Here is an 87120-nt window from a genome sequence, read left to right as displayed (position 1 = left end):
TGGTTCGCCAGACACCCCAGGTTTCACGTGCACTTCACTCCCACCTCGGCATCCTGGCTGAACCAGGTAGAGCGTTGGTTCGCTACCCTCACTGAGAAGTACATCCGTCGCGGCACGCACAGATCAACAAGACAGCTCGAACAAGCAATCCGCCAATACCTCAAACTCAACAACGCTGATCCAAAACCATTCGTCTGGGCCAAGTCTGCCCAAGACATCCTTGCAAGCGTTGAAAGATTTTGTCTGCGAATTTCTAACTCAGGACACTAGAATCGGCCGCATGAAACGCTATGAGGCCCTCGCGGCGGACATCGAAGCTTCCATCCGTGACGGCGTGCTCCGCCCCGGCGACCGCCTGCCCTCGGTGCGCCACACTTGCACAAGCCGCGGCATCAGCGCCTCCACGGTGTTCCAGGCCTACTACCTGCTGGAGGCGCGCGGCCTGGTGCGTGCGCGCGAACGCTCGGGCTACTACGTGAGCGAGGGCGCGCGCAAGCGCCCGCCCGAGCCGGAGCTGGCCTCGCAGCCGCAGGACGCGTCGATCGCCGTGGACGTGAGCGAACTCGTGTTCGAGGTGCTCGAAGCCAGCATGGCGCGCGACGTGGTCGCCTTCGGCTCGGCCTTTCCCAGCCCGCTGCTGTTCCCGCTGTCCCGCCTGGGGCAAGCCGTGGCCGCCAGCGCCCAGGCGCTCGACCCGTGGAGCACGGTGGACGACCTCTCGCCCGGCAACCCGGCGCTGCGCCGGCAGATCGCGCTGCGCTACCTTGCCGACGGCCTGCAGGTGCGCACCGACGAGATCATCGTCACCAACGGCGCGCTGGAGGCGTTGAACCTGTGCCTGGCGGCAGTCACGCGCCCGGGCGACTCCGTGGTGGTCGAATCACCCACGTTCTACGCGGCGCTGCAGACGCTGGAGCGCATGGGCCTGCAGGCCATTGAGGTGCCGACCCACCCGCGCGAGGGCATAGACCTGGCGGCGCTGGAGCACGCCATCGCGCGCCACGGCCCCAGGGCCTGCTGGCTCATGACCACCTTCCAGAACCCGCTGGGCGGCCTGATGCCAGAGGCCAAGAAGCAGGCCCTGGTGGAGCTGCTCACGCGCCACGGCGTGCCGCTGATCGAGGACGACGTGTATGCCGAGCTGTACTTCGGCGACAGGCGCCCGCTGCCCGCCAAGGCCTTCGACCGTGAGGGGCTGGTGTTGCACTGCTCCTCGTTCTCCAAATGCCTGGCGCCGGGCTATCGCATCGGCTGGGCCGCGCCGGGCCGCTTCGCGCAAGCCGTGGCGCGCCAGAAGCTGACCACCACGCTGGGCGCATCGGCGCCCGTGCAGCTGGCGCTGGCCACATATCTGGAGCGCGGCGGCTTCGACAAGCACCTGCGCCGCCTGCGCCAAACCCTGGCCGCGCGCCAGGCGCTCGTGGCCGAGGCCGTGGCCGCGCACTTCCCGCCAGGCACGCGCGCCACGCAGCCGGCGGGCGGCTACTTCCTGTGGCTAGAGCTACCCGATGGCACCGACACGCTGCGGCTGCACCGTCAGGCGCTGCAGCACGGCATCAGCATCGCGCCGGGCCCGATCTTTTCGGCCTCGCGCAGCTTCGCGCACTGCCTGCGGCTGAACTACGGCCAGGAATGGAACGCGCGCAGCGAAGCCGCGCTGGCCACGCTGGGCCGCCTCGCGGTGAAGTGAAACAACCCCCTGTGGCGCTACGCGCCTTCCCCCTTCTCTCGCATCGCTACGCGATGCGGGAAGGGGGACGCAGCCCTCGCTGCGGGGCGGCCCTTGCTCGGCTGCCCTGGCTTGGGTAGCGCCAGTTTCATGCGTCGCGGGTTGCGTGACGCTCTGAGGGAGGCACGGTGTGAGCTAGGCGGTCAGGCCCGCCAGGCCCATCAGTCCCCGGAGCAACCACGCCACGATGCCCAGGGTGGTGACGCTGGCGGCCCAGATCAGCACCAGCCAGCCGATGCGCCGCAGCCAGGGCTTGCGCGGGGCGGGCGGCGCCATCAGTGGTAGCCCTCGCCCGGGCGCACCTTGCCGCGGAACACGTAGTACGACCAGGCCGTATAGGCCAGGATGATCGGGATGATGAGCAGCGCGCCCACGAGCGTGAAGCCCAGGCTCTGCGGCGGCGCGGCCGCTTCGCGCAGGGTGATGGCCGGCGGGATGATGTGCGGCCACAGGCTGATGCCCAGGCCGCTGTAGCCCAGGAACAGCAGGCACAGCGTGAGCAGGAACGGCGCCGCGCCGGGATTGCCGCCGCGCAGGCTGCGCAGGATGCCGACGGCCGTGACCAGCACCAGCAGCGGAACGGGCGCGAAGAACGCGAGGTTGGGCCAGCTGAACCAGCGCTGCGCGATGGCCGCGTGGGTCAGCGGGGTCCACACGCTCACGATGACGATGGCCGCCAGCAGCGCCAGCGTGGCCGGGCGGGCCAGCGCCACCATGCGATCGTGCAGCGCGCCCTCGGTCTTGATGATGAGCCAGGTGGCCCCGAGCAGCGCATAGGCCAGCAGCAGCGCCAGCCCCGTGAACAGACTGAACGGCGTGATCCAGGCCAGCGCGCCGCCCGTGGCGACGCCATCGCGCACCTCGAAGCCGTTCAGGAACGCCCCCAGCACCACGCCCTGGAAGAACGTGGCCACGTAGGAACCGCCCATGAAGGCGATGTCCCAGAAGGGCTTGTGGTGCTCGTCCGCCTTGAAGCGGAACTCGAAGGCCACGCCACGCCAGATGAGGCCCAGCAGCATGAGCAGCAGCGGCAGGTACAGCGCGCTGAGCACCACGGCGTAGGCCAGCGGAAAGGCGGCCATGAGTCCGGCGCCGCCCAGCACCAGCCAGGTCTCGTTGCCGTCCCACACGGGCGCCACGGTGTTGACCATGACGTCGCGGTCCTCGCGCGCCTTCACGAACGGGAACAGGATGCCTATGCCCAGGTCGAACCCGTCCATGATCACGTACATCATCAGCCCGAAGGCAATGATGATGATCCAGACGACCGGTAGATCGATGCCCATGGTTCAGCCCTTCCGAGGAGTGGTGTGGATGGCGCCGGCCGGTGCGTCCGGGGCGGCGGACAGCGGCCGTGCTGGCCGGCGCTGCGGCGCATCGGAGCCGTCATCGCCCGTATCGTCATAGACGTCGGGCCCCAGGGCCACGAGCTTGAGCAGGTAGCGCGTGCCGATGCCGAACACGATGAAGTACGCCACGACAAAGATGATCAGCGAGGTGCCCAGCACCAGCGCGGAGTGGTTGGACATCGCGTCCTGCGTGCGCATGACGCCATAGACGATCCAGGGCTGGCGGCCGATCTCGGTGGTGAACCAGCCCGCGAGGATGGCGATCAGCCCCGTCGGTCCCATCCAGACCGCAAAGCGCAGAAAGAGCCGCGAGCGGTACAGCCCGCGGCGCCAGCGCAGCCAGGCGCTGCACAGCCCCAGCAGCAGCATCAGCATGCCCAGCCCCACCATGAGGCGGAAGCTCCAGAACACGATGGCGGCATTGGGCCGATCCTGCGGCGCGAACTCCTTGAGGCCCTGGTACTGCCCGTCCCACGAGTGCGTGAGGATCAGGCTGCCGAGCCGGGGAATCTCCAGCGCGTAGCGCGTGGTCTCGGCCTCCATGTCGGGCCAGCCGACAAGGGTGAGCGGCACGCCCTCGCCCGGCTTGCTCTCCCAGTGCCCCTCCATCGCCGCCAGCTTGGCCGGCTGGTGCTGAAGCGTGTTCAGGCCGTGCAAATCGCCGATGGCGACCTGCACGGGCGCCACCACGAGAAGCATCCACATGGCCATGGACAGCATGGTGCGCACGCGCGGGTTGTCGTTGCCGCGCAGCAGGTGCCACGCCGCCGACGCGCCCACGAACAGCGCGGTGGACAGGAACGCCGCCACCGTCATGTGGGCGAGCCGGTAGGGAAAGGACGGGTTGAAGATGACCTCGAACCAGTCCGTCGGGACCACCACGTTGTTGACGATCTCGAAACCCTGGGGCGTCTGCATCCAGCTGTTGGAGGCCAGGATCCAGGTGGCCGACACCAGCGTACCCAGGGCCACCATCACGGTGGCGAAGAAATGCAGGCCGGGGCCGACCTTGCGCCAGCCGAACAGCATCACGCCGAGAAAGCCCGCCTCCAGGAAGAAAGCCGTGAGCACCTCGTAGGCCAGCAGCGGCCCGGTGATGCTGCCCGCGAAGGCCGAGTAATGGCTCCAGTTGGTGCCGAACTGGTAGGCCATGACCAGCCCCGAAACCACGCCCATGGCGAAGTTGACCGCGAAGATCTTCGACCAGAAGTGGTACAGGTCGCGGTACACCGGGTTCTTGCGCCACAGCCACAGCCCTTCGAGGACGGCCAGGTAGCTCGCCAGCCCGATGGTGATGGCCGGAAAGATGATGTGCATCGAAATGGTGAAGCCGAACTGGATGCGGGCCAGTTCCAGCGCGGTGAATCCAAGCATTGCGCGTCTCCTTCAAACGTACAGCGCGGTGCACATGGGTGGTTCGACGGCTCCTGTTGCATCCCAGGCGCGATGCCTGGAGCGCCGCAGTATCCGCCAGCACGCCCACCCTGTCGAGGGCAGGCCGCCGCGCCCCTGGCGGCCAGACCACCTCATCGCGGCACCAGGAAGATGGCCTTCTCCGTCACGCGCGCCGGCGTGTCGCCGAGCGCCTCGACATCGAAGAGCACCGGGTGCGAACCCGGTGGCATGGAGCCGTAGGGAATGCGCAGGCGCACGGGTACCCAGCGCGCCTGCGCGGCGCCGATCTCCACCTCGGGTTCGGACGCCACCTCCAGCCCCGCGATGCCGCTGGCGCCGATGCGGTAGCGCTGCGGCGCCTCGGTGGCGTTCATGATCTGCAGGCGGTAGATGTTCTCCAGCTTGCCGCCCGCCACGATGCGCGAGAGCGCGGCGCGGTCGCGCACCACGTCCACCTTGAGCGGCGTGCGCAGCGCCATGCTGGCGAGCATGGCCACGCTCAGGGCAACCAGCACCGCCGTATAGATCAGCACACGCGGCCGCGCCACGCGGCGCAGCATCTGCGCAGCGCTCCAGCGGCTGGCCATGCCGTTGTGCGTGGCGTAGCGGATCAGGCCGCGCGGCAGGCCCACCTTGTCCATCACGCTGTTGCAGGCATCCACGCACAGGCCGCAGCCTATGCACTCGTACTGCAGCCCCTCGCGGATGTCTATGCCCACGGGGCAGACCTGCACGCACAGCGTGCAGTCGATGCAATCGCCCTGCCCGCGCGCGGGCGCGGCCGTCTTGCTGCGCGGCCCGCGCGTCTCACCGCGCTGCGCGTCGTAGGTGACGATCAGCGTGTCCTTGTCGAACATCGCGCTCTGGAAGCGCGCATACGGGCACATGTACTTGCACACCTGCTCGCGCAGGAAGCCCGCGTTGCCGTACGTGGCCAGGCCGTAGAACAGCACCCAGAAGATCTGCCAGCCGCCCTGCAGCGCCAGCAGTTCGCCACCCAGTTCACGGATGGGCACGAAGTAGCCCACGAAGGTGAAGCCGGTCCACAGCGAGAAGGCGATCCAGACCAACTGCTTGGCCGACTTCTTCCACAGCTTCTCGGCCGTCCAGCCGCCGTTGTCCAGGCGCAGGCGCGCGCTGCGGTCGCCCTCGATGCGGTGCTCTATCCACAGGAAGATTTCGGTATAGACCGTCTGCGGGCAGGCAAAGCCGCACCACAGCCGCCCGGCGACGGCGGTGAACAAAAACAGCGCCAGCGCCGAGATGATGAGCAGACCCGTGAGGTAGATGAAGTCCTGCGGGTACAGCACCAGGCCGAACAGGTAAAAGCGCCGCGCGCCCAGGTCGAACAGCACCATCTGGCGCTGCCCCCACTCCAGCCATGGCAGGCCGTAGAACACGATCTGCGTGGCCCACACCATGAGCCAGCGCCAGCGCGCGAAGGTGCCGCGAATGGAGCGCGGATAGATCTTCTGCTGCGCCTCGTACAGCGAAGTGGACTCGGGAACGATCGGTATGGTTTTGCGCGGCGCCCCGTTGCGGGGCAGGCGCTCTGGATGGGACATGGGGGCCTCTGAGCTGTGGCGCCGGGCGACACCACAGCGGGCCCCCGCGCCTGTCAGGGACTATCGCGCGCGCGACGCGGCGGGTACAGCAGCAGATGCGCCCCAATCAGGCATACCAGATGCCGCCATCCCTCCCATCGCTCAGGCCAGCAGCGCGTTCACGCGCTTCACGTACGCGGCCGGGTCCTCAGGCAGGCCGCCCTCAGCGAGCAGCGCCTGGTCGAACAGGATGTGTGCCAGGTCGTGAAAGTGCACGCTGCCGTCCAGCTTCTTGACCAGCGCATGCTCGGGGTTCACTTCCAGCACGGGCTTGGCGTCAGGCGCGCTCTGGCCGGCCTGCTTGAGCAGGCGCGCGAGCTGCGTGCTCATGCCGCCGTCCTGCACCACCAGGCAAGCGGGTGAATCGACCAGGCGCGTGGTCACGCGCACGTCCTCGGCCTTGTCCTTGAGGGCTTCCTTGAGCTTGGCGAGCACGGGCTTGAAGGCCTCGGCGGCCTCCTCGGCGGCCTTCTTCTCGGCCTCGTCCTGCAGCTTGCCCAGGTCCACCGCGCCCTTGGCCACGGACTGCAGGGGCGTGCCGTCGAAGTCCTGCAGGTAGTTCAGCGCCCACTCGTCCACGCGGTCGGTCATGAGCAGCACCTCGATGCCCTTCTTCTTGAAGACTTCGAGCTGCGGGCTGTTCTTGGCGGCGGCCAGCGTGTCGGCGGTGATGTAGTAGATGGCCTCCTGGCCCTCCTTCATGCGCGCCTTGTAGTCGGCAAAGGAAACGCTCGGCGTATCCGATGTGGTGGAGGCAAAGCGCAGCAGCTTGGCCAGACGTTCGCGGTTGGCGAAGTCCTCGCCCAGGCCTTCCTTGAGCACGGCGCCGAACTCGGCGTAGAACTGGGTGTACTTGCCTTCCTTGGCCTTGTCCTCGGCGCTGACCACGTCCTGCACGCCATCGGCGCCTTCCGCCGCTGCCTCATGCTTGTCGTGCTTGGCCAGGTCCTCGAGCATGGACAGCACGCGCTTGACCGAGCCGTCGCGGATCAGGCGCACGTCGCGGCTTTCCTGCAGCAGCTCGCGGCTCACGTTCAGCGGCAGGTCAGCGGAGTCGATCACGCCCTTGACGAAGCGCAGGTAGCTGGGCATGAGCGACTCGGCGTCGTCCATGATGAACACGCGCTTGACGTACAGCTTCACGCCGGCCTTCTTGTCGCGGTTCCACAGGTCGAACGGCGCCTTGGCAGGGATGTACAGCAGCTGCGTGTACTCGGTGTTGCCCTCGACGCGGTTGTGGCTCCAGGTGAGCGGGTTCTCGAAGTCGTGGCTGATGGACTTGTAGAAGTCCTGGTACTGCTCGTCGGTGATGTCCTTCTTGGGCCGCGTCCACAGGGCGCTGGCCTTGTTCACGGTTTCCCACTCGCCGGTCTTCACCATCTGGCCCGGCTCGCCTTCCTTCTCGCTCTCCTTCCACTCCTCCTTCTCCATGAGGATGGGCAGGCTGATGTGGTCGGAATACTTGCCGATCACCTGCTTGATCTTCCAGGCGTTGAGGAACTCCTCGGCATCCTCGCGCAGGTGCAGGATCACGCTGGTGCCGCGCGCCGCACGTTCGATGGCCTCTACCTCGAAGTCACCCGCGCCGCCGCTGGCCCAGCGCACGCCTTCGCTGGCGGGCAGGCCCGCGCGGCGGCTCTCGACCGTGATGCGGTCGGCCACGATGAAGCCCGAGTAGAAGCCCACGCCAAACTGGCCGATCAGCTGCGCGTCGGCCTTCTGGTCGCCCGACAGGCGGTTCATGAAGTCGCGCGTACCGCTCTTGGCGATCGTGCCCAGGTGGTCAATGGCCTCCTGCTCGCTCATGCCGATGCCGTTGTCGGTGATGGTCAGCGTGCGCGCTTCCTTGTCGAAGGACACGCGCACCTCCAGGTTGGGCGCATCCTCGTACAGCGCGGCATTGTTCAGCGCTTCAAAGCGCAGCTTGTCGCAGGCGTCCGAGGCGTTGGAGACCAGCTCGCGCAGGAAGATCTCTTTGTTGGAATACAGCGAATGCGTGACCAGGTGCAGCAGTTGCGCCACTTCGGCCTGGAAGGAATGGGTGTGCTTGCTCATAGGTGTTTTTCAAACAAGGGCAACGGGAAAGAAATCACAGGGGATTCAACCATGTTCTCCGGCGCAGCCGGAACGCATGCGCAGGTGGGGGCGCCGCGCCCGGCTTCAAGGGGCGCGGCACGGCGATTTGCCACCAACCGATGCCACGCTGGCCGCATGCCCCAGCGTCGGCGCGATCCTGGGCGCGGTGATCTACAACGCACCGCTGTCGAGCGGCAACAGCGACTGAACGCCCACCGCAGCCATCAAAAAAGAGAGCGGCTTGCGCTCTCCTTTTCTGCATTTCAAAGGGTTTTGAACTGCAAACACCCTTTTGGCGAGCGCTAGCAGCTCCTGATTTAATAGCTTAAAAGCGCTCACCCGGCGCCAGGAAGCGCCACTGGCCCGGCGGCAGCTTGCCCAGCAGCACCTGGCCGATGCGGATGCGCTTGAGGCCCACCACCTTGAGGCCCACCAGCTCGCACATGCGGCGGATCTGGCGCTTTTTGCCCTCGCGCAGCACGAAGCGCAGTTGCTCGGGGTTCTGCCACTCCACCACCGCCGGCTTGAGCTGCTGGCCGTCCAGCGCCAGGCCATGGTTCAGCAGCGCCAGCTTGTCGGCGGGGAAGACGGCGCGCACATCCTGCGCGCGATCGCCGTACTGCACGCGCACCAGGTACTCCTTGTCCACCGTCGAGTCCTCGCCGATGAGCTGGCGCGCCACGCGCCCGTCCTGCGTCAGCACCAGCAGGCCCACGGAGTCGATGTCCAGCCGCCCGCAGGGCGCCAGGCCCTTGAGCTGCGCGGGCGAAAAGCGCGTGCGGCTCTCATCGTCCTTCCAGTGCGTACGTGGGTTGATCAGCGCCACGGCCGGCGTGTGGCCGTCCTCGGCCTGGCCGCTCACATAGCCCATGGGCTTGTGCAGCAGGATGGTCACCTGCTGGCGCTGGTGGCCCTGGGCCGCGCGGTCCACGTCGATGCGGTCGTGCGGCCCCACCTGCAGCCCCATGGCCGCCACCTGCCCGTTGACGCGCACCCAGCCCTGGGCGATCCAGTCGTCGGCCTCGCGGCGCGAGCACAGCCCCAGATCGGCCATGCGCTTGTTCAGGCGCATGCGGCCGTCTGCAGGCGCCTGCGCAGCGCCAGCGGGCGCACGGGTGGCAGGAGGGCGCGGCGCGGCCGGCGCGTGCCGGCTCGCCGTACGGGGGGCGCCTGCCGCGCCGCTGGGTGCGGCCGTGCCGGCCGTGCGGCCTGCGGACCGGCCCGGCGCCTTGCCGGTAGCCACAGGTGCTGCGGGCGTGGTCGGCTTGCGCAGCACCAGCCGCGGGCGCAGCGGAGTGGGGGAAGCAGAAGCGGACGGTGCGGGGACGGACCGTGCGGGGGGACGGGCGGGCGTTTCGGGCATGGCGCTATTGTCTCGCGCCGTGGAGCGCGCCGCGCCCCGCCCCATCTACCGCGCCTTCAGATCATGGCGGCGGGCTCGTTCTCGTCGGCCGGCGCCCTGCGCGGTGAAGCGCGGCGCCGGGGCCCGTGGCGGCCCGCGTCCGCCGGCTCCATCCGCCTGAACAGGCTGGTGCGCAGCGCCTGCAGGTCCAGCACGCGCAGGCCGCCGTACTCCACGCGGATCGCCCCCTGCGCTTCCAGGGTCGCCAGGGCCTCGTTCACACGTTGGCGCGACAGGCCGACCAGGTAGGCCAGCTCCTGCTGGGTGATGCGCAGCACTTCCCCGACGCCCGGGTAGAGCACGGGGTTGAACAGCGCCGCCAGGCTGCGCGCCACGCGCAGGTCGGGGTTGGTGAGGCGGTCGATTTCCCGCGCGGCGATGAACTGCGCCAGGCGCTCGTTGAGCTGGTTCATCACGAAACGGTTGAAGCCGATGGAATGGTCCAGCAGCCAATGGAAGGTGTCGATGGGCAGGCCCGCCACCACGCTCCTGCGCAGGGCCTGGATGTTGTAGCGGTAGGGCTCGCGCTTGACCGCCGTGCCTTCGCCAAACCAGCCGCCGGGCGGCACGCCGGTGAAGGTCATGGTCAGCCCGTCGGCGTTGTCCGCGCTCATCTTGAGCAGGCCCTCGACCACCCCAAACCAGTACGTCACCGGCCGGCCCACACGGCACACGTAGTCGCCCGGCTGGGCATCGCCGACGGCCAGCGCGGCCACCGCCCGTTCGCGCTCAGCGGGCTGCAGCAACGCCATCCAAGGAATGCCGCTGAGTTCTTGGGCCGTGGGCGGGCGGCGCCGCTGGTGCAGGGAGGCGTCTTGGCTCATGCGCGCAAGCATGCGGTCAAAGCGCGCAGCGGGGCAGCGGGAATACCACGAACCAACGCCTGGCCGGTCCGAGGTATCGACACACTCGTATGCTATTGATTTAATAGCTGTTGGCGCTTACTGATGCTGGGTTCAAGCCCTGTTTGACCACAAACCCATCACTGCGTCGGCAAGGCATAGCGGTAGCCGCGGAACGCCCACACGGTGCGCGCCGGCTCGATGCGCTCCAGCACCAGGCCGGGGGCGGCGGTATCCCCCTCGTGCAGCACCTGGCCGTTGACGATCACCATGCGGTACACGGGGTTGGACGAGTAGGTCACGCCCGCGAGCTGCAGGGTGGGCAGTTGCTCACGCACGCTCGCCGGCAGGTCGGCCAGGGCAAAGACGGTTCCCGTCGATTCCTGCGGCGCGGGTGCCGGCGGCGCAGCGCGCGGGGCCGGTGCGCGGGCAGGCGCCGCGGGGGCCGGCGCGCTGCGCTCGGGCCGGGGGGCAGGCGCTTCGGCGCGGGCGGAGCGCTCGGGCGTGGGTTTGGATGCTGGTGCTGATGCCGATGCCGGTACTCGCGCTGGTGTTGGCGCTGGTGTTGGCGCTGGCGCTGGTGTTGGCGCTGGTGTTGGCGCTGGTGTTGGCGTTGGTGTTGGTGTTGGTGTGGTTGCGGGCGCAGTTTCGGGCGCCGGCGCTGCCCCATGGGCCGGCACGGCCATCGGCGCGGCGGAGGCTGGAGCGGCAGGCGCCGGTATCGCGGAGGCGGGCGCAGGCACCACCGCGGCCACCGTCGCACTGGGCGCACGCACCAGCCACCAGGCGCCGGCTGCCGCCCCTACGCCCGCCAGCGCTGCAAGCACCATCCAGGGCAGCCCCCGCGCCGGTGCGGCGCGCTGCACGGTGGGCACCGCCACGGGCGACGCGGGGGTATGCAGGCCGGGCACGCTGCCACGGCCGCGCTCGGCCTGGGCGCGCCGCAGCGCATCAAGAATGTAGGACATGGGTTCAGGCTCCGCTGAGCAAACGCGGCTCCGGCACGCCTGCGGCGCGGTTGAGCAACATCAGGGTCAAGGGACCAGCGCGGCCATCGGGCGTGAGGCCCTGGCCCAGCTGAAATTGGTGGATGCGCGCGCGGCGCGCGGCGGGCGTTGCGGTACGGGCTGCGGCGGTGCCTGCGCCGGCGGCCGCCAGTTGCTGGTCCAGCCAGGCAGCGCCCGCGGCAGTGGCGGTGACGTCGCCCGAATCGGCCAGCTCGGCAGGGGCCTTCCACAGCGTGGCAACCTCGCCGCGCCACAGCGGCGCAAGCTCCGTCACGCGCACCTGCAGCGTCTGGCCCTGAACGCCTTCCAGCGTGGCGGTGCCGTCATCCAGCCGGCGCAGCAAGACCGCCACCTCAGGCGCCAGGGCCTCGCCCTGCGCATCGCCCTCGGCGGGCCGCAGCATCAGCAGCACGGGCCGGTCGAGCTGGCGCAGCAGGTTCAGGCTGGCGCGGCGGCTGCGGTAGCAGCGCAGGCCCTCGGGCGCCAGCGCGGCGCAGGGGTCCGTGGCGCCGTCGGGCACGCTCGCCTGCCACTGCCGGGCCAGCGCCTGCCATGCCGCCGGCGCCTGCGCCACGGGCTGGATGGCCAGGAACTGCGCCAATGTCGGCGGGAGGGCCGGCGCGTCGGGCGCAGAAGCGGCCGAGGCGGGGGATGACGCGGGCACGGCCGCAGCCGACGCGGCGATGGCCGGCCTCTGTGTCTGTGCCTGCGCCTGTGTGGAGCCGGCGCCACCGTCTGCGAGCGGCCACCAGCCCAGGGCCCAGGCCAGCCCGCCCAGCGCCGCCGCGCCCACCAGCCCACCGGTTCCAGCGGCCAGCCAGCGCCCCGCCGTGCCGGGGCGCGCCGTAGCGGGCGCGTCGAACACCTCGCGCGCGGCGCGGCGCACCATGGCATCGGTCACCTCGCGCACACCCGCGCCGTAAGCACCCAGCAGGGCACGGTCGCACAGCAGGTTGATGCGCCGCGGCACGCCACCCGTGAGCGCGTGCACGCGTGCCAGCGCCCGCTGCTGAAAAGGCAGCGGCCCTTGCAACCCGGCCACGGCCAGGCGGTGGGCGATGTACTGGCGTGTTTCGTCGGCGCTCAAGGCGTCCAGGTGGTAGCGCGCGATCACGCGCTGCGCGAGCTGCTCCAGCTCCGGCGCCGCCACCATCGCACGCAGCTCGGGCTGGCCGATGAGGATGATCTGCAGCAGCTTGCGCTCGCTGGTCTCGAGGTTGGTGAGCAGGCGCAGTTGTTCCAGCACATCGGGTGCGAGGTTCTGCGCCTCGTCGATGATGAGCACGTTGTTGCGCCCCGCCGCGTGCTGCTGCAGCAAGAAGTCGTTGAGCGGGTCCAGGCAGTCCTTCACGGTCTCCGCCCCCGGTATGGCGGGGCGGTGCGCCACGCCGAATTCGTCGCAGATGGAGCGCAGCAGCTCAGGCACCGTGAGCTTCGGATTGAAGATGTAAGCGACGTTGCACTGCGGCGGAATCTGTTCCAGGAAGCAGCGGCACACCGTGGTCTTGCCGGTGCCGATCTCGCCGGTGAGCAGCACGAAGCCGCCGCCCGCATCCAGGCCGTACAGCAGGTGGGCCAGGGCTTCGCGATGGCGCTCGCTCATGAAGAGGTAGCGCGGGTCGGGCGCGATGGAAAAAGGCGGGTGTTCGAGTCCGAAGAACGGGGCGTACATGGCGGCGAGCATAGCGCCCTCGCCTGTCGCGCCCATGAACCCCTCAGCCTCCCGCGATCACCACCTGTCGAGGGCGGTCAGGGTTAGACCCCTGAGGACTAACCCTTGAATTGTCATCGTAAAGACAAGATAACGTCAAAGTCGTTCCTACCATTGGTTGCAAACCGGCAGCGGACTTCGTGTTTCCCGTGCGCTGCCCTCCACAGACCCTGATAGGAACCGGAATGAAGACCACATTCCCCCATCTACTGCTGCAGCACGCCGCCCAGCGCCCCGACGCTGCAGCACTGCGCGAGAAAGAATATGGCATCTGGCAGACCTGGAGCTGGAAAGACGCCGCGGCCGAGGTGCGCCACATGGCCTGCGGGCTGCTGTCGCTGGGCTTTGCCAAGGGCCAGAACCTGGCGCTGATCAGCGACAACCGGCCACACCTGTACATGGGCTTCGTGGCCGTGCAAAGCGTGGGGGGCGTGCCGATTCCGCTGTACCAGGACGCCGTGGCCGCCGAGATGACCTTCGTCATCCAGGACGCGGAGATTGCCTTCGCGTTTGCCGAAAACCAGGAACAGGTGGACAAGCTGCTGGAAGTGCGCGAATCGGTATCCGGCATCCAGCACATCATCTATGACGACCCGCGCGGCCTGCGCCACTACGACCAGCCGGGCCTCATCAGCACCGCGCAGCTGGTGGCGCGCGGCGCCGAGTGGGACAAGGCCCACCCCGGCGCATGGGATGCCCTGGTGGAGCAGATCGACCCGCAGGACGTGTCGGTGATCCTCTACACCTCGGGCACCACGGGCAAGCCCAAGGGCGTGTGCCAGACGCATGCCAGCTTCATCGCCTCTGCGCAAGGCGCGGTGGAGGTGGACCGCCTGGGCCCGCAGGACAACGTGATTTCCTACCTGCCCCCGGCATGGGTGGGGGACCACCTGTTCTCGCTCGCGCAGTGGATGGTGGCCGGCTTCACCATCAACTGCCCCGAGTCGGCCAGCACCGTCTCCATCGACCTGCGCGAGATCGGCCCCACCTACTACTTCGCCCCGCCGCGCGTGTTTGAAGGCATGCTGACGTCGGTCTCCATCCGCATGGAAGACGCCGCTGCGCCCAAGCGCTGGCTGTTCGAGAAATGCATGCAGCTGGCGCGCCGCGTGGGCTCCGATCTCCTGGACGGCAAGCCCGTGGGCGCAATCGACCGCCTCAAGTACCGCCTGGCCGACCTCGCCATCTACGGACCGCTGCGCAACGTGATGGGCCTGTCGCGCATCCGCGTGGCCTACACGGCAGGCGCGGCCATCGGGCCCGACCTGTTCCGCTTCTTCCGCTCCATCGGCATCAACCTCAAGCAGCTCTACGGTCAGACGGAAACCTGCGCCTACGTCTGCCTGCAGCGTGATGGCCAGGTAGACCTGAACACCGTGGGCCAGGCGGCTCCCGGCATCGAGCTGAAGATCGCCGACAACGGCGAGGTGCTGGTCAAGGGCGTGTCGGTGCTCAAGGAGTACTACAAGCGGCCCGACGCCACCGCCGAGGTGATCGACGCCGAAGGCTACTTCCACACCGGCGATGCCGGCGTGATCGACGCCAACGGCCAGCTACGCATCATCGACCGCGCCAAAGACGTGGGCAAGACGGCCAGCGGGGCCATGTTCGCGCCCAACTACATCGAGAACAAGCTCAAGTTCTTCCCGCACATCAAGGAAGCCGTCTGCTTCGGCAACCAGCGCGATCAGGTCTGTGCCTTCATCAACATCGACTACGAGGCCGTGGGCAACTGGGCCGAGCGCCAGGGCATCCCTTACGGCGGCTATGTGGACCTGGCCTCCAAGCCCAAGGTGATCGAGCTGATCGCCGACTGCATCTCGCAGGTGAACGCCGACCTGGCCGCCGAAGCCGGCATGGCCGACACGCAGGTCGCGCGCTTCCTGGTGCTGCACAAGGAGCTGGACCCCGACGACGACGAACTGACCCGCACACGCAAGGTGCGCCGCAATTTCATCGCCGAGAAGTACGGCGTGCTGGTGGATGCGCTGTACACGGGCAAGGCCGAGCAGTTCATCGAAACGCAGGTGAAGTTCGAGGACGGGCGCAAGGGCAGCGTGAGCGCCACGCTGAAGATCACCGACGCCAAGACCTTCCCCGCCACCCGGGCGGCCGCCTGACACGCAACGAGGCAGCAGACACATGACCAGCAAGAAGATTGGCGACGTCATCCTCGACGTCAAGAACATCAGCCTGCGGTTCGGCGGCGTCAAGGCGCTCACCGACATCTCATTCAACGTGCGCGAGCACGAGATCCGCTCGATCATCGGCCCCAATGGCGCGGGCAAGAGCTCCATGCTCAACTGCATCAACGGGGTGTACACGCCGTCCGAGGGCTCCATCACCTTCCGCGGCCAGACCTTTGGCCACATGAACAGCCGCCAGGTCGCCGAGATGGGCATCGCGCGCACCTTCCAGAACCTGGCGTTGTTCAAGGGCATGAGCGTGATCGACAACATCATGACCGGGCGCAACCTCAAGATCAAAAGCAACCTGCTCCTGCAGGCACTGCGCATCGGACCGGCCGAGCGCGAGGAGATCGCCCACCGCGAGAAGGTCGAACACATCATCGACTTCCTGGAGATCCAGGCGCACCGCAAGACCCCCGTCGGCCAGCTGCCCTACGGCCTGCAAAAGCGCGTGGACTTGGGCCGGGCCCTCGCCATGGAACCCCAGGTGCTGCTGCTCGATGAACCCATGGCCGGCATGAACGTGGAGGAGAAGCAGGACATGTGCCGCTTCATCCTGGATGTGAACGACGAGTTCGGCACCACCATCGTCCTCATCGAACACGACATGGGCGTGGTGATGGACATCAGCGACCGCGTCGTGGTGCTGGACTACGGCAAAAAGATCGGTGACGGCGCGCCGGACGAAGTGCGCAACAACGAAGACGTGATTCGCGCCTACCTGGGCACCAGCCACTGAGGGCAAGCAAATGGCATTCTTTCTCGAAACCCTGATCGGCGGCCTGATGGCCGGCATGCTCTACGCGCTGGTGGCACTCGGCTTCGTGCTGATCTTCAAGGCCTCGGGCGTCTTCAACTTCGCGCAGGGTGCCATGGTGCTGTTCGCGGCCCTGGCCATGGCGCGCTTCGCCGAGTGGATCCCGGAGTGGACCGGCATCAGCAACCCCATCGTGGCCAATCTGGCCGCGTTCCTGATCGCAGGCCTGTGCATGTTCGCAGTGGCCTGGTTCATCGAGCGCCTGGTGCTGCGCCACCTCGTGAACCAGGAAGGCGCCACGCTGCTCATGGCCACGCTGGGCATCACCTACTTCCTGGAAGGCCTGGGCCAGACCTTCTTCGGCAGCGACATCTACAAGATCGACATCGGCATGCCCAAGGACCCGGTGTTCCTGCTGGACACCGTGTTCGAGGGCGGCGTGCTCGTGAACAAGGAAGACGTGATTGCCGCAGGCATTGCCGCCGCCCTGGTGGTGGTGCTGAGCATCTTCTTTCAAAAGACCAAGACCGGCCGCGCATTGCGCGCCGTGGCGGACGACCACCAGGCGGCGCAGTCCATCGGCATCCCGCTCAACCACATCTGGGTCATCGTGTGGTGTGTCGCCGGTGTCGTGGCACTGGTGGCCGGGATGATCTGGGGCTCCAAGCTGGGCGTGCAATTCTCGCTGACCACGGTGGCGCTGCGCGCGCTGCCAGTGGTGATCCTGGGCGGCCTGACCTCGGTGCCGGGCGCCATCATCGGCGGGCTGATCATCGGCGTGGGCGAGAAGCTCTCCGAGGTGTACCTGGGCCCCTTCGTGGGCGGCGGCATCGAGATCTGGTTTGCCTACGTGCTGGCCCTCGTGTTCCTGCTGTTCCGGCCCCAAGGTTTGTTCGGCGAGAAGATCATCGATCGCGTATGACATACGCGATCAACCCGCAGGGTTCTTCGCCGCAGGCGAAGGATGGTCTTCCTGCGAGGGCACGCAGTGCCCGCAGCCAAAAGATCATCACCCTTGGTTGAAAGATTTGGAGTAAATAATGTTCTACCGCGAAAACGGCCAGTTCAAGACCAACTACAAGGCCGACCAGCAGATCTTTCCCATCACCCAGGACCGCATCGCCATCCTGCTGCTGTTGGCCGTGGCCTTCGTGGCGGTGCCCGCGATGGCGTCGGACTACTTCTACCGCGCCATCCTGATCCCGTTGGTCATCATGTCCATGGCCGCGCTGGGCGTGAACATCCTCGTGGGCTACTGCGGGCAGATCTCGCTGGGCTCGGGCGCCTTCATGGCGGTGGGCGCCTACGGGGCCTTCAACTTCTTCGTGCGCTTCCCCGGGATGCCGCTGGTCCCGGCCCTCATCCTGGGCGGGCTGTGCGCCACGTTCTTCGGCATCCTGTTCGGGCTGCCCAGCCTGCGCGTGAAAGGGCTGTACCTGGCCGTGGCCACGCTGGCGGCGCAGTTCTTCAGCGACTGGATGTTCCTGCGCATCAAGTGGTTCACCAACAATTCCGACTCGGGTTCGGTCTCGGTCAGCAACCTGCAGGTCTTCGGCATGCCGCTGGACAGCGCCATGGCCAAGTACCTGTTCTGCCTGACGCTCCTGGTGGTCGTGGCCCTGCTGGCCAAGAACCTGGTGCGCGGCGCCATCGGCCGCGAATGGATGGCCATCCGCGACATGGACGTGGCCGCCGCGGTGATCGGCATCCGCCCGATGTACGCCAAGCTCAGCGCCTTCGCCGTCAGCTCCTTCATCGTCGGCATGGCGGGCGCGCTGTGGGCCTTCGTGCACCTGGGTTCGTGGGAGCCGGCGGCGTTCTCGGTCGAGATGTCGTTCCGCCTGCTGTTCATGGTCATCATCGGCGGCATGGGCTCCATCATGGGCGCGTTCTTCGGCGCGGCCTTCATCGTGGTGCTGCCCATCTTCCTGAACCAGTTCCTGCCCGCGGTGGCCGGCCTGTTCGGCGTGGACATCTCCACCGCCGCCGTGTCGCATGCGGAACTGATGATCTTCGGCGCGCTGATCGTGTGGTTCCTCATCGTGGAGCCCCACGGCCTGGCCAAGCTGTGGTCCATCGGCAAGCAGAAGATGCGCGTGTGGCCCTTCCCCCATTGATGCCATTGCAAGGTGTGTTCCGCGCCGACCGGCGCAATTCAGGCGACGTTCCATCCAACCACAAGGAGACAAGACCATGAAATTCACCCGACTCGCTGCGGCCGCCACGGTGGCCTGCACCCTGGCCGGCTTTGCAGGCGCCGCCGCCGCCCAGGCCAAGGAACAGTTCTTCCCCCTGCTGTCGTACCGCACGGGCCCCTACGCACCCAACGGCGTGCCATGGGCCAACGGCAAGCAGGACTACATCAAGATGATCAACGCGCGCGACGGCGGCGTGAACGGCGTGAAGCTGACCTGGGAAGAGTGCGAGACCGGCTACGCCACCGACCGCGGCGTGGAGTGCTACGAGCGCCTCAAGAGCCGCCCCGGCGTGACGCTGTTCGACCCGCAGGCCACCGGCATCACCTTCGCGCTGACCGAGAAGGCGCCCGTGGACAAGATCCCGCTGATGACGCTGGGCTACGGCCTGTCGGTCGCGCAGGACGGCATGGCGTTCAAGTGGAACTTCCCCTACATGGGCAGCTACTGGACCGGTGCCGACATCCTGATCCAGCACATCGGCAAGAACGCCGGCGGCCTGGACAAGCTCAAGGGCAAGAAGATCGCGCTGGTCTACCACGACAGCCCGTTCGGCAAGGAGCCGATCCCGCTGCTGCAGGAGCGCTCCAAGATGCACGGCTTCGAGCTGCAGATGCTGCCCGTGACCGCGCCCGGCGTGGAGCAGAAGGCCACCTGGCTGCAGGTGCGCCAGAGCCGCCCCGACTACGTGCTGCTGTGGGGCTGGGGCGTGATGAACTCCACCGCCCTGAAGGAAGCCCAGGCCACCGGCTACCCGCGCGACAAGATGTACGGCGTGTGGTGGGCCGGTGCCGAGCCGGACGTGCGCGACGTGGGCGATGGCGCCAAGGGCTACCACGCACTGGCGCTCAACGGCCATGGCACGCAGTCCAAGGTCATGCAGGACATCCTCAAGCACGTGCACGGCGCCAACCAGGGCACGGGCCCCAAGGACGAAGTGGGCTCGGTGCTGTACACGCGCGGCGTGATCATCCAGATGCTGGGCGTGGAGGCCGTGCGCCGCGCGCAGGAGCGCTTCGGCAAGGGCAAGGTCATGACCGGCGAGCAGGTGCGTTGGGGCATGGAAAACCTGGCGCTGGACCAGAAAAAACTGGACGCGCTGGGCTTCACCGACCTGATGCGCCCGCTGTCCACCAGCTGCGCGGACCACATGGGTTCTACCTGGGCCCGCGTGCACACCTGGGACGGCAAGCAGTGGAAGTTCTCGTCCGACTGGTACCAGGCCGATGAGCAGGTCATCAAGCCTATGGTCAAGGCCGGCGCGGACAAGTACCTCGCCGACAAGAAGATGTCCCGGCGCGAAGCGGGCGACTGCCAGTCCTAAGGACGTCCCCTGAGGCGCTGCGCGCCATCGTCCTCCTCGTCGGGAAGGGGGATGGCGCCGGTGGTCGGGCAAGACCCGTTCCACGGCGCCCGCTGGCGCGGGTTGCGCCAGGTTCAAGCGGCTGCGCAGGGCAGCCGCCAATCGAGAGGGCTGTGGCGACAGCCCTGCCGATTGGCACCACTACAAGGGCAAGGCTATGGAGTCCAGAAACATCGTTCTCAGCGTCAATGGCATCGAGGTCATCTACAACCATGTGATCCTGGTGCTCAAGGGCGTGTCGCTGCAACTGCCCGAGAAGGGCATCGTCGCCCTGCTGGGCGGCAACGGCGCGGGCAAGACGACCACGCTGCGCGCGATCTCCAACCTGCTCAAGGGCGAGCGCGGCGAGGTCACCAAGGGCAGCATCGAGCTGCGCGGCGAGCAGATCCAGAACCTCTCGCCCGCCGACCTGGTCAAGCGCGGCGTGGTGCAGGTCATGGAGGGGCGCCACTGCTTCGCCCACCTGACCATCGAGGAGAACCTGCTCACCGGCAGCTACACGCGCACCGACAAGGGCGAGATCGCCGCCAACCTGGAGAAGGTCTACAACTACTTCCCGCGCCTGAAGACGCGCCGCACCAGCCAGGCCGCCTACACCTCGGGCGGCGAGCAGCAGATGTGCGCGATCGGCCGGGCCATCATGAGCAACCCCAGCATCGTGCTGCTGGACGAGCCCTCGATGGGCCTGGCGCCGCAGATCGTGGAAGAGGTGTTCAACATCGTGAAGGATCTCAACGCCAAGGAAGGCACGACCTTCCTGCTGGCCGAGCAGAACACCAACATGGCGCTGAAGTATGCCGACTACGGCTACATCATGGAAAGCGGCCGCATCGTCATGGACGGGCCCGCGCAGGAGCTGGCCAGCAACGAAGACGTGAAGGAGTTCTACCTGGGCGTGGGCGGCGGCGAGCGCAAGAGCTTCAAGGACGTCAAGAGCTACAAGCGCCGCAAGCGCTGGCTGGCCTAATTACTCTCAAATTAATAGCTGCTAGCGCTTGACAGGCAAGCGCTGGAGGCCGATTTCGCCCTAAACCCCTCCCAACGACAGGAGACCCAGGCATGAGCATGTTCTACGACGCCCTGGAAACCCGCGCCCCCGCCGAGCGTGAAGCCGCCCTCATGGCGGCCCTGCCCCGGCAGATCGCCCACGCCCAGCAGGCCAGCCCCGCCTTCGCCGGCATCCTGGAGGGCGTGGACGCCACCACCATCACCGACCGCGCCGCGCTGGCCCGCCTGCCGGTCACGCGCAAGTACGAACTGCTGGAGCGCCAGCAGGCGCAGCGCGGCCAGAATGCGTTCGGCGGCTTCAGCGCCCTGGCATTCGGGCGCCACATGCCCCGCGTGTTCGCCAGCCCCGGCACCATCTATGAGCCCGAGGGCGCGCGGCCGGACTACTGGCGCATGGCACGCGCCATGTATGCCGCGGGGTTTCGCCCCGGCGAGCTGATCCACAACAGCTTCAGCTACCACTTCGTGCCTGCCGGATCGATGATGGAGACTGGCGCCCACGCGCTGGGCTGCACGGTCTTTCCGGGCGGCACGGGGCAGACCGAGCAGCAGGTGCAGGCCATGGCCGAACTGCGCCCGGCCGGCTACATCGGCACGCCCAGCTTCCTGAAGATCATCCTCGACAAGGCCCACGAACACGGCGTGGCGCTGCCCAGCGTGACCAAGGCGCTGGTCTCGGGCGAGGCCTTCCCGCCCTCGCTGCGCGACTGGCTGGCCGCGCGCGGCGTGACGGGCTACCAGTGCTACGCCACGGCAGACCTGGGCCTGATCGCCTATGAGACCAGCGCGCGCGAAGGCCTGGTGCTGGACGAGGGCGTGATCGTCGAGATCGTGCGCCCGGGCACCGGCGACCCGGTGCCCGAGGGCGAAGTGGGCGAGCTGGTCATCACCACGCTGAACCCCGACTACCCGCTGATCCGCTTCGGCACCGGCGACCTGTCGGCCGTACTGCCGGGCCAGTGCCCCACGGGCCGCACCAACACCCGCATCAAGGGCTGGATGGGCCGCGCGGACCAGACCACCAAAGTGCGCGGCATGTTCGTGCACCCCGGCCAGATTGCCAGCGTGGTCAAGCGCTTCCCCCAGGTGCAGCGCGCGCGGCTGGTGGTCAGCGGCGAGATGGCCAACGACCAGATGGTGCTGCAGGTGGAGACCACGGAAACCGCCGCAGGCATGGCCCAGCAACTGGCGGAAGCGCTGCGCGAAGTGACCAAGCTGCGCGGCGACGTGCAGATGGTGCCCCCCGGCAGCCTGCCCAACGACGGCAAGGTCATCGAGGACGCGCGCAGCTACCGCTGATGACCCGCGGGGCGGCCGGCCGGCGCCGTCCGTCGCCACGGCGTCGTGCGCGGCACACAAGCCGCACCGCAGCCGCGTCAACCCCCTGGGGTCAAACGTCGCCCATTTGTCAGGCGGCGCGGACTCGGGGGTTTCCTTGATGTCCGGCACGCCATTCCTCTCTATGATTGCGCCTCTTTTCCAAGGAGCATCATGAGAACGACATTCAAGATCGCCGTGGGAGCGGCCGCCATCCTGGCTGCATTCGGCGCATCCGCCCAGGCCTATCCGGTCAAAGATAAGAACATCACCATCGTCGTGCCCTTCTCGGCCGGCGGCCCCACCGACCGCGTGGCCCGTGACCTGGCAGAGGCCCTGCGCAAGCCCCTGGGCGGTGCCACGGTCGTCGTCGAAAACGCCGCCGGTGCAGGCAGCACCATTGGCGCAGCCAAGGTGGCCCGCGCACAGCCGGACGGCTACACCCTGCTGCTGAACCACATCGGCATGGCCACCATCCCCACGCTGTACCGCAAGCTGTCGTTCAACGTGTTGAACGACTTCGAGTTCCTGGGTATCGTCAACGACGTGCCCATGACCATCATCTCGCGCCCGACGCTGGAGGCCAAGAACTACAAGGAATTGGCCACCTGGATTGCGCAGAACAAGGAAAAGGTGAACCTGGGCCACTCCGGCCTGGGCTCGGCCGGCCATCTGTGCGGCCTGATGTTCCAGCACGCGCTGCAGTCGCACATGACGCCCGTGGCCTACAAGGGCGCGGCGCCCGCCATCACCGACCTGATTGGCGGCCAGATCGACCTGATGTGCGACCAGACCACCAACACCACGACGCAGATCGAGGGCAAGAAGGTCAAGGCCTTTGCCGTGACCACCAACCAGCGCCTGACGATGCCGTCGCTCAAGGACTTGCCGACGCTGCAGGAAAGCGGCCTGAAAGACTTCAACGTCTCCGTCTGGCATGGCCTGTATGCCCCCAAGGGCACGCCCGCCGCCGTGCTGACGCGCATCAACGAAGCGCTGCAAGTGGCCGTGAAGGATCCTGACTTCATCAAGAAGCAGGAAGGCCTGGGCGCCGTGGTGGTGGCCGACAAGCGCGTGCTGCCGGCCGAACACAAGAAGTTCGTGCAGTCTGAAATCGAAAAGTGGGGCATGGTGATCAAGGCAGCCGGCACTTACGCCGACTGATCTGCGCCAGCGCGGCGGGCGCGTCCGTCTGCCCGCCTTTCCTGCCAACGCCCGGTGCCCGCGCACCGGGCGTTTTTTCATGGGAACTGCGGGTAATCCTGCTGCCCCTGCGCGGCTGCGGCGCCTACAACCGAAGCCTTCTTTCACGCTTTTTGGAAAGACCGCATGCCGCACACATCCAGCCCACGCCGCACCCCACCGCGCCGCCAGGCCCTGCACGCCATCGGGGCGCTTCTTGCATTGGGCCTGGGCGCCACGGGCGCCGCGTATGCCCAAGCCAGCCCATGGCCGGCCAAGCCGGTCCGCATCGTGGTGCCGTTCGCCGCCGGGGGTACCACCGACATCCTGGCGCGCGCCATTGCGCCCGAGCTGGGCAAGGCCTTTGGCCAGCAGTTCATCGTGGACAACCGCGGCGGCGCGGGGGGCAACATCGGTGCCGAACTGGTGGCCAGGTCCGCCCCTGACGGCTACACGCTGCTGATGGGCACCGTGGGCACGCATGGCATCAACCGCGCGCTGTACAAGCAGCTACCCTACGACCCGATCAAGGACTTCGCGCCCGTGACGCTTGTCGCGTCGGTGCCCAACGTGATGGTCATGAACACCGAGAAGGCGCGCAGCCTGGGCATCAACAACGTGCAGGACTTCATCCGCTATGCCCAAGCCAACCCGGGCAAGCTCAACATGGCGTCCAGCGGCAACGGCACCTCGATCCACCTGGCCGGCGAGCTGTTCAAAAGCATGACCGGCACCTACATGCTGCACATGCCCTACCGCGGGTCTGCGCCCGCGCTGCTGGACATGGTGGGCGGCAACATGGACGTGATGTTCGACAACCTGCCCTCCTCCATGGCCCATATCAAGGGCGGCAAGCTCAAGGCGCTGGCGGTCACCAGCGCGAAACGCTCCACCGCCCTGCCCGACGTCCCCACGGTGGAAGAGGCCGGCGGCCCCGCGCTCAAGGGCTTCGAAGCCAGTTCATGGTTCGGACTGCTGGCGCCCGCGGGCACGCCGGCCGACATCGTCCAGCGCGTCCAGCAGGAGGTGGCCAAGGCGCTGGCCACCCCTGCCGTCAAGGAGCGACTGCTGTCCCAGGGAGCGATTCCCGGCGGCAATACGAGCGCCGAATTTGCCAGCCTGATCGACCGCGAGCACCGCAAGTGGGCGCAGGTGGTGAAGGCGTCGGGCGCGAAGGTGGATTGAAGAGCGGATGCGCGCGCCCGCCGGGGCGCGCTGCGCGTCACCAGACCACGTCGCAATCCTCGGCGGCGCTGCGGCGCAGCATGTCGATGAACGGCGCCGCGCGCTGGCGCAGGCGCACGCCGTCGCCGCGAGGGGCCTCTTCCTCGGTCTGATCGTCCTCGTCCGGGGCGGTGGCCGCTGCAGCGGCCTCTTCAACCGCTACCGCCTCTTCCAGCGCGCGGATGGCGGCAGGAATCTGCGCGGCGGTGATGATGCCGTGCGGCTCATTCGGCGACTTGCCGATGATCTCCAGCAGCTGTTTGCCATTGGGCTCCAGCATGATGACGTCGGCGGTGGCGCGGGATTTGAATTTGAAAAGCATCGAAGTTCCAGGACAAAGGATCAGTGGGTGGCCGCAGGGCCTTCGTACATGTAGGCGCGGCTGAAAGGATAGTCGGACTGCGCACCCTTGAGCACGCCATCTTCCACGTGGCCCGTGGGCCGCACGGCCAGCATCTGGTGCAGCGCGGTCCAGCCGCGCTCGAAGGCCAGGGCGCAGCCCGCCAGGTACAGCCGGTAGGCGCGCAGCGCCTTCTCGCCGCGTTCCTTGCCGTGCTGCGCGACCAGCACGCTGCGCGCCTCGTCCTGACGGGCCTCCAGCGCATCCGACCAGGCCCACAGCGTGCGGGCGTAGTGGGGGCGCAGGTTCTCCGTGTCCACCATCTCCAGCCCGGCCCGGGCCATGTCGTGCAGCACCGCGCTCACATGCAGTAGTTCGCCGCCGGGGAAGATGTAGCGCTCGATGAAATCGCCCAAGCCGGCGCCCAGCCGGGGGTTGTCCAGCCCGCCCGATGTGATGCCGTGGTTGAGCAGCAGGCCGCCCGGGCGCAGCAGACGGTGCACGGTGGCGAAGTACCGCTCCATCTGCGAACGGCCCACATGTTCGAACATGCCGACCGAGGCAATCTTGTCGAACGGCTGCTCCACCTGCAGTTCACGGTAGTCCAGCAACTGCATGCGCACACGACCCTGCAGGCCGCGCTCCGCGATGAGCCGCTGCACGTGCGCATGCTGGTTGCGCGACAGCGTGATGCCCGTGGCGTCCACACCATACTCCTGCGCGGCCCACAGCAGCAGCCCGCCCCAGCCGGCGCCAATGTCCAGAAAGCGGTCGCCGGGACGCAGCAGGAGCTTGCGGCAGATGTGGTCCAGCTTGGCCTCCTGTGCCTGGGCCAGGCTCATGTCAGGCGTGCGGTAATAGGCGCAGGAATAGACGCGCCGCGGGTCCAGCCACAGGGCGTAGAAGTCGTCGGACAGGTCGTAGTGGAACTGGATATTGCGTGCGTCATGGGACAGGGTGTGCGCCGCCATCGAGCGCGCACGCAGCAACACGCGCTGCCACCCAGTCGCCGGTCCCTCGTGCGTGGGGTTCTGCTTGAGCAGCGCCGCGGCCGCCGTCATCAACTGGCGCATGCTGCCTTCCAACGCTACGCGGCCTTCGACGATGGCCGCGCCCACGTTGCCAATCTCGCCCATGGCCAGGGCCACCACGGCCATGCGGTCGCGAAAACGCAACCGCAGGTCGGCATTGGCGTCACCCAGGCGCGCGCCGTCGGGCAGTTCGACAGCTACCCCTACAGGGGAAAGCGCCAGGCTGGCCTCCAGGGAGTGGAGCAGATGCTTCATGACATGTCCCTCGGTCTCCATGACAACTGCCATTCTTGAAGGGCGCGGGCAGGCCCGTCAATGGGCGCTGGCCGACATGCCGGCAAGGTGCTGTCTGACAGGTGCCGCGCGCACCGCCACCGGCAATGGCGCGGCAAAATTGCGGTGGATGTCCCGCCAGACATGCGCCACCAGCTCATTTATTAATAGCATATTTGGTATCACGGCTGGCACACCCCTCGGCCTTGGAAGGGCGCTCGCGGCTATGGCCTAATAGGGAGTTTTCACCGTTTTCATTTCAGGAGCCATCATGGGCAACAAAATCGTCACCGAAGCCGACCGTAAGCGCACACCCCGTCCCACCCCCATGCCCGGCATGGCAGTGACCACGCACGGCCGCGGCCAGCGCGTGAGCCTGGAGCGCGGCGTGGCCACGCGCAGCAAGAAAAACCCCGGCAAGCGCGCCAACCAGGGCGGCTGATCGCCCCTTTTTGCCCGGCTTAGCCTGCAAGCCCTCTTCGGAGGGCTTTTTCATGGGCGGCACTGCACGCCGCCCGTGCCGCACAATCGCCGCATTCCCGCTACCGGAAGGCCCCATGCCCCAGACGCCCGCGCCACTGTCTCCCGAAGATGCCGCCGCGCTGTACCAGGCCCTGCGCGCCGAGGGCATGGCCGACGCCCTCACCACGCTGCACATCGGTGGCGCGCACACGCGGCTGCTGAGCGGCGCCGCAGACGCGCCCGCGCTGCTGCGCACGCTGGACATCGGCGCGCGCGTGACGGCCGCCACCTGCTTTGCCCACCAGCCGCCCACGGAGGCCGAGATGGAGCACGCGATCATGCTGGTGGAAGATGCGGTGATGCCGGTGCGCGACCTGCTGGCGCCCGGCTCCACGCTCTACACAGCCGACGGCGGCATACGCCAGATCGCGCTGGCTGCGGGCCTACCGGCGCAGCCGGAGTTGCACCTGTCGCTGGAAGCGGTGGAGGACACCTTCAACCGCCTGGCCGCCCTCAGCCTGGGGCGCCCCGCCACGCAAGACACCCTTGCGCAGGACAACGCCTTCGCGGCCACGCTGCTCATCCTGCGCGAGTGCCTGCACCATCTGGGGTTCGACCACATCGTGGTCCGGTCCGACGCGGTGGTCTAGGGCCTGTTCACACTATTTTCGCCAGTGCGAATAGCGTGAGCAGGCCTTAAGCCGGCTTTGGGGCGCGCATCAGCCCGCAGCGGGGGGTGTGAACGCGGCGCGCGCGGCCTCTGCCGCAGCGCGTGCGCCGCAGCCCTCCAGGTGGTCGTTGACCAGCCCCATGGCCTGCATGAAGGCATACATGGTGGTCGGACCCACGAAGCTGAACCCACGCTTCTTCAAATCCTTGGACAGCGCCACCGACGCCGCCGAGGTGGTCATCGCACGCACCGCAGGCAGCGTCATGCGCTCGGGCCGCTGCTGCGCGGCCAGGGGCGCATAGCGCCACACATAGTGCGCCAGCGACCCGAACTCGCGGCGCAGCTCCAGCACGCGGCGCGCATTGTTGATGGCCGACTCGATCTTGCCGCGGTGGCGCACGATACCGGCGTTGCCCATCAGCTGGTCCACCTCGGCGGCGCCGAAGTCCGCCAGCGGCTCGGCCTCGAACTGCGCCAGCGCCGCGCGGAAGGCCTCGCGCTTGTTCAGGATGGTGATCCACGACAAGCCGGCCTGGAACCCCTCCAGGCAGAGCTTCTCGAACAGGCGGCGCTCGTCCGTCACCGGGAAGCCCCATTCGTGGTCGTGGTAGTGCCGGTACAGCGGGCTGGCGCGGCACCAGAAGCAGCGCGCATGGCCACCCTCGTCGGTGAAAAGGCCGCTGGCTTCGTCTGGGGAGGAGGGTTCGATGGTTTCGAGCATGGGGGCATTGTGGGGGTTGGGTCGCATGGCGCAAGAACGTCTTGCTATGCTTGGCCGCACCCGCCTCCGCCACCATGAGCACATCCACCCCATCGCCCCGGCGCCCGTGGCCGCTGCTGGCAGCCGCGCTGCTGCTAGGCGGCTGCGCCCAGTCGGGCGGCACGTTGGGCTACTACTGGCAGTCCCTGCGCGGGCACCTGGAGATCATGAACGCCGCGCGCCCGGTGCAGGAGTGGATCACCCACCCCGACACCTCCGCGCCGCTGCGCGAGCGGCTGCAGCTGGCCCAGCGCGCCCGGGCGTTCGCGGTGGACGAGCTGGCCCTGCCCGACAATGCCAGCTACCGCCGCTATGCGCGCCTGGACCGCACGGCTGCCGTGTGGAACGTGGTGGCGGCGGGCCCCTATTCGCTCACGCTGCACCGCTGGTGCTTTCCGATCACCGGCTGCATCGGCTACCGCGGCTACTTCGACGAGCCCGGCGCACGGGCCGAGGCCGCGCGCCTGGCGGCCACCGGACTGGAGGTCAGCGTGTACGGCGTACCCGCGTATTCCACGCTGGGCTACAGCAACTGGATGGGAGGCGACCCGCTGCTGTCCACCTTCATCGGCTGGCCCGAGGGCGACTTCGTGCGGCTGCTGCTGCACGAATTGGCGCACCAGGTGGCGTATGCCGAGGGCGATACCGCGTTCAACGAATCCTACGCCACGGCGGTGGAGCGGCTGGGCGTGCAGCGCTGGCTGCAGCAGCACGCCACCCCGGCCACCCGCGCCCAGTTCGCGGCCAGCGAGGAGCGCCGCGCGCAATGGCGCGCGCTGACCCAGGCAACGCGCCAGCGCCTGGCCGAGATTTATGCATCAAATGGGGCTGTAGCGCCCGACCATCAAGCGCTATCAGCTATGAAAAAAGAAGCAATGCAGGACTTCCGCGCCGCCTATGCCACGCTGCGCGCGCGCTGGCTGGCCGCACACGTCCCCGAGGCACAGCTGGCGACGCTGGACCGTTGGGTGCGCGATGCCAACAACGCCAGCTTCGCCGCGCAGGCGGCTTATGACGAAGGGGTGCCCGCGTTCATGGCGCTGTTCGAGCGCGAGGGGCGCGACTGGCCGCGCTTTCATGCAGCCGTGCGGGCGCTGGCCCAGGCGCCGCAGGCCGAGCGCACCGCCGCGCTGCAGGCGCTGGCGCCACAGCCGCCCCGGGTGGCCCACGGCGGAGGCTGACGTCGCGTTGCCCGCCCCCGCGTGCCTGCTGCGGCTTCGCGGCCTGGGGGACGGTTGGCCCGCACGCTGGCGGGCCCACAGCGCTCAGCCGCGCAGGGATTCGATCAAGTCGATGTACTGCTGCTTGGCCTCGTCGCTGGACGTGCCCTTGAGCTTTTCCCAGGCGTCCCACTTGGCGCGCCCCACGATGTCAGAAAAGCTCGGCTTCTTCTCGGCGTTGTCGCCGGCGGTGGCCTGCTTGTACAACGCATAGATCTTCAGCAGCGTCGGGTTGTCGGGGCGCTCGCTGAGGTTCTTGGAATTGGCCACGGCGGCCTCGAAGGTGGCGTTCAGATCGGACATGGAGTGTCTCCGGTTCAGGGTTGGTATCGCCGCACAGTGTAGTCAAAACACGAACGACCGTTCTTTTTTAAAGCCACGCAAGGGTCACGCCATGCACAGCCCATCCACGGCCTGGAACAGCACCTGCCGCGCCTGGCTGATCACCTGGCCCTTCCAGGCGTCGGTGTCGGTGTAGAAGGCCTCGCGCATCTGGGCATGGACCCGCGCGGCCAGGGCGGGCGATGCCTCGGGATGCCGGTGCAGCCAATGGTCCGCCCGCAGCGCCTGCAGCACGGCGGGCGCGGGCTGCGTGCCGAACTCCAGCGTGAGGGCCGTGACCTCCGCCTGCGGGCACTCGTCATAGGCGCTGTGGCACATCAGCCCCGTGAGCGGCGCAGAGGTGGAGGAGCCGTCTTCGGTGGACGTGACCGGCGTGGCGCCACCCCCGTCCCACCAGCGGCGCGCACGCGCCAGGGCCTGCGCCTCGTCGCGCCCCGCATGGATGCGCTCGCCATGGCCGCTCGGCCCCAGGCCCGTGTGCAGGTCCACCCAGGCGATGCGTTCGGCGCGCGCGCCCTCGCGGCGCAGCACGGCGCGCAACGTGCGGTTGCTCCAGGTGGGCGCCGTGCCGCCGAAGTACAGGCCGTCCGGGTGCTGGTACTGCCCGCGGGTGATCGCCGCCTGCAGCGCCTGCAAGCCGTGCGCATTCAGCAGATCGAGCAAGGCCTGCGTATTGGCCTCGCCGGGCGGCCATTCGGGCGGCAACAAAACGGGGTGCAGCGCACTGTAGGCGGGGTTGGCCGGCAACGGCTGGCTGAAGTCCACGAAGTTGCGATTCAGGTCCACGTTTTCGTGTGTCACGCGGCGCAGGTGGGCGAAGCCGTACGGGTTGAGCGCATGCAGGTAGAGCACGGCCACACGCTGCGCCCGTGCCTTGGCGCGCCACTCGCCATCCTGCAGCGCGAACACCTGCACGCCACTGCCGCACAAGCCCTCCACGCCGTGGCAGCCGCTGCTCACGATGAGCAGACGGGGCGCGTCAAGCGGCCCATCCCGCACCATGTCCAGCGCCAGCGTCTCGCCGTTGGGGCCGCACAGCGGATGCACCTGCGGCTGCAGCGCCAGACCGGCCACCGCCGCGGCGCCAACAAATTGGGCCCGCGCCTGTGCGTAACTTGCGGCGAACGCCTGCGGGATACCGATCATCGAAACCCCCTTTGGACATGTAAAAAAGGCCCCACCGCGCAACGGTGGAGCCTGGGCATGTCAGCCGTGTGAATGCCGCCTCACGGGGACCCGGAACCTCTCAGGCCGTGGGCTGTGCCAGCCACTGGCGCGCCAGTTCCACCCAGTAGGTGCCGCCCAGCGGAATCAGCGCATCGTTGAAGTCGTAGCTGGGGTTGTGCAGCGTGCAGGGACCGCCGCCGTGGCCCATGGCGCGGTGGTCGCCGTCGCCGTTGGCGATGAACACATAGGCGCCCGGCTTGGCCTGCAGCATGAAGGAAAAATCCTCCGCGCCGCCAGTGGGCTCCTGCGCCAGCACCTTGTCTTCACCCACGATGCCCACCATCACCTGGCGCGCGAACTCGGCCTCGGCCGGCGAGTTGATGGTGGGGGGGTAATTGCGCACGAACTCGAATTCGCAGCGCGCCTCGAACGCGGCGCAGGTGTGCTCGGCCACCTGCCGCATGCGGCGCTCGATCATGTCCAGCAGCTCGGTGGAGAAGGTGCGCACCGTGCCCTGCAGCTCGCAGCTGTCGGGCACTACGTTGGTGGCCTCGCCGGCGTGGATCATCGTCACCGAGATCACGCCCGCCTCGATGGGCTTCTTGTTGCGGCTGATGATGTTCTGGAACGCCTGCACCATCTGGCAGGCCACGGGCACGGGGTCGATGCCCATGTGCGGCATGGCGCCGTGGCTGCCCTTGCCGCGGATGGTGATCTTGAACTCATTGCTTGACGCCATCACCGGGCCGGGGCTCACGGCAAAGCTGCCGGCCGGCATGCCCGGCCAGTTGTGCATGCCGAACACCGCCTGCATGGGGAACCGCTCAAACAGGCCGTCCTTGATCATCTCGCGTGCGCCGCCGCCGCCCTCTTCCGCGGGCTGGAAGATCAAATACACGGTGCCGTCGAAGTCGCGGTGCTTGGAGAAATACTGCGCCGCCGCCAACAGCATGGCGGTGTGGCCGTCGTGGCCGCAGGCGTGCATCCGACCCTGGTGCTTGCTCGCATGGGCGAAGGTGTTGAACTCCTGCATGGGCAGGGCGTCGATGTCTGCGCGCAGGCCCACGGCGCGGCCGCAGGCACCGCCGTCACGGCCGTGCACGATGCCCACCACACCGGTGGTGCCCAGGCCGCGGTGGATGGGGATGCCCCATTCGGTGAGCTTGGCCGCGATCACGTCGGCCGTGCGTACCTCCTGAAAGCACAGTTCGGGATGGGCATGGATGTCGCGCCGCACCTCGGCGATGGCGGCCGCTTCGCGGGCGATGGAGTCGATGATGTTCATGGGGATCGGGCCTGTCGTCCTGGGAATGCCACAGTCTAGCCGTGCTCCCCGATCCGCGCCGAAGCGGGCCCGAAGCCCCTGCGACCCGCCGATGGCGCCGGCGGGCGAGGAGCGCTCAGGTGCGCACGCGGCCGTCGCCGGTGAGCATGGACATCTCCACGAAGCGCGAGCCCTCATGGTCGGACGGGCTGAAGTTGACCGTAAAGCCGCCCACCGAACCGCGCAGGGATTCCAGCCCCGCCACCAGGCTCTCGCGCGTGAGCTTGCCGCTGGCGTGCGCCTGCGCGTTGCGCAGCCCCTCGATGAAGACGCGCGCGGCCAGGTAGCCCTCCATGCTGGAGTAGTTGGCCTGCACGTTGCCGCCCTTCTTGATGGCCTCTTGGAATTCACGCGTGATCTGGCGCGACTGTTGGTAGGGCGAAGGCACCACCTGCGACACCACCACGCCCGCGCCGTTGGCGCCCAGCGCATCCGCCAGCGCCTGCGTGCCCACGAAGGACACGTTGTAGAACTTGCCGCCGTATCCCGCCTTGCGCGCGGCCAGCACGAACGCCGCACTGGCGGCATAGGCACCGATCTGCACGATGGCCACGGGCTGCGCCGCCACCAGCGGCGCCACGGCAGCCGTCACGTTGGCGGAGTTGCGCGCCACCGTGCCGGTCGCCACGGGCGCCAGCTTGCGCGTGGCCAGTGCACGGGTCACGGCGTCCAGGCCAGCCTTGCCATAGGCGTCGTCCTGGTAGAAGACGCCGATGCGGTCCAGCCCCAGGTTGGTGAGCTGGCGCACGATGAGCTCGGCCTCGTCCGCGTAGGAGGCGCGCACGTGGAAGGCCAGGCGGTTGAGCGGCTGGCGCAGGGATTCCGCGCCGGTGACGGGCGCGAAGAATGGCACCTTGGCCTGCGTGAACAGTGGTTGCGCGGCCAGGCTGGTGGGCGTGCCCACGTAGCCAAAGAGGGCCAGCACGTCCTCATTGATCAGGCGGCGCGTGTTCTCGGCGCAGCGGTCGGGCTCGTAGCCGTCGTCCAGCAAGCGCAGCTCGATGGTGCGCCGCCCGATGCCACCCTGGGCGTTGACCTGGTCGAACGCCAGCTTGGCACCCGCCTGGAACTGCAGGCCCAATTGGCTGGCAGCCCCGGTCAGGGCCGCGGATTGGCCCAGCACAATGCGCGTCTCGCTCTGCGCGCGCGTCAGGGATGCGCCGGTCAGCAGGGCCGCGCCCATCCCTGCCGAGAATTGCCGGCGGCTCAACCGCGTTGAATGCATAGAAAACCCTCAGAGTAAACCATTATTGAAATAAATAAGGCACTGCGTTAAACGGAGTGCCCGGCGCGAAGTTTACCGAAGCCCGTTTCCCCCGGTCCATCCCTCACCAAAGTCCCCACACACGCTCCCCACTCCCGTCCCCGACGCTTCGGCCACCCACCAGGTGCGCGGCGCCTGCCCCCACGACTGCCCCGACACTTGCGCCCTGATCACCACCGTGGAGAACGGCCGCGCCGTGCGCGTACAAGGCAACCCGGCGCATGCACAGACCGGCGGCGTGCTGTGCGCCAAGGTGTCGAAGTACGCCGAGCGCACCCACCATGCCGAGCGCATCCTCACGCCACTCAAACGCACGGGCCCCAAGGGCAGCGGGCAGTTCACCCCGGTGAGCTGGGACGAAGCGCTGGGGGACATCGCGGCGCGCCTGGCGCACATCGCCGCGCGCGACCCCCAGGCCATCCAGCCTTACAGCTACGCCGGCACCATGGGCCTGGTGCAGGGCGAGAGCATGGACCGGCGCTTCTTCCACCGCCTGGGCGCGTCGCTGCTGGCGCGCACCATCTGCGCCACGGCCGGCGGCGAAGGCCTGGTGCACACGCTGGGTGCCAAGGTGGGAATGAAGGTGGAGTTCTTCGCCGGGGCCCAGCTCATCCTGATCTGGGGCAGCAACTCCATCGGCAGCAACCTGCATTTTTGGCGCATCGCGCAGCAGGCCAAGCGCGACGGCGCCCGCCTGGTCTGCATCGACCCGCGCAAGAGCGAGACGGCCGAGAAATGCCATGAGCACCTGCAGCTGCGCCCGGGGACCGACGCCGCGCTGGCCCTGGCGCTGATGCACGAACTGATCGTGCACGACTGGCTGGACCACGACTACCTCGCCCGGCACACGCTGGGCTGGGAGCAACTGCGCGAGCGCGCCCTGCAGTGGCCGCCCGAGCGCGCGGCCGAGGTCTGCGGCCTGCCCGTGGAGCAGATCCGCCGGCTGGCGCACGACTACGGCACCACGCGGCCCGCCGCCATCCGCCTGAACTACGGCGTGCAGCGCGCGCACGGCGGCGCCAACGCGGTGCGCGCCATCGCCAGCCTACCGGCACTCACGGGCGCCTGGCGCCACCGCGCGGGCGGCGTGCTGCTGTCCAGCTCCGGCAGCTTCCCCGTGGACCGGGCCGCGCTGCAGCGCCCCGACCTGCTGGCGGGCCGCAGCCCGCGCACCATCAACATGGTGACCATCGGCGACGACCTGCTGCGCGACGCATCGCCCAGCTTCGGGCCGAAGATCGAGGCACTGGTGGTCTACAACAGCAACCCCGTGGCCGTGGCGCCCGACTCCCGCCAAGTGGTGCGCGGCTTTGCGCGCGAGGACCTGTTCACCGTGGTGCTGGAGCACTTCCAGACCGACACGGCCGACTACGCCGACTACATCCTGCCCGCGACCACGCAGTTGGAGCACTGGGACGTGCACCTGGCCTACGGCCACACCGACGTGCTGCTCAACCGGCCCGCGATTGCGCCCCAGGGCCAGGCGCGCAGCAATGCGCAGATCTTCCGCGACCTGGCCGCGCGCATGGGCTTCACCGAACCCTGCTTTGCCGACAGCGACGAGGCACTGTGCCGCCAGGCCTATGGCGACCAGGTGGACTTCGATCTGCTGCTGGAACAGGGCTTCGCGCCCCTGTCCGTGCCCGATGCGCCATTCGCCGACGGCGGCTTTCCCACGCCCTCGGGCCAATGCGAGTTTTACAGCCAGCGGCTGGCCGACCAGGGGCTGGATCCGCTGCCGGGCTACGTGCCCAACCACGAGGGCGCGGGCACCTCGGCCGACTACCCGCTGGCCATGATCTCGCCGCCGGCGCGCAACTTCCTCAACTCCACCTTCGTGAACCTGCAGAGCCTGCGCGACATCGAAGGCCGCCCGCTGCTGGAGATCCACCCCGAAGATGCCGCGGCGCGCGGCATTGCCGACGGCGCCCTGGTGCGCGTGTTCAACGACCGCGGCAGCTACGCCTGCCACGCCGCGCTCAACGGACGCGCCCGTCCCGGCGTGGTGAACGGCCTGGGCGTGTGGTGGCGCAAGCTGGGCCACAACGGCACCAACGTGAACGAACTGACCAGCCAGGCCCTGACCGACCTGGGCGCGGGGCCCACGTTCTACGACTGCCGGGTGCAGGTGGAGCCGCTGGCCTCATAACTATCAAAAAGTGAGCTGATAGCGCTTGACTGTCAAGCGCTACAGCCACTTTTGGCACCAAACTTCAATCCAGCTTCACGCCCGTGGCGGCAATGATCGGCCCCCAGCGCCGCGCCTCGGCGCGGGCCAGCGCGTGGAACTGCTCGGGCGTGCCGGCCAGCGGTTCCATGCCAAAGGCCCGCATGCGCTCCACCACCTCGGGCGCGGCCAACGCCTGGTTCAGCGCGGCATTCAGCCGCGCGGTGATGGCCGGCGGCAGCCCGGCCGGGCCCAGCAGGCCCTGAAACGCATAGACCTCGGCATCGGCCACGCCCACCTCTGCCAGCGTGGGCACGTGCGGCAGCGCGGCCGCACGCCGGGCGGCGCCGATGGCCAGGGCACGCACCTTGCCCGACTGGATCACCGGCAGGCCGGCCGCAAGGTCCAGGAACATGCAGGGCACCTGGCCACCCATCACGTCCTGCACCGCCGGGGCCGCGCCGCGATAGGGAATGTGCGTAAGGAACGTCTGTGTGCGGTGCTTGAACAACTCCATCGCCAGGTGGTGCGGCGAGCCGTTGCCGGGCGAGGCGTAGTTCACCTGGCCGGGGTGGGCCTTCACGTGGGCCAGGAAATCCTGGAAGGTCTGCGCCGCGAACGCCGGATTCACCACCAGCACCAGAGGAAAGCGCGACAGCCCGCCGATGTACGTGAAGTCCTTGTCCGGGTGGAAGGGCAGCCGGCGGTACAGGTGCTCGTTGTAGGCCAGCAGCGCGTTGTCCGCCGACATGACGGTGTAGCCGTCCGGCTTGGCGGTGGCGACGATCTGGCTGCCGATGTTGGTGGACGCGCCAGGCCGGTTGTCCACCACGATCTGCTGGCCCAGCCCGCCGCGCATGGCCTCGGCCACGGTGCGCGCCAGCACGTCGGTGCCGCCGCCCGCCGGGTAGGGCACCACCCAGCGGATGGGTTGGCTGGGATAGCCCGTGTCGGCGCGTGTCCACGGCGCCGCCGCCGTGGCGGCACAGGCCGCCAGGAAGGTTCTGCGTTCCATCGGTTGTCTCCTTGCTCTTTTATTAATAGCTGCTCGCGCTTGATGGACGAGCGCTACGACCCAAAACGACCTCAAACTACTGCGGCGCGGCAATGGTCTGGTCAATGGCGCCGAACAGGCTCTGGCCGGCCTTGTTCTTCATCTCGATGCGGATGGTGTCGCCATAGCGCATGAACTCGGTGCTGGGCTGGCCGTCCTGGATGGTCTCGATGCAGCGCTTTTCGGCAATGCAGCTGTAGCCCTTGGCCCAGTCCTTGTTGCTCACCGTGCCGCTGCCCACGATGGAGCCGGCGCGCACGTTGCGTGTCTTGGCGATGTGCGCGATGAGCTGGCCGAAGTGGAAGGTCATCTCCGGCCCCGCGTCGCACATCCCCACCTTGCGGCCGTTCCAGGTGGACTGCAGCGTGAGGTGCACGCGCCCACCCTGCCAGGCGTCGCCCAGCTCGTCCAGCGTCACCGCCACGGGGCTGAAGGCCGTCGCCGGCTTGGACTGGAAGAAACCGAAGCCCTTGGCCAGCTCCGCCGGGATCAGGTTGCGCAGGCTGACGTCGTTGGCCAGCATCACCAGGCGGATGCCGTCCAGGGCCTGCTCCGGGCTGGCGCCCATCTTCACGTCGCCAGTGACGACGGCGATCTCGGCCTCGAAGTCGATGCCCATGGCCTCGCTGGGCACCACCACGTCGTCGCAGGGGCCGATGAAGTCGTCGCTGCCGCCCTGGTACATGAGCGGATCGGTGTAGAAGCTGGCGGGCACCTCGGCATTGCGCGCCTTGCGCACCAGCTCCACGTGGTTGATGTAGGCCGAGCCGTCCGCCCACTGGTAGGCGCGCGGCAGCGGCGCCATGCACTGCTGCGGATCGAAGGGGAACGGATGGCGCGCGCGGCCGGCATTGAGCTGGTCATACAGGTCCTGCAACTGGGGCGCCATGAAGTTCCAGTCGTCCAGCACCTGCTGCAGGCGGCTGGCAATGCCGGTCGCATAATGGGCCGTGCCCAGATCGCGCGACACCACGACAAGCTGGCCGTCGCGCGATCCGTCTTTGTAGGTAGCAAGTTTCATGGGCCTGGGTCTCCGGGTGAATGCATCGCCTGCGCCGCGCGAGCCCTCTCGCCTGGCACAAATTACGATCCAGTAAATTGATTTAACTAAACAAAACTCCAAAATTCTAGTGCAGATGGACAAGGAACGCGTCGGCATTCAGTCGGTGGAGGTGGGGTTCGCGCTGCTGGACGCGCTGTCGCGCGCCCGCGGGCCGCTGATGCTCAAGGACCTGGCGCAGGAGGCCGGCATGAGCGCGGCCAAGGCCCACCGCTACCTGGTGAGCTTTCAGCGCCTGGGCCTGGTGGTGCAGGACGCCCGCAACGCCCGTTACGACCTGGGCCCTGCGGCACTCAAGTTAGGGCTTGCTTCGCTGGCACGCCTCGATGCCATGCGGCTGGCGCGCGAGCGCATGGCGCCACTCATGGATGCGCTGGGCCACACGCTGGCGCTGGCCGTCTGGGGCAACCATGGACCGACCATCGTGCACTGGGAGGAGGCGCCACGCGCGCTCACGGCCAACCTGCGCCTGGGCGACGTGATGCCGCTGCTCAGCTCCGCCACGGGCCGCTGCTTTGCCGCTTACCTGCCACGCGAGAAGACCGCCGCGCTGCTGGCCGAGGAACTCGCGCTCGCCACCCGCCAGGGCCGCGCCGACCTGCCGCACGACGAGGCCGGCGTGCAGGCACTGCTGCACGAGGTGCGCGAGCGCCGCTGCGCGCGGGTGCTGGACACGCTGCTGCCGGGCATCCACGCTTTCTGCGCGCCCGTGTTCGACGCCGGCGGCCACCTGGCCCTGGCCATCACCACGCTGGGCCCCGCCGCCACGTTCGATGCCGCCTGGGGCGGCGCGATAGAGGCCCCGCTGCGCGCCGCGGCGGAGCAGCTCTCGCGCGACCTGGGTCACGCCGCCACACCCGGCTGAACGCATGCCGCGCCGCGCCCTGCTGCTGCTGACCGCCGTGGTACTGGCCCTGCACTGGCTGGTGCTGGTCGGGTTGCCGCGGGGCGGCACGGACCAGGGCGCGCCGCAGCGGCTGGCCTTCCATACGCGGATGGTGGAGCCCCCGCCTCCACCGCCGCCTCCCCCGGAACCCCAGGCCGCGCCAGTGCCGCCGCCGGCCCCCAAGCCGCGCCCCCGTCCCGTGCGCAAGCCACCACCGCCGCCCGTGGAGGCACCGCCCCCCACGCGGCACGCCGAGCCCGCACCTGTCATGGAAGCGCCCGCGCAAACCGCACCGTCGCCCGCGGAGTCCCCTGCCGAGGTGCCGGCCGATTCCTCCACCCCACCCCCCGAAGTGCCGGCGGACGCCGCGGCGTCCCAGGCACCCTCCGCCCCCCTCTCCCCGGCCAGCGATCCGGCCATGCCCGCAATGGCCGAAGCCTCCAGCGCGTCCGCGCCAGCCGCCGCCGCATCGCAGCCGGCGCAGGAGGCGCCCGCGTTGACCGCGGGCGTGGAAATCCTGCCCCCCGGCGCCGCGGGTGCCGTGGCCGGCACCGAACCGCCCCCGGTACGCCTGCCGCCCTCGGCGCGGCTGGCGTTCGACGTGACGGGCGAGGTGAAGAAGTTCCGCTACAACGCCAGCGCCGCACTGCTGTGGCGCCAGGACGGTACGCAGTACGAGGCGCGCCAGCAGATCAAGGCCTTCCTGCTGGGCGCGCGCTCGCAAAGCAGCGTGGGCCAAATCACGCCGCAAGGACTGCGCCCCACGCGCTTCGGCGACAAGTCGCGCAGCGAGCGCGCAGCGCATTTCGACTTCGAGCGCGGCGAGGTGATCTTCAGCGCCAACGCCCCGCGCGCGGCCATCGGCAGCGGCGCCCAGGACCGGCTGAGCGTGTTCATCCAGCTGGGCGCCCTGCTGGCCGCCGCTCCCGAACGCTATCCCCCCGGCACCCGGATCACGCTGACCACCGTGGGTGCGCGCAGCGCCGAGCGCTGGACCTTCACCGTGGAAGGGCCGCAAACGCTGGAGCTGCCCGCCGGCAGCACGCCCGCGCTCAAGCTGCAGCGCCTGCCCCGCCCCGACCAGCGCTACGACCAGAAGGCCGAACTCTGGCTGGGCACGGACATGGGCTATCTGCCGGTGCGCATCCGCCTCACGCAGGCCAACGGCGACTTCGCCGACCTGTCCCTGAGCCATCACGACACGCCCTGATGCCGGCATTTGCCGCGGGCGGCGGGCGCGTTCCGGCGTGGGACAAGGCCGCGACAGCGCACGAAGGCCGCCACGGCCCCTTTTCCGTGGAATACTGGTCCCAGCGGCGGGGCGCTGGGCCTTGAACTCTGCCGATCCGCTGCAATCTGACAGGCATACCGATAGGGGGACACGCCATGAATATGCTCTACGACTCCGACTCCTTTGTGGTGGTCCACATGCTGGCAGACGCAACCCCCGACAGCGCCAGCGACGCCGCCACGCCCGCCGTTCCACAACTGGTGCGCCATGGCTTCGAGATCGTGGACAAGCGCTCCGGCAAGGAGGTGTACCTGGATGGCTCCTGGGCCGAAATGTTCCAGCAGCAGATCCTGGCCTGGCAGCGCAACACGCCCACCCAGGAAGAGGTGGAGGACACGCTGGATGGCTATGTCGGGCTCGCGCAGAACCCGGTGATCGTGCACTGACGCGGCACCAGAGTTTCGGGGGCCAGGCCCCCGTTGCGGTCCGCCCCCGGCGGGTCGCCCCCGGCGGGTCGCCGCCCCGTGAGGGGCACAGCGCGCCGTGGCCTAGGCCACGGCGCCTTCTTTTTGGAGGCCGCGCGCTGACGAACAGCGGCGCGCAGCCGCCCGTCCGATCCAGATGAAAATTGGCTCTAGCGCTTATCCATCAAGCGGTAGCAGCTCATATTTCAATAGCAATCAACGCACGCCGCGGCGACGCGCCATCTCCTGCCCCATGGACTGCTGTGCGGGGTCGTCCAGCAGCGCGCGCGCGGCGGGATAGATGCGGTCGTCTTCATGGCGCAGGTGATCGTCGTAGCACTGCGCAAACCGGTCCAAGGCCGTCTCGTGCTGCGGCGTGAACGCCTGCACGGCCCCGTCGGCCAGCGCCTGCAACCCCACGCGCGCGGCAGCCCAGCGTTCGGCCATCAGCACATGGTCCCGCTGCAGCTGGCGCACCAGGTCCTTCAGCGCGGCGTCGCCACCGGCCAGCAGGGGCGGGAAGACGTGGAGTTCCTCGTCCTCGTGGTGCAGCGGGGCGGCGATGTCGAAATAGCGCAGCACGTCGCGCGCCGCCTGGCGGGCGGAGTCATCGCAGGCGTGCGTCTTGAGGTAGTCGCGCAGGCGCTGCAGCAGGTCCAGCGAGCGGCGTACGCGGTCATGGCAGGCGCCCAGCATCTCGAACGGCTCGTCAAAGCCCGCGCCTGGCGTGTGCAGACCGGGCAGGGACACACGGCTGGCCATGGCGTCAGCCCAGCCGCACGGGCTGGCCGTCGCGGTTGAAGGGCAGATAGGCGCTGAAAGCGCCCGTTTTCACGGCCTCCACCATGCGGCGCAGCACCTTGTCGGCGTCGTCGTCGGACGGCGCATGCGCCGCCGTGCCCGACAGCGCCGCGGTGAACACCAGGCGCCAGGGCTGGCCCGGCTGCTCGAACTGCTGCGACTCGCGCACCAGCGCGTCAAACGACTCCAACTCCTCGGGCAGCTTGTCCACGCACATCAGCGGCACCAGCACCCCGCCCTCGCCCTGCGCGAAGCGCTCGCGCTGCTCCCGCGTGGCCTCGTCGGGCAGCTCTGCACCGGCAAACACGAACAGCAGGCGCTGGCGCTCGCGGTGGCTGCGCGCAGCGCGCAGCAGGTCGTCAAAACTGTTGATCTCGGTTTTCACTTGCATTCATTCCCCTTGTTGCGGCCAAGGCTGCACGCCCCGGCCGGGCACCAGCGTGCCCACATACTGCGCCGGCACGGGCCGCGCGCGCACGGGCTTGCGCGACACGACCGTTCCCACGCTCACGAAACACAGCGCGCGCTCGCCTTCGCCCAGCGCGAACAGCCCGCGCAGCGCCTGCGACTGCAGCGCCTTGCCGCTGGTGAGCGCCGAGCCAAAACCCAGCGCGGTCGCCATGAGCAGCAGGTTCTGCACCGCGCAACCCGCGGACACCAGCCGCTCACTGGGTGCGATCTCGGGATCGCCCCCGCATTCGTCCACCACCACCAGCAGCAGCACGGGCGCGCGCAGGGCCTTCTCGCGCGCCTGCTCCTGCTGCTCGGGCGTGGCCTGCGCGTCGCGCTCGCGCAGCGCATCGGCAAACGCCTGGCCCAGCGCCGCGCGGGCCGCGTCGGGCACCAAGACAAACCGCCAGGGCAGCAGACAGCCATGGTCCGGCGCATGCGCGGCCGCGGCCAAAATGGCCTGCAGCTGCGCGGCGTCCGGCCCCGGCGCGCCCAGCCGCTTGGGCAGGATGGTCTGGCGCGCCTGCAGCAGCGCGGCGGCCAGTTCCGCCGTGGCGGCTGCATTGTTCAAGGCCTGTGGAGGCACCGGTCTCTCCTGTTCCATGGCATTCACCCCGGCCGGCCATCGGCGCGCAGCCGGCCATACCAGCCGATGAGGCGTAGGCCCCACACCGCCATGATGCCAGCCCACAGCAGGGCCGCGACGCCCAACAGCACGGGCGACCAGGGCAATGGCGCGCTGGCCGCCAGCCGCACCACGGTCGCCAGTTGCAGCACCCAGAACAGCGTCCAGACCAGGCGGTCCGCCACCAGCGCGCGGCCGCCATGGCCGCAGGACACGCGCGTGACCATGGCGAGCATGAGCGAGCCCAGGCACCCCATGGTGAGCGCATGCAGCGCGCCCAGTTCCCCGGCAGCGCTGCCGTAGAGACCCTGCACCCCGTGCGCCAAGCCATGGCCCACAAAGGCCAGCCCCAGCCAGATGAAGCCGATGTGCAGCATGGCCAGCAGGCGCTGCGCCAAGCTCTGCAGCAGGCCCCAGCGGTAGGCCAGCCACAGCAGCACGGCCCCCACCGACAACTCCAGCGCGCCACGCACCAGCAGCCCGCCCGTGTCGAGCGCGGGCGCCCAGCCAAGCCACGGCAGCCAGACGGCGAGCGCCTCGGCCACCACCGCGGCAAGCATCAACCACAGGACCCAGAAAGGGCGCCATGCCTGCACCATGGGCAGCACGGCCGAGGTGAAGAAAGGAATCATGCGGTGGGCCACCACCACGAAGACCGCGGCCACGACCCCCCACAGCCCGGTCAGCACCCAGGCACGCGCCAGGTCGCCACGGCCGCCGGCCAGGCTCAGCCCCAGCGCCGCGATGCACACGCAGCCCACCAGGCAGGCCGCGGCAATGGCGCGCGCATGCAAACGGTCCTGCAGCGTGCTGCGCTGGACCAGGCGGATGAAAAGCACCGTCATCCATGCCAATCCCAGGAACGCGACAGCGCAGCCGGCGAGCGCAACCAACAGCCCGCAGGAACCGCCGGCGAGCCACACCAGCCAGCCGCCGGCCTGCAGCAGCAGGGACGGCATGACGCGGGAAACCGGCCAGGGCTCGACATGCAGCCACTTGGGTCCCGCGGTGAAAAGATAGCCGGCGAAAAACAGCGGCATGAAGCCAAACGTCATCACCGCCGCGTGCACCAGCGACGGCGCCACACCGTATGGCAATGCCAGCGCCCCGCTCACGCGGTCGATCTGCACCAGAGCCCACCACAGGCCCGAGGCCATGAGCAGCAGCATCGCCAGGAAGAACCCCAGCCGGTGCGGCGCCAGCATGAGGTAGCGCGGCCGCCAGCGCCGGTCCAGCCGCGCCAGCGCCTCGGCCGAGGGCCGGCCCGGCGCGGCGGGCTCACTGCGCAGGGGCACGGTGCGGCGCCGCACTTCAGTCATGGGCGTGGGCCTCGCCCAGTGTGGCCAGCGTGCACCTCAGTCCACCAGCACTTGCCCATCATGTTCCACATACGGCGCATACGGGCCCGTGCCGCTGCTCTTGGCCTTGGACGCCGCCACGAAGCCGCCCGTGGCCACGTCGAACACGTGGACCTCGCCCTCCTCGATCACGTAGTGCCAGCCATGCAGCGCAATGCTGCCGTCCTCGACGCGGCGGCGCACCATGGGGTACTCCATGAGGCGTTCCAGTTGCAGCACCACGGCGCGCTGTTCGGTGCGGCGCAGGGCTTCGGGGCCGGGCTGCACGGGCAGCGCGGCCTCGCGGCCCAGGTCCAGCCAGCGCTGCAGGTTGCGCGCCTCGGGCGAGACCTCGCCATACAGGGCCTTGATGGCGCCGCAGTGGCTGTGGCCGCACACGACGATGCGGCTCACATGCAGTTCGAGCACCGCGAACTCGATGGCGGCGGCCGTGCCGTGATGGCCGTAGGAGCCGTCGTAGGGCGGCACGAAGGCCCCCACGTTGCGCACCAGGAACAGCTCGCCCGGTCCTGCCCCCGTCAGCAGGTAGGGCAGCAAACGAGAATCCGAGCACCCGATGAACAGGGTCGTCGGGTGTTGCCCCTCGTCCACGAGCGTCTGGAATTGCTCGCGGTATTGGGGGAAGGCATCCAGATGGAAGCGGCGCAGCCGTTGCAGCAGCTCGTCGTCAGGCATGGGTGTCTCCCCTGCCTGGCGCTACTGCACCAGCGGCGTATCGGCCGCATCGAGGTGCACGCCCTCGACCTCGGCCTCGCCCGCCAGCAACTGCAGGTACTGGCGCAATGCGTTGACCCAGGCCTGCTGGCGCAGCATGAGCGCCACGCTGGCGCGCACCTGCTCGAAGGGCAGCTCCTGGCCCGGCTGGCGCTCGCACACCTCGACCACGTGCAGGCCGAAGCGGCTGTGCACCAGGCGCGAGAGCACGCCCACTTCCTGCGTGCCGAACACCTCGCGCGCGAACTCGGGCGCGCAGTCCTCGGCCGACAGCCAGCCCAGATCGCCGCCCTCCTGGCCGCTGGGGCAGTTGGACCACTGGCCCGCCGCGGCGGCAAAGCGCGCGCCGTCATCGTCAGCGCAACGCAGGTCCAGCAACACGCCTTCGGCGCGCTGGCGCAGCAGCTTCACATCCACCCCCGGGGTGACCGCGAACAGCACGTGGCGCATCCGCACGCGCTCGCCCTGTCCGCCCAGCGTCGGGTGGGCGGCGTGGTAGCGGCGGCAGGCCTCCTCGGAGGGCTCGGGCACTTGCAGGGCCTGGTCGAGCAGGCGCTCGATGGCCTGCGATGCCTCGGCGCTGGTGGCGCCGTCCAGGCCCGGCGCGTCGTCTTGCGACAACAGCCCCTCGCGCTGCGCCTGCTGGCGCAGCAGTTCGGTGCAGGCGCGCTGGCGCAGTGCATCGGGCGGCAGGATCTCGCCGTCGGCGTGCAAAGGCACGCCATTGATGCGGGCCACCGGGGCGGCGTCTTCCTGTGGGAGGTTGTCGGCGCTGCCGGCGCAGCCGCAGCCGCCCGATCCGCAGGTGGTGTTGCTCATGGGGTTCTCCTGGAGGCTGGGAGGCCGAAAGCCGATTTCAAGCGAAATTGGCCTCCAGCCCGCTACCAGCAAGCGCTGGTAGCTATTTACTTCATAGCGCGTTGCGATTGCCCGGCTGGTTGTGGCCTGCGGGCAGGTTCATGCGGCGGGCGCGCACCAGTTGGTACGGGCGCGTGATGTAGGCCAGTGTGCCAAACCCGCTCCACACGTGCACCAGGCGGGTGAACGGGAAGATCAGGAACACGGTCATGCCCAGGAACATGTGCGCCTTGAATACCCAGCCGGCATTGGCCAGCAGTTCCACGGCACCGCCGCGGAAGGTGACGATGCGTTGCGCCCATTCGGCCAGCAGCATCATCATGGAGCCGTCCAGGTGCTGCGCCGACAGCGGAATGGTCGCCAGGCCCAGGGCCAACTGCACCCACAGCACCCACAGCAGCAGGATGTCGCTGGTCTTGGAGGTGGCGCGGATACGCGCATCCGTCAGGCGGCGGTGCAGCAGCAGCGTCACCCCGATGAAGCCCAGGGTGCCGGCGACGCCGCCCACAACCATGGCCATGATCTGCTTGGCGCCTGCGCTCATGAAGGGCTCGTACAGCGCGTGCGGCGTGAGCATGCCCACGAAGTGGCCGAAGAACAGGACCAGCACGCCCACGTGGAACAGGTTGCTGCCCCAGCGCAGGCTGCCGCGGCGCAGCAGCTGCGAGGAGTCGCTCTTCCATGTGTACTGGTCGCGGTCGAAACGCGCCCAGCTGCCGATGAAGAAAACGGCCAGACAGATGTAGGGGTACAGGCCGAACAAGAGGTTGTCGATCCAGGCGGTCATACCGAGGCTCCTTGGGACGAGTTGGTGCGTGCGTTGCGCACGAAATGCAGGGGTTGGGGCTGGTCCGGGCGGTTCTGGCCGCGGGTGGCGCAGCCGTCGAATGCCTCGGGCTCGGCCCAGGCGTCGTCCAGGCCCGGCTCGGGCGCGATGGCGACGGCCTGCACGCGCTGGCCGGCGACTTCGAGCACCGCCGCGATCACGCAGGCGTAGGGGTTGCCCTTGCTGGTCAGCGCGGTGAACAGCGCATTGAGGATGTGCGCCATCTCGCCGAGGAATTCGCGCGCCACGGCCGGCGGCTGGGTGGAGGCGAACTCCAGCACCACCGCCAGATGGTCGGGCAGTTCCTGCGCATCGAACTGCAGGCCCGCCTTCTCGTAGGTCTGCATCAGGTCGATGAGCGCGGGGCCGCGCTCGCGCGAGTCGCCGTGCACGTGCTCGAACAGGTGCAGCGAGGTCTGGCGGCCGCGGTCGAAGGTGTCGACGTAGCGCGCCTCGGCCTCGTAGGGCTCCATGGCACACAGTTGGCGGCACAGGGCTTCGATCTCCTGCATGCGCGCCTCGGGCAGGGCGCGCTCCAGCCGCAACGCGTCCAGCAGTGCCGGCGCGTTCGCACGCAGCGCGGCATCGGGATAGCCCAGCAGGTGCGCCAGCGCACGCAGCGTCAGGCGCAGGGATTCAGGCGTTTTCTGGAACATGGCAGTTCTTCCTTTCGCCTCAGACCGTGGCCTTGATGGGGATGGTGCGTCGCTTCTTGCCACCGAACATGCTCACGTCCGTGGAGCCGTCGGAGCAGCCGTTGCCAAACGAGAAACCGCAGCCGCCCCGGATGTCAAAAGCGTTCTCGGCGTACTCGCGGTGGGCCGATGGTATGACAAAGCGGTCCTCGTAGTTGGCAATCGCCATGACGTGGTACATCTCTTCCACCTCCGCCATCGACAGGCCCGCCTGCTTGAGCACCGACAGGTTCTGGCGCTGCTCCACATGCTTGTCGCGCTGGTAGGTGCGCATGGCCAGCATGCGCTCCAGCGCCCGCACCACGGGCCCGGTGTCACCGGCGGTGAGCAGGTTGGCCAGGTACTGCACAGGAATGCGCAGCTGCGACACGTCGGGGATCTCGCCATTCACGCCCACATGGCCGGCATTGGCAGCGGCCGTGATGGGCGACAGGGGCGGTACATACCAGACCATGGGCAGCGTGCGGTACTCGGGGTGCAGCGGCAGGGCCACCTTCCATTGCACGGCCATCTTGTAGACCGGGCTGTTGCGGGCGGCGTCCATCCAGCTGTCCGGAATGCCGTCGATGCGGGCCTGGCGGATCACATCGGGGTCGTTCGGGTCCAGGAAGATGTCGAGCTGCGCCTGGTACAGGTCGCGGTCGCGCTCCACGCTGGCGGCTTCCTGGATGCGGTCGGCGTCATACAGCAGCACGCCCAGGTAGCGGATGCGGCCCACGCAGGTCTCGGAGCACACCGTGGGCTGCCCCGCCTCGATGCGCGGGTAGCAGAAAATGCACTTCTCGGCCTTGCCGGTCTGCCAGTTGTAGTAGATCTTCTTGTAGGGGCAGCCCGATACGCACATGCGCCAGCCCCGGCACTTGTCCTGGTCGATCAGCACGATGCCGTCTTCCTCGCGCTTGTAGATCGAGCCCGAGGGGCACGATGCCACGCACGCCGGGTTCAGGCAGTGCTCGCACAGGCGCGGCAGGTACATCATGAAGGTGTTCTCGAACTGGCCGTACATGTCCTTCTGGACCTGCTCGAAGTTCACGTCGGCGCTGCGCTTGGAGAACTCGCCGCCCAGGATTTCCTCCCAGTTCGGGCCCCATTCGATCTTCTCCATGCGCTGGCCCGTGATCAGGCTGCGCGGGCGCGCCGTGGGCGCGGCTTTCATCTCGGGGGCCGACTGCAGGTGGTCGTAGTCGAAGGTGAAGGGCTCGTAGTAGTCGTCGATCTGCGGCAGGTTGGGATTGGCGAAGATGCGCATCAGCAGCTTCCACTTGCCGCCCTGGCGGGGGGCGATGGAGCCGTCCGGGTTGCGCACCCAGCCGCCGTTCCACTTGTCCTGGTTTTCCCATTCCTTGGGGTAGCCGATGCCGGGTTTGGTCTCGACGTTGTTGAACCAGGCGTATTCCACGCCGGGACGGCTGGTCCAGACGTTCTTGCAGGTGACGGAACAGGTGTGGCAACCGATGCACTTGTCCAGGTTCAGCACCATGCCGATTTGTGCGCGAATTTTCATCGTGTCTCTCCTTGTCGCTCAGGCGTGGGCGGCGCTGGTGGATGCCTCGTCGTCCATCCAGTCGACGCGGCGCATCTTGCGCACCAGCACGAACTCGTCGCGGTTGGTGCCGATGGTCCCGTAATAGTTGAAGCCGTAGCTGTACTGCGCGTACCCGCCGATCATGTGCGTGGGCTTCAGCACCACGCGCGTGACGGAGTTGTGGATACCGCCGCGCGTGCCCGTGATCTCCGAGCCGGGGGTGTTGATGATCTTTTCCTGCGCGTGGTACATGAGCACCATGCCCGGGTTCACGCGCTGGCTGACCACCGCACGGGCCGCAATGGCGCCGTTGGCGTTGAACAGCTCCACCCAGTCGTTGTCCACGATGCCGCCGCGCTTGGCGTCGTCCTCGCTGAGCCAGATCACCGGGCCGCCGCGGTTGAGCGTGAGCATGTGCAGGTTGTCGCTGTACGTGCTGTGGATGCCCCACTTCTGGTGCGGCGTGATGAAGTTCAGCGCGATCTCGGGATTGCCGTTGGGCATCTTGCCCTCGACCTCGTGCAGTGCCTTCAGGTGCACCGGCGGACGGTAGCTCACGAAGCCCTCGCCAAAGTCGCGCATCCAGGGGTGGTCCTGGTAGAACTGCTGGCGACCGGTGAGGGTGCGCCATGGGATCAGCTCATGCACGTTGGTGTAGCCGGCGTTGTAGCTGACCTTCTCGCTCTCCAGCCCGCTCCATGTGGGCGAGCTGATGATCTTGCGCGGCTGCGCCTGGATGTCGCGGAAACGGATCTTCTCGTCCTCGCGGTGCAGCGCCAGGTGCACGTGTTCGCGTCCGGTCTGCTTGCCCAGGGCCTCCCAGGCCTTGCAGGCCACGTGGCCGTTGGTCTCGGGGGCGAGCATCATCACCACTTCGGTGGCGTCAATATCGCTCACGATGCGCGGACGGCCCTGCGTGACGCCTTCCTCGCGCACGCGGCCGTTGAGGTCGCCCAGCTGCGCCACTTCGGTCTCGGTGTTCCAGGCAATGCCCTTGCCGCCGTTGCCGACCTTGTCCATCAGCGGGCCCAGGGCCGTGAAGCGCTTGTAGGTGTTGGGGTAGTCGCGCTCGACCACCGTCACCTGCGGAGCGGTCACGCCGGGGATCAGGTCGCACTCGCCGCGCTTCCAGTCCTTCACGCCGTAGGGCTGTGCCAGCTCGGCCGGGGTGTCGTGCATGATCGGCGTGAGTACGACTTCCTTTTCCACGCCCAGGTGGCCCACGCAGACTTCGCTGAAGGCCTTGGCGAAGCCCTTGTAGATCTCCCAGTCGCTGCGCGACTGCCACGCCGGGTCGACGGCTGCCGACAGCGGGTGGATGAAGGGGTGCATGTCGCTGGTGTTGAGATCGTTCTTCTCGTACCACGTCGCCGTGGGCAGCACGATGTCCGAATACAGGCAAGTCGTGCTCATGCGGAAGTCCAATGTCACCAGCAGGTCCAGCTTGCCTTCGGGCGCCTGGGCATGCCACTTCACCTCGGTGGGCTTGGCCTCGTCCTTGCCCAGGTCCTTGCCCTGCACGCCGTTGGTGGTGCCCAGCAGGTGCTTGAGGAAGTACTCATGCCCCTTGCCCGACGAGCCCAGGATGTTGGAACGCCACACGAACATGTTGCGCGGCCAGTTCATCGGGTTGTCGGGATCCTCGCAGCTCAGCGTGAGCGAGCCGTTCTTGAGCGACTGCACCACGTAGTCCTTGGCGTCCATCCCCTTGGCGGCGGCATCCCGCACCACTTGCAGCGGGTTGGTCTGCAGCTGCGGCGCGCTGGGCAACCAGCCCATGCGCTCGGAGCGCACGTTGAAATCGATCATCGATCCCTGGTAGGCCTTGGCATCCGCCAGGGGCGATAGCACTTCCTCGACGCCCAGTTTCTCGTAGCGCCACTGGTCGGTGTGGGCATAGAAGAAGCTGGTGGAGTTCTGCTGGCGCGGCGGGCGGATCCAGTCCAGCGCGAAGGCCAGCGCGGTCCAGCCCGTCTGCGGGCGCAGCTTTTCCTGGCCCACGTAGTGCGACCATCCGCCGCCGCTCTGGCCGATACAGCCGCACATCATCAGCATGTTGATGATGCCGCGGTAGTTCATGTCGCAGTGGTACCAGTGGTTCATGGCCGCGCCGATGATCACCATGGACTTGCCGTGGGTCTTGTCGGCGTTGTCGGCAAACTGGCGCGCGATGGCGATCACCTGGTCGCGCGGCACGCCGGTAATGCTCTCCTGCCACGCCGGGGTATAGGGGGCGTTGGCGTCGTAGCCTCCGTCCTTCTCCTCGCCCTGCAGGCCGCGCAGGATGCCGTAGTTGGCCACCTGCAGGTCGAACACCGTGGCCACGGCCACGCGGCCCTGCACGCCCTCGCCCTGCAGGTCGAGGTGGGTGATGGGCACGCGGCGCACGATCACGTCGCCGCCCTGGTCGTTGGCCTCGAAGTTGGGGGTCTCGATGCCGCCGAAGTACGGGAAGGCGACATCGGTCACCTGGTGCTCTTGCGCCCCGTCTTCCAGCACCGACAGCTTGAGCTGCACGTCGTTGCCCGTGCGCGCCTCCTTGGACTCCAGGTTCCACAGGCCCTGGTCGTCACGGCCGTCCTTGCCCCAGCGGAAGCCGATGGAGCCATTGGGCAGCGCCACCTTGCCGTCGGTACCGTAGGCCACGGTCTTCCAGTCGGGGTGGTTGGTCTGGCCCAGCTTGTCCGCAAAGTCGCTGGCGCGCACGTAGCGGCCGGGCACCATCACCGTGCGGCCGTCGGGCAGCTGCTTTTCATTGAGCACCACCAGCAACGGCAGGTCGGTGTAGCGGCGTGCGTAGTCGTCGAAATACGCCGAGCGCCCCTTGCCTCCATCCTTGAAGTAGAACTCCTTGAGGATCACGTGGCCCATGGCCATGGCCACGGCGGCATCGGTGCCCTGCTTGGGGTGCAGCCACAGGTCGGCCAGCTTGGCCACCTCGGAATAGTCGGGCGTCACGGCCACGACCTTTGCGCCCTTGTAACGCACTTCGGTGAAGAAGTGCGCATCGGGTGTGCGCGTCTGGGGCACGTTGGAGCCCCAGGCGATGATGAAGTTGGAGTTGTACCAATCGGCCGACTCGGGCACGTCGGTCTGCTCGCCCCACACCTGCGGGCTGGACGGCGGCAGGTCACAGTACCAGTCGTAAAAGCTCATCGGCACGCCGCCGATCAGGTTCAGGTAGCGGCTGCCGGCAGCGTACGAGATCATCGACATGGCCGGGATCGGCGAGAAGCCGATGATGCGGTCCGGTCCGTGCTTCTTGATGGTGTAGACGTTCGCCGCAGCGATCATCTGGTTGACCTCGTCCCAGGTGCTGCGCACGAAGCCGCCCAGGCCGCGCTGCTTCTGCCATTCGCGGCGCGCGCTGTCGTTCTCGACGATGGCAGCCCAGGCGTCCACGGGGCTCTTGGCGATGGCCAGTGCGGCACGCCAGTGCTTGAGCAGGCGGCCACGCACCATGGGGTACTTCACGCGGTTGGCGCTGTACAGGTACCAGCTGTAGCTGGCGCCGCGCGCGCAGCCACGCGGCTCATGGTTGGGCAGATCGGGGCGCGTGCGCGGGTAGTCGGTCTGCTGCGTTTCCCACGTGACGATGCCGCCCTTGACGTAGATCTTCCATGAGCAACTGCCCGTGCAGTTCACACCGTGGGTGGAGCGCACGATCTTGTCGTGCGCCCAGCGGTCGCGATAGGCGTCTTCCCATGTACGGTCTTCGCCGTTGGTCTGGCCGTGGCCCTGCGAGAAGGTTTCGCGCGGCTGCGCAAAGTACGAGAGACGGTCTAGGAAATGGCTCATCGTGGGACTCCTTGGAAATCGTTGTAGTGGCGTGGCTCAGCAGGGCATCTCTGCATGCTTGCGAGAGTAGTACCACCAAGTGATGATGATGCAGAGAACATAGAAAACGGCAAACATCCACAGCGCGAATTCGGGACCGCCCGTCGCGGCGATGGAGCTGCCATAGCTCTTGGGAATGAAAAAGCCCCCGTAGGCGCCCAGCGCTCCGGCGAAGCCCACCGCGGCCGCGCCTTCGGTGTTGCCATCCTTGATGGCTTGGGCGCGCGATGCTTCGTCATCGGTGCGCAACTCGCGCAGCTTCTGGGTCAGAAATATCACGGGGATCATGCGGAAGGTGGAGCCGTTGCCGATGCCGGTGGTGAAGAAGAGCACCAGGAACATCAGGAAAAAGCCCGTGAAGCTGCCTTCAGCCGGGCCAAAGGGCAGCGCAAAACCGCCCGAGCCCTTGGGCAGGAAAAACAGAACACCCACCACGGCCAGCGCCATGACGAGGAAGCTCCAGACCGTGACCCGGGCACCGCCCACCTTGTCGGCCAACCAGCCACCGAGCGGACGCACCACGGCGCCCACCAGCGGACCCAGCCAGGCGTAGGCCAGGGGGTTGACTTCAGGGAAGAGCGCCTTGATCAGCAGCGGAAAGCCTGCGGCAAATCCGATGAACGAACCGAAGGTGCCCAGGTACAGCACGCACATGATCCAGTTGTGCTTGCGCTTGAAGATGGCCGCCTGCGCGGCGAAGCTGGCACGCGCATCGGCAATGTCGTTCATGCCGAACCACGCCGCCACCGCGGCCAGTGCGATCCAGGGCACCCAGATGAAGGCGGCGTTCTGCGCCCACACCATCTGCTCCTGGCCATTCTTCACGATGGTCTGGGGCTCCCCGCCAAAGATACCGAAGATGCCTGCCGTAATGACCAGCGGGCTCAGGAACTGCACCACCGACACCCCCAGGTTGCCCAGGCCGGCGTTCACACCCAGCGCGGAACCCTTGCGCTCCTTCGGGAAGAAGAAGCTGATGTTGGCCATGCTGGAGCTGAAGTTGCCGCCGCCCAGGCCGCACAGCAGCGCCAACAAAAGCATGGTGGGGTAGCTGGTGGTGTTGTCCTGCACCGCATAGCCGATGCCGATGGCGGGGATCAGCAGCGACGCGGTGGACAGCGCAGTCCAGCGGCGGCCGCCGAAGATGGGCACCATGAAGGAATAGAAGATACGCAGCGTGGCGCCGGACAACGCCGGGGCGGCAGCCAGCCAGAACAGCTGGTTGGTCGAATACTTGAAACCCAGCGCCGGCAAGTTCACGGCGACCACACTCCAGACCTGCCAGATGGCGAAGGCCAGGAACAGTGCGGGCACCGAGATCCAGAGATTGATCTTGGCGACAGCCTCGCCCTCTCGCGCCCAGAAGGACTTGTCCTCGGGGGTCCAGAGCGTGAGCACCCGGCCTTTGCGGCCGCTGCCTTGCGAAACGGTGTTGGTGGACATGTGGGATTTCCGGTGGGGATCAGTGGGCAGCCGGGGCGGCGTTGTGAGACTTCATCACGTCGGTGCGGCGCACCTCGGTGAAATACATCCAGATCAACGAAACCCATACCACGCCGTACATCAGCATGAAGGCACTGGAGCGGATGCCCGTCCAGTCCATGAGCATGCCGAACAGGATGGGCAGGATGAAGCCGCCCATGCCGCCCGCCAGGCCCACGATGCCGCTGATGGCGCCGATGTTCTTGGGGTAGTCGTCGCTGATGTACTTGAACACGCTGGCCTTGCCGAAAGCCCAAGCGATGCCCAGGACGAACAACAGCGCGGTGAACATGTATACGTTCAAGCCGACGTGCAGGGTGATGGGTCCGTTGACGGTCTGGATGGTGAAGTCGGTCTGCGGGTAGGACAGCAGGAACAGGCAGATCCAGCTCACCCACATCACCCACCAGGTCACGGAGTGCGCCCCGAACTTGTCGGACAGCACGCCGCCGATGGCGCGCAGCACGCCGCCCGGCAGCGAGAAGCAGGCGGCCAGCAGCGCCGCCACGCGGATGTCCAGGCCGTATTCGCCCACGTAGTACTGCACCATCCACAGCGACAGGGCCACGTAGCCGCCGAACACGATGCTGTAGTACTGGCAGTACTTGAGCACCTTCGGGTCCTTGAGCGCCTTGAGCTGGTCGGAGAACTTCACGTGGCTCGGCACCAGATGGGCCGGGTCGCTGTAGCTGAAGAGCCAGAACAGCACCAGCGTGCCCAGCATGATGGCCGCGTAGACGTGCGGCACGGCGGCCCAGCCGAAGGCCACCAGGATCACGGGCGCCACGAACTTGTTGACGGCCGCGCCCGAGTTGCCCGCGCCGTACACGCCCATGGCCATGCCCTGGCGCTGCCTGGGGAACCAGCGCGCCACGTAGGGCGTGCCGACAGAGAACGAGCCCCCGGCCAGGCCCACGAACAGGCCGATCACGAGGAAGTGCCAGTACTCGGTGGCCGAACCCATGAACCAGATGGCGGGAACGGTGGCAGCCATGAGCAGCGCCATCACGATGCGCCCGCCGTAGCGGTCGGTCCAGATGCCCAGCGGCACGCGCACCAGCGAGCCCGTGAGCACGGGCATGGCCGTGAGCAGGCCGAACTGGGTGGCGTTGAGGTTCAGCATCTTCTTGATCGGGATGCCGATGACGCCGAACATCATCCAGACCATGAAGCAGACGGTGAAGGCCAGGGTGCTCACGATGAGCACCGACCAGGCCTGGCGGTTGCGGCGGGAGTCTTGTGCCGCAGGGTGCGACGCGGATGCCATGCAATAGTCCTCTCTTGGTGTGTGCATGGATGTTCGCGCAGCTGCTAGGGTTTTCCCATACTTCGGTGGAAGGCTCGGGCCGCTGCAAAAGAACGATGGCCCGCGCCCGCGTCCTACTCCGAAAGAACTATGCCCTTCTCGTGGGGTTTAAGGAAAAACGGGCCCCACCGCTTGTACATCAAGCGCCGGCAGCTATCAAAACAGAAGAACAGGAGCCCGATGCGCGAGCTATTCGGCGCGTTGCCGGTCCGAGGCGTAGACCGCCGCCTGCACGCGCGAGGTCAGGCCCAGCTTGCGCAGGATGTGCTGCACGTGGATCTTCACCGTGGTCTCGGCGATAGAAAGCTGGCGCGCGATTTCCTTGTTGCTCGCGCCCCGGGCGATCTCGCGCAGCACCTCCTGCTCGCGCGGCGACAGCTGCGGGGCCGGGTCTTCCTGGGGCATGGGCCCGGGGTCGGGCTCGGGCGCGCCCTGGGACTGGAAGGCCGCCACCAGCTTGCCCATCATCTCGGGGCTGACCACGGGCTCGCCGCGCGCGGCGCGGCGTATGGCCTGGGCCAGCAGATCGCCGTCGATGGTCTTGAGCAGATAGCCCTGGGCGCCGTGGCGCAGCGCCGCGCCCAGGTCCTCGCCGTCCTCGCTCACGGTGAGCATGATCACGCGGCTGCCCTGCGAGGCCTCGCGCAGCCCGGCGATGGCATCCACGCCGCGCACGCCGGGCAGGTGGTTGTCCAGCAGGATCACGTCGGGCCGCAGCTGCGGCAGCAGGCGCAGGGCCTCGGCGGCGTCGCCCGCCTCGCCCACCACGCACAGGTCGCCGTACTGCGACAGCAGGGCCACCAGCCCGCGGCGCAGCAGCGTGTGGTCGTCGATCAGGAACAGCGTGATGGGGGTGGCGGTCATGCGGCAGCGATGAATGGGGTGGTGATGGCGTCCGGCAGGCGCTCGTCCACGCCGGCCGCGGGCAGTTCCAAAGTCACGCAGGTGCCGCCGCCGCCCGCGCGGGATTCGAGCCGCAGGCTGGCGCCGATGCGCTGGGCACGCTCGCGCATGATGCCTAGGCCCACGTGCAGCGAATCGGGCGGGACGGCCTGGGGGTCGAAGCCGCTGCCGTCGTCCTGCACCTCGAAGCGCCAGGGGTGGCGCTGCACGCGCAGCTGCACGTGGCGCGCGCCGGCGTGCTTGCGCACGTTCGACAGCGCTTCCTGCACGATGTGCAGCACCTGGATCTGCACGTCGGGCGCCAGCGGCAGGCCCTGGCCCGACATGGACAGCGCCGTGGCCACGCCCGTCTGGTGCTCGAACTTGGAGAGCGTGGCGCGCAGCGCCTCCTCGATGTCCTCGTCCTGGGTGCGCGTGCGAAAGTGCACCAGCAGCTCGCGCACGTCGGCATAGCACTCGCGCACGCCCACGTCGAGCTCGGCCATGCTGCGGTCGCGGGCCTCGGTGTTGCCCTTGGCCACGGCGTCGCGCAGCAGCTGGGTCTGGATCTTGAGAAAGGCCAGCGACTGGGCGATCGAGTCGTGCAGCTCGCGCGCGATCAGGCTGCGCTCCTCGGCCACGGCGGCCTCGCGTTCGAGCGCCGTGGCGCGCAGCCCCTCCATGGAACTCGCCAGATGCCGCGCCATGGTGGACAGCAGCTCGCGCATGTCCTCGGACAGGTCCAGCGTGGTGCGGAAGAACAGCGTCACCTCGCCCAGCAGCCGCTGGTGCAGCTGCACGGGGATGCTGACCACGGTCTCGTAGCCGGCCTCGCGGCAGTGCGGCAGCTGCAGCCTTCCCGCCGGGACGATGGGGATCACGCGCATGCGCGCCCGTTCCTGCGCCTGGCCGCATTCGCAGGTGCCGGTGTTCAGGCAGTGCTCCTCCTCAGCCAGGGACTTGGGCAGGCCGTCGGCGGCCAGCAGCACGTAGCGCTGGTTGGCCTCGTCCGACCAGCGCAGCGCGGCGGCATCGCAGCCGGCCACGCTGCGGATCTGCTGCACGAAGCCCTGGGCCAGGGCCTCCAGGCTGCCGGCCTCGCCCGCCAGCGCGCTCACGGCGTAGAGCGCGGACAGGCGCTGGTTGCGCACCTCGATGGTGGCGGTCTTCTCGCGCACCTTGCGCTCCAGGCCCTCGTGCGAGGCCTGCAGCGCATGCGCCATGAGGTTGAAGCCGGCCGCCAGCTGGCCGAACTCGTCCTCCGTCTCCACCTCCAGGCGCGTGCCCAGGTCGCCCTGGCGCACGCGGCCAAGCGCCTGCTGCAGCCGCGTCACGGGATTGAGCACCAGCAGATAGCTCAGCGCCATGAAGGCCACGGCCGAACCTATGGCCAGGGCCACGAGAAACAGGTGGAACAGGTGCAGCACCGCGGTCCAGCGCATGATGCGCACCTCGATGGCCTGCACGAAGCCGTCGATCTCGCTCACGAAGGCGTCGCCGCGCGCCACGGCGGCGGCGCCGCTCTCCTGCGGCAGGGACATCTTCCATTCCTGCTGCAGCAAAAGCCATTGCGAGCGGATGTGCTCGTACTGCGTGCGGGTCTCGTCGTTCCAGGGCACGAACAGGGGGCGCGCGGGGTCCCCGGTGCGCAGCAGCTCCAGCCCGTCGTTGAAGCGCTGCTTCAGCCGCGCGAATTCCTGGGGCGATTCGTTCTGCTGCGCCAGGATCATGCGCAGCATGTTCATGCGCAGGCGGCCCGCCTCATTGACGGCCGCTGCGCCGCCCTCGAGCTGCCAGGTGACCCACAGCGTGAAGCCGATGGAGGCCAGGGCCACGAGCAGGAACACCGTGCCCATGGCCAGCAGCTTGGTCGACAGCGTGGGTTTCTTGCGCATGGCGCGAGTGTAGGCGTCTGGCCGCGGGGCGTCTTGACCATCATCAGGCCGCCCATGCCATCCATGCGGGCTATGCCGCCACTGGTCAAATCAGACCTTACGGCGTATGCAGCAGGCGCAAATAGCTATCTTTTGAATAGCATCCGCGCCTTGCCGCCGCGCGGGGTCGTGCACGAGGTCAGCCGCAGCTGCCCAGGGCGCCGCACTGGGTGCAGTAGTCGCAGCCGTCCTTGCGGATCACGGCGTGGGCGCCGCATTCCTGGCATTTCTTGCCGGCCATGGCGGGTGGCATGCCGGCGGGCATGTCGGGCTCGTCCAGCGGCAGCACCTGCTGCTGCGGCGCATCGGCGCGGCGCGCCAGTATGTTCTGCACCGCATAGGCGACGGCGGCCACCTCCGAGTCGTGCCACAGCGGCACCTGGGCGCCGTCGGCGCGCTGGTAGGTGCCCAGACGCACGGGGCCGCGGTCCCAGGCCACCTTGCGCATGTCGGACAGCGCGCGCTCCAGGAAGCCGCCGCGCGCGGCCAGCGACAGCAGGCGCATGCTGGAGGTGATCCACTGCTGCGACTCGCTGTTCTGGCCCACGGGCATGAAGAACTCGATGGCGCGGTCCACCGTGCCGCCGCGCCCGTCGGGCACGGGCAGGAAGGAGACGATGAGGTACAGGCGCTTCTGGCCTTCCTGCGTCCAGTACTCGATCTTCTCGGCCACCGCCGACAGGCCGCCCTTGGGCCGACTTTCGATCACGATGCGCATCGGGTCGACGGGCTGGGCCGGCTCGGGCGCGGGCTCGCCCTTGGCGGGCTTGGCCTCGGCGGCAGGCACCTCCAGCACCGCCCCCAGGATGCTGTTCGGGCGGTAGGTGGCCAGGCCCTTCAGGCGCGAGTGCCACGCCTGCATGTACAGGCCCTTGAAGTCGGCGTAGGGGTAGTCCTCGGGCACGTTCACGGTCTTGGAGATGGCCGTGTCCACATAGGGCTGCACGGCCTCCATCATGGCCACATGGTCGGCGGCGGCCATGTCCATGGCGCTCACGAAGTACGCGGGCAGCTGGTTCACGTCGCCGCCCAGCGTCTTGTACAAGCGCCAGGCGTAGTCCTCGACCACGTATTCGCTCTTGCTGCCGTCGGCCTCGCGTTTCCTGCGCGTGTAGGTCCAGGAGAACGGCGGCTCGATGCCGTTGGAGGCGTTGTCCGCGAAAGCCAGGCTCACCGTGCCCGTAGGCGCGATGGACAGCAGGTGGCTGTTGCGGATGCCGTGCTTACGAATCTGCTTCTGGATGTCCTCGGGCAGGCGGCTGGCGAAGGTGCCCTTGGCCAGGTAGCCGTCGGCCTGGAACTTGGGGAAGGCGCCCTTTTCCTTGGCCAGCTCCACGGAGGCGCGGTAGGCGGCGTTGCGCATGCGCTCGGCGATCTTCACGGCCATGTCGCGCCCGTCCTGGCGGTCGTAGCGCTTGCACAGCATGGCCAGGGTGTTGCCCATGCCGGTGAAGCCCACGCCGATGCGGCGCTTGGCCGCGGCCTCGGCCTGCTGCTGCGGCAGCGGCCAGAAGGTGACGTCGAGCACATTGTCGAGCGCCCGCACCTGGGTCGCCACGGCCTGCTCGAAGGCGTCGAAGTCGAACGACGCCTCGCCATGCAGGCCGAAGGGGTTGCGCACGAAGCGCGTGAGGATGATGGGCCCCAGGTCGCAGCAGCCATAGGGCGGCAGCGGCTGCTCGCCGCAGGGGTTGGTGGCCTGGATGGTCTCGGTGTAGTGCAGGTTGTTGTCGGTGTTGATCTGGTCCAGGAACAGGATGCCGGGCTCGGCGAAGTCGTAGGCCGACTTCATGATGGTGTCCCACAGTTCGCGCGCGCGCACCGTGCGGTAAATCCACTGGCCGTCGGCGCGCTGGCGCGCGCCCTCCTTGAGCAGTTCGGCGCCCGGAGCAGCGCTGTGCACCAGCTCCCATTCGCGGTCCTGCTCCACGGCCTGCATGAAGGCGTCGGGCACGCCCACCGAGACGTTGAAGTTGTTCCAGCGCCCGGGCGTGCGCTTGGCGGTGATGAAGTCCAGCACGTCCGGGTGGTCGATGCGCAGCACACCCATCTGCGCGCCGCGGCGCGCGCCCGCGCTCTCCACGGTGGAGCAGGACTGGTCGAACACGTTGATGTAGCTGCACGGCCCCGAGGCCATGGACGCCGTGCCCTTGACCATGGCGCCGCGCGGGCGGATGCGCGAGAAGTCGTAGCCCACGCCGCCGCCGCGGCGCATGGTCTCGGCGGCCTCGCGCAAGGCCTCGTAGATGCCGGGGTAGCCCGCATCGTCCACGCCCTGGATGCAGTCGCCCACGGGCTGCACGAAGCAGTTGATGAGGGTGGCCTGGATGTCGGTGCCGGCAGCGCTCATGATGCGCCCCGCCCCGATGGCGCCGGCACGCAGGTTGTCCAGGAAGCGCGCCTCCAGGGCCTGGCGCATGTCCTCGCGCTCGACCGAGGCCAACGCCCGCGCCACGCGGCGGAATAGATCCTCGACATCGCTCTCGCCGTCTTTGAAGTATTTCTCCTTCAGCACATCCATGCTGATGGGTTGTGTAGACAGGGCGGGGGCAAGGTCGGTGATTTCACGCTGCATGGAAGGGGCTCCGAAAGGATCTAACTGACGTGCACGCCGCGACCCAAGCGCGGCGGCAATTCTCGATTTTCACACCGCGCGGGACGCTTCGCCGCGAACCTTACATGAAGACCCTGCGAAGTCGTTGTCGCCTCGGCGGTCACGCGGCCGTGCAGCCTAGTTGCGCTCTCCGTTTCCTGTAGCACGCCAGCCGCCCGTGGCGCGGCCCGCCGCAAATTACGGCCCAAAGCGCTCCTCATGCAAGTCGCATTTACGCCCGGTTGCAATGCCGCCACGTCCTACCATTGGGCATGCCAACCCTACCGCTGTACCGCTTTCTGTTCGCCACGCTGGCTCTGGCATTCGCCGCCGGCTGTACCACACTTCTGGAGCAGTCGGCACCAACCACCGCGGGCAACGCCGCCTGGGACGCCCAACTGGAGCGCTGGCCGCCCGTGGACGCCCTGCTGCTGGGCGAGCAGCATGATGCCGCCGCCCACCAACAGTGGCAGCGGCACACGGTCCAGTGGCTCGCCGCGCGCCAGCGCCTTGCGGCCCTGGTGTTGGAGATGGCGCCCGAAGGCGCGGGCACCGATGGCCTGCCGCCGGACGCGGACGCTGCCCAGGTGCGCGCCGCGCTGCAATGGGATGAACAGGCCTGGCCCTGGGACCGCTATGCGCCGGTGGTGATGGCTGCCGTGGCCGCGGGCGTGCCGGTGCGCGGCGGTAACCTGCCGCGCAGCCAGATGCCGCAAGCCATGCGCGACACCGCGCTGGACACGCACCTGCCTCCCGCCGCGCTGGCGCGCCAGCGCACCGCGATCGAGGAGGGCCACTGCGGCCTGGTGCCGGCGCAGCGGCTGATGCCCATGGTGCGCATCCAGTTGGCGCGGGACGCCCGCATGGCGCGCGCCGTGCAGGCCGCCCACCGCCCCGGCCGCACGGTATTGCTGGTGGCGGGCTTCGGCCATGTGCAGCGCAGCCTGGGCGTGCCCACGTGGCTGCCGAGTGATTTCACGTCAAAAGTGGCAATAGCCCAAGCGGGACAAGCGCGAGCAGCTATTGAAAGCGAAGCGGATTACGTCCACCGCACACCGGCGCTGACGCCCCACGACCCGTGCGCGGAGCTGCGCGAGCGCTGGCCCGGCCCGCCGCCCGCGCCGTAGCGGACGCTGGCCCCAGCCCGCGCTCGCTCAGCCCGCCATGCCGTTGTGCGCCTGCAGCAGCCGGGCGAACTCCTCCACCGGCAAGGGGCGGCTGCACAGGTAGCCCTGGTAGGCGTCGCAGCCGCGCTCGCGCAGGAACGCCAGCTGCTGCGGCGTCTCCACCCCCTCGGCCAGCACCGACAGCCCCAGGCTGTGCCCCATGGCAACGATGGCGGCGCTGATGGCCATGTCGTCGGCGCTGCGGGGAATGTCGCGGATGAAGCCCTGATCGATCTTGAGCACGTCGATGGGAAAGCGCTTGAGGTGCGCCAGGGACGAATAGCCGGTGCCGAAGTCGTCCACCGCCATGCGCACGCCCAGCTGCTGCAGCCGCTGCAGCACGGCGCGGATCTCGTCGGGCCGCTCGGCCAGCACCGACTCGGTCAGCTCCAGCTCCAGGCAGCGGGCCGGGAAGCCGCTGGCCTTGAGCGCCTCGCCGGCGCAGGCGGCCACGTCGGTCAACTGGAACTGGCGCGGCGAGAGGTTGATGGCCAGGCGGATCTCCGGCAGGCCGTCGGCGCGCCAGCGCTGGCCCTGCTCGCAGGCGGCGCGCATCACCCACTGGCCCAGCGGGCCGATCACGCCCGAGGTCTCGGCCACGGGGATGAAGCGCGCGGGCGAGATCATGCCCTCCTGCGGGTCCAGCCAGCGCACCAGCGCCTCGGCCCCCATGATCCGGCCGGTGGCGATGCATACCTGCGGCTGGTAGTACAGCCGCAGGTGCCCCTGCGCCAGGGCCACGCGCAGCCGCGCCTCGATCTCCAGGCGCTCGCGCGCGGCCTGAATGAGCGATTCGTCAAAGAAGCAATACGCGCCGCGCCCGCGGGCCTTGGCGCCGTACACCGAGGAATGCGCGCCCTGCAGCAGCGCCTCGGTGGTCCGCGCATGCCCGGGGAACATGCAGATGCCCACGCTCACGCCCACCACCACCTCAATGCCATCGGGCGTGCTCCAGGGCGTACTGGCCGCGGCGATCAGGTGCCGCGCCACGGCTGCCGCGCCGTCCGCATGGCGCAGGTGGCGGGCCAGCACGGCGATCTCGTCGCCGGCCAGCCGCCCCAGCAGATCGCCCGGGCGCAGGCTCTGCTCCACCTGGCGGGTGATGTGCCTGAGCACCTCGTCGCCCACGGCGTGGCCGTAGCTGTCGTTCACGTCCTTGAAGCGGTCCAGGTTCAGGAGCAGCAGGGCCATCAGCTCGCCGCTGTCCTGTGCCTGGCGCACGGCGCTGTCGAGCTGCTCGCCAAACCAGGCGCGGTTGGGCAGGCCGGTCAGCGGGTCGCAGTGCGCCAGAAACTCCAGGCGCTGGTGCTGGGCCTTTTCCTCGGAGATGTCGGTGAACATGCACACGTAGTGCGTCACCGCGCCGTCCGCGCCGCGCACGGCCGAGAGCGACATGCGCTCCGGGAACACCTCGCCGTTCTTGCGCCGGTTCCATATCTCCCCCTGCCAGTGGCCCGTCTGGCGCATGGTGTCCCACATGGCCTCGTAGAACGCCGGTCCGTGCCGCCCCGACTTGAACACGCGCGGGTTCTGGCCCAGCAACTCTTCCTCGGTATAGCCCATGAGCCGCGTGACGGCCGGGTTGACCGAGAGGATGCGGCCGTCGGCATCGGTGACCACCACGCCTTCGATGGTGTTGTCCACCACCGTGGCCGCCAGGCGCCAGCGCTGTTCGCTGAGTAACCGTCTTCAAAGTCAAGCACGATGAAGCGACGGGTCCCAAGGTTTGCCGGTCCTGACCATTGCGTTGAGCGTGGTCAGCAGCTTGCGCATGCATGCCACCAAGGCGACCTTGGGCAGTTTGCCCGCAGCCCTCAAACGCTCGTAGAACGCCCGGATGACCGGGTTGTAGCGCGCTGCAGTCAGCGTGGCCATGTACAGCACACGCCGTATCTCAAAGCGCCCACCCTGCACCCTGCGTCGCCCCTTCCTGTTACCCGAGTCATTGGCCACGGGCGCCACGCCCGCCAGGGCGGCGATCTCGCGGCGGTTGAGCCTGCCCAACTCGGGCAACTGGGCAATCAGCGTTGCACTGGCCACCGGGCCGATGCCGTTGGTCGATTGCAGCAGCCCATCGAGCTCACCGAAGTGCTCGCGCACATGGCCCACCATCTGCCTCTCCAGATCATCGAGCTGTGCCTTGATCGCTGCCACGATGACCTCGATGCTGGGGTGCAACTTACGGGGCGTAATTTGCAGCCGCTGGCGCTCGGAATTGAGCATGGTCAGCAACTGGCGCCTGCGCGTGACCAGGGCGGCGAGCCACTGCTGGCGCTCATCGGCTACAGGGCGAAGAAAGCGTGCCAGGTCATCGCGGCGCATCAGCACCGCAGCCAACTCGGCCAGCATGCGGGCGTCCACCGCATCGGTCTTGGCCAGACGGCCCATGCTCCTGGCAAAGTCGCGTGCATGGCGCGGATTGACCACCGCCACGTGCAAGCCCACGGCCTGCAGTGCGCACGCCAGAGCCGCCTCGTAACCTCCGGTGGCCTCCATCACCACCAGGCCCACATCCATGGACTGCAAGGCAGCAGCCAGCGCACAGTGGCCATCAACATCGTTGGCAAACCGCTGGACATCGCTGTGGGTGCCCAGTACACAGACATCGACGTGTGCCCTGGCCACGTCGATACCTACCGTCACTGATAAAGCAGACATGATCTTCAACTCCCATGCTTGTACATGCGCGCTCAATGGTGGCGCGCGTAACCGTTCGGGCTCAATGAAGACCAGCGCGGTGGCCGTGCGTTCTGTACTCAGGGACGGGCTCGAACACCCCAGCGGCTACCAAACTGCACGGGCCGGTCTGGCTACCTTTACGGCAGTCAAACTCTACCGCGACGGTCTGGATGGAAGATACAAGCGCCTGCGCGTCGCGCGCGGCATGCACTTCGCGCAGGGACTGCAGCACGCACACCAGATGGTCGGGCTCGCTCTCCAGGGCCAGCACATGGCTCACGGTGCACAGCACGGGCAGCTGCGATCCATCGCGCTGGTTGCGGCACCAGCGCTCGCCCTGGTAATGGTCGATCTCGCCGGCGCGCAGCCGCTGCAGTTGCCGCTGCGCCCAATCGCTGTCGTGCGGGCGCACCAGCGTTCGGAAGTCGACCTGCGGCAGCGGCTCGTGCGGCGCCACGCCCAGCCATTCACGCAGGCGTTCATTGGCCCACACCAGGCGGCCGTCCATGCTCAGCCGCGCCATGCCGACGGGCGCGTGGCGCAGCACCTGCTCCACCCGGCGCGCCAGGGTGCGCCGGCTCCCGCCCCGGCGCCAGCGCAGCAGGAGCCAGCCCAGCAGAGCACCCGCCAGCACGGCGTCCAGCCCGCTCTTGTACTGAAGCAGGGACTGCAGCGCCTGCGGCTCCAGGGGCAGGTACTGCAAGGCGGCCGCACCCGCCCAGGCCCAGGCCGCACCCATGGCAACAACGGCCAGCGCCAACATCCAGCGGCCCTGCAGGGGCCTCCACGAGGGCCTGCGGCCCGCGCCTTTACTCAGCAATCCACACTCCTGAAGGGGCCTCGCGTGCTGCGACAATCGCAGCATATGACCCATTCCTACATCCTGACACTGTCCTGCCCCGACCGGCTCGGGCTGGTGCACGCCGTCTCCGGCTTCCTGCTGGACCACGGCGGCAACATCGAGGAAGCCGCTCAGTACAACGACCAGGGCACCGGCCTTTTCTTCATGCGCGTGCAATTCGCATGCGAGTCCACCGACGAAGCCACCCTCAAGGCCGAACTGGCCACCTTTGCCGAAGAGCACAGCATGCGCTGGAGCCTGCATGCCACCAGCGCGGCCATGAAGACCGTGCTGATGGTCAGCAAGGAAGGCCACTGCCTCAACGACCTGCTGTTTCGCTACAAGAGCGGTCTGCTGCCCATCGACATCCGCGCCATCATCAGCAACCACCGCGACTTCTACCAACTCGCGGCCAGCTACAACATCCCTTTCCACCACATCCCCGTCACCGCCGCCACCAAGGCGCAGGCCGAGGCCAAGCAGTACGAGATCATCCAGGCCGAGGGGGCCGAACTGGTGGTGCTGGCGCGCTACATGCAAGTGCTGTCCAACGACCTGTGCACCAAGCTGTCGGGCCGCGCGATCAACATCCACCACAGCTTTCTGCCCAGCTTCAAGGGTGCCAAGCCCTATTACCAGGCGCATGACCGCGGGGTGAAGCTGATTGGCGCTACCGCCCACTACGTGACGGCCGACCTCGACGAGGGGCCGATTATCGAACAAGATGTTACAAGAGCGGATCACACGGATACCGTGGAAGATCTCACCGCCCGCGGGCGGGACACCGAAAGCCAGGTGTTGGCGCGCGCCGTGAAGTGGCACAGCGAGCACCGCGTGCTGCTCAACGGCCACAAGACCGTCGTCTTCCGCTGAACCCGCCTTGCCCCACACGCCGCCATGGCCACGCAATCCCCTTCCATCGCGGCCAAGGCGGCCCTGGACGCCGCCAGCCTGCGGCGCATCCCGCCCATCCAGTGCCTGCTGACCTTCGAGGCGCTGGCGCGCCTGCGCAGCGTGACGCAGACGGCCGATGAGCTGTGCGTCACCCCCAGCGCCGTAAGCCACCGCGTCAAGCAGCTGGAGCAGATCCTGGGCACGCGGCTGTTCGGGCGGGCCGACTTTTCCCTGACCACCGACGGCAGCGCCTATCTGGCCCATGTGCGCGAGGGGCTCACCGCGCTGCAGCGCTTCCCAGGCACGGCAGTGGCGCCGGGCAAGCGCCGGCTGAAGATCGCGGTCACCCCCACCTTCGCGCGCGCCTTGCTCATCCCGCGGCTGCGCCAGTTCACCGAAACCTACCCCGAGATCGACCTGGCCCTGCAGGTCTCCATCCCGCTGCTGGACGTGGTGGCGGAGGACGCGGACCTCGTCGTGCGCTACGGCCCCGGCCACTACGCCGACATGGAGCATGTGGAGATCGCACGCGACGTGCTAACGCCCCTGGCCTCGCCCGCATTCGTGCGCGAGCATGGCCCCTTCGAGCGCCCCGAGGACCTGGAAGGCCTGCCCCTGCTGCGCAGCCCGCTGGAGCCCTGGCGCAGCTGGTTCGCAGCCGTGGGCCTGGCCTGGGCCGAACCCAACGAAGGCTCGCAATTCAACGACGTGGGCCTGATGTGCGACGCCGCCGCGGCGGGCATGGGCGTGGCCCCGGTACGGCTCAAGCTCGCCGCGCCCTGGCTGGACCAGGGCACACTGGTACGCCTGTTCGACACCGACGCCCCCAGCCCCTACGCGCACTACCTGTGCTGGCGCACCGGCACCATGGACCGCTGGGAATGCGCGGCCTTCGCGGACTGGCTGCGCCGCACGCTGGGGTAACCCCGCAGGCGGCGCGGCCGTGCGCAAGCCAATTTCTACAAGCCAAATCAGGCTCTAGCGCTTATTCATCAAGCGCCAGTAGCTATTAATAACGCAGCAATTGGCGCAACACGGCTCACGCCCGCCTGCAAGAAAACTCACGCCGCGCGCGCACGCCATGGCCTACAGTCACGCCATGCCCAGCCCCACATCCACCGAACGCGCCCAGCGCCAGGCCGAGGTCGTGCAGGCCCTGTCGGCCTGCGTGCCACAGCATGCGCTGCTCTGGCAGCCCGAGGACACCACGCCTTACGAATGCGACGGCCTCACGGCCTACCGCCAGCGCCCGCTGGTCGTGTGCCTGCCCGAGACGGAAGGCGAAGTGCAGGCCGTGCTGAAGACCTGCCACCGCCTGGGCGTGCCCGTGGTGGCGCGCGGCGCTGGGACGGGCCTGTCGGGCGGCGCCATGCCGCATGCCATGGGCGTGACGCTGTCGCTGGCCAAGTTCAACCGCATCCTGGACCTGGACCCGGTCGCCCGCACGGCGCGCGTGCAGTGCGGCGTGCGCAACCTGGCCATCAGCGAGGCCGCCGCGCCCTACAACCTGTATTACGCCCCTGACCCCAGCAGCCAGATCGCCTGCACCATCGGCGGCAACGTGGCCGAGAACTCCGGCGGCGTGCACTGCCTGAAGTACGGCCTGACGGTGCACAACGTGCTGCGCGTGCGCGGCTACACCATGGAGGGCGAGCCCATCACCTTCGGAGCCGAGGCGCTGGACGCGCCCGGCTACGACCTGCTGGCCGCCGTGATCGGCAGCGAGGGCATGCTGGCCGTGGCGCTGGAGGTCACCGTCAAGCTGGTGCCCAAGCCGCAGTTGGCGCGCTGCATCATGGCCAGCTTTGACGACGTGCGCAAAGCCGGCGACGCCGTGGCCGCGGTGATCGCCGCCGGCATCATCCCGGCCGGCCTGGAGATGATGGACAAGCCCATGACCGCCGCCGTGGAGGACTTCGTCAAGGCCGGCTACGACCTGACGGCCGAGGCCATCCTGCTGTGCGAGTCCGACGGCACACCCGAGGAGGTGGAGGAAGAGATCGCGCGCATGAGCGAGGTGCTGCGTGGCTCGGGCGCCACGGCCATCTCGGTCAGCACCAGCGAGGAAGAGCGCATGCGCTTTTGGAGCGGGCGCAAGAACGCCTTCCCCGCCAGCGGCCGCATCAGTCCCGACTACATGTGCATGGACTCCACCATCCCGAGGAAGCGCCTGGCGGACATCCTGCTCGCCATCCAGGAGATGGAAAAGAAGTACCAGCTGCGCTGCTGCAACGTATTCCACGCGGGCGACGGCAACCTGCACCCGCTGATCCTGTTCGATGCCAACGACCCCGACCAGCTCCACCGCTGCGAGCTGTTCGGCGCCGACATTCTGGAAACCAGCGTGGCCATGGGCGGCACCGTGACGGGCGAGCACGGCGTGGGGGTGGAAAAGCTCAACTCCATGTGCGCGCAGTTCACCGTGGAGGAGAACGCGCAGATGTTCGCGCTCAAGGAGGCGTTCGACCCGCAGGGCCTGCTCAACCCCGGCAAGGTGATCCCGACGCTGAACCGCTGCGCCGAGTACGGCAAGATGCTGGTGCGCAACGGCAAGATGAGCCACGCCAACCTGCCGCGCTTCTGACGGCCACCACGCGCGCTCGCGCCCTGGGCTGACAGCGCGGCGCGCAACGAGGTGCCAGCATGGCGCTTTTACCCCTGACAAGGAGGTGCGCCATGCCCGTGTTGTCCCCGTTCCCGTTTCGACTTCCCCGCCGTCTGGCGCCGCTGGGTCTGTGTGCCCTGTTGGCCAGCGGCGCCAGCGCCGTGCAGGCGCAGGCCGACAGCGCGCCCCGCCCGGCCGTGCTGCCGCCCGTGCAGACGGCCGGTGCGCTGCACTACTAGTGCGGCGGCATCGGCACCGACGAATCCACCGCCATGCGCGCAGCCATGAAGGACTATCCCCTGTCGCTGCTGTTCGCGCGTGCCGATGGCGCCTACGAGGCCAACGTCGACGTGCGCATCACCCCGCAAGGCGGGGGCGACGCGATGCAACTGCGCGCCGGCGGCCCCGTGTGCCTGCTGCAACTGCCTGCGGGCAGCTACCGTGTGGAGGTACAGGGCGCCGGCCAGAACCACAGCCGCACCGTGCAGGTGGGCCGGACGCCGCAAACGCTGGATTTTCGGTTCTAAGCAAAATCGGGGCTTAGCGCTTATCCAGTAAGCGCTAGCAGCTACTAATTAGATAGCACTCACGGCCCGGCCACCGCCGCCCACAACGCGCCCGCGTGCGAGACGGCGAACAGCAGCAGCCCGATGCAGCCGCCCACCACGGTGCCGTTGATGCGGATGTACTGCAGGTCGCTGCCGATGTGCAGTTCCACCAGCCGCGCCATCTCCTGCGCGTCCCAGCGCTGCACCGTGGCGCGGATGTGTTCGGCCACCGACTGCGCCACATCGGGCGCAAAGGTGGCGGCCCACAGTTCCAGGCGCACGTTCAGGCGCACGCGCAGCGCCGCATCACCCGCGAGCGACAGCCCCAGCCACTGCCCCATGTCGGCCACGCGCGCGGACAATGCCGAGTCTTCGTTCATCAGATCGTCGCGCAGCTTCTGGCGCAGGTCGCTCCACAGATCGCGCACATAGCGGCCCAGCACCTCGTCGTTCTGCAGGTAGCCGCGCACCTCGTCGCCGCGGCGTGCCCAATCGGGGTCGGTCTGCAGGCGGGCGATGAGGCGCTGCACGGCGCCGTCCAGCGCCTCGCGCAGCTCGTGCTGCGGGTCCTCGGCCACCGCCTTGAGCAGGGTGTCCACGGCGTGCGTGATGGCCGAGGCGCCCTTGCCCGAGAGCCAATCGGTGGGCAGCACCTTCTGCTTGAGCGGATGCTCACGCTTGATCCACTGCAGCAGCGTGTCGGCCACGAAGGCGCGCGTGTCCTCCGATCGCACCATGCCGCCCAGGCGCTCCAGCAGGTCGTCCAGCAGCGCCTGGTGCCGGCCCTGGTAGGTGAGCGCGCCAAGCGCCGACGCCATGGAGCGCGACAGGTCGATCTTGCCCACCAGCGTGCGCGCGGCCTGGCTCAGGAAGGCCTGGATCTTCGCGTCCTCCACCGTGTCCAGCGCGGTCAGCGCCAGCCTGGCCACCTGCCTGCCCAGCAGGCGCGCGTTGGCCGGTGCCGTGAGCCACTGCGCCAGCATGTTGGCCGGATCGTGGCGGCGGATCATGGTCACGAGCGAAGGCGCGTCCAGGAATTTGTCGCGCACGAACACCGCCAGGTTGCCGCCGATGCGGTCCTTGTTGCGCGCAATGATGTCGGTGTGGCGCTGCACCAGCGGCAGCGGGATGCGCCGAAACAGCGCCGACACCGCAAACCAGTCGGCCAGGGCGCCCACCATGGCGGCCTCCGCCACGGCGCGCACGCAGGCCACGCCCAGACTGGGTGGAAAGAAATAGGTCAGCGCAAAGACGACGACCACTGCCAGCAGCAGGCCGGTGGCCTGGCGCTTGGCCCGGGACAGCTGGGAGGCACGGCCCGCGAGCGCGGCCGGCTCGGCCGAAGCCGCGGCCTGCGCACCAGGCTCCAGGGGGGACGCATGCATGCGGGAAAGCATAGCCGCGCACCGCGGCCCACGCCACCCCGCGGTTGTAGGAGATGGACGCTTTTGCGCCGCCCGCCTGCAGTCAGCGCGCCGGCGCGACCTGGTCCAGCGCCGCGGCCAGGTGGCCCACCGTGCGGTCCACGTTGTGCCACTTCTCCAGGCCGAACAGGCCCAGGCGGAAGGTCTGGAAGTCCGCACCCTCGCCGCATTGCAGCGGCACGCCCGAGGCGGTCTGCAGCCCCGCCTCGGCGAACTTCTTGCCGCTCTGGATGCCGGGGTCGGTGGTGTAGCTCACCACCACGCCCGGTGCCTCGTAGCCCGCAGCCGCCACGCTGGGAAAGCCCCGCGCCTGCAGCAGCGCGCGCACCTTGGCGCCGAGTGCGATCTGCTCGTCGCGCACCTTGGCAAAGCCGTAGTCGCGCGTTTCCAGCATCACGTCGCGCAGGCGCACCAGCGCATCGGTGGGCATGGTGGTGTGGTAGGCGTGCTGGCCCTTCTCGTAGCCCTCAGCGATCTGCATCCACTTCTTGAGGTCGCACGAGAAGCTGGAGCTCTGCGTCTGCTCGATCGCCTCGCGCGCGCGGGCCGACAGCATCACCATGGCGCAGCAGGGCGAGCCGCTCCAGCCCTTTTGCGGCGCGGAGATCAGCACGTCCACACCGGTCTTTTCCATGTCCACCCACATGGCACCGGAGGCCACACAGTCCAGCACGAACAGCGCGCCCACCTCGTGCGCGGCGTCGCTCACGGTGCGCAGGTAATCGTCGGGCAGCAGGATGCCACTGGCCGTCTCCACATGCGGGGCGAAGACCACCTTCGGGCGCTCGGCGCGGATGGCGGCGGCCACCTCGCTCGCCGGGCAGGGCACCCAGGGCGCCAGTGGACCGTCGCCCTGGCGGCGCGCCTGGCAGACCACGGCACCACCGCCCAGCCCGCCGGCGTCGAAGATCTGGCTCCAGCGGTAGCTGAACCAGCCGTTGCGCACGATGAGCACCTTCTCGCGGTTGGCGAACTGGCGTGCCACGGCCTCCATGCCGAAGGTGCCGCTGCCGGGCACGAGCACCGCCGTGTGCGCGCGGTAGACCTCCTTGAGCGTCGCCAGGATGTCCTGCATCACGCCCACGAAGCGGCGCGACATGTGGTTGAGCGCACGGTCGGTATAGACCACCGAGAATTCGAGCAGGCCATCGGGATCGACATCGGGCAGCAAACCGGGCATGAGGGAATCTCCGTCAAAACTAGGGCCTGTTCACACTATTTTTGCCAGTGCGAATGGCGTGAAAACCGCGCCAATCTAGGCGCGTGACGACGCCAAGGCCGGGGCCTTGGCTAGGAGGGCAACGACGAATGGCGCGGTTTTCACTCCGTTCCCTCCGGGTTGCGATCAAAAAGGGCCATTCGCGGCGTTGCCAAGCCTCGCTGGGGTAGCACCCCAGCTTCGTTTGGCGCCTTGCGCCTGGCCCTTTTTGATCGCAACGCATCTGGCAAAAATAGTGTGAACAGGCCCTAGAGGACGGCCAGCTTATCAGGCCGGGTAGTGGCGCGCACCGAAGATGCCGCTGCCCACGCGCACCATGGTGCTGCCGGCGCGCACCGCGGCCTCCAGGTCGCCGGTCATGCCCAGCGACAGGGTATCGACCGCCTGGAACCCCGGGCCGCCCTGCGCGCGCAGGGTGTCGAACACCTGGCGCACGCGCAGCAGCACGGCCAGTTGCGCGGCCTCGTCGGGCACCGGGTCGGGAATGCTCATGACGCCGCGCAGCGTGAGCCGCGGCAGCGCTGCCACCGCCTGGGCCAGCGCCAATGCCTCCTCGGCCGGCACACCGGCCTTGGTGGCGCCACCATCCACGTTCACCTGAATACAGACCTGCAGCGCGGGCAGGTTGTCGGGACGTTGGTCGGACAGACGCTGCGCCGTCTTGGGGCGGTCCACCGTGTGCACCCAGTCGAAGTGCTGGGCCACCAGGCGGGTCTTGTTGCTCTGCACCGGGCCGATGCAGTGCCACTCCAGCGGCTGCGGCAGCCCGAGCGCCGCCACCAGAGCCATCTTTTCCACGGCTTCCTGAATGTAGTTTTCACCAAACCGCCGCTGGCCCGCCAATGCCGCGTCACGCACGGCCTCGGGGCCGAAGGTCTTGGAAACCGCCAGCAGCGCCACGGCATCGGGTGGCCTGCCGGCCGCCGCGCAGGCGCGCGCGATGCGCTCCCGCACATTCTGGAGGTTGCTGGCAATCGTCGTCATAATGTTCGCCCAAGCGTATCAAACGATAAGAGGGAATCCGTGGACATCACCCAATTGCTCGCCTTCAGCGTGAAGAACAAGGCGTCCGACCTGCACCTTTCCGCCGGCCTGCCGCCCATGATCCGGGTCCACGGGGACGTACGCCGCATCAACGTCGATGCACTGGACCACAAGACCGTCCACGCCATGGTGTACGACATCATGAGCGACGCCCAGCGCAAGACCTATGAAGAGTTCCTGGAAGTGGACTTTTCCTTCGAGATCGACGGCCTGGCGCGCTTTCGCGTCAACGCGTTCAACCAGAACCGTGGCGCGGCCGCGGTGTTCCGTACCATTCCGAGCAAGATCCTGACGCTGGAGCAGCTCAACGCGCCGCGCATTTTTGCCGACCTGGCGCTCAAGCCGCGTGGCCTGGTGCTGGTGACGGGCCCCACAGGTTCGGGCAAGTCCACCACCCTGGCGGCCATGGTCAACTACCTCAACGAAAGCGAGTACGGCCACATCCTCACCATCGAGGATCCGATCGAGTTCGTGCACGAGTCCAAGAAGTGCCTGGTCAACCAGCGCGAAGTGGGGCCGATGACGCTGTCGTTCGCCGCGGCCCTGCGCTCAGCGCTGCGCGAAGACCCGGACGCCATCCTGGTGGGCGAAATGCGCGACCTGGAGACCATCCGCCTGGCCATGACCGCCGCGGAAACGGGCCACCTGGTGTTCGGCACGCTGCACACGTCCAGCGCCGCCAAGACCATCGACCGGATCATCGACGTCTTCCCCGCCGAGGAAAAGGAAATGGTGCGCGCGATGTTGTCGGAGTCGCTGCAGGCGGTGATCTCGCAGACGCTGTGCAAGACCAAGGACGGTTCTGGCCGCGTGGCGGCGCACGAGATCATGCTGGGCACGAGCGCCATCCGCAATCTGATCCGCGAGGCCAAGGTGGCGCAGATGTACTCCACCATCCAGACCAGCAACAGCGTGGGCATGCAGACGCTGGACCAGAACCTCTCCGACCTGGTGCGCCGCAACATCATCAGCCCGGCCGAGGCGCGCAGCAAGGCCAAGATTCCCGAGAACTTCCCCGGCTGACCCCCCTCCAAGGCGGGCCCGCACACTTTTTCACTACCAGGCTCGTTGGTACACGAGCCCGCATCGGAGCCCCATCATGAAAGGCATTCTCGGCCTGCTCAAGTCCAAAAACCGCAAGTCCGGCGAGGAGAGCACCGACTCGGTGTTCTTCACCACCGCATTTGCCGGCCAGGGCGTGGAGCAATCACAACTGGTCCCCTGGGAGGCGCGCGCCGTCGAAGTCGATGCCAAGCGCCTGCCCCAAAGCCGTGGTGGCAGGCTGCTGCAGTCGCTGTGGAGCAAGGACAAGTACATGGCGCACCTGGACCACGACGCCGTGGAACGCATGGAGCGCTTCTTCGAGTTCGCCTCCGTTGCGCCCAACCGCGACCTGATCCGCCAGGACGAATACGGCAACTTCATGGTCGTGCTGCTCACGGGCACCATCGCCGTGGACCGTGTCCAGCCCTGGGGAGAGCAACTGCGCCTGGCCGAGACGCGGCCCGGCGATATCCTGGGCGAGATGTCGCTGCTGGACAGCGGCATCCGTTTTTCGGCGTGCACCACGCTCACGGAATGCGAGATCGCGGTGCTCAGCGCCGAGGCGCTGGATGAGATGATGGCCCACGACCCGCAACTGGCCGCCAGCCTGGTGGCCCTGCTGGCGCGCAAGCTGTCGCAGCGCCTGCGCGTGGTGAGCGCGCGTCTGAGTGAAAATCAACGCTGAACAGCCCGGCACAACAACACAAGGCTGACGACCAAGGGGGTATGGGATGGAACGGGATCAGGCGAGTAAATTCATCAACGATCTGCTCAAGCTGATGGTCAGCCGTGGGGGGAGCGACCTTTTCATCACGGCGGAGTTTCCGCCGGCGATCAAGGTCGACGGCAAGGTCACCAAGGTCTCTCCCCAGCCTCTGACGCCCAACCACACGCTCACGCTGGCGCGCGCCATCATGAGCGACAAGCAGGTGGCCGACTTCGAGCGCACCAAGGAGTGCAACTTTGCCATCTCGCCTGCGGGCGTGGGCCGGTTCCGCGTGAACGCCTTCGTACAGCAGGGCCGCGTGGGCATGGTGCTGCGGACGATTCCGCTCACGCTGCCCACCATCGACGGCCTGGGCGTTCCGCAGGTGCTCAAGGAAGTCACCATGACCAAGCGCGGACTGTGCATCCTGGTCGGCGCGACGGGCTCGGGCAAGTCCACCACGCTGGCCGCCATGCTGGACTGGCGCAACGAGAACTCCTTCGGCCACATCATCACGGTGGAAGACCCGGTGGAATTCGTGCATCCGCACAAGAACTGCGTGATCACGCAGCGCGAGGTGGGCCTGGACACCGACAGCTGGGAGGCGGCCCTCAAAAACACCCTGCGCCAGGCGCCGGACGTGATCCTGATGGGCGAAATCCGCGACCGCGAGACCATGGAGCACGCCGTGGCGTTTGCCGAAACCGGCCACCTGTGCCTGGCCACGCTGCACGCCAACAGCGCCAACCAGGCACTGGACCGGATCATCAACTTCTTCCCCGAGGAGCGGCGCGCCCAGCTGCTGATGGACCTGTCGCTGAACCTCAAGGCACTGATCTCGCAGCGCCTGATTCCCAAACAGGACGGCAAGGGGCGCGCGGCCGCCGTCGAGGTGATGCTGAACACGCCGCTGATCGCCGACCTCATCTTCAAGGGCGAGGTGGCCGAGATCAAGGAAATCATGAAGAAGAGCCGCAACCTGGGCATGCAGACCTTCGACCAGGCACTGTTCGACCTGTTCGAGGCCAACGTGATCAGCTATGAGGATGCCCTGCGCAACGCCGACTCGGTGAACGACCTGCGCCTGCAGATCAAGCTCAGCAGCCAGCGTGCCAAGACGACGGACCTGGCCTCGGGCACCGAGCATTTCGCCATCGTCTGATACCCACACACTCGCCCCACCCGGCCCGCCCCTGCGGGCCTCTCTTTTTGACGGAGCCCAACCCATGAGCAGCAGCATCAATCCCCGCACCTACGATCCGGTCCCCGCACGCCGCGTGGCCTTCCTGGGCTTGGGCGTCATGGGCTACCCGATGGCGGGGCACTTGGCATCGGCGGGCCATACCGTGACGGTGTACAACCGTACCGCTACGAAATCAGAAGCATGGTGCGCTGAATTCAAGGGCGTTGCAACCGTAAAACATGCCAAGACGCCGCGCGAGGCCGCACAAGGCGCGGACATCGTGTTTTGCTGCGTGGGCAATGACGACGACCTGCGCTCCGTGGTGCTCGGGGCCGACGGCGCGTTCGCCGGCATGCAGCAGGGTGCGGTCTTCGTGGACCACACCACGGCATCCGCGGCGGTGGCGCGCGAACTCTATGGCGCCGCCCGCACGCTGGGCCTGCAGTTCATCGACGCGCCGGTCTCCGGCGGGCAGGCCGGCGCGCAAAACGGGCAACTGACCGTGATGTGCGGCGGCGACGCTGCAGCCTTCGATGCCGTACGCCCTACGGCGATGGCTTTCTCGCGCGCGTTCACCCGTATTGGCGACAGCGGCGCTGGCCAACTGGCCAAGATGGTCAACCAGATCTGCATTGCCGGACTGGTGCAGGGTCTGTCCGAGGCGATCGCCTTCGGCCAGCACGCGGGCCTGGACATGCCGCTGGTGCTCGACGTGATCGGCAAGGGCGCTGCCCAGAGCTGGCAGATGGACAACCGCGGCAAGACCATGGTGGAGGGCCGTTTTGACTTCGGCTTTGCCGTGGACTGGATGCGCAAGGACCTGGGGCTGGTGCTCGACGAAGCCAAGCGCAACGGTGCGCGTCTGCCGGTCACGGCGCTGGTGGACCAGTTCTATGCCGACGTGCAGCTTGCCGGCGGCAACCGCTGGGACACGTCCAGCCTGATCACCCGCCTGGCGCCCAAAAAAGACTGAGGCCCCAAGCGCACTGCCCGCGCAGGGCGGGCAGTGGTTCAATCGCCTGTCACAAGGCGCGGATGGTGCCGACTTGTTCGGCGCGAGCAGCCCGTGCTCAGGGCTTGACTGGCTGCGCCGCCGCGGCGGGGTCCTGCGAGACGGGCGCGGGCTGCTGGGCCGCGCCACCGCGGATCAGCTCCTCTTCGGAGATCACCTCGAACACGCGCACGACCTTGCGTACGCCATCCACGCCGCGCGCGATCTCCGCGGAGCGCTTGGCTTCGCGCTGCGTGACACGGCCCATCAGGTACACCACGTCGCGCTCGGTGACGACCTTGAACGCATTGGCAGACAGGTCCTTGGCGTCCACGAGGCTCGCGCGCACCTTGGTCGAGATGAAGGCGTCGCGCGAGCGCTGCGTCAGCGAGGACGCGGGCATCACGCCCAGGTCGTTGACCACCGAGCGCACGTTGTCCACGCCTTGCGCGATCTGCTCCACCTTCTGGCCGTCGGCGGCCGTGGGCACTTCGCCCGTCAGCAGCACCTGGCGGTTGTAGCTGGTCACGTTCACGTGCACGCGGTCGCCCAGGGTCTCACGGATGCGGCTGGCGGTGCGCATCTCGATGCCTTCGTCCTCCACCTGGGTGCCGGTGGTGCGCCGGTCGGTCGCCATCAGGGTGCCGACCACGGCACCGCCGCCGATGACCAGCGGCGCGCAGCCGGCGAGGCTGCCGGCCAGGGCCGCGGCAGCGAGCGCGGCGCTAGAAATTCGCAGCAGGGGAAATGTCATAGAGGAATCTCCTGTTCTCCAAGTAACTGGGCGTCCACGCCGTCGCACAGGCAGTGCAGCACCAGCGCATGCACCTCGCGCACACGGGCGGCTCGGTCGTGCGGCACGCAGATCTGGACATCGGTCTCGTGCAGCAGCGCGCCCAACGCCCCGCCGTCGCGGCCACACAGGGCGACCACGGTCATGTCCCGCTCATGGGCGGCCTGCACGGCCTGCAGCAGGGCTGGCTCGTTGCCGCCGATGGTGATGACCAGCAGCAGATCTCCTGCCTGCCCCAGGGCACGCACCTGGCGCGCCAGCACGGCGCTGTCCGCTACGGCGCTGGTGCCGGTGGCCAGGGCATCGGGCAGCAGGGCCAGCGCCGCCAGTTCGGGCCGATCGCGCTCGAAACCGGCCACGCAAAAGGCTGCGAACTGCAGGGCCTGCGCGGACGAAGGGCCGCTACCGCAGGCCAACACCTTGGCGCCGTTGGTCACACAAGCCCAGATGGCCTGCACGGCTGCGCTGATGGGATGGCTGAGCGCCTGGGCCGACTGGTATTTCAGGTCGGCGCTGTCGATGAAATGCTGTTGGATGCGTTGCTCAAGCATGGGCCGTGAATGATACCTGCGGGTATCGCGGCGCCTGCAGCAAACGGTAGGCCGCGCGCTACGCGGCGTCGAATGCGCCGCGCAGCCACTGCAGCCGGTCGCCCTCGATGAGCACCGCATCGAAGCGGCATGGCGGCGGTGCGGGCCAGCGCAGCAGGTAGTGCTGCGCGGCAAAGACGATGCGCCGCTGCTTGGCCACGCCGATGCTGCCGCCCGCGCCGCCGTAGGCGCTGGCGCCGCGGCTGCGCACCTCCACGAACACCAGCGTGCCGTCGCGCTCGCGCAGGATCAGGTCGATCTCTCCGCCGCCGCGCCCCGGCGTCCGATAATTGCGCTCCACCAGCGCCAGGCCCGCCGCCGTGAGATGGGCCAGCGCGCGGTCTTCCCCCGCCTGCCCCGCGGCGCGCGTGGTGCGCGCGGGCGCACTGCCATTCACCTTCTTGCCGAGGAATCCCATTGAGCGCCTCTTTTGCCTCTGCCTTGAGCGCCGCGCGCGATGCGGCGGCCGCGCAGCATTATCCGCAGGGCGCCCTGTACGTGGTCGCCACGCCCATCGGCAACCTGGCCGACATCACACTGCGTGCGCTGCACGTGCTGCAACTGGCCGACACGCTGGCGTGCGAGGACACGCGCCACACCCAGTCGCTGCTGCGCGCCTACGGCATCGACAAGCCCTCCGACCGCCTGCTGGCGCTGCACCAGCACAACGAGGCGCAGGCCGCGCAGATGGTAGTGCAGCAACTGCAGGCCGGCCAGCGCGTGGCATACGTGAGCGACGCCGGCACGCCCGGGGTGAGTGATCCCGGCGCGCGCCTGGTGGCGGCCGTGCAGGCCGCGGGGCTGCGCTGCATTCCCTTGCCGGGCGCCAGCAGCGTGACGAGCGCGCTGAGCGTCGCGGGCGCGGTGGCCCCCACCGCCGACAGCGGCGGCTTCCTGTTCGCGGGCTTTCTACCGCCCAAGGGCGCCGAACGCACGGCCGCGGTACAGCGCCTGGCGGCCGAGCCGCGCTGCGTGGTACTGCTGGAGGCGCCGCACCGCATCGCCGCGCTGGCCGACACGCTGGCGGACCTGGGCGAGCGGCCGGTGACGCTCGCGCGCGAACTCACCAAACAGTTCGAGGAAGTCTCCACGCATCCCGCGCGGGAGCTGGCCGCCTGGCTGGCGGGTGCTCCCCAGCGGGTCAAGGGCGAGTTCGTGGTGCTGCTGCACCCGCTGGCGGCCACGCAGGGCGACGGCGCGGAGGCCGAGCGCGTGCTGCGCCTGCTGCTGGACGAGCTGCCGACCAAGACCGCGGTGAAACTGGCGGCCGACATCGCGCACGCCTCGCGCAACACGCTGTACGAGCGCGCGCTGCAGATCAAGCGGGACGCAGAGGCTGCGGGCGAACACGGCTGAATCGCGCCGGCGCCCCGGCGCCGGCAGCGCCAGCGCCCCTTCCAACCGGCATGAACGGGCACGGCGCCGCTGCATGGTCGGAGCGGGCACGCCCTTCATTTCAAGCCCAATTGACCGCCAGCGCTCATCCATCAAGCGCAAGGTGCTATCAATTTGATAAAAATACACCAATGATGGCCAGGCCATCGCGGGCCATCGCGGGCCATCGCGGGCCAGCGCCCGGGCCTACCGCCCCGCGCTGCGCGGCAGGCCGAACGCCAGCGCCCCCAGCGCGCCCTGCGCCAGGCCGTAGACGCCATAGACCACGCCCACGCCCACGGCGGCGGACGCGGCCACGCCGAAGGGGGCCAGCGCGGCCACGGCGGCCGCCTCGCGCGTGCCCCAGCCGCCCACGCTCACCGGCAGCGCCGCCATCAGGAACACAGGCGCGATCGCCCAGGCCCACACGCTGGCCGGCAGCGCCACGCCCAGTGCCAGCCCGCCCCCCGCCAGCGCCGCGGCCGACAGCAGCTGCACCGCCGCCGATGCCCCGGCCTGCCAGACCAGTTGACGCGGGAAGTCGGGGCGCGTTGCGGCTTCACGCAGCGGCGCGAGCCAGCCGCCCGCAAACCGGCGGCTGCGCAGCAGCGCAGGCAGGCACCACGGCAGCGCCAGCCACAGCAGCGTGCCCCCAAGCATCAGCGCGATGAAAAGTCCCCTTGGCAACCGCAGCCAGGGCGCCAGCACGTCGGCACAGGCGGCAGCGCCCAGGCCGCCGATGGCGCACAGCATCCACAGGCCGCTCAGCCGGTCCAGCACCACCGACCAACTGGAGGCCGCCGTGTCCCGACCGCTACCACGCAGTACCACGGCGCGGTACACGTCGCCCCCCACCACGGCCCCCGGCAGCAACGCATTCAGGCCGATGGCCTGGAAGTACCAGCGGCAGGCATCGCGCGCGCTCGCGTTGGCGCCCAGCCACCGCGCCAATGCCCGCCAGCGCAGCGCCGAGACGAGGTTGGAAGCGATGCCCGCCAGCAGGCCCGCCAGCAGCCACACTGGCTGGGCCTGGCGCAGTTGGCCCCACACGCGGGACGGATCGGCCAGCGCCACCACCGCGCCCAGCAGGGCCAGGCCCACCAGGCCGCGCAGCAGGGCCTTGAACGGACGTTTCACGCTATCTTATTAGTAGCTGCTTGCGCTTGCTGGTCGCGCGCCGCAGGCATATTTACTCTTGAATCCGGCACATATTCCTGCGCATGGAACTGCGGTGCCCCGCCGGCCTTGTGGTAGATGCGCATCAGCAGCTCGCCGATCAGGCCCGCCACCACCATCTGCACGCCCATCAGCACCAGCATGACGCCGGCAAGCAGCAGCGGCCGGCCGCCGATGTCCTCGCCCAGCACTTTCTGCAGCAGCAGCCAGGCCAGGATCAGCACGCCCGGCGCAGCCAGCCACAGCCCCAGCCCGCCAAAGGCATGCAGCGGGCGCTGGCGGTAGCGCATGAAGAAGACGATGAGGATCAGGTCCAGGATGACGCGGAAGGTGCGGTCGATGCCGTACTTGGACACGCCGCGCGTGCGCGCATGGTGGCGCACCGGCACTTCCGTGATGCGCGCGCCCGCCTCCTTGGCCAGCGACGGGATGAAGCGGTGCAGCTCGCCGTAGAGGCGGATACGGTCGATGATGGGCCGGCGGTAGGCCTTGAGCGCGCAGCCGTAGTCGTGCAGGTGCACGCCCGTGGCGCTGGAGATCAGCCGGTTGGCGATGCGCGAGGGCAGCTTGCGCGACAGCTCCGCGTCCTGCCGGTCCTTGCGCCAGCCGCTGACCATGTCCACGCTGGAGTCTGTCTCCAGGCGCTCCAGCAGCAGCGGAATGTCGCCGGGTTCGTTCTGCAGGTCGGCATCCAGCGTCACCACATAGCGGCCGCGCACGCGATCGAAACCCGCCTGCAGGGCGCTCGACTGGCCGTAGTTGCGTGCCAGGAACACCGGGCGCAACCAGGGGCGCGTGGCCGCCAGTTCACGCAGCGTGTCGGCGCTGCCGTCGCGCGAGCCGTCGTCCACCGCCAGCAGTTCGAAGCTGAGCGGCTGCGCGGACATCGCCTGCGCGATGCGCTCCACGAGGTCGGGCAGGTTCTCGACCTCGTTGTAGATCGGCACCACGATGGAGACGTCGGGCGCTGGAGTAGGGGCGGTGTTCATCAAGGAAACAGTTGTAGCGGGATAATGGCTGCGATTGTGCCTCGCGCGCCCCGCGCGTTCGCGCCCGCCGGACGCACACAGTGCGCTACTTTCCCCTTGCCCCATGACCGCCTCCACCGCGCCCCGCGCGCTTTCGTCCCGCCTTCCCTGGACCCACCCGCTGTTCTGGTTCGCGGCCATCTCGCTGGCGCACGTGGCCATGCGCCTGCTCGCTTCGCCCGCGCTGAAGTGGGATGAGGCCGAGCAGATTCTGTGGACCCAGGAGCTGGCACTGGGCTACGGCCCGCAGCCGCCGCTGTACACCTGGCTGCAATGGGCGATGAACCAGGTGTTCGGCCCCAGCGTGCTGGCGCTGTCGCTGCTCAAGCATGGGCTGCTGGCACTGACGTATTCGCTCATGTACCTGGCCGGGCGGGAACTGCTGGACGAGCGGGGGGCCTTCTGGGCGTCGGCGAGCATGGTGCTGATGCCCGCGCTGGGCTGGTATTCGGTCCGCGACCAGACCCATACCATCCTCGTCACGGCGATGGCCTGTGGCGCGTGGTGGCTGCTGCTGCGCATCGTGCGGCGCCCCCGGCCGCTGGACTTTGCCTTGCTGGGGCTGGTGTGCGGCTTCGGCATGCTGGCCAAGTACAGCTTCGCGCTGGTGGCGGGCGCCATGCTGCTGGCGGCACTGTCGGTACCCGAGGCGCGCCGCGCGCTGCTGTCGCGCGGCTGGTGGTGGGCGCCCCTGGTGGGCCTGCTGGTCGTGCTGCCGCATGTGGCATGGCTGCTGTCACACCTCACCGAGGCGACGTCCGGCACCATCAGCAAGATGAACATCCAGCCTGAAAACGGGCTGGTCAAGGGCCTGCTGAGGCTGCTGGAGGGTGTGGTCCCCAGCACGCTGCTGCTGTGGGCGCTGTTCGCGTTGTGGGCTTTCCGTTCGGCCTGGTGGCAGCGGCCGCTGGCGCCGGTGTCGCCGCCGATGCACCGCGTGTTCGTGCGCTACCTGGGCCTGGTGTTGCTGGCGCTGGCCGGCATGGTGGTGTTTGCAGGCGTGAGCAACTTCAAGGGCCGCTGGATACTTCCACTGCTGTGTATGGCACCCCTGGCCGCCTTCTCTGCGCGGCCCGAATTGCAACACCATCCGCGTGCACGGCGCTACACGATCGCCGTGGCCACGATGGCCGTCATCCTGCTGGTGGCTGCCGGCATACGCCCCTGGTTCAGCGGGCTGCGCGGCGAGGTGGATGAGCTGAACCACCCGGCCATCGAACTGGCGGACGCCCTGCGCGCCGCGGGCTATGACGGCACCAGCCCCATCGTCGCATCCGACCATATGCTGGCCGGCATGCTGCGGGTGCGCTTTCCCGACGCGTTGGTGGACGCCTGTGCGCCGGGCGAAGACGAGATCCCGACCTGTGTCGCCGACCATTTGCGCCGCAGCGAGCAGCGGGGGCAAGGCCTGCTGTTGATTTCACGCACCGACTACGTTCCGTCGAGCTGGTGGGATCAGGCCCAGGCCCGCATCGCGCCGCGTGCGCTGCAGTCCATCCACCTGCCCTTCCACATGGTGCGCGCGGGCACACCCCAGGCCCATTACGAATACATCTGGAGCCCACGCGGCACACAACCATGAGCGTCACCCTGGTCACCGGCTGCGCCGGCTTCATCGGCATGCATTGCGCGCAGCGACTGCTGGAGCGCGGCGAACGGGTGGTGGGCATCGATAACCTCAATGCCTACTATGACGTCGGCCTGAAGCACGCGCGCCTGGACCGCTTGCGCGGTCAGGGCGACTTCACTTTCGAGCAGATCGATGTCGCCGACCGCGACGCCATGCATGCGCTGTTTGCGCGGGTGCGTCCCCATCGGGTGTTGCATCTGGCGGCACAGGCCGGCGTGCGCTACTCCATCGACCAACCCGACGATTACACCGACTCCAATCTCCTGGGTTTCGGCAACATCCTGCAGGGCTGCCGCGCACAGCAGGTGGAGCACCTGGTGTTTGCCAGCAGCTCCAGCGTGTACGGAGGCAACGCGAAGTTGCCGTTCTCCGAGCGCGACGCGGTGGACCATCCCGTCAGCTACTACGCGGCGACCAAGAAGGCCAATGAGGTGATGGCGCATGCCTACGCGCACCTGTACGGCATTCCGACCACGGGCCTGCGGTTTTTCACGGTGTATGGGCCATGGGGGCGGCCCGACATGGCGCTCTTCAAGTTCACCCGTGCCATGCTTGCGGGCGAGACGATCGACGTCTACGGCGAAGGTCAGTTGGTGCGTGACTTCACCTACATCGACGACATCGTCGAGGGCGTATTGCGCGTACTCGACAAGCCCGCCACGCCCGACGCCGCGTTCGATCCGCTGTCGCCGTCGCCCGGCACGGGCCTCGCGCCCTACCGTATCTTCAATATCGGCAACAGCGCTCCTACGCTGCTCATGGACTACATCCATGCGCTGGAGGAGGCACTGGGGATGGTCGCCCTCAAGCGCATGCTTCCACTACAGCCCGGCGACATGCACAGCACGGCAGCCGACATGTCGGCGCTGGCTTCCTGGGTCGGCTTTGCCCCCCATACGCCCGTGCGGGACGGCGTGGCGCGCTTCGTCCACTGGTACAAGGACTTCTACCCATCATGAAAGTTACGGTTTTTGGCACCGGCTATGTCGGCCTGGTGCAGGGTGCAGTGCTGGCCGACGTCGGCCACGATGTGATCTGCGTGGACGTCGATGCCGCCAAAGTGGCCGCGCTGCAGGCAGGCCATATCCCCATCCACGAGCCGGGGCTGGAGCCCCTGGTGAAGGCCAACCAGGCGGCAGGCCGCCTGCGCTTCACTACTGACGCCGCTCAGGGCGTGGCCCATGGGGAGCTGATCTTTCTCGCCGTCGGCACCCCGCCCGATGAGGACGGCAGCGCTGATCTGCAGCATGTGTTGGCCGTCGCGCGCACCATCGCGACCCACATGACCGAGCCGAAGACCATCGTCAATAAATCCACCGTCCCCGTGGGCACGGCCGACAAGGTCGCCGATACCGTACGCAAGGTGCTGGAGACGCGGCGCGTGGCCTTGGCATTCGAGGTGGTGTCCAACCCCGAATTCCTCAAGGAAGGCGCTGCCGTCGCCGATTGCAAGCGGCCCGACCGCATCGTCATCGGTACACGCGCACCCCAGGCCGAGCGCCAATTGCGCGAGCTGTATGCGCCTTTCAATCGCAACCACGACCGCATCGTAATGATGGATGTGCGCAGCGCCGAACTGACGAAGTACGCCGCCAACGCCATGCTGGCCACCAAGATCAGCTTCATCAATGAAATGGCCAACCTGGCCGAGCAACTGGGTGCGGACATCGAAGACGTGCGCCGCGGGCTCGGAAGTGACCCGCGCATTGGCTACCACTTCATCTATCCCGGCGTGGGCTACGGCGGGAGCTGCTTTCCCAAGGACGTCAAGGCCCTCATCCACACGGCCCAGTCCATTGGCTTCACCCCCGATCTGCTGCTGGCGGTCGAAAGCCGCAATGACGCGCAGCGGCAGTTGCTGGCGCGGCGCATCATTGCGCACTACGGCGGCAGCCTGCGCGGCAAGACCATCGCGGTCTGGGGGCTGGCCTTCAAGCCGGAAACCGATGACATGCGCGAAGCGCCCAGCCGTTACCTCCTGCAGAGCCTGTGGGCGGCAGGCGCCCAGGTGCGCGCCCACGACCCGGCCGCCATGGACGAGGCCCGGCGCATTTTCGGAGAGCGTGACGACCTGGTGCTGTGCGGCAGTCCCACCGAGGCATTGGAAGGAGCGGACGCGTTGGCCATCGTGACGGAATGGAAAATCTTCCGCGTGCCCGACTTTGCGCAGATGGCCCATGCGCTCCACGACCGTATGGTCTTTGACGGACGCAACCTCTATGACCCCGAGACCATTACGCGCTTCGGCCTGGGGTACGTATCAATAGGACGCGCGCCAGTCGTCGGCATGTCCTGAAACACAACCACGTGGGGGGACCTAAGACAACAGAGGGCCGTTTCCGTCCGCCCTCGGGTCCCGCGCGCCGCAGATTCAAGAAGCGGAGCAACCTGAACAAAAACAAAAAGGCCCACCGAAGTGCTAGCCGTTCTCGGAAAGAGTTGCTAAGGTAGCCCTGATTGGCCCACAATGCGCCCCAGTCAACGACTGGGGCGCTTCTTTGTCTGAGGTGAAATCGCTTCCAGGAGCGGTTTCGTCCGGCGAATGGCCTTGGCGGTTCCCTCCGACCGCCGCCGGCATCCAGGTCAACCACTGCCGGAACCCTAAGTGCGCCAACTTTGGCGTACCGCCCCACAACGAGTCCAAGCGTGGGGCCGCCGCCCGAAAGCCGGGTGGATACGCACCCGGAGACTACCGCGTTGTCGCCAGCGGTAAGGGTCAACCAAATCTGTTTTGCCACCTTTGCAGGGAAAGCTTTCCCATGCAGAGCAATCTGGCCATCGCGGAAGAGTTATTGCGAATCGGCAGATACCTGGAGCCCCAGCTTCCAACGTGTCCCAACGAGGACTGCGAGCTATTCCGCAAAGCCGAACCTGAACATAGTGGGCGGCACACAAGATTCGGAACTAACGCACACGGCACGCCGCGATTCAAGTGCGGAGCCTGTCGAAAGATATTCGTCTTTGGCGGTCGCTCGACAAAGCGCCAACAGAAAACCCATCCGAACATTGGCATATTCGAGCATCTGATGAATTCGATGCCCTTGCGGCGAATCATCAAGGTGCTGGGAATTTCGCCTGCTATTCTCTACGACCGAATCGACTTTATCCACGAGCAATGCCAGATTTTTGCTGGCGAGCGAGAGCGCGGGCTTCTTGACCGGGAGGACCTCGGCAAGAGGTATATCTCGACCGACCGACAAAAGCTCATTGTCAACTGGTCGGACCGGAAGAGCAGAAAGAACACTGTCCTCCTTTCCATCGCGAGCGCCGACCAAATAACAGGCTACCTGTACGCGGCGAACGTCAACTTCGATGGCGAGATGGATAGTGAGAAGGTCAAGGAGGAGATGACCAAATTCGGCGACCAGCGATTGGCAAAACCCTTTCGACGGTTTGCTCGGGTTTGGTTACCCCAAGACTGGGATGACGCTGCGGTACGGGCTGCCGCGAGCCGTAAGGGCACCCGACGGGCCAGCGAGGAGCCAACTGAGCTGCCTGGGGAGCTGCTCGCGGCTGTCAAGGACACCTATGACGCGGCTCAGGAGCGCGAGGACATCGAGAGCGGCGACGACCCCTCGACGGCGACCAGGGCGCCGGCCAAGGGCATGCTCTTGCACGAGCAGACCGTCATGGCGGCACATATTCAGTTCGTGACGAGATTGCTGCAGAAGGCAGAGAAACTAAGATTCTTCGTTGACCAAGAATCTGGTATTCGGGCTGCAATCTTGGTGAGCGTTCCGGAGCGCGTTCTAAATAGGACCGCAGACGCATTCTACGTAAAGGTCCTCAAGGAATTCACGGTTGACCAGAAGAAGGGGATTGTTGGCGCTGCCAAGCGGCGACTCCGGAAGGTAATGAGTGACGCCGGAGTTGACGAGGAAGAGGCCAGCTTAATCCTGGCCCTGGAAGAGTTAAGCAGCCCAACACTTATTGGCAAGTGGGGCGACCCTTGGTTTCGACATCCAATCGCGGACATGCGAGAGCCACAAAAGGGAGTTTCGTGGCTCACTGATATTGACGAACCCGAGACTGACCCGGAAAAGCGGAGTGACCAGCTTCGTCATTTTGCCCGGCTGCACCTGAAGGCGTCATTGACGGCTGTTGATAGATTCTTCATGCAAGTTCGACGGGCGCTCACGGTAGCCGAACGAGGGGTTATCAGCGCGAGCGCCGACAGAAGACTTTGGTTTGGTAAGAATGCCTATAACCCAGCGGTTCTGGTGAAACTGGTAGA

The 87120-nt window shown here is 67.9% G+C and carries 75 protein-coding genes and 2 pseudogenes; 33 read left to right on the top strand and 44 right to left on the bottom strand.

Annotation, left to right across the window (positions count from 1 at the left end):
- A pseudogene (locus BV908_RS11415) lies at positions 1–270 on the top strand (IS630 family transposase); the annotation flags it as partial.
- 10 nt (positions 271–280) lie between these two features.
- Positions 281–1690 (top strand): PLP-dependent aminotransferase family protein, encoded by a 1410-nt coding sequence (locus BV908_RS11410; protein ID WP_047349433.1) that lies wholly within the window; start codon positions 281–283, stop codon positions 1688–1690.
- A gap of 174 nt (positions 1691–1864) precedes the next feature.
- On the opposite strand, the gene BV908_RS11405 is transcribed toward BV908_RS11410, so the two are convergent.
- The 9 genes from BV908_RS11405 to BV908_RS11365 form a co-directional block, all read right to left on the bottom strand.
- On the bottom strand, positions 1865–2005 hold the full coding sequence (locus tag BV908_RS11405) for a DUF2474 domain-containing protein (protein WP_084001969.1): 141 nt from the start codon (positions 2003–2005) through the stop codon (positions 1865–1867).
- The gene (cydB, locus tag BV908_RS11400; RefSeq protein ID WP_047349432.1) at positions 2005–3015 is read right to left on the bottom strand and encodes a cytochrome d ubiquinol oxidase subunit II; all 1011 of its coding nucleotides are present in this window, start codon (positions 3013–3015) and stop codon (positions 2005–2007) included. The genes BV908_RS11405 and cydB overlap by 1 nt, the downstream gene beginning before the upstream one ends.
- A 3-nt stretch (positions 3016–3018) precedes the next feature.
- The gene (locus BV908_RS11395) at positions 3019–4452 is read right to left on the bottom strand and encodes a cytochrome ubiquinol oxidase subunit I (RefSeq protein ID WP_103738188.1); all 1434 of its coding nucleotides are present in this window, start codon (positions 4450–4452) and stop codon (positions 3019–3021) included.
- Between the two features lie 152 nt (positions 4453–4604).
- The gene (gene ccoG / locus BV908_RS11390) at positions 4605–6038 is read right to left on the bottom strand and encodes a cytochrome c oxidase accessory protein CcoG (RefSeq protein WP_047349430.1); all 1434 of its coding nucleotides are present in this window, start codon (positions 6036–6038) and stop codon (positions 4605–4607) included.
- Positions 6039–6179: 141 nt separating this feature from the next.
- The gene (gene htpG / locus BV908_RS11385) at positions 6180–8132 is read right to left on the bottom strand and encodes a molecular chaperone HtpG (RefSeq protein ID WP_012655504.1); all 1953 of its coding nucleotides are present in this window, start codon (positions 8130–8132) and stop codon (positions 6180–6182) included.
- A 346-nt stretch (positions 8133–8478) separates the two neighbouring features.
- Complete coding sequence (locus BV908_RS11380; RefSeq protein ID WP_246867494.1) at positions 8479–9516, bottom strand: pseudouridine synthase; 1038 nt, start codon at positions 9514–9516, stop codon at positions 8479–8481.
- A gap of 56 nt (positions 9517–9572) precedes the next feature.
- A complete protein-coding gene (locus BV908_RS11375; RefSeq protein ID WP_199856190.1) occupies positions 9573–10379 on the bottom strand; it encodes a Crp/Fnr family transcriptional regulator in 807 nt (268 codons plus the stop codon).
- A gap of 158 nt (positions 10380–10537) precedes the next feature.
- Positions 10538–11365 carry a general secretion pathway protein GspB gene (locus tag BV908_RS11370; RefSeq protein ID WP_103738187.1) on the bottom strand — a complete coding sequence of 276 codons (828 nt, stop codon included), beginning with the start codon at positions 11363–11365 and terminating at the stop codon, positions 10538–10540.
- Between the two features lie 4 nt (positions 11366–11369).
- Positions 11370–13076, bottom strand: a complete 1707-nt coding sequence (locus BV908_RS11365; RefSeq protein WP_103738190.1) for an AAA family ATPase — start codon at positions 13074–13076, stop codon at positions 11370–11372.
- 224 nt (positions 13077–13300) lie between these two features.
- On the opposite strand from BV908_RS11365, the gene BV908_RS11360 reads away from it, so the two are divergent.
- The 9 genes from BV908_RS11360 to BV908_RS11320 all read left to right on the top strand — a co-directional run bounded on the left by BV908_RS11360 (position 13301) and on the right by BV908_RS11320 (position 24311).
- On the top strand, positions 13301–15235 hold the full coding sequence (locus tag BV908_RS11360) for an AMP-binding protein (protein ID WP_041835859.1): 1935 nt from the start codon (positions 13301–13303) through the stop codon (positions 15233–15235).
- Between the two features lie 22 nt (positions 15236–15257).
- Complete coding sequence (locus BV908_RS11355; RefSeq protein WP_011803929.1) at positions 15258–16043, top strand: ABC transporter ATP-binding protein; 786 nt, start codon at positions 15258–15260, stop codon at positions 16041–16043.
- Between the two features lie 10 nt (positions 16044–16053).
- Positions 16054–16983 (top strand): branched-chain amino acid ABC transporter permease, encoded by a 930-nt coding sequence (locus BV908_RS11350; protein ID WP_012655498.1) that lies wholly within the window; start codon positions 16054–16056, stop codon positions 16981–16983.
- 118 nt (positions 16984–17101) lie between these two features.
- A complete protein-coding gene (locus BV908_RS11345) occupies positions 17102–18178 on the top strand; it encodes a branched-chain amino acid ABC transporter permease (RefSeq protein WP_103738186.1) in 1077 nt (358 codons plus the stop codon).
- A gap of 76 nt (positions 18179–18254) precedes the next feature.
- Positions 18255–19580, top strand: a complete 1326-nt coding sequence (locus tag BV908_RS11340) for an ABC transporter substrate-binding protein (RefSeq protein WP_103738185.1) — start codon at positions 18255–18257, stop codon at positions 19578–19580.
- A gap of 196 nt (positions 19581–19776) precedes the next feature.
- A complete protein-coding gene (locus BV908_RS11335; protein WP_103738184.1) occupies positions 19777–20586 on the top strand; it encodes an ABC transporter ATP-binding protein in 810 nt (269 codons plus the stop codon).
- A gap of 92 nt (positions 20587–20678) precedes the next feature.
- A complete protein-coding gene (locus BV908_RS11330) occupies positions 20679–21926 on the top strand; it encodes an AMP-binding protein (RefSeq protein ID WP_088887750.1) in 1248 nt (415 codons plus the stop codon).
- A 192-nt stretch (positions 21927–22118) separates the two neighbouring features.
- Positions 22119–23108 carry a tripartite tricarboxylate transporter substrate-binding protein gene (locus BV908_RS11325; protein WP_011803923.1) on the top strand — a complete coding sequence of 330 codons (990 nt, stop codon included), beginning with the start codon at positions 22119–22121 and terminating at the stop codon, positions 23106–23108.
- Between the two features lie 165 nt (positions 23109–23273).
- Positions 23274–24311, top strand: coding sequence for a tripartite tricarboxylate transporter substrate binding protein (locus BV908_RS11320; protein ID WP_103738183.1), 1038 nt, complete (start codon positions 23274–23276; stop codon positions 24309–24311).
- A gap of 37 nt (positions 24312–24348) precedes the next feature.
- Here BV908_RS11320 and BV908_RS11315 read toward each other — a convergent pair whose 3' ends face one another.
- Both BV908_RS11315 and BV908_RS11310 read right to left on the bottom strand, forming a co-directional pair.
- Positions 24349–24672, bottom strand: a complete 324-nt coding sequence (locus tag BV908_RS11315) for a DUF1840 domain-containing protein (RefSeq protein WP_011803921.1) — start codon at positions 24670–24672, stop codon at positions 24349–24351.
- Between the two features lie 20 nt (positions 24673–24692).
- A complete protein-coding gene (locus BV908_RS11310) occupies positions 24693–25976 on the bottom strand; it encodes a class I SAM-dependent methyltransferase (RefSeq protein WP_011803920.1) in 1284 nt (427 codons plus the stop codon).
- Positions 25977–26265: 289 nt separating this feature from the next.
- On the opposite strand from BV908_RS11310, the gene BV908_RS22440 reads away from it, so the two are divergent.
- Together BV908_RS22440 and BV908_RS11305 are read left to right on the top strand one after the other, a co-directional pair.
- Entirely contained in the window at positions 26266–26436 is a 171-nt protein-coding gene (locus BV908_RS22440; RefSeq protein ID WP_011803919.1) for a hypothetical protein, read from the top strand.
- Between the two features lie 115 nt (positions 26437–26551).
- Positions 26552–27106 carry a hypothetical protein gene (locus tag BV908_RS11305; RefSeq protein WP_246867493.1) on the top strand — a complete coding sequence of 185 codons (555 nt, stop codon included), beginning with the start codon at positions 26552–26554 and terminating at the stop codon, positions 27104–27106.
- A 69-nt stretch (positions 27107–27175) separates the two neighbouring features.
- On the opposite strand, the gene BV908_RS11300 is transcribed toward BV908_RS11305, so the two are convergent.
- Entirely contained in the window at positions 27176–27847 is a 672-nt protein-coding gene (locus BV908_RS11300; RefSeq protein ID WP_103738181.1) for a DNA-3-methyladenine glycosylase I, read from the bottom strand.
- A gap of 74 nt (positions 27848–27921) precedes the next feature.
- Between BV908_RS11300 and BV908_RS11295 the strand changes: the two genes are divergently transcribed.
- Positions 27922–29067, top strand: a complete 1146-nt coding sequence (locus tag BV908_RS11295) for an aminopeptidase (RefSeq protein ID WP_103738180.1) — start codon at positions 27922–27924, stop codon at positions 29065–29067.
- Positions 29068–29151: 84 nt separating this feature from the next.
- On the opposite strand, the gene BV908_RS11290 is transcribed toward BV908_RS11295, so the two are convergent.
- From BV908_RS11290 to BV908_RS11275, 4 genes are all read right to left on the bottom strand, one after another.
- Positions 29152–29409: an acyl-CoA-binding protein gene (locus BV908_RS11290; RefSeq protein WP_088887754.1), complete on the bottom strand. Its 258-nt coding sequence runs from the start codon at positions 29407–29409 to the stop codon at positions 29152–29154.
- Between the two features lie 84 nt (positions 29410–29493).
- The gene (locus BV908_RS11285) at positions 29494–30594 is read right to left on the bottom strand and encodes a M14 family metallopeptidase (RefSeq protein WP_103738179.1); all 1101 of its coding nucleotides are present in this window, start codon (positions 30592–30594) and stop codon (positions 29494–29496) included.
- A gap of 100 nt (positions 30595–30694) precedes the next feature.
- Entirely contained in the window at positions 30695–31900 is a 1206-nt protein-coding gene (locus BV908_RS11280; protein WP_012655485.1) for a M20 aminoacylase family protein, read from the bottom strand.
- Between the two features lie 115 nt (positions 31901–32015).
- Complete coding sequence (locus BV908_RS11275; protein ID WP_103738178.1) at positions 32016–33164, bottom strand: ABC transporter substrate-binding protein; 1149 nt, start codon at positions 33162–33164, stop codon at positions 32016–32018.
- A gap of 163 nt (positions 33165–33327) precedes the next feature.
- On the opposite strand from BV908_RS11275, the gene BV908_RS11270 reads away from it, so the two are divergent.
- Complete coding sequence (locus tag BV908_RS11270) at positions 33328–35352, top strand: molybdopterin oxidoreductase family protein (RefSeq protein WP_103738177.1); 2025 nt, start codon at positions 33328–33330, stop codon at positions 35350–35352.
- 64 nt (positions 35353–35416) lie between these two features.
- Here the strand turns inward: BV908_RS11270 and BV908_RS11265 are convergent, their stop codons facing one another.
- Entirely contained in the window at positions 35417–36385 is a 969-nt protein-coding gene (locus BV908_RS11265) for a tripartite tricarboxylate transporter substrate binding protein (protein ID WP_103738176.1), read from the bottom strand.
- 76 nt (positions 36386–36461) lie between these two features.
- A complete protein-coding gene (locus BV908_RS11260) occupies positions 36462–37445 on the bottom strand; it encodes a fumarylacetoacetate hydrolase family protein (RefSeq protein WP_011803909.1) in 984 nt (327 codons plus the stop codon).
- Positions 37446–37560: 115 nt separating this feature from the next.
- On the opposite strand from BV908_RS11260, the gene BV908_RS11255 reads away from it, so the two are divergent.
- The 3 genes from BV908_RS11255 to BV908_RS11245 all read left to right on the top strand — a co-directional run bounded on the left by BV908_RS11255 (position 37561) and on the right by BV908_RS11245 (position 40047).
- Positions 37561–38349 (top strand): IclR family transcriptional regulator, encoded by a 789-nt coding sequence (locus BV908_RS11255; RefSeq protein ID WP_103738175.1) that lies wholly within the window; start codon positions 37561–37563, stop codon positions 38347–38349.
- A gap of 4 nt (positions 38350–38353) precedes the next feature.
- Positions 38354–39580 (top strand): DUF3108 domain-containing protein, encoded by a 1227-nt coding sequence (locus tag BV908_RS11250; RefSeq protein ID WP_103738174.1) that lies wholly within the window; start codon positions 38354–38356, stop codon positions 39578–39580.
- Between the two features lie 176 nt (positions 39581–39756).
- On the top strand, positions 39757–40047 hold the full coding sequence (locus BV908_RS11245) for a DUF3567 domain-containing protein (RefSeq protein WP_011803906.1): 291 nt from the start codon (positions 39757–39759) through the stop codon (positions 40045–40047).
- A 234-nt stretch (positions 40048–40281) separates the two neighbouring features.
- On the opposite strand, the gene BV908_RS11240 is transcribed toward BV908_RS11245, so the two are convergent.
- The 15 genes from BV908_RS11240 to BV908_RS11170 form a co-directional block, all read right to left on the bottom strand.
- Positions 40282–40827, bottom strand: a complete 546-nt coding sequence (locus BV908_RS11240) for a hemerythrin domain-containing protein (RefSeq protein ID WP_103738173.1) — start codon at positions 40825–40827, stop codon at positions 40282–40284.
- Positions 40828–40831: 4 nt separating this feature from the next.
- Positions 40832–41257, bottom strand: coding sequence for a ribonucleotide reductase subunit alpha (locus tag BV908_RS11235; RefSeq protein ID WP_103738172.1), 426 nt, complete (start codon positions 41255–41257; stop codon positions 40832–40834).
- Positions 41258–41920, bottom strand: a complete 663-nt coding sequence (locus BV908_RS11230) for a nitroreductase family protein (protein WP_011803903.1) — start codon at positions 41918–41920, stop codon at positions 41258–41260. It lies immediately after the preceding gene.
- Positions 41921–41925: 5 nt separating this feature from the next.
- On the bottom strand, positions 41926–43260 hold the full coding sequence (locus BV908_RS11225; protein ID WP_103738171.1) for an NnrS family protein: 1335 nt from the start codon (positions 43258–43260) through the stop codon (positions 41926–41928).
- Positions 43261–43296: 36 nt separating this feature from the next.
- On the bottom strand, positions 43297–43974 hold the full coding sequence (locus BV908_RS11220; RefSeq protein WP_011803901.1) for a carbonic anhydrase: 678 nt from the start codon (positions 43972–43974) through the stop codon (positions 43297–43299).
- Positions 43975–43995: 21 nt separating this feature from the next.
- A complete protein-coding gene (locus BV908_RS11215; RefSeq protein WP_103738170.1) occupies positions 43996–44832 on the bottom strand; it encodes a peptidylprolyl isomerase in 837 nt (278 codons plus the stop codon).
- Between the two features lie 91 nt (positions 44833–44923).
- Entirely contained in the window at positions 44924–45658 is a 735-nt protein-coding gene (narI, locus tag BV908_RS11210; RefSeq protein ID WP_012655473.1) for a respiratory nitrate reductase subunit gamma, read from the bottom strand.
- Positions 45655–46353: a nitrate reductase molybdenum cofactor assembly chaperone gene (gene narJ / locus BV908_RS11205; RefSeq protein WP_012655472.1), complete on the bottom strand. Its 699-nt coding sequence runs from the start codon at positions 46351–46353 to the stop codon at positions 45655–45657. Before narJ ends, narI begins: the two co-directional genes overlap by 4 nt.
- Before the next feature lie 19 nt (positions 46354–46372).
- A complete protein-coding gene (narH, locus tag BV908_RS11200) occupies positions 46373–47896 on the bottom strand; it encodes a nitrate reductase subunit beta (protein WP_103738169.1) in 1524 nt (507 codons plus the stop codon).
- Between the two features lie 18 nt (positions 47897–47914).
- On the bottom strand, positions 47915–51715 hold the full coding sequence (locus tag BV908_RS11195) for a nitrate reductase subunit alpha (protein ID WP_103738168.1): 3801 nt from the start codon (positions 51713–51715) through the stop codon (positions 47915–47917).
- Between the two features lie 36 nt (positions 51716–51751).
- On the bottom strand, positions 51752–53197 hold the full coding sequence (locus BV908_RS11190; protein WP_103738167.1) for a NarK family nitrate/nitrite MFS transporter: 1446 nt from the start codon (positions 53195–53197) through the stop codon (positions 51752–51754).
- Between the two features lie 19 nt (positions 53198–53216).
- The gene (locus BV908_RS11185; protein ID WP_103738166.1) at positions 53217–54503 is read right to left on the bottom strand and encodes a nitrate/nitrite transporter; all 1287 of its coding nucleotides are present in this window, start codon (positions 54501–54503) and stop codon (positions 53217–53219) included.
- Between the two features lie 228 nt (positions 54504–54731).
- Positions 54732–55406 carry a response regulator gene (locus BV908_RS11180; protein WP_013721289.1) on the bottom strand — a complete coding sequence of 225 codons (675 nt, stop codon included), beginning with the start codon at positions 55404–55406 and terminating at the stop codon, positions 54732–54734.
- Positions 55403–57319 (bottom strand): type IV pili methyl-accepting chemotaxis transducer N-terminal domain-containing protein, encoded by a 1917-nt coding sequence (locus tag BV908_RS11175; protein ID WP_103738165.1) that lies wholly within the window; start codon positions 57317–57319, stop codon positions 55403–55405. Before BV908_RS11175 ends, BV908_RS11180 begins: the two co-directional genes overlap by 4 nt.
- Before the next feature lie 178 nt (positions 57320–57497).
- The gene (locus BV908_RS11170; RefSeq protein ID WP_103738164.1) at positions 57498–59933 is read right to left on the bottom strand and encodes an adenosylcobalamin-dependent ribonucleoside-diphosphate reductase; all 2436 of its coding nucleotides are present in this window, start codon (positions 59931–59933) and stop codon (positions 57498–57500) included.
- A gap of 290 nt (positions 59934–60223) precedes the next feature.
- Here BV908_RS11170 and BV908_RS11165 point away from each other — a divergent pair, with 290 nt between their 5' ends.
- Positions 60224–61078 (top strand): ChaN family lipoprotein, encoded by an 855-nt coding sequence (locus BV908_RS11165; RefSeq protein ID WP_103738163.1) that lies wholly within the window; start codon positions 60224–60226, stop codon positions 61076–61078.
- A gap of 27 nt (positions 61079–61105) precedes the next feature.
- On the opposite strand, the pseudogene BV908_RS11160 reads toward BV908_RS11165, so the two are convergent.
- The 3 genes and pseudogenes from BV908_RS11160 to BV908_RS11150 form a co-directional block, all read right to left on the bottom strand.
- Positions 61106–62794 (bottom strand): annotated as a pseudogene (locus tag BV908_RS11160) (EAL domain-containing protein); the annotation flags it as partial.
- An 18-nt stretch (positions 62795–62812) separates the two neighbouring features.
- Positions 62813–63775 carry an IS110 family transposase gene (locus BV908_RS11155; RefSeq protein ID WP_103738189.1) on the bottom strand — a complete coding sequence of 321 codons (963 nt, stop codon included), beginning with the start codon at positions 63773–63775 and terminating at the stop codon, positions 62813–62815.
- A gap of 61 nt (positions 63776–63836) precedes the next feature.
- The gene (locus BV908_RS11150) at positions 63837–64616 is read right to left on the bottom strand and encodes a PAS domain S-box protein (RefSeq protein WP_246867492.1); all 780 of its coding nucleotides are present in this window, start codon (positions 64614–64616) and stop codon (positions 63837–63839) included.
- Between the two features lie 45 nt (positions 64617–64661).
- Between BV908_RS11150 and purU the strand changes: the two genes are divergently transcribed.
- The 5 genes from purU to BV908_RS22745 all read left to right on the top strand — a co-directional run bounded on the left by purU (position 64662) and on the right by BV908_RS22745 (position 68663).
- Positions 64662–65510: a formyltetrahydrofolate deformylase gene (gene purU, locus BV908_RS11145; RefSeq protein ID WP_011803889.1), complete on the top strand. Its 849-nt coding sequence runs from the start codon at positions 64662–64664 to the stop codon at positions 65508–65510.
- Positions 65511–65534: 24 nt separating this feature from the next.
- Positions 65535–66455, top strand: coding sequence for a LysR substrate-binding domain-containing protein (locus tag BV908_RS11140; protein ID WP_103738162.1), 921 nt, complete (start codon positions 65535–65537; stop codon positions 66453–66455).
- Positions 66456–66630: 175 nt separating this feature from the next.
- Positions 66631–68115 (top strand): FAD-linked oxidase C-terminal domain-containing protein, encoded by a 1485-nt coding sequence (locus BV908_RS11135; RefSeq protein ID WP_234305534.1) that lies wholly within the window; start codon positions 66631–66633, stop codon positions 68113–68115.
- A 92-nt stretch (positions 68116–68207) separates the two neighbouring features.
- Positions 68208–68375: a hypothetical protein gene (locus tag BV908_RS22750; RefSeq protein ID WP_246867491.1), complete on the top strand. Its 168-nt coding sequence runs from the start codon at positions 68208–68210 to the stop codon at positions 68373–68375.
- Positions 68376–68420: 45 nt separating this feature from the next.
- Positions 68421–68663, top strand: coding sequence for a hypothetical protein (locus tag BV908_RS22745; protein WP_246867490.1), 243 nt, complete (start codon positions 68421–68423; stop codon positions 68661–68663).
- A gap of 59 nt (positions 68664–68722) precedes the next feature.
- Here BV908_RS22745 and BV908_RS11125 read toward each other — a convergent pair whose 3' ends face one another.
- From BV908_RS11125 to BV908_RS11115, 3 genes are all read right to left on the bottom strand, one after another.
- The gene (locus BV908_RS11125) at positions 68723–70069 is read right to left on the bottom strand and encodes a DUF445 domain-containing protein (RefSeq protein WP_170163335.1); all 1347 of its coding nucleotides are present in this window, start codon (positions 70067–70069) and stop codon (positions 68723–68725) included.
- Between the two features lie 82 nt (positions 70070–70151).
- Positions 70152–71288, bottom strand: a complete 1137-nt coding sequence (locus BV908_RS11120) for an aminotransferase class V-fold PLP-dependent enzyme (protein ID WP_103738161.1) — start codon at positions 71286–71288, stop codon at positions 70152–70154.
- A 306-nt stretch (positions 71289–71594) separates the two neighbouring features.
- Entirely contained in the window at positions 71595–72311 is a 717-nt protein-coding gene (locus tag BV908_RS11115) for a YggS family pyridoxal phosphate-dependent enzyme (RefSeq protein ID WP_103738160.1), read from the bottom strand.
- A gap of 39 nt (positions 72312–72350) precedes the next feature.
- Here BV908_RS11115 and BV908_RS11110 point away from each other — a divergent pair, with 39 nt between their 5' ends.
- The 4 genes from BV908_RS11110 (at position 72351) to BV908_RS11095 (ending at position 76277) form a co-directional block, all read left to right on the top strand.
- On the top strand, positions 72351–73394 hold the full coding sequence (locus BV908_RS11110; protein ID WP_047350274.1) for a type IV pilus twitching motility protein PilT: 1044 nt from the start codon (positions 72351–72353) through the stop codon (positions 73392–73394).
- A 76-nt stretch (positions 73395–73470) separates the two neighbouring features.
- Positions 73471–74100: a cyclic nucleotide-binding domain-containing protein gene (locus tag BV908_RS11105; RefSeq protein WP_047350275.1), complete on the top strand. Its 630-nt coding sequence runs from the start codon at positions 73471–73473 to the stop codon at positions 74098–74100.
- 46 nt (positions 74101–74146) lie between these two features.
- On the top strand, positions 74147–75283 hold the full coding sequence (locus BV908_RS11100; RefSeq protein ID WP_012655455.1) for a PilT/PilU family type 4a pilus ATPase: 1137 nt from the start codon (positions 74147–74149) through the stop codon (positions 75281–75283).
- Between the two features lie 64 nt (positions 75284–75347).
- Complete coding sequence (locus BV908_RS11095) at positions 75348–76277, top strand: NAD(P)-dependent oxidoreductase (RefSeq protein ID WP_011803878.1); 930 nt, start codon at positions 75348–75350, stop codon at positions 76275–76277.
- Positions 76278–76374: 97 nt separating this feature from the next.
- Here BV908_RS11095 and BV908_RS11090 read toward each other — a convergent pair whose 3' ends face one another.
- Genes BV908_RS11090 through BV908_RS11080 form a run of 3 tightly spaced genes read right to left on the bottom strand, consistent with a single transcriptional unit; the run spans position 76375 to position 78096 of the window.
- Positions 76375–77049: a BON domain-containing protein gene (locus tag BV908_RS11090; RefSeq protein WP_012655453.1), complete on the bottom strand. Its 675-nt coding sequence runs from the start codon at positions 77047–77049 to the stop codon at positions 76375–76377.
- A complete protein-coding gene (locus BV908_RS11085; RefSeq protein WP_011803876.1) occupies positions 77046–77639 on the bottom strand; it encodes an SIS domain-containing protein in 594 nt (197 codons plus the stop codon). The genes BV908_RS11090 and BV908_RS11085 overlap by 4 nt, the downstream gene beginning before the upstream one ends.
- Positions 77640–77697: 58 nt before the next feature.
- Complete coding sequence (locus BV908_RS11080; protein ID WP_011803875.1) at positions 77698–78096, bottom strand: YraN family protein; 399 nt, start codon at positions 78094–78096, stop codon at positions 77698–77700.
- On the opposite strand from BV908_RS11080, the gene rsmI reads away from it, so the two are divergent.
- Positions 78096–79034: a 16S rRNA (cytidine(1402)-2'-O)-methyltransferase gene (rsmI, locus tag BV908_RS11075; protein ID WP_047350276.1), complete on the top strand. Its 939-nt coding sequence runs from the start codon at positions 78096–78098 to the stop codon at positions 79032–79034. The genes BV908_RS11080 and rsmI overlap by 1 nt on opposite strands.
- A 225-nt stretch (positions 79035–79259) precedes the next feature.
- On the opposite strand, the gene BV908_RS11070 is transcribed toward rsmI, so the two are convergent.
- Together BV908_RS11070 and BV908_RS11065 are read right to left on the bottom strand one after the other, a co-directional pair.
- A complete protein-coding gene (locus BV908_RS11070; RefSeq protein WP_103738159.1) occupies positions 79260–80189 on the bottom strand; it encodes a lysylphosphatidylglycerol synthase transmembrane domain-containing protein in 930 nt (309 codons plus the stop codon).
- Positions 80186–81217, bottom strand: coding sequence for a glycosyltransferase family 2 protein (locus tag BV908_RS11065; protein WP_103738158.1), 1032 nt, complete (start codon positions 81215–81217; stop codon positions 80186–80188). The genes BV908_RS11070 and BV908_RS11065 overlap by 4 nt, the downstream gene beginning before the upstream one ends.
- A gap of 103 nt (positions 81218–81320) precedes the next feature.
- Here BV908_RS11065 and BV908_RS11060 point away from each other — a divergent pair, with 103 nt between their 5' ends.
- The 4 genes from BV908_RS11060 to BV908_RS11045 all read left to right on the top strand — a co-directional run.
- The gene (locus BV908_RS11060; protein ID WP_103738157.1) at positions 81321–82838 is read left to right on the top strand and encodes a glycosyltransferase family 39 protein; all 1518 of its coding nucleotides are present in this window, start codon (positions 81321–81323) and stop codon (positions 82836–82838) included.
- Positions 82835–83845, top strand: coding sequence for an NAD-dependent epimerase (locus BV908_RS11055; protein WP_103738156.1), 1011 nt, complete (start codon positions 82835–82837; stop codon positions 83843–83845). The genes BV908_RS11060 and BV908_RS11055 overlap by 4 nt, the downstream gene beginning before the upstream one ends.
- The gene (locus BV908_RS11050; protein WP_103738155.1) at positions 83842–85182 is read left to right on the top strand and encodes a UDP-glucose/GDP-mannose dehydrogenase family protein; all 1341 of its coding nucleotides are present in this window, start codon (positions 83842–83844) and stop codon (positions 85180–85182) included. The genes BV908_RS11055 and BV908_RS11050 overlap by 4 nt, the downstream gene beginning before the upstream one ends.
- A 463-nt stretch (positions 85183–85645) precedes the next feature.
- The coding region (locus BV908_RS11045) for a hypothetical protein (RefSeq protein WP_146052208.1) at positions 85646–87120 on the top strand (1475 nt) is incomplete at its 3' end.

This window comes from Diaphorobacter sp. LR2014-1, from assembly GCF_002916785.1.
Taxonomy (GTDB): domain Bacteria; phylum Pseudomonadota; class Gammaproteobacteria; order Burkholderiales; family Burkholderiaceae_C; genus Diaphorobacter; species Diaphorobacter nitroreducens.
Note: the sequence above shows the minus strand (reverse complement) of the source record. Positions and strands in the feature narration are given on the sequence as shown.

Excerpts from the sequence above, each read along its gene's own strand:
- BV908_RS11380 (WP_246867494.1), bottom strand. The coding sequence starts at position 9,516 with ATGCCCGAAACGCCCGCCCGTCCCCCCGCACGGTCCGTCCCCGCACCG.
- BV908_RS11340 (WP_103738185.1), top strand. The coding sequence starts at position 18,255 with ATGAAATTCACCCGACTCGCTGCGGCCGCCACGGTGGCCTGCACCCTG.
- BV908_RS22745 (WP_246867490.1), top strand. The coding sequence starts at position 68,421 with ATGAAGGACTATCCCCTGTCGCTGCTGTTCGCGCGTGCCGATGGCGCC.
- BV908_RS11300 (WP_103738181.1), bottom strand. The coding sequence starts at position 27,847 with ATGCTCGAAACCATCGAACCCTCCTCCCCAGACGAAGCCAGCGGCCTT.
- BV908_RS11295 (WP_103738180.1), top strand. The coding sequence starts at position 27,922 with ATGAGCACATCCACCCCATCGCCCCGGCGCCCGTGGCCGCTGCTGGCA.
- BV908_RS11325 (WP_011803923.1), top strand. The coding sequence starts at position 22,119 with ATGAGAACGACATTCAAGATCGCCGTGGGAGCGGCCGCCATCCTGGCT.
- narI (WP_012655473.1), bottom strand. The coding sequence starts at position 45,658 with ATGACCGCCTGGATCGACAACCTCTTGTTCGGCCTGTACCCCTACATC.
- BV908_RS11085 (WP_011803876.1), bottom strand. The coding sequence starts at position 77,639 with ATGCTTGAGCAACGCATCCAACAGCATTTCATCGACAGCGCCGACCTG.
- BV908_RS11405 (WP_084001969.1), bottom strand. The coding sequence starts at position 2,005 with ATGGCGCCGCCCGCCCCGCGCAAGCCCTGGCTGCGGCGCATCGGCTGG.
- BV908_RS11100 (WP_012655455.1), top strand. The coding sequence starts at position 74,147 with ATGGAACGGGATCAGGCGAGTAAATTCATCAACGATCTGCTCAAGCTG.
- BV908_RS11190 (WP_103738167.1), bottom strand. The coding sequence starts at position 53,197 with ATGTCCACCAACACCGTTTCGCAAGGCAGCGGCCGCAAAGGCCGGGTG.
- htpG (WP_012655504.1), bottom strand. The coding sequence starts at position 8,132 with ATGAGCAAGCACACCCATTCCTTCCAGGCCGAAGTGGCGCAACTGCTG.
- BV908_RS11165 (WP_103738163.1), top strand. The coding sequence starts at position 60,224 with ATGCCAACCCTACCGCTGTACCGCTTTCTGTTCGCCACGCTGGCTCTG.
- BV908_RS11285 (WP_103738179.1), bottom strand. The coding sequence starts at position 30,594 with ATGATCGGTATCCCGCAGGCGTTCGCCGCAAGTTACGCACAGGCGCGG.
- BV908_RS11335 (WP_103738184.1), top strand. The coding sequence starts at position 19,777 with ATGGAGTCCAGAAACATCGTTCTCAGCGTCAATGGCATCGAGGTCATC.
- BV908_RS11310 (WP_011803920.1), bottom strand. The coding sequence starts at position 25,976 with ATGAAGCATCTGCTCCACTCCCTGGAGGCCAGCCTGGCGCTTTCCCCT.
- BV908_RS11320 (WP_103738183.1), top strand. The coding sequence starts at position 23,274 with ATGCCGCACACATCCAGCCCACGCCGCACCCCACCGCGCCGCCAGGCC.
- BV908_RS11395 (WP_103738188.1), bottom strand. The coding sequence starts at position 4,452 with ATGCTTGGATTCACCGCGCTGGAACTGGCCCGCATCCAGTTCGGCTTC.
- BV908_RS11080 (WP_011803875.1), bottom strand. The coding sequence starts at position 78,096 with ATGGGATTCCTCGGCAAGAAGGTGAATGGCAGTGCGCCCGCGCGCACC.
- BV908_RS11215 (WP_103738170.1), bottom strand. The coding sequence starts at position 44,832 with ATGAGCAACACCACCTGCGGATCGGGCGGCTGCGGCTGCGCCGGCAGC.
- BV908_RS11230 (WP_011803903.1), bottom strand. The coding sequence starts at position 41,920 with ATGGAACAGGAGAGACCGGTGCCTCCACAGGCCTTGAACAATGCAGCC.
- BV908_RS11050 (WP_103738155.1), top strand. The coding sequence starts at position 83,842 with ATGAAAGTTACGGTTTTTGGCACCGGCTATGTCGGCCTGGTGCAGGGT.
- BV908_RS11090 (WP_012655453.1), bottom strand. The coding sequence starts at position 77,049 with ATGACATTTCCCCTGCTGCGAATTTCTAGCGCCGCGCTCGCTGCCGCG.
- BV908_RS11095 (WP_011803878.1), top strand. The coding sequence starts at position 75,348 with ATGAGCAGCAGCATCAATCCCCGCACCTACGATCCGGTCCCCGCACGC.
- BV908_RS11180 (WP_013721289.1), bottom strand. The coding sequence starts at position 55,406 with ATGACCGCCACCCCCATCACGCTGTTCCTGATCGACGACCACACGCTG.
- BV908_RS11225 (WP_103738171.1), bottom strand. The coding sequence starts at position 43,260 with ATGACTGAAGTGCGGCGCCGCACCGTGCCCCTGCGCAGTGAGCCCGCC.
- BV908_RS11365 (WP_103738190.1), bottom strand. The coding sequence starts at position 13,076 with ATGTACGCCCCGTTCTTCGGACTCGAACACCCGCCTTTTTCCATCGCG.
- BV908_RS11055 (WP_103738156.1), top strand. The coding sequence starts at position 82,835 with ATGAGCGTCACCCTGGTCACCGGCTGCGCCGGCTTCATCGGCATGCAT.
- BV908_RS11105 (WP_047350275.1), top strand. The coding sequence starts at position 73,471 with ATGAAAGGCATTCTCGGCCTGCTCAAGTCCAAAAACCGCAAGTCCGGC.
- BV908_RS11280 (WP_012655485.1), bottom strand. The coding sequence starts at position 31,900 with ATGAACATCATCGACTCCATCGCCCGCGAAGCGGCCGCCATCGCCGAG.
- BV908_RS11265 (WP_103738176.1), bottom strand. The coding sequence starts at position 36,385 with ATGGAACGCAGAACCTTCCTGGCGGCCTGTGCCGCCACGGCGGCGGCG.
- BV908_RS11135 (WP_234305534.1), top strand. The coding sequence starts at position 66,631 with ATGCCCAGCCCCACATCCACCGAACGCGCCCAGCGCCAGGCCGAGGTC.
- BV908_RS11410 (WP_047349433.1), top strand. The coding sequence starts at position 281 with ATGAAACGCTATGAGGCCCTCGCGGCGGACATCGAAGCTTCCATCCGT.
- BV908_RS11305 (WP_246867493.1), top strand. The coding sequence starts at position 26,552 with ATGCCCCAGACGCCCGCGCCACTGTCTCCCGAAGATGCCGCCGCGCTG.
- BV908_RS11260 (WP_011803909.1), bottom strand. The coding sequence starts at position 37,445 with ATGAAACTTGCTACCTACAAAGACGGATCGCGCGACGGCCAGCTTGTC.
- BV908_RS11250 (WP_103738174.1), top strand. The coding sequence starts at position 38,354 with ATGCCGCGCCGCGCCCTGCTGCTGCTGACCGCCGTGGTACTGGCCCTG.
- BV908_RS11220 (WP_011803901.1), bottom strand. The coding sequence starts at position 43,974 with ATGCCTGACGACGAGCTGCTGCAACGGCTGCGCCGCTTCCATCTGGAT.
- BV908_RS11140 (WP_103738162.1), top strand. The coding sequence starts at position 65,535 with ATGGCCACGCAATCCCCTTCCATCGCGGCCAAGGCGGCCCTGGACGCC.
- ccoG (WP_047349430.1), bottom strand. The coding sequence starts at position 6,038 with ATGTCCCATCCAGAGCGCCTGCCCCGCAACGGGGCGCCGCGCAAAACC.
- BV908_RS11120 (WP_103738161.1), bottom strand. The coding sequence starts at position 71,288 with ATGCCCGGTTTGCTGCCCGATGTCGATCCCGATGGCCTGCTCGAATTC.
- BV908_RS11370 (WP_103738187.1), bottom strand. The coding sequence starts at position 11,365 with ATGTCCTACATTCTTGATGCGCTGCGGCGCGCCCAGGCCGAGCGCGGC.
- BV908_RS11255 (WP_103738175.1), top strand. The coding sequence starts at position 37,561 with ATGGACAAGGAACGCGTCGGCATTCAGTCGGTGGAGGTGGGGTTCGCG.
- BV908_RS11350 (WP_012655498.1), top strand. The coding sequence starts at position 16,054 with ATGGCATTCTTTCTCGAAACCCTGATCGGCGGCCTGATGGCCGGCATG.
- BV908_RS11360 (WP_041835859.1), top strand. The coding sequence starts at position 13,301 with ATGAAGACCACATTCCCCCATCTACTGCTGCAGCACGCCGCCCAGCGC.
- BV908_RS22750 (WP_246867491.1), top strand. The coding sequence starts at position 68,208 with ATGCCCGTGTTGTCCCCGTTCCCGTTTCGACTTCCCCGCCGTCTGGCG.
- narH (WP_103738169.1), bottom strand. The coding sequence starts at position 47,896 with ATGAAAATTCGCGCACAAATCGGCATGGTGCTGAACCTGGACAAGTGC.
- BV908_RS11155 (WP_103738189.1), bottom strand. The coding sequence starts at position 63,775 with ATGTCTGCTTTATCAGTGACGGTAGGTATCGACGTGGCCAGGGCACAC.
- BV908_RS11195 (WP_103738168.1), bottom strand. The coding sequence starts at position 51,715 with ATGAGCCATTTCCTAGACCGTCTCTCGTACTTTGCGCAGCCGCGCGAA.
- BV908_RS11345 (WP_103738186.1), top strand. The coding sequence starts at position 17,102 with ATGTTCTACCGCGAAAACGGCCAGTTCAAGACCAACTACAAGGCCGAC.
- BV908_RS22440 (WP_011803919.1), top strand. The coding sequence starts at position 26,266 with ATGGGCAACAAAATCGTCACCGAAGCCGACCGTAAGCGCACACCCCGT.
- BV908_RS11330 (WP_088887750.1), top strand. The coding sequence starts at position 20,679 with ATGAGCATGTTCTACGACGCCCTGGAAACCCGCGCCCCCGCCGAGCGT.
- BV908_RS11065 (WP_103738158.1), bottom strand. The coding sequence starts at position 81,217 with ATGAACACCGCCCCTACTCCAGCGCCCGACGTCTCCATCGTGGTGCCG.
- narJ (WP_012655472.1), bottom strand. The coding sequence starts at position 46,353 with ATGTTCCAGAAAACGCCTGAATCCCTGCGCCTGACGCTGCGTGCGCTG.
- BV908_RS11240 (WP_103738173.1), bottom strand. The coding sequence starts at position 40,827 with ATGGCCAGCCGTGTGTCCCTGCCCGGTCTGCACACGCCAGGCGCGGGC.
- purU (WP_011803889.1), top strand. The coding sequence starts at position 64,662 with ATGACCCATTCCTACATCCTGACACTGTCCTGCCCCGACCGGCTCGGG.
- BV908_RS11245 (WP_011803906.1), top strand. The coding sequence starts at position 39,757 with ATGAATATGCTCTACGACTCCGACTCCTTTGTGGTGGTCCACATGCTG.
- BV908_RS11175 (WP_103738165.1), bottom strand. The coding sequence starts at position 57,319 with ATGCGCAAGAAACCCACGCTGTCGACCAAGCTGCTGGCCATGGGCACG.
- BV908_RS11115 (WP_103738160.1), bottom strand. The coding sequence starts at position 72,311 with ATGACGACGATTGCCAGCAACCTCCAGAATGTGCGGGAGCGCATCGCG.
- cydB (WP_047349432.1), bottom strand. The coding sequence starts at position 3,015 with ATGGGCATCGATCTACCGGTCGTCTGGATCATCATCATTGCCTTCGGG.
- BV908_RS11170 (WP_103738164.1), bottom strand. The coding sequence starts at position 59,933 with ATGCAGCGTGAAATCACCGACCTTGCCCCCGCCCTGTCTACACAACCC.
- BV908_RS11060 (WP_103738157.1), top strand. The coding sequence starts at position 81,321 with ATGACCGCCTCCACCGCGCCCCGCGCGCTTTCGTCCCGCCTTCCCTGG.
- BV908_RS11290 (WP_088887754.1), bottom strand. The coding sequence starts at position 29,409 with ATGTCCGATCTGAACGCCACCTTCGAGGCCGCCGTGGCCAATTCCAAG.
- BV908_RS11125 (WP_170163335.1), bottom strand. The coding sequence starts at position 70,069 with ATGCATGCGTCCCCCCTGGAGCCTGGTGCGCAGGCCGCGGCTTCGGCC.
- BV908_RS11275 (WP_103738178.1), bottom strand. The coding sequence starts at position 33,164 with ATGCATTCAACGCGGTTGAGCCGCCGGCAATTCTCGGCAGGGATGGGC.
- BV908_RS11185 (WP_103738166.1), bottom strand. The coding sequence starts at position 54,503 with ATGGCATCCGCGTCGCACCCTGCGGCACAAGACTCCCGCCGCAACCGC.
- BV908_RS11235 (WP_103738172.1), bottom strand. The coding sequence starts at position 41,257 with ATGCAAGTGAAAACCGAGATCAACAGTTTTGACGACCTGCTGCGCGCT.
- BV908_RS11375 (WP_199856190.1), bottom strand. The coding sequence starts at position 10,379 with ATGAGCCAAGACGCCTCCCTGCACCAGCGGCGCCGCCCGCCCACGGCC.
- BV908_RS11355 (WP_011803929.1), top strand. The coding sequence starts at position 15,258 with ATGACCAGCAAGAAGATTGGCGACGTCATCCTCGACGTCAAGAACATC.
- BV908_RS11315 (WP_011803921.1), bottom strand. The coding sequence starts at position 24,672 with ATGCTTTTCAAATTCAAATCCCGCGCCACCGCCGACGTCATCATGCTG.